104 protein-coding genes, 1 tRNA gene and 1 pseudogene (2 of these 106 running past the window's edge) are annotated in these 115,343 nt (G+C 51.5%); 57 read left to right on the top strand and 49 right to left on the bottom strand.

The genetic code is table 11. The features are described from left to right. Positions 1–133: the 5' end (the start) of an L-threonylcarbamoyladenylate synthase gene (locus MYB54_RS17480; protein ID WP_014914299.1), read on the bottom strand. Its footprint begins 647 nt before the window's first position; the window shows 133 of its 780 coding nt (coding positions 1–133); the start codon lies at positions 131–133; its stop codon lies beyond the left edge, outside the window. A gap of 240 nt (positions 134–373) precedes the next feature. Between MYB54_RS17480 and ada the strand changes: the two genes are divergently transcribed. Together ada and alkB are read left to right on the top strand one after the other, a co-directional pair. Further along, complete coding sequence (gene ada / locus MYB54_RS17475; RefSeq protein WP_248721126.1) at positions 374–1,489, top strand: bifunctional DNA-binding transcriptional regulator/O6-methylguanine-DNA methyltransferase Ada; 1,116 nt, start codon at positions 374–376, stop codon at positions 1,487–1,489. Next, positions 1,486–2,142 (top strand): DNA oxidative demethylase AlkB, encoded by a 657-nt coding sequence (alkB, locus tag MYB54_RS17470; RefSeq protein ID WP_248721125.1) that lies wholly within the window; start codon positions 1,486–1,488, stop codon positions 2,140–2,142. The genes ada and alkB overlap by 4 nt, the downstream gene beginning before the upstream one ends. Before the next feature lie 83 nt (positions 2,143–2,225). Here the strand turns inward: alkB and MYB54_RS17465 are convergent, their stop codons facing one another. From MYB54_RS17465 to MYB54_RS17440, 6 genes are all read right to left on the bottom strand, one after another. Next, a complete protein-coding gene (locus tag MYB54_RS17465; RefSeq protein ID WP_248721124.1) occupies positions 2,226–3,755 on the bottom strand; it encodes an FAD-dependent oxidoreductase in 1,530 nt (509 codons plus the stop codon). A 67-nt stretch (positions 3,756–3,822) separates the two neighbouring features. Then, a complete protein-coding gene (locus tag MYB54_RS17460; RefSeq protein ID WP_014914303.1) occupies positions 3,823–4,170 on the bottom strand; it encodes an FMN-binding protein in 348 nt (115 codons plus the stop codon). Positions 4,171–4,235: 65 nt separating this feature from the next. Then, the gene (locus MYB54_RS17455) at positions 4,236–5,612 is read right to left on the bottom strand and encodes an MFS transporter (RefSeq protein WP_248721123.1); all 1,377 of its coding nucleotides are present in this window, start codon (positions 5,610–5,612) and stop codon (positions 4,236–4,238) included. Further along, complete coding sequence (nrfD, locus tag MYB54_RS17450; protein ID WP_248721122.1) at positions 5,613–6,575, bottom strand: cytochrome c nitrite reductase subunit NrfD; 963 nt, start codon at positions 6,573–6,575, stop codon at positions 5,613–5,615. Next, a complete protein-coding gene (locus tag MYB54_RS17445; protein ID WP_010285933.1) occupies positions 6,568–7,266 on the bottom strand; it encodes a 4Fe-4S dicluster domain-containing protein in 699 nt (232 codons plus the stop codon). Before MYB54_RS17445 ends, nrfD begins: the two co-directional genes overlap by 8 nt. A gap of 498 nt (positions 7,267–7,764) precedes the next feature. Continuing rightward, complete coding sequence (locus tag MYB54_RS17440; protein ID WP_248721121.1) at positions 7,765–8,730, bottom strand: alpha/beta hydrolase; 966 nt, start codon at positions 8,728–8,730, stop codon at positions 7,765–7,767. 277 nt (positions 8,731–9,007) lie between these two features. Here MYB54_RS17440 and MYB54_RS17435 point away from each other — a divergent pair, with 277 nt between their 5' ends. Beyond that, the gene (locus MYB54_RS17435) at positions 9,008–9,910 is read left to right on the top strand and encodes a LysR family transcriptional regulator (protein ID WP_039461946.1); all 903 of its coding nucleotides are present in this window, start codon (positions 9,008–9,010) and stop codon (positions 9,908–9,910) included. Between the two features lie 156 nt (positions 9,911–10,066). Here the strand turns inward: MYB54_RS17435 and MYB54_RS17430 are convergent, their stop codons facing one another. Both MYB54_RS17430 and MYB54_RS17425 read right to left on the bottom strand, forming a co-directional pair. After that, complete coding sequence (locus MYB54_RS17430) at positions 10,067–10,345, bottom strand: bacteriocin immunity protein (RefSeq protein WP_040032786.1); 279 nt, start codon at positions 10,343–10,345, stop codon at positions 10,067–10,069. A 16-nt stretch (positions 10,346–10,361) separates the two neighbouring features. Next, positions 10,362–12,152: a PAAR domain-containing contractile injection system baseplate protein gene (locus MYB54_RS17425; RefSeq protein ID WP_119871361.1), complete on the bottom strand. Its 1,791-nt coding sequence runs from the start codon at positions 12,150–12,152 to the stop codon at positions 10,362–10,364. Between the two features lie 317 nt (positions 12,153–12,469). Here MYB54_RS17425 and manD point away from each other — a divergent pair, with 317 nt between their 5' ends. The 5 genes from manD (at position 12,470) to MYB54_RS17400 (ending at position 18,762) form a co-directional block, all read left to right on the top strand. Continuing rightward, a complete protein-coding gene (gene manD, locus MYB54_RS17420) occupies positions 12,470–13,684 on the top strand; it encodes a D-mannonate dehydratase ManD (protein WP_039283781.1) in 1,215 nt (404 codons plus the stop codon). Positions 13,685–13,713: 29 nt separating this feature from the next. Then, positions 13,714–14,736 carry a Zn-dependent oxidoreductase gene (locus MYB54_RS17415; protein ID WP_014914313.1) on the top strand — a complete coding sequence of 341 codons (1,023 nt, stop codon included), beginning with the start codon at positions 13,714–13,716 and terminating at the stop codon, positions 14,734–14,736. A 201-nt stretch (positions 14,737–14,937) separates the two neighbouring features. Beyond that, positions 14,938–16,308 carry an MFS transporter gene (locus tag MYB54_RS17410; RefSeq protein ID WP_014914314.1) on the top strand — a complete coding sequence of 457 codons (1,371 nt, stop codon included), beginning with the start codon at positions 14,938–14,940 and terminating at the stop codon, positions 16,306–16,308. Positions 16,309–16,411: 103 nt separating this feature from the next. Continuing rightward, positions 16,412–17,878: a mannitol dehydrogenase family protein gene (locus MYB54_RS17405; RefSeq protein ID WP_248721120.1), complete on the top strand. Its 1,467-nt coding sequence runs from the start codon at positions 16,412–16,414 to the stop codon at positions 17,876–17,878. Positions 17,879–18,075: 197 nt separating this feature from the next. Continuing rightward, positions 18,076–18,762: a GntR family transcriptional regulator gene (locus tag MYB54_RS17400; RefSeq protein ID WP_248721119.1), complete on the top strand. Its 687-nt coding sequence runs from the start codon at positions 18,076–18,078 to the stop codon at positions 18,760–18,762. 66 nt (positions 18,763–18,828) lie between these two features. Here the strand turns inward: MYB54_RS17400 and MYB54_RS17395 are convergent, their stop codons facing one another. The 7 genes from MYB54_RS17395 to MYB54_RS17365 all read right to left on the bottom strand — a co-directional run bounded on the left by MYB54_RS17395 (position 18,829) and on the right by MYB54_RS17365 (position 27,287). Next, positions 18,829–20,190 carry an esterase-like activity of phytase family protein gene (locus tag MYB54_RS17395; protein WP_248721118.1) on the bottom strand — a complete coding sequence of 454 codons (1,362 nt, stop codon included), beginning with the start codon at positions 20,188–20,190 and terminating at the stop codon, positions 18,829–18,831. Between the two features lie 33 nt (positions 20,191–20,223). Continuing rightward, complete coding sequence (locus MYB54_RS17390; protein ID WP_248721117.1) at positions 20,224–21,558, bottom strand: phospholipase D-like domain-containing protein; 1,335 nt, start codon at positions 21,556–21,558, stop codon at positions 20,224–20,226. After that, on the bottom strand, positions 21,551–22,234 hold the full coding sequence (locus tag MYB54_RS17385) for a MotA/TolQ/ExbB proton channel family protein (protein ID WP_014914319.1): 684 nt from the start codon (positions 22,232–22,234) through the stop codon (positions 21,551–21,553). Before MYB54_RS17385 ends, MYB54_RS17390 begins: the two co-directional genes overlap by 8 nt. Positions 22,235–22,319: 85 nt before the next feature. Then, positions 22,320–24,560, bottom strand: coding sequence for a TonB-dependent receptor family protein (locus tag MYB54_RS17380; protein ID WP_248721116.1), 2,241 nt, complete (start codon positions 24,558–24,560; stop codon positions 22,320–22,322). Positions 24,561–24,650: 90 nt separating this feature from the next. Then, entirely contained in the window at positions 24,651–25,397 is a 747-nt protein-coding gene (locus MYB54_RS17375) for an energy transducer TonB family protein (protein WP_248721115.1), read from the bottom strand. A 1-nt stretch (position 25,398) separates the two neighbouring features. Then, positions 25,399–25,803 (bottom strand): ExbD/TolR family protein, encoded by a 405-nt coding sequence (locus MYB54_RS17370; RefSeq protein ID WP_010301909.1) that lies wholly within the window; start codon positions 25,801–25,803, stop codon positions 25,399–25,401. A gap of 290 nt (positions 25,804–26,093) precedes the next feature. Continuing rightward, positions 26,094–27,287, bottom strand: a complete 1,194-nt coding sequence (locus tag MYB54_RS17365) for a multidrug efflux MFS transporter (protein WP_014914322.1) — start codon at positions 27,285–27,287, stop codon at positions 26,094–26,096. Positions 27,288–27,709: 422 nt separating this feature from the next. Here MYB54_RS17365 and azuC point away from each other — a divergent pair, with 422 nt between their 5' ends. Beyond that, positions 27,710–27,766 carry a stress response protein AzuC gene (azuC, locus tag MYB54_RS22115; protein WP_125176151.1) on the top strand — a complete coding sequence of 19 codons (57 nt, stop codon included), beginning with the start codon at positions 27,710–27,712 and terminating at the stop codon, positions 27,764–27,766. Between the two features lie 103 nt (positions 27,767–27,869). On the opposite strand, the gene MYB54_RS17360 is transcribed toward azuC, so the two are convergent. From MYB54_RS17360 to MYB54_RS17350, 3 genes are all read right to left on the bottom strand, one after another. Continuing rightward, positions 27,870–29,735 (bottom strand): Svx/AvrXca family virulence/avirulence protein, encoded by a 1,866-nt coding sequence (locus MYB54_RS17360; RefSeq protein ID WP_248721114.1) that lies wholly within the window; start codon positions 29,733–29,735, stop codon positions 27,870–27,872. A gap of 307 nt (positions 29,736–30,042) precedes the next feature. Then, on the bottom strand, positions 30,043–31,359 hold the full coding sequence (locus MYB54_RS17355; protein ID WP_248721113.1) for a purine-cytosine permease family protein: 1,317 nt from the start codon (positions 31,357–31,359) through the stop codon (positions 30,043–30,045). A 14-nt stretch (positions 31,360–31,373) separates the two neighbouring features. Beyond that, positions 31,374–32,063: a helix-turn-helix transcriptional regulator gene (locus MYB54_RS17350; protein ID WP_205594903.1), complete on the bottom strand. Its 690-nt coding sequence runs from the start codon at positions 32,061–32,063 to the stop codon at positions 31,374–31,376. Between the two features lie 634 nt (positions 32,064–32,697). Between MYB54_RS17350 and MYB54_RS17345 the strand changes: the two genes are divergently transcribed. The 3 genes from MYB54_RS17345 to fhuE all read left to right on the top strand — a co-directional run bounded on the left by MYB54_RS17345 (position 32,698) and on the right by fhuE (position 37,116). Beyond that, positions 32,698–33,591: a LysR family transcriptional regulator gene (locus MYB54_RS17345; protein WP_248721112.1), complete on the top strand. Its 894-nt coding sequence runs from the start codon at positions 32,698–32,700 to the stop codon at positions 33,589–33,591. A gap of 146 nt (positions 33,592–33,737) precedes the next feature. Beyond that, the gene (locus tag MYB54_RS17340; RefSeq protein ID WP_248721111.1) at positions 33,738–34,664 is read left to right on the top strand and encodes an AEC family transporter; all 927 of its coding nucleotides are present in this window, start codon (positions 33,738–33,740) and stop codon (positions 34,662–34,664) included. 208 nt (positions 34,665–34,872) lie between these two features. Then, positions 34,873–37,116, top strand: coding sequence for a ferric-rhodotorulic acid/ferric-coprogen receptor FhuE (gene fhuE, locus MYB54_RS17335; RefSeq protein WP_248721110.1), 2,244 nt, complete (start codon positions 34,873–34,875; stop codon positions 37,114–37,116). 87 nt (positions 37,117–37,203) lie between these two features. Here the strand turns inward: fhuE and MYB54_RS17330 are convergent, their stop codons facing one another. Then, a complete protein-coding gene (locus MYB54_RS17330) occupies positions 37,204–38,553 on the bottom strand; it encodes an enolase C-terminal domain-like protein (RefSeq protein WP_248721109.1) in 1,350 nt (449 codons plus the stop codon). Beyond that, positions 38,546–39,892, bottom strand: a complete 1,347-nt coding sequence (locus tag MYB54_RS17325) for an MFS transporter (RefSeq protein WP_039516662.1) — start codon at positions 39,890–39,892, stop codon at positions 38,546–38,548. Before MYB54_RS17325 ends, MYB54_RS17330 begins: the two co-directional genes overlap by 8 nt. 281 nt (positions 39,893–40,173) lie before the next feature. Between MYB54_RS17325 and MYB54_RS17320 the strand changes: the two genes are divergently transcribed. After that, positions 40,174–40,923 carry an AAA family ATPase gene (locus tag MYB54_RS17320; protein WP_014914332.1) on the top strand — a complete coding sequence of 250 codons (750 nt, stop codon included), beginning with the start codon at positions 40,174–40,176 and terminating at the stop codon, positions 40,921–40,923. 12 nt (positions 40,924–40,935) lie between these two features. On the opposite strand, the gene MYB54_RS17315 is transcribed toward MYB54_RS17320, so the two are convergent. From MYB54_RS17315 to MYB54_RS17295, 5 genes are all read right to left on the bottom strand, one after another. Beyond that, complete coding sequence (locus tag MYB54_RS17315; protein WP_248721108.1) at positions 40,936–41,505, bottom strand: fimbrial protein; 570 nt, start codon at positions 41,503–41,505, stop codon at positions 40,936–40,938. 27 nt (positions 41,506–41,532) lie between these two features. After that, positions 41,533–42,567 carry a hypothetical protein gene (locus MYB54_RS17310; RefSeq protein ID WP_014914336.1) on the bottom strand — a complete coding sequence of 345 codons (1,035 nt, stop codon included), beginning with the start codon at positions 42,565–42,567 and terminating at the stop codon, positions 41,533–41,535. 16 nt (positions 42,568–42,583) lie between these two features. Then, positions 42,584–43,333, bottom strand: coding sequence for a fimbrial biogenesis chaperone (locus MYB54_RS17305; protein WP_014914337.1), 750 nt, complete (start codon positions 43,331–43,333; stop codon positions 42,584–42,586). Between the two features lie 37 nt (positions 43,334–43,370). Beyond that, positions 43,371–45,869: a fimbria/pilus outer membrane usher protein gene (locus MYB54_RS17300; RefSeq protein WP_206555196.1), complete on the bottom strand. Its 2,499-nt coding sequence runs from the start codon at positions 45,867–45,869 to the stop codon at positions 43,371–43,373. Between the two features lie 148 nt (positions 45,870–46,017). Then, positions 46,018–46,566 (bottom strand): fimbrial protein, encoded by a 549-nt coding sequence (locus tag MYB54_RS17295; protein ID WP_248721107.1) that lies wholly within the window; start codon positions 46,564–46,566, stop codon positions 46,018–46,020. Between the two features lie 690 nt (positions 46,567–47,256). Between MYB54_RS17295 and MYB54_RS17290 the strand changes: the two genes are divergently transcribed. Beyond that, the gene (locus tag MYB54_RS17290) at positions 47,257–48,024 is read left to right on the top strand and encodes a winged helix-turn-helix domain-containing protein (protein ID WP_248721106.1); all 768 of its coding nucleotides are present in this window, start codon (positions 47,257–47,259) and stop codon (positions 48,022–48,024) included. Beyond that, positions 48,011–48,481 (top strand): FidL, encoded by a 471-nt coding sequence (locus MYB54_RS17285; protein ID WP_248721105.1) that lies wholly within the window; start codon positions 48,011–48,013, stop codon positions 48,479–48,481. The genes MYB54_RS17290 and MYB54_RS17285 overlap by 14 nt, the downstream gene beginning before the upstream one ends. A 49-nt stretch (positions 48,482–48,530) precedes the next feature. Here MYB54_RS17285 and MYB54_RS17280 read toward each other — a convergent pair whose 3' ends face one another. Then, positions 48,531–49,103 (bottom strand): TetR/AcrR family transcriptional regulator, encoded by a 573-nt coding sequence (locus tag MYB54_RS17280; protein ID WP_248721104.1) that lies wholly within the window; start codon positions 49,101–49,103, stop codon positions 48,531–48,533. Between the two features lie 92 nt (positions 49,104–49,195). Between MYB54_RS17280 and MYB54_RS17275 the strand changes: the two genes are divergently transcribed. Beyond that, positions 49,196–50,089: an ABC transporter six-transmembrane domain-containing protein gene (locus MYB54_RS17275; RefSeq protein ID WP_039461850.1), complete on the top strand. Its 894-nt coding sequence runs from the start codon at positions 49,196–49,198 to the stop codon at positions 50,087–50,089. Positions 50,090–50,196: 107 nt separating this feature from the next. Here MYB54_RS17275 and cueP read toward each other — a convergent pair whose 3' ends face one another. From cueP to MYB54_RS17260, 3 genes are all read right to left on the bottom strand, one after another. Continuing rightward, positions 50,197–50,748, bottom strand: a complete 552-nt coding sequence (cueP, locus tag MYB54_RS17270) for a copper-binding periplasmic metallochaperone CueP (protein WP_174435748.1) — start codon at positions 50,746–50,748, stop codon at positions 50,197–50,199. 214 nt (positions 50,749–50,962) lie between these two features. After that, positions 50,963–51,364, bottom strand: coding sequence for a VOC family protein (locus MYB54_RS17265; RefSeq protein ID WP_014914345.1), 402 nt, complete (start codon positions 51,362–51,364; stop codon positions 50,963–50,965). 85 nt (positions 51,365–51,449) lie between these two features. Continuing rightward, the gene (locus MYB54_RS17260) at positions 51,450–52,016 is read right to left on the bottom strand and encodes a TetR/AcrR family transcriptional regulator (protein WP_080163952.1); all 567 of its coding nucleotides are present in this window, start codon (positions 52,014–52,016) and stop codon (positions 51,450–51,452) included. Positions 52,017–52,148: 132 nt separating this feature from the next. Here MYB54_RS17260 and MYB54_RS17255 point away from each other — a divergent pair, with 132 nt between their 5' ends. Continuing rightward, the gene (locus MYB54_RS17255) at positions 52,149–52,682 is read left to right on the top strand and encodes an HPP family protein (protein WP_039283836.1); all 534 of its coding nucleotides are present in this window, start codon (positions 52,149–52,151) and stop codon (positions 52,680–52,682) included. A 295-nt stretch (positions 52,683–52,977) separates the two neighbouring features. Here MYB54_RS17255 and MYB54_RS17250 read toward each other — a convergent pair whose 3' ends face one another. Together MYB54_RS17250 and MYB54_RS17245 are read right to left on the bottom strand one after the other, a co-directional pair. Next, positions 52,978–53,544 carry a hypothetical protein gene (locus MYB54_RS17250; protein ID WP_014914348.1) on the bottom strand — a complete coding sequence of 189 codons (567 nt, stop codon included), beginning with the start codon at positions 53,542–53,544 and terminating at the stop codon, positions 52,978–52,980. 276 nt (positions 53,545–53,820) lie between these two features. Further along, entirely contained in the window at positions 53,821–54,420 is a 600-nt protein-coding gene (locus MYB54_RS17245; RefSeq protein ID WP_205594898.1) for a TetR/AcrR family transcriptional regulator, read from the bottom strand. Positions 54,421–54,537: 117 nt separating this feature from the next. On the opposite strand from MYB54_RS17245, the gene MYB54_RS17240 reads away from it, so the two are divergent. Both MYB54_RS17240 and MYB54_RS17235 read left to right on the top strand, forming a co-directional pair. Then, complete coding sequence (locus MYB54_RS17240) at positions 54,538–55,137, top strand: NAD(P)H-dependent oxidoreductase (RefSeq protein ID WP_014914350.1); 600 nt, start codon at positions 54,538–54,540, stop codon at positions 55,135–55,137. Positions 55,138–55,256: 119 nt separating this feature from the next. After that, positions 55,257–56,396 (top strand): methyltransferase, encoded by a 1,140-nt coding sequence (locus tag MYB54_RS17235; protein WP_248721103.1) that lies wholly within the window; start codon positions 55,257–55,259, stop codon positions 56,394–56,396. Between the two features lie 698 nt (positions 56,397–57,094). Here the strand turns inward: MYB54_RS17235 and MYB54_RS17230 are convergent. Beyond that, entirely contained in the window at positions 57,095–58,114 is a 1,020-nt protein-coding gene (locus tag MYB54_RS17230; RefSeq protein ID WP_180774385.1) for an alpha/beta hydrolase, read from the bottom strand. A 160-nt stretch (positions 58,115–58,274) separates the two neighbouring features. Here MYB54_RS17230 and MYB54_RS17225 point away from each other — a divergent pair, with 160 nt between their 5' ends. Then, the gene (locus MYB54_RS17225) at positions 58,275–58,697 is read left to right on the top strand and encodes a MarR family winged helix-turn-helix transcriptional regulator (protein WP_039283843.1); all 423 of its coding nucleotides are present in this window, start codon (positions 58,275–58,277) and stop codon (positions 58,695–58,697) included. A gap of 127 nt (positions 58,698–58,824) precedes the next feature. Here the strand turns inward: MYB54_RS17225 and MYB54_RS17220 are convergent, their stop codons facing one another. Beyond that, positions 58,825–60,012, bottom strand: coding sequence for an MFS transporter (locus MYB54_RS17220; RefSeq protein ID WP_014914354.1), 1,188 nt, complete (start codon positions 60,010–60,012; stop codon positions 58,825–58,827). A gap of 115 nt (positions 60,013–60,127) precedes the next feature. Here MYB54_RS17220 and MYB54_RS17215 point away from each other — a divergent pair, with 115 nt between their 5' ends. Further along, positions 60,128–61,084 (top strand): AraC family transcriptional regulator, encoded by a 957-nt coding sequence (locus MYB54_RS17215; RefSeq protein WP_248721102.1) that lies wholly within the window; start codon positions 60,128–60,130, stop codon positions 61,082–61,084. 256 nt (positions 61,085–61,340) lie between these two features. Here MYB54_RS17215 and MYB54_RS17210 read toward each other — a convergent pair whose 3' ends face one another. Then, positions 61,341–62,081 carry a hypothetical protein gene (locus tag MYB54_RS17210; RefSeq protein ID WP_248721101.1) on the bottom strand — a complete coding sequence of 247 codons (741 nt, stop codon included), beginning with the start codon at positions 62,079–62,081 and terminating at the stop codon, positions 61,341–61,343. A gap of 612 nt (positions 62,082–62,693) precedes the next feature. On the opposite strand from MYB54_RS17210, the gene MYB54_RS17205 reads away from it, so the two are divergent. From MYB54_RS17205 to MYB54_RS17150, 12 genes are read left to right on the top strand one after another with little or no spacing between them, the layout of a single operon-like run. Further along, a complete protein-coding gene (locus MYB54_RS17205; protein ID WP_205594894.1) occupies positions 62,694–64,043 on the top strand; it encodes an undecaprenyl-phosphate glucose phosphotransferase in 1,350 nt (449 codons plus the stop codon). Further along, positions 64,033–65,319, top strand: a complete 1,287-nt coding sequence (locus MYB54_RS17200; RefSeq protein WP_248721983.1) for an outer membrane beta-barrel protein — start codon at positions 64,033–64,035, stop codon at positions 65,317–65,319. The genes MYB54_RS17205 and MYB54_RS17200 overlap by 11 nt, the downstream gene beginning before the upstream one ends. A gap of 1 nt (position 65,320) precedes the next feature. Further along, positions 65,321–65,878 carry a polysaccharide biosynthesis/export family protein gene (locus MYB54_RS17195; protein ID WP_039461812.1) on the top strand — a complete coding sequence of 186 codons (558 nt, stop codon included), beginning with the start codon at positions 65,321–65,323 and terminating at the stop codon, positions 65,876–65,878. 2 nt (positions 65,879–65,880) lie between these two features. Continuing rightward, positions 65,881–68,013, top strand: a complete 2,133-nt coding sequence (locus MYB54_RS17190) for a GumC family protein (RefSeq protein ID WP_248721100.1) — start codon at positions 65,881–65,883, stop codon at positions 68,011–68,013. Positions 68,014–68,026: 13 nt separating this feature from the next. After that, positions 68,027–69,238: a lipopolysaccharide biosynthesis protein gene (locus MYB54_RS17185; RefSeq protein WP_205594892.1), complete on the top strand. Its 1,212-nt coding sequence runs from the start codon at positions 68,027–68,029 to the stop codon at positions 69,236–69,238. Then, positions 69,235–70,617, top strand: a complete 1,383-nt coding sequence (locus MYB54_RS17180) for a capsular biosynthesis protein (RefSeq protein ID WP_110163530.1) — start codon at positions 69,235–69,237, stop codon at positions 70,615–70,617. The genes MYB54_RS17185 and MYB54_RS17180 overlap by 4 nt, the downstream gene beginning before the upstream one ends. Continuing rightward, positions 70,610–71,599: a glycosyltransferase family 2 protein gene (locus MYB54_RS17175; RefSeq protein WP_205594891.1), complete on the top strand. Its 990-nt coding sequence runs from the start codon at positions 70,610–70,612 to the stop codon at positions 71,597–71,599. The genes MYB54_RS17180 and MYB54_RS17175 overlap by 8 nt, the downstream gene beginning before the upstream one ends. 9 nt (positions 71,600–71,608) lie before the next feature. Then, positions 71,609–72,820 carry a glycosyltransferase family 4 protein gene (locus MYB54_RS17170; protein WP_104213407.1) on the top strand — a complete coding sequence of 404 codons (1,212 nt, stop codon included), beginning with the start codon at positions 71,609–71,611 and terminating at the stop codon, positions 72,818–72,820. Between the two features lies 1 nt (position 72,821). Further along, entirely contained in the window at positions 72,822–73,934 is a 1,113-nt protein-coding gene (locus MYB54_RS17165; protein WP_014914368.1) for a glycosyltransferase family 4 protein, read from the top strand. Between the two features lie 2 nt (positions 73,935–73,936). Continuing rightward, entirely contained in the window at positions 73,937–74,344 is a 408-nt protein-coding gene (locus tag MYB54_RS17160) for a hypothetical protein (protein WP_248721099.1), read from the top strand. Between the two features lie 38 nt (positions 74,345–74,382). After that, positions 74,383–75,777, top strand: a complete 1,395-nt coding sequence (locus MYB54_RS17155; RefSeq protein WP_248721098.1) for a DUF4832 domain-containing protein — start codon at positions 74,383–74,385, stop codon at positions 75,775–75,777. Positions 75,778–75,803: 26 nt separating this feature from the next. Continuing rightward, on the top strand, positions 75,804–76,304 hold the full coding sequence (locus tag MYB54_RS17150) for a serine acetyltransferase (protein WP_014914371.1): 501 nt from the start codon (positions 75,804–75,806) through the stop codon (positions 76,302–76,304). Positions 76,305–76,425: 121 nt separating this feature from the next. Here MYB54_RS17150 and MYB54_RS17145 read toward each other — a convergent pair. After that, positions 76,426–77,243: pseudogene (locus MYB54_RS17145) on the bottom strand (transposase). A 491-nt stretch (positions 77,244–77,734) separates the two neighbouring features. Here MYB54_RS17145 and MYB54_RS17140 point away from each other — a divergent pair. Further along, positions 77,735–78,100, top strand: coding sequence for a cyanovirin containing protein (locus MYB54_RS17140; RefSeq protein ID WP_014914374.1), 366 nt, complete (start codon positions 77,735–77,737; stop codon positions 78,098–78,100). 420 nt (positions 78,101–78,520) lie between these two features. On the opposite strand, the gene ccdA is transcribed toward MYB54_RS17140, so the two are convergent. Next, entirely contained in the window at positions 78,521–78,736 is a 216-nt protein-coding gene (gene ccdA / locus MYB54_RS17135) for a type II toxin-antitoxin system antitoxin CcdA (RefSeq protein ID WP_248721097.1), read from the bottom strand. A gap of 368 nt (positions 78,737–79,104) precedes the next feature. Further along, positions 79,105–79,180, bottom strand: a tRNA-Phe gene (locus MYB54_RS17130). Between the two features lie 677 nt (positions 79,181–79,857). On the opposite strand from MYB54_RS17130, the gene MYB54_RS17125 reads away from it, so the two are divergent. Continuing rightward, complete coding sequence (locus MYB54_RS17125; RefSeq protein WP_119871509.1) at positions 79,858–82,011, top strand: ornithine decarboxylase; 2,154 nt, start codon at positions 79,858–79,860, stop codon at positions 82,009–82,011. Between the two features lie 66 nt (positions 82,012–82,077). Here the strand turns inward: MYB54_RS17125 and ansP are convergent, their stop codons facing one another. Continuing rightward, entirely contained in the window at positions 82,078–83,529 is a 1,452-nt protein-coding gene (gene ansP, locus MYB54_RS17120) for an L-asparagine permease (protein ID WP_014914378.1), read from the bottom strand. A 101-nt stretch (positions 83,530–83,630) separates the two neighbouring features. On the opposite strand from ansP, the gene MYB54_RS21960 reads away from it, so the two are divergent. Further along, positions 83,631–83,762: a hypothetical protein gene (locus tag MYB54_RS21960; protein ID WP_256468920.1), complete on the top strand. Its 132-nt coding sequence runs from the start codon at positions 83,631–83,633 to the stop codon at positions 83,760–83,762. A gap of 65 nt (positions 83,763–83,827) precedes the next feature. On the opposite strand, the gene MYB54_RS17115 is transcribed toward MYB54_RS21960, so the two are convergent. Both MYB54_RS17115 and MYB54_RS17110 read right to left on the bottom strand, forming a co-directional pair. Further along, complete coding sequence (locus MYB54_RS17115) at positions 83,828–84,568, bottom strand: SDR family oxidoreductase (protein WP_014914379.1); 741 nt, start codon at positions 84,566–84,568, stop codon at positions 83,828–83,830. Between the two features lie 79 nt (positions 84,569–84,647). Continuing rightward, complete coding sequence (locus MYB54_RS17110; RefSeq protein WP_010282824.1) at positions 84,648–85,277, bottom strand: TetR/AcrR family transcriptional regulator; 630 nt, start codon at positions 85,275–85,277, stop codon at positions 84,648–84,650. Between the two features lie 287 nt (positions 85,278–85,564). Here MYB54_RS17110 and MYB54_RS17105 point away from each other — a divergent pair, with 287 nt between their 5' ends. The 3 genes from MYB54_RS17105 to MYB54_RS17095 all read left to right on the top strand — a co-directional run bounded on the left by MYB54_RS17105 (position 85,565) and on the right by MYB54_RS17095 (position 88,894). Beyond that, positions 85,565–86,788, top strand: a complete 1,224-nt coding sequence (locus tag MYB54_RS17105; RefSeq protein WP_014914380.1) for a Tm-1-like ATP-binding domain-containing protein — start codon at positions 85,565–85,567, stop codon at positions 86,786–86,788. 13 nt (positions 86,789–86,801) lie between these two features. Further along, complete coding sequence (locus tag MYB54_RS17100) at positions 86,802–87,635, top strand: phosphoenolpyruvate hydrolase family protein (protein WP_014914381.1); 834 nt, start codon at positions 86,802–86,804, stop codon at positions 87,633–87,635. Positions 87,636–87,850: 215 nt separating this feature from the next. Then, positions 87,851–88,894 (top strand): alpha/beta hydrolase family protein, encoded by a 1,044-nt coding sequence (locus MYB54_RS17095; RefSeq protein ID WP_040038137.1) that lies wholly within the window; start codon positions 87,851–87,853, stop codon positions 88,892–88,894. On the opposite strand, the gene MYB54_RS17090 is transcribed toward MYB54_RS17095, so the two are convergent. The 4 genes from MYB54_RS17090 to mutY all read right to left on the bottom strand — a co-directional run bounded on the left by MYB54_RS17090 (position 88,857) and on the right by mutY (position 92,545). After that, positions 88,857–89,948: a helix-turn-helix domain-containing protein gene (locus MYB54_RS17090; RefSeq protein WP_014914383.1), complete on the bottom strand. Its 1,092-nt coding sequence runs from the start codon at positions 89,946–89,948 to the stop codon at positions 88,857–88,859. The genes MYB54_RS17095 and MYB54_RS17090 overlap by 38 nt on opposite strands. 95 nt (positions 89,949–90,043) lie before the next feature. Further along, positions 90,044–91,117 (bottom strand): membrane-bound lytic murein transglycosylase MltC, encoded by a 1,074-nt coding sequence (gene mltC, locus MYB54_RS17085; RefSeq protein WP_010282844.1) that lies wholly within the window; start codon positions 91,115–91,117, stop codon positions 90,044–90,046. 52 nt (positions 91,118–91,169) lie between these two features. Next, positions 91,170–91,442, bottom strand: coding sequence for an oxidative damage protection protein (locus MYB54_RS17080; protein WP_005975842.1), 273 nt, complete (start codon positions 91,440–91,442; stop codon positions 91,170–91,172). Then, the gene (gene mutY, locus MYB54_RS17075; RefSeq protein ID WP_119871515.1) at positions 91,439–92,545 is read right to left on the bottom strand and encodes an A/G-specific adenine glycosylase; all 1,107 of its coding nucleotides are present in this window, start codon (positions 92,543–92,545) and stop codon (positions 91,439–91,441) included. Before mutY ends, MYB54_RS17080 begins: the two co-directional genes overlap by 4 nt. 165 nt (positions 92,546–92,710) lie before the next feature. Here mutY and trmB point away from each other — a divergent pair, with 165 nt between their 5' ends. The 16 genes from trmB (at position 92,711) to phnE (MYB54_RS16995) (ending at position 108,410) form a co-directional block, all read left to right on the top strand. Then, positions 92,711–93,430 (top strand): tRNA (guanosine(46)-N7)-methyltransferase TrmB, encoded by a 720-nt coding sequence (trmB, locus tag MYB54_RS17070; RefSeq protein WP_039525049.1) that lies wholly within the window; start codon positions 92,711–92,713, stop codon positions 93,428–93,430. A gap of 1 nt (position 93,431) precedes the next feature. Then, positions 93,432–93,776: a YggL family protein gene (locus MYB54_RS17065; RefSeq protein ID WP_014914389.1), complete on the top strand. Its 345-nt coding sequence runs from the start codon at positions 93,432–93,434 to the stop codon at positions 93,774–93,776. A gap of 114 nt (positions 93,777–93,890) precedes the next feature. Then, the gene (locus tag MYB54_RS17060) at positions 93,891–94,604 is read left to right on the top strand and encodes a YggN family protein (RefSeq protein ID WP_010282855.1); all 714 of its coding nucleotides are present in this window, start codon (positions 93,891–93,893) and stop codon (positions 94,602–94,604) included. A gap of 329 nt (positions 94,605–94,933) precedes the next feature. Further along, positions 94,934–97,969, top strand: a complete 3,036-nt coding sequence (locus tag MYB54_RS17055; protein WP_248721096.1) for an autotransporter domain-containing protein — start codon at positions 94,934–94,936, stop codon at positions 97,967–97,969. 251 nt (positions 97,970–98,220) lie between these two features. Then, positions 98,221–98,934: a phosphonate metabolism transcriptional regulator PhnF gene (gene phnF, locus MYB54_RS17050; RefSeq protein WP_248721982.1), complete on the top strand. Its 714-nt coding sequence runs from the start codon at positions 98,221–98,223 to the stop codon at positions 98,932–98,934. Further along, the gene (gene phnG / locus MYB54_RS17045; protein ID WP_014914393.1) at positions 98,935–99,381 is read left to right on the top strand and encodes a phosphonate C-P lyase system protein PhnG; all 447 of its coding nucleotides are present in this window, start codon (positions 98,935–98,937) and stop codon (positions 99,379–99,381) included. Further along, complete coding sequence (gene phnH, locus MYB54_RS17040; protein WP_248721095.1) at positions 99,381–99,956, top strand: phosphonate C-P lyase system protein PhnH; 576 nt, start codon at positions 99,381–99,383, stop codon at positions 99,954–99,956. The genes phnG and phnH overlap by 1 nt, the downstream gene beginning before the upstream one ends. Continuing rightward, positions 99,956–101,032, top strand: coding sequence for a carbon-phosphorus lyase complex subunit (locus tag MYB54_RS17035; protein WP_248721094.1), 1,077 nt, complete (start codon positions 99,956–99,958; stop codon positions 101,030–101,032). The genes phnH and MYB54_RS17035 overlap by 1 nt, the downstream gene beginning before the upstream one ends. Beyond that, entirely contained in the window at positions 101,025–101,879 is an 855-nt protein-coding gene (locus tag MYB54_RS17030; RefSeq protein WP_100017450.1) for an alpha-D-ribose 1-methylphosphonate 5-phosphate C-P-lyase PhnJ, read from the top strand. Before MYB54_RS17035 ends, MYB54_RS17030 begins: the two co-directional genes overlap by 8 nt. Then, the gene (gene phnK, locus MYB54_RS17025) at positions 101,866–102,630 is read left to right on the top strand and encodes a phosphonate C-P lyase system protein PhnK (RefSeq protein WP_205544596.1); all 765 of its coding nucleotides are present in this window, start codon (positions 101,866–101,868) and stop codon (positions 102,628–102,630) included. Before MYB54_RS17030 ends, phnK begins: the two co-directional genes overlap by 14 nt. Positions 102,631–102,693: 63 nt before the next feature. Beyond that, positions 102,694–103,407, top strand: coding sequence for a phosphonate C-P lyase system protein PhnL (gene phnL / locus MYB54_RS17020; RefSeq protein ID WP_248721093.1), 714 nt, complete (start codon positions 102,694–102,696; stop codon positions 103,405–103,407). Further along, positions 103,394–104,530, top strand: a complete 1,137-nt coding sequence (gene phnM, locus MYB54_RS17015) for an alpha-D-ribose 1-methylphosphonate 5-triphosphate diphosphatase (protein WP_248721092.1) — start codon at positions 103,394–103,396, stop codon at positions 104,528–104,530. The genes phnL and phnM overlap by 14 nt, the downstream gene beginning before the upstream one ends. 152 nt (positions 104,531–104,682) lie before the next feature. Beyond that, positions 104,683–105,510 carry a phosphonate ABC transporter ATP-binding protein gene (gene phnC, locus MYB54_RS17010; protein WP_039283926.1) on the top strand — a complete coding sequence of 276 codons (828 nt, stop codon included), beginning with the start codon at positions 104,683–104,685 and terminating at the stop codon, positions 105,508–105,510. An 83-nt stretch (positions 105,511–105,593) separates the two neighbouring features. Further along, on the top strand, positions 105,594–106,526 hold the full coding sequence (gene phnD / locus MYB54_RS17005; protein WP_039510928.1) for a phosphonate ABC transporter substrate-binding protein: 933 nt from the start codon (positions 105,594–105,596) through the stop codon (positions 106,524–106,526). A 125-nt stretch (positions 106,527–106,651) separates the two neighbouring features. Next, positions 106,652–107,512 carry a phosphonate ABC transporter, permease protein PhnE gene (gene phnE / locus MYB54_RS17000; RefSeq protein WP_248721091.1) on the top strand — a complete coding sequence of 287 codons (861 nt, stop codon included), beginning with the start codon at positions 106,652–106,654 and terminating at the stop codon, positions 107,510–107,512. 1 nt (position 107,513) lies between these two features. Beyond that, positions 107,514–108,410, top strand: a complete 897-nt coding sequence (gene phnE, locus MYB54_RS16995; RefSeq protein WP_206555228.1) for a phosphonate ABC transporter, permease protein PhnE — start codon at positions 107,514–107,516, stop codon at positions 108,408–108,410. A gap of 410 nt (positions 108,411–108,820) precedes the next feature. On the opposite strand, the gene MYB54_RS16990 is transcribed toward phnE (MYB54_RS16995), so the two are convergent. The 4 genes from MYB54_RS16990 to mutH all read right to left on the bottom strand — a co-directional run bounded on the left by MYB54_RS16990 (position 108,821) and on the right by mutH (position 112,176). Next, positions 108,821–109,882 carry an NADP(H)-dependent aldo-keto reductase gene (locus MYB54_RS16990; protein ID WP_014914404.1) on the bottom strand — a complete coding sequence of 354 codons (1,062 nt, stop codon included), beginning with the start codon at positions 109,880–109,882 and terminating at the stop codon, positions 108,821–108,823. Positions 109,883–110,089: 207 nt separating this feature from the next. Further along, positions 110,090–110,308, bottom strand: a complete 219-nt coding sequence (locus MYB54_RS16985) for a YgdI/YgdR family lipoprotein (RefSeq protein WP_039276145.1) — start codon at positions 110,306–110,308, stop codon at positions 110,090–110,092. Between the two features lie 175 nt (positions 110,309–110,483). Continuing rightward, positions 110,484–111,200: a TerC family protein gene (locus MYB54_RS16980; protein WP_010299690.1), complete on the bottom strand. Its 717-nt coding sequence runs from the start codon at positions 111,198–111,200 to the stop codon at positions 110,484–110,486. Between the two features lie 280 nt (positions 111,201–111,480). Beyond that, positions 111,481–112,176, bottom strand: coding sequence for a DNA mismatch repair endonuclease MutH (gene mutH / locus MYB54_RS16975; protein ID WP_039467118.1), 696 nt, complete (start codon positions 112,174–112,176; stop codon positions 111,481–111,483). Between the two features lie 695 nt (positions 112,177–112,871). Between mutH and rppH the strand changes: the two genes are divergently transcribed. Further along, complete coding sequence (gene rppH, locus MYB54_RS16970) at positions 112,872–113,405, top strand: RNA pyrophosphohydrolase (RefSeq protein ID WP_010282870.1); 534 nt, start codon at positions 112,872–112,874, stop codon at positions 113,403–113,405. Positions 113,406–113,417: 12 nt separating this feature from the next. Beyond that, positions 113,418–115,343, top strand: the 5' portion of a protein-coding gene (gene ptsP / locus MYB54_RS16965) for a phosphoenolpyruvate--protein phosphotransferase (protein ID WP_248721090.1). Its footprint extends 321 nt past the window's final position; the window shows 1,926 of its 2,247 coding nt (coding positions 1–1,926); the start codon lies at positions 113,418–113,420; its stop codon lies beyond the right edge, outside the window.

Here is a 115,343-nt window from a genome sequence, read left to right as displayed (position 1 = left end):
GCCCAGCCTTATCTGAAGCCATGATGATGTAACCCACTTTGGTGGGCGAAACGATGATTCCCCCGCCGCGTGACATAATCTGCACCGCATCGTCATGCAACCCGCCATTCCAGTGAACTTTACTGCCGCTCATATCGCCCCCTGATTGCAGAGAAAAAAACTGAGTCTCACCGTGTACCATTTATTTGCATCACAGGTTTGTTCAAAAAGTAACCGATGGTGTCGGTGGAAATATCAACATCGGGGCGATCCGAATGAAAAAGCAAGAGTGGGACGTGTGCACAAGGTCGCTTCGGTTTAGCGTTAGCGCATGGCATGACTTTCAGTAATAGTAAGATTGGCAGTAATGCCGAGATTGGAGTGAGGTGTACAAATGCGTAACGATACGATGCTGAGTGATACGCCGTTTCAGGATGCCGACTCGCGCTGGCAGGCGGTGGTGACGCGCAATCAAGCGGCTGATGGCTGCTTTATCTATGCGGTGAAAACCACGGGGATTTACTGTACGCCCTCCTGTGCATCACGCCAGCCGCGGCGTGAAAATGTGGTGTTTTTCGCGACGGCCGACGAGGCGCAGGCAGCGGGTTTCCGCCCGTGTAAACGCTGCCGTCAGGGAACACTTTCGCGGCAGGAGCAGCAAGCGCAGCAGATTGCCCGCGCGTGCCGGATGATTGAGCTGTCGGAGCATCAGCTGACGCTGGCAGTGCTGGCTCAGGCCGTGGGGATAAGCGCATTCCATTTTCATCGCGTGTTCAAAGCCATAACTGGTCTGACGCCCAAACAGTATGCCAGCGCCCATCGCCATCGGCAGCTGCGTGAACAGTTGGCTGATAGCGGCACGGTGACCGCTGCGATTGCCGCAGCGGGCTATGATGCCAGCGGGCGCTTTTATGCCGAAGCGGGCGCACATTTGGGGATGACGCCGACGGCGTTTCAGAATCGGGGGAAAGGGATGACGATCCGCTTTGCCGTTGGTCGCTGTTCACTCGGCGAGGTGCTGGTGGCGGAAAGCGAGAAAGGGATCTGCGCGATCCTGCTGGGGGACGATCCTGACTCTCTGCTCAACTCGCTTCAGGAGATGTTTGCTAACGCACAGCTGATCGGCGGCGATGCGGCGTTTGAACAACGCATGGCGCAGGTTGTCGGGTTTGTTGACGATCCTGCAATTGGGCTGACGCTGCCGCTGGATATTCGCGGTACGGCATTCCAGCAGCGAGTCTGGCAGGCGCTACGGGCGATTCCGGCTGGAGAAACGCTGAGCTATCGTGACGTCGCTGAGCGCATTGGATCGCCGGCCGCCGTGCGCGCTGTCGCGGGGGCCTGTGCGGCGAACCGACTGGCGGTCGCGATTCCCTGTCATCGCGTGGTTCGGCATGACGGCGCACTATCTGGCTATCGCTGGGGCGTTGTGCGTAAACGCGCCCTGTTGGAGAAAGAATTAGTGGAGAAAGAATTGGCTACGGATCCACAAGGGGAATCGTCATCGTGAATTTTGATTTATTTGCCGATGAAGCACCGCGTCGCTGGACGGAAACGCTGGCTCCAGGCGCACTCGTCCTGCGTGGTCGCGCCTATGACGATGCTCCGGCGTTGCTTGCGGCACTGAAAGCCGTCACCGCGCGTGCGCCGCTGCGGAATATGGTGACGCCGGGCGGCTTTGTGATGTCGGTGGCGATGAGCAACTGCGGGCCGCTCGGTTGGGTGACGGATGAACGTGGCTATCGCTATACCGCACAGGATCCGCTGAGCGGAGAGGCGTGGCCCGCCATGCCAGAAGTTTTTTCCCGGCTGGCGAAGCAGGCGGCGAGCGAAGCGGGTTTTGCTGATTTTGAACCGGATGCCTGTCTGATCAACTGCTATGACGTCGGCACGCGCATGTCTCTGCATCAGGATAAAAACGAACGGGATTTTCATCAGCCAATCGTGTCCGTCTCGCTGGGGCTCAGCGCGACGTTCCTGTTTGGCGGCATGGCGCGTAGTGATAAAGCGCAGCGTGTTGCGCTGACGCATGGCGATGTGGTGGTCTGGGGCGGTAAGTCGCGGCTCTATTTTCACGGCATTCTGCCGTTGAAAAGCGGCAGCGTGCCGGAAGGGATGCCCGATGAATGCCGTTTTAACCTGACGTTTCGTAAAGCTGGATAGGGGAACCACAGGGATGCTTCCCCGGTGGTCGCCCCGTATCTCTCAATGCTCAAACGATCGGCATCAGGTTTAAGTGCTGGCGCTTATTTCTTGCTGAACTTCATATAATCGAGGGCGCTTTCTGCCGCGATACGGCCGGAGTTGAGCGCAAAGCCAAACGTGCCGCCGCCTAACAGCAGGTCATAGGTGTCACCGTACATGCCGGCAGCATCATTACCCGTGACGTACAGGCCCGGAATAACCTCGCCGGATTTATCGATTGCCTGCATTTTCTCGTCAATCTTCACGCCGCCCAGTGTGCCCAGCGCGGCAGGCTGCATTCTCACTGCATAGAATGGACCGGTTTTGACCGGACGTAGGTAATCCATGTTTTTGTTAAACACGTCGTCCCGCTTTTGCGTCGCAAACTTGTTGTTTTCTTCCAGCGTATGCTTCAGCACGCCCGCATCAACGCCCATCTCTTTCGCCAGCCCGTCGATGGTGGCGGATTTGAAGACGAAGCCGCGATTTTTCTGACTTTCCTTCGTAAATTCGCTATCAAATTTCGTCAACTTGGTATTGGCGATCACCCATTCACCAATCGGCACATCGATACCGTCTTCGACGTAATGCTTACGGGAGGTTTCATCGAAAATGGAGTACATGATGCCGCCTGCTTTTGACAACGCGTTGCCGGAGTGTGGCCAGATGATGACGTTGGATTCATCGGTAAAGCGGCGGCCGTGTTGGTCAACCCACAGATAGGGCTGACGCGCGGCGGCCAGCAGGTGAGAGTTCGGGGCGTAGTCTGGCAGGCCGGGACGATAGGCTTGCAGCAGGCCCAGACCGTCCGGTTTGGCACCCGCTTTCCAGGCCATATTAATTCCGTCGCCGTCTTTACCGACGTTGCCGACCATGATGGTGTCAGGGAAGGCGGCGTATTTTTGCAGCATCTCTTTATTGTTGGCATAGCCGCCGGTCGCGATGATGACGGCCTTGGTGTCTATCTGGACGGTGTTGCCGTCGCTATCTTGTGCGATAACGCCCGTCACCTTGCCATCTTTCACGACCAGATCTTTGCCCGCCGTTTTCACCAGCGTGGTGACATCCATGCCTTTAAACTGCTCGTGGAATGTCTTGATCAGGTGGCGTCCGTGGCCGGGGCCGTCGATCACATGCCAGGTCAGCATGCCACCAGGGCCGCCGGGGCCGATGTATTCAAACTTGATGCCTTTCGATTTCACCCATTCAATCGTGTCCGCCGAGCGGTTGACGAAAGCGCGCACCACGAAGGGGTTAGCCATCCAGTGGCTGTAATCCATGATGGTCTTAAAGGCCATATCGGGCGTGACGACGATCCCCTGACGTTTCTGCAGGCTGCTGTTGGCGGCGAAGATACCTTCGGCAAAGTTACCCGTGCCGCCGACAATCGGTTGTTTTTCCAGTAAGACGATTTTCGCCCCTTTCTCTGCGGCGGCCATCGTTGCCGACGTGCCCGCCGCACCCGCGCCGATAATAACGATATCCGCGCTTTTTGGGATTTCCGGTTTCACCGCGTCTGCCGCCTGCGCGGTAGACCAGCTCATCATCGAGAGACAGAACGTCGCGAGTACACTTTTTCTGAAGCGTTTCATGATGTTTTCCTTAATGTCATTCGTATTCTTACAATGCAGTCGTGCTGCGTGTGGAGAACCAACGGGATTAATTCGCCTTAGCCTGTGAGTACGCGTCTTCCGCCGCTTCTTTCACCGCTCCGCTGGTCATCGTGGCGCCGGACACGCCATCAACCTGAATGCTTTGCTTTTCGGTCATGGTTTTCGCGAGTTCGATGGCGGCTTCCCCGCCGACTTCCGGCGTTTCTTCCGGGGCATCAATCGTCGATTTGAGGACTTTCCCCTGCGCATCGATATCGAGCGTAACGGTGACGTCCCCGCCGATACCCTGTCTCGCGGCGGAATAGGTGCCAGCTTTAAAATTTCCCTCTTGCGCAACCGCGCTTCCCATTGCGAATAACAGGCAGAGTGGAAGGATTCCTGAGCAGATTTTCATATCAATAGTTCCAGTAGTTTTTGAATGAATACGGTGAGTAACCAATTTATCTCCCATAAATAACGCTATCTCCCATGAATAAAGTGATGGCCGTCATCGTTATTGAGGGGCTTGAATATCAGGCAGCAAAGGGGTAAGCCAATGCCGAGTAATAAAAACAACAGGCTGAAGTGATTAAGGTTGAAGAGGATTTCAAACTGAGAAAGAAAACGTAATACCGGAAACGTCAGCGTCATACTGAGCATGACGGAAAGTAATTGGCTAATGGTTAGCAGATTATTACCGCTGTGATACGTACTGTTATTCAGGTTGCTAAAGGCCAGCGTGCTTTCTGCTGAATATAAGGTCGAGATCAGCACGCCTAACAGCATGGCGATGATGCCGATAAGCGGCATCGATTTCTCTTGCACGGCAACGCTCAGCGCGAGGATACACAGCGACGTTACGCTGGTTGTCAGCATCAGCAGTCGACGGTAGCCAATACGCTTTACCAGCGGTTCGAACACCAGTTTTGACAGCAGTGCACCGCTGGAAAAGAGCAGCAGAATCAGGCTGGTTTCCACGGGTTTACAGGCCAGCGTCGTTTGCAGCATTAACGACAATACGACAGGAATTGATGCCAGTAATGTGCGCGTTGCGACGCCGCCAATAACGCCGACAGAAAAGGTTCTGATGCCGAACAGGGCGCGAGGGAATAATGCCGTCTCTGCGATGAGGTGCTGCCGATAGTAAATAAATACCAAGCCCAGCGTGCTGCAAGACAGGAATAGCATGACGAACGTTGGCAATATATTTTTCGTGGCGGTGGTTAACATGAAGGCCACGAGAAATAACATCAAAATGGGAAAGGCAACTTCATAGGCACCCGTGCGGGCTGTCTCTTTTATGGTAGCAACAGGAATATATCGGGTTGCCAGAAAAAAGCAGAGTAAAGCCAGCGGAATATTAACGAGGAAAATAGCCTGCCACGAGAGAAAGCTAACCAGAATATTGCCGAAAACGGGGCCGATCAGGGTGCCGAGTAATCCCAATAAGGTTACCCGATTCAGGAAGCGTAATTTCAGCTCCTGCGGTGTGGTGCGCAATATCACGGTTCTGATGATGGGCAGCATGAGCGCACCGCCGATGCCCTGAATAAAGCGGAAAACGCTTAAGCTGCCGAGTGTGGTTGCCGTCATGCACAGCAGCGAACCGAGCGTGAAAATGGCAATCGCGATCTGGTAGGTTTTCCGTTCCCCTAGCCGTTCCGCCAGCCAGCTATTGGCCGGCGTAAACGCGACGACCGTGACAATGTAGGCGATCACAATCGCTTCCATATGCAACACCGGCTGGTGCAGCGACTGCGCAATCGCAGGGATGGCGACATACACCATGGTGGTATCCAGGGATTGCATGAAAAAGGTGGCCGAAGCAATCCAGAATAAGACCCATGACGTGTTCATTCAGGCCACCGTCATTTGTCCGGCATAAAGCACGAACAGTCGTAGCAGGAACACGCCGAACAGGCTCATGGCGGCTAACGTAATCAGCTGGCCTTTGCCGGAATGGGCGGAAGGCTTGCGCACCTGATTGGCAATGAATGGGATCACAATGCCGATGCCGATAATGCCAATCCAGAATACGCCGCCCCAGAAGCCCGAGAGCGCGGTCTGCGCGGCGACAACCTTTTGCCCGCCGCCAAGCAGCAGCCCGATAAAGAACGCAAACAGCAGGAACAGTTCGGCATACACCACAGGTGTTTCTACGCGGTGGATGAAGTGCAGAGAGCGTGAATGCCCCGAGCTCGAGCTCCCCCACGCACTGGCCAGCAGCATGACAGCAATGCCTGAGGTGGTGCCGGATACCAGAAACAGGACGGGCAGAACGGGATTATTCAACAGCGGGAACGATTTCAGCGCGGATAGCAGAAAGCCGGTATAGCAGCCGAGCAGGATCGCCAGTACCAGCAGCAGGTTTTCAATCACCGCAGCCCTTTTGACGATCATCGCCGTTAACTTACGCGCTCGCGCAGCCAGCGCGGGCCGGTGCCAGACGGTCTCAAGCTGCGTCAGCCATCCGTCATGATAAAGCGTGATGATCCATAACAGCATCACGACGAAGTACACCTGAAACAGCATCACACCCAGCGACATGATTGAGGTCGGGTTGTAAAAGACCATCAAATACCAAAAGGTCAGCGGTCGGGTCAGGTGAAAAATCAGAATCACCAGCCCGAGGATCACGGCGAGTGGTGCTACGATGGCCGTGGCTTTGATGATGCGATTGCTGCCGCGATATTCGCTGGGAACGTAATGCCTGAGGAGCATTGAGAGCGACACCATTCCCGCTGAAATGCCGACCAGAAGAAGATAAACGGCGATGGGCCAATCCCATACCAGCGTGTCGAACGTGAAGGCATTATGCATTGTCGATTGCTCCTCGTTTCCCCGGCATACGGTAGAGCTGGGGTTCTGTGCCCAAATAGACCTTGGAGCGGTAGGTCGCGTTGCTCGCGATCATCTTGGCAATGTTGCTTTCAGGATCGTTGAGATCGCCAAATACCAAGGCTTTGGTGGGGCAGATTTCGACGCAGGCGGGTTGCTTTCCGGCGGCCAGATTGGTTTCCCGACAAAAGTTACATTTGTCTGCCGTCTTCGTGACTGGGTTGATGAAACGCACATGGTAAGGACACGCGGCAATGCAGTAGCGGCAGCCCACGCAGCGCTTATCGTTGACGTCGACGATACCGGTGAGCGCGTCTTTAAAGGAGGCTCCTGTTGGGCAGACCGCAACGCAGGGCGGGTTTTCACAATGCTGACAGGATTTACGGAAAAATTGCTTAATGGCGCGCGTCTTCTCGACGGCAGGAATATCGACGGTTTGCAGTATATCCAGCCGGGTTACGCCATCGGGCACGTTATTGGTCTCTTTACAGGCCTTGATACAGGCTTTGCAGCCAATACAGCGCATTTCGTTATGCAATAAGCCATATTTAACCGCTAATTTACCCTGCGTTTTTTCAGGTTCATTTTGCGCTTGTGCGAGACCGATATGCCCACTAATGGCAATCGTTCCCCCCATATAAGCAATAAAACGACGGCGAGATAATTCTTCCATATTATAAATCTTCACATTGGGGTGATAGCCGCGCGAACGCTAGATATGATTAATCCAGCAATAGCGTTAATATTTCGCAGTGTGGCGCTAATAGGGAATAACGTTCCGTTATTACGATGAAAATGATCAGTAGGCCACGTTGTTATTGTGGTTTTATTGGAGCATGGGGATTAACGGTTAAGTGTGCGGTTGGTCACGTTTGTTTTTTTGTAGATCCGTATATAACAAATGTCGATTTGTTATAAATGCATTGTTATTTTTCTCGTTCGTTTAAGAAATTATGTTTCTATTATATGGATGCAAATTTCTGTTTTTATTTTTGTGATAAAAACGAATAATTGATGTGTGTCAGATTATCTATTTTTTATGTGAGTAATAAATGGGGGTGAAATGGATAATGACTTTTTTCGTAACAAATAAAAAACGTTAGTGCATATTTGGCACTAACGTTTTCTTAACAAAATAATGGGTGGATATACTAAAAACCGTAAACGGGTATTAAGGTTTTAGGTGTTTATCAAGAAAGCCCACGGTAATTTTCATGATTTCAGGCTGTAGCCAATGCGGCCCGCCGTGCTCGGCACCTTTAACGCTGTAGTAGGTGGATTCGATATTTTTCGCCGTCAGAGCCTGGTGCAGTCTTTCGGTCTGGCGTGGAGAAACCGAGGTATCGTTTGTGCCATGCATAATCAGGAACGGAGGTGTGGTGCCGCTGATAAAGTTAATCGGGTTAGCCGCTGCTGCTTTATCGGGATAGCGGGTAATCGCGCCCCCTTCATTAAATACTGCGGTGCCGTTGACCCAGATCGCTTCTGTTGCAGAAGGCGATGCGTGTTTCTGAACGACATCGTCAGGGAAACCTTCACCGACAAGCGTCAGGTCGGATAAACCATAGAAATCAATGACGGCCTGGACATCACTGCTTTGGTCGAGGTTATCGCCTTTATCGTAGGCTTTTGAGCCATTTGTCGTCCCAGCAAAGGCGGCCAGATAGCCCCCAGCAGAGGCACCGAAAACCGCAGCATGCTGGCCGTCGATACCAAATTTTTTCGCATTAGCGCGCAGATAGCGAATAGCGGATTTTACATCATCCAGCGGCGCGGGGAAAAGGACGGTAGGTGCGACACGGTATTCCATACTGGCAACCACATAGCCCGCTTCGGCAATGCTAAGGCGCTGTTGCAGATAATTATCTTTATTGGCGTTAATGAAGCCGCCGCCGGTAATGAATAATACGACCGGAAGCGCGGTTTTCGCTTCAGGCTGAAGGATATCCATTTTTAATGCGACGTTAGGGTAGCCACGCATCGATACCTGAGAATAAACGACGTCAGAGATTAACTTCACCGAGGTGGTTTCCTGCTTTACGGTGATTTCATGTTGATTCTGTGCTGCATGGATTGCGGTAGTACTCATCATTGCCAAGGTTGCTAATCCTATTTTTGCCGTTTTCGAATAATCCATATCTTAAGTCCTTTTGTTAGAGAGATGTAAATTATTTGTCTTGTGATGAACGATGTTTTGTTTGTAAAAATAATATTAAATAATCTTTATTAAAATGAGTTTATCATGCTTGGTGGGATTAATTATTTCCTCCTTGATAATAAGTTGACTATATCTGCTATTAACGCTATTTCTCATGAATTAAATGTGCATCTAATCACATTTGATTATTTACAAATCCCTATAATTGTCATTATGGGTGGTTATAAACGAGACAGTTGATGCGTAATATAAAACAATGTTCAGCATAAAGCGTGTGATTTATTATCAGGAACTCATCCGGGTCGGGAGTTTCACTAAAGCGGCGAAGGCGCTGAATATCTCTCAGGCGTTCTTGTCGCAGGAGATCGCGCGGCTGGAACTTGAAACGGAAAGAAAACTGATTAACCGAACCACCCGGCAGTTTTCTCTGACGCCATTCGGGAAGATCTTTGCTGACAAAATTCAGGGGATGATTAAGGAACATTATGAGCTGGAACAGTTCGTCAGCAGCTATGAGGAAAGCACGGATGGTGCGTTGTTGGTTGGCGTGATTCCGATTTTTAACCGTCTGGCTCACTACAATATGTTTAACCTGTTTCAGAAAGCCTATCCCAATATCGATATCTCTTTCATTGACGGCGTCAGCACCGATTTGCTGGAAAGGGTGCGCAATGGTGAGATCCACCTGTCTTTCTCGACGCCTTTTGATGAGTACTTGAACGATCCGTTGTTTCATCACACCATTTGTCAGATCGATGACATTGTTGCGGTGATGGCAAGGTCGCACCCGCTTGCCGACAGTAAGACGCTCAGCTTGCCGCAGATGGTAAAAGAAAAGCTGATCGTGCCGCAGAAAGGGACGGGGGAACACGCCGCTGTTTCTGAATCTTTCACTCGGCAGGGCATCAACCCCAGCTACTTTCGCGAATGCAGCAACATGGACATCATTATGGATCTGGTGATTAACCTGTCCGGCGTGGTCTTCCTCTGTTCGTCTGTCGCAAAAAGCCTGACCGCTTACGACGTCGCGGTTATTCCGCTGGAAGAGCAACTGAAAAGGACTTTCGCCATTAGCTATCTAAAGCGCAGCACGAACATTCCCATGGTGCGTCTGTTTCTGGATTTCCTGCAAGACTACAACAGCGAGTCCGTCCGGTAGGGCGCTTCCTTGTTTGGAAGGTGCAGATATCCAGATAGTTGGTCCCCTCGGTTGGTCTGGGTTGCTCGTTTTGTAATCATGAAAAAAGAGGCTTATAGTATATCTTACCTATAAAAATCAGCGATATATGTAATCCATGTGTAGTGTCAGGCTATGCTATTTGGAATCTTTAAATAGCGGAAGCCCTTGGGATTTTCTCCAACGCTTTATTTCATTAAGAACACCTTCAGGTGAGTCATCTCTTTCATCAGGCGGGTAAAAAATCAAACCATTCCCTTCAGGATGAAACACAATTTTATCAAAATGCTCAACCAAACTATCTATGTGTGTTTCTAATTCTTTTCCTCTAAGCCCCAGAGGGTTATCAAAAAATTCCTTTAGGTAAGAAATAAACTCCGCTTCAGTATAGTCCTCAAGCTTTTCTTTTAAATTCATATATTCACCATCATTTTTAATGCAAGCCAATATGATTTTTGGGGGTGTTCACTCTCAAATTATCAATATTATATACTTCTCCACTGTGCTGTATATTTTTAACATGATGAATTTCAAACCGTTTTCTTTTTCCTACCTGCTCTTCAGGTATAGCAAAAGGGGAATTGCCTGCCCTAATCATGGTCTGATTGGATCGATTAAACTGAACCATTAATTCAGGACACTCTGCCACGGCTAACCAAAATGCTTCCCTAAAGTCATCAAAGCGTTCAAATTTTTTCCCTATCAGCTTATCTGCGACTTGAGCAGGCACTGGCGCACCTAATCCTGAACTGGCGGATTCCAGCCATTTACCTTCATCACTCAATACCTCACCTTTTCCTGTTACGGTGCCGGGTTTATCCCGCGCTGATTGCAGATAAACATAGAGTGGTTTTATCTCTGATCCATCAGGGAAGACTAAGATCCAGTCATTAAAATCATGCTCATCTATTGCAGGAAACGGTAGCGTGGTAGTTTCTATTTCATTCTCGGGGATAGGGTAGATCAGGATGGTTGGTTGACTGATGGGGTTTACCGGGCTTCCGGTATCCGTTACAGGCTCTGATCCATCAGGTTTTTCTGGTGTCCATGTGATGGTCGGGCCATCTAAGCCGGGAGCAGGTGTGAAGGTGTAGCCCTGAATCTTCGCATCCCACACCATATTGGCAACGCGAACGCCTTCATAGCGTGTTCCTTCCCCCGTGTGCACGCCATATACCTGCATCTTGCCATGAATATCAGGGCGCCAGAAAAACCGGACGCGTGTTGTTGCCGTTTCGCCCGCCCAGCCTTTACGCCGTAGCTCATCTTCCAGCCAGTATTCGTCTCGTCCTGGAACCTTATCACTGCCTTCCCCCGCAGACGGAATATAGAGCGCGGAGGCTAATGCGCCAATATACGGTACACTTCTTGCCGCGCTCAGCACGCCACCAAGAGACCATTCTCCCCAGACTTGTGTCATGACTCCCGTCGCGGCCAGTAAGCCGACATCAGCACTGGCGACGGGCTCTTTCTGTTTCTCTGTGACTACCGGGTCGATAAGCGGTTTGGCAATGGGGGCTGGGGAAAGCGTTTTGTCATCAGCAGCGACCAACAAATCAAACAGGGTCTTATACCAGGGTTCTTGTGGGAGATGTTTGGGAGGAGATGGCTTGGGTGAAGAGGTTGCGGTTTCTGATACTGTTGTTTTCTTCTTCGTGGCCTGTGCATGTTGCACGATTTCATGCGTATTACTTGCAGCATGATAATCATAGCCACAGCAATCGTCTTGTTCGGGCTGGGCAAACAGCACCATGTCCCCGAAATTTTTGACTGGCTCTTTTTCCGTCCTTGTACGAATACAACTTTTATCCTGTAAACAAGATTTGGCGTACACAGGAGGAACGGTCAGCATGGGTGTTAATGCCAACAACGGCGCACGATTTAGTACTGCCTGTCTGGCGCAGTCCTGAACCGGAGATTTATACGGCGTATCACCAATAATAACGTTGCCACTACCGGAAATAATCACACCACCACAATTGATGCTGTCTCCAATACGCGCAGCAGGCTTGCCGTTAATAATGACGGTGGATGAACCTTCGGCTATTTTTCGGGAATGGAGACCATGTGGTGTATTGGGGCAATCGTGAAGCAGAACCGCATCGCCTTTACGGGCAGCAGGTTGACCATTAATGATCACGTTAGGGCTGCCTTCGGTTATCGGTGTTTCAGGGAAGCAATTGTGACCACTTCCTGTGTCGTTAAGACGGGCAGCACCTGGCATCGTCATTTTCCTTTGACAGTAAAACAAGCCTTTTGATGGCTGAATGTTGGGCGTTTTTTATTGGGGATTCAATACCGGAACCGCTACCAGCCTCGCATATAGTGGCCCGAACATTGACCGCACGAACCGCGGCCTACCTTTTATCTCCCTACGTTTTCCTCCCTCGGCGCACCTCGGTTTCTCTTCCCGACCTTCATGGGTTTTAGATAAATGTTGCAAATGTGAATAAATGTGAGGTGATTCAAATTATCTCGATTAATATACTTGTATGGTAGTCAGCATAAACGAATGGCTACATGCACAGAAGGATAAGTAACGTGAAGATTGTCAGCGCTGAAGTGTTTGTCACCTGCCCGGGACGGAACTTTGTCACCCTGAAAATTACGACAGATAGCGGATTAACCGGCCTCGGCGATGCGACGCTCAACGGGCGTGAGCTGCCGGTCGCCTCTTACCTCAAAGACCATGTGTGTCCGCAGCTGATTGGCCGCGATGCGCACCAGATCGAAGATATTTGGCAGTATTTCTACAAAGGCGCGTACTGGCGTCGTGGCCCGGTGACGATGTCTGCCATTTCGGCAGTCGATACCGCGCTGTGGGACATCAAGGCCAAAGCCGCCAACATGCCGCTCTACCAACTGCTGGGCGGCGCATCGCGCACGGGCGTCATGGTGTATTGCCACACCACGGGTCACTCGATTGATGAAGTGCTGGACGATTACGCCAAGCATCGCGATGAGGGCTTCAAGGCGATCCGCGTGCAGTGCGGCGTGCCGGGTATGAAAACCACCTACGGCATGGCGAAAGGCAAAGGGTTGGCGTATGAGCCAGCGACGAAAGGTAACTTGCCGGAAGAGCAACTGTGGTCGACAGAAAAATACCTTGATTTCACGCCTAAGCTGTTTGAAGCGGTGCGTGACAAGTTTGGCTTCAACGAACACATGCTGCACGACATGCACCACCGCCTGACGCCGATTGAAGCGGCGCGCTTTGGTAAAAGCATTGAAGACTATCGTCTGTTCTGGATGGAAGACCCAACGCCTGCGGAAAATCAGGAGTGCTTCCGTTTAATCCGTCAGCACACGGTTACGCCGATTGCGGTGGGTGAAGTCTTTAACAGTATTTGGGATTGTAAACAGCTGATCGAAGAACAGCTGATCGACTACATCCGCACCACGATTACCCACGCAGGCGGGATTACCGGCATGCGTCGCATCGCCGACTTTGCGTCACTTTATCAGGTGCGCACCGGTTCGCACGGGCCGTCGGATCTGTCGCCTATTTGCATGGCGGCGGCGCTGCATTTTGACCTCTGGGTGCCAAACTTCGGCGTACAGGAGTACATGGGGTATTCGGAGCAAATGCTGGAAGTGTTCCCGCATAACTGGACATTCGATAACGGCTACATGCACCCAGGCGAAAAACCGGGGTTAGGCATTGAGTTTGATGAAAAGCTGGCGGCCAAATACCCCTATGACCCCGCTTATCTGCCGGTTGCCCGTCTGGAAGACGGCACGTTGTGGAACTGGTAAGAGTGGAATAGGTAATCAGAGGCCAAAATATGAAAAGCATTGTGATACAGCAGCCGAATTCGCTGGTGATTGAAGAACGTCCTATTCCACAGCCAGCGGCAGGTGAAGTTCGTGTGAAGGTAAAGCTGGCTGGTATCTGTGGCTCGGACAGCCACATCTATCGCGGGCATAACCCTTTTGCCAAATATCCGCGCGTGATCGGGCATGAATTTTTCGGCGTGATTGAGGCTGTGGGTGAGGGCGTGGAGGCATCCCGTCTGGGCGAACGCGTTTCGGTCGACCCGGTAGTGAGTTGCGGTCACTGCTACCCTTGCTCAATCGGCAAGCCGAACGTCTGTACTTCGCTGGTGGTGTTGGGTGTGCATCGTGACGGCGGATTCAGCGAGTACGCTGCCGTACCGGCGAAGAACGCGCACATCATCCCGGATGAGATTCCTGATGAGTTTGCTGTGATGGTCGAGCCCTTCACGATTTCAGCCAACGTGACCGCACAGGTGAAGCCGACGGAGCAGGATGTCGCCCTGATTTATGGTGCGGGACCGATGGGGTTGACCTCGGTTCAGGTACTGAAAGGCGTGTTCAACGTGAAGGAAGTCATCGTCGTCGATCGCATTCCTGAACGTCTGGATATGGCATTACGCAGCGGCGCGGACAGGGTCATTAACAACGCATCGCTGTCATTAAAAGACGAGTTGGAAGCGCTGAATATCAAGCCTACGCTGATTGTTGATGCTGCCTGCCATCCATCTATTTTGCAGGAAGCGATTACGATTGCTTCTCCTGCGGCACGCATCGCCATCATGGGCTTTTCCAGCGAGCCTTGCCAGGTCAGCCAACAGGGAATAACCAGCAAAGAGATTTCCATTTTCTCATCGCGCTTGAATGCCAACAAATTCCCAATCGTGATTGAGTGGCTGAAAGCAAAACGCATCGATCCGGCAAAACTGATTACCCACCGGTTTGATTATCAGGAGGTTGTACAGGCAATTGAAGTTTTTGAAAAAGATCAAAAACGCTGCTGCAAAGTCCTGCTGACATTTAATGATGCATGACACGTTATTGGCAACAGGGGATGTATAAAAGGAAAAACTATATCGGCTACATAATAATATAATGATTCCTTTGAAGTAATTATTTCTCTCTTAATCACTCCAGACCATTAATAACGGGCTGGAGTGGATTGCGACACCATGATGAACGGTAATTTTACTTACTGTGCTCTACCATAATTACAAATCGTCGAGAGTATATATATGAATACGCAAATCGCATCTGGACAAGATAAGCCTGTAAGAAGTACCTCTGATTTAGTCAAGGCGGCGGTGTCCGGCTGGCTGGGCACCGCATTAGAATTCATGGATTTCCAATTGTATTCGCTCGGTGCGGCATTGGTCTTCCATGAAATATTCTTTCCTGAACAATCGGCTGCAATGGCGCTGATTCTGGCAATGGGAACCTACGGCGCAGGCTATGTCGCACGTATCGTCGGTGCCTTTATTTTCGGCCGTATGGGGGACTCCATCGGTAGAAAGAAAGTACTCTTTATCACCATTACCATGATGGGGATCTGTACCACGTTAATTGGCGTACTACCAACCTACGCACAGATTGGTATTTTCGCGCCCATCTTGCTGGTGACCTTGCGTATCGTGCAGGGGTTAGGGGCGGGTGCCGAGATTTCCGGTGCCGGTACCATGCTGGCTGAATACGCGCCGAAAGGGAAACGCGGGATTATTTCCTCATTGGTTGCAATGGGTACCAACTGTGGCACGCTCAGTGCTACGGCTATCTGGGCCGTCATGTTTTTTGCCCTCTCAAGAGAAGAGTTACTGGCGTGGGGTTGGCGTGTACCGTTCCTGGCCAGCGTAGTCGTGATGATCTTCGCGATCTGGCTGCGTATGAACCTGAAAGAAAGCCCGGTTTTCGAAAAAGTGAGTAATGATGTCTCGGGCACTGAAGAGCCGTCACCTGCTCTGGTGGTTGAGCAAAGCGAGCAAAAATCAGTACTGTCCATGTTCAAAAGCAAGGCGTTTTGGCTGGCAACAGGATTACGCTTCGGACAGGCGGGAAATTCAGGATTAATTCAGACCTTCCTCGCGGGATATTTAGTCCAAACGCTGTTGTTCAATAAATCTATTCCGACCGATGCATTGATGATCAGCTCCATTATTGGTTTCATCACCATTCCATTATTAGGATGGCTCTCGGATAAAATTGGTCGCCGCGTACCGTATATTATTCTGAATATCTCGGCGATATTGTTAGCCTACCCAATGCTGTCTCTTATCGTTGATAAAGAGAATAGCGTTAACGTGATTGTCGTCAGCATTATCATTATTCATAACTTCGCGGTACTGGGATTATTTGCGCTGGAAAATATCACCATGGCGGAAATATTCGGTGGACGCAGCCGCTTTACGCAAATGGCGATTGCCAAAGAAACCGGTGGTTTGGTTGCCGTTGGTTTTGGTCCGGTGTTAGCGGGTATTTTCTGCAACATGACCGGTTCCTGGTGGCCGATTGTCGCGATGATGATTGTTTATTCTGTGATCGGTTTATTTGCAGCTATCTGTATGCCGGAAGTGAAAGACCGTGACTTGGATGCATTAGAAGACGCGGCGTAACGTTCAGATTGTCATTGTTCGAGTTGCAGATGAGTTGACCTGTCTGCAACTCGAATCATTTAGGGCACAGACATATTTTTTGAATCACCTATCAGGGATAACGATGAGTATCAGTGAATTTTCTACTCTTAAACCGCAGGTTGTGGTGCCGCGTTACGACCGCAGTCAGCTAAAAACACGTATTGCGCATATTGGCTTTGGCGCATTCCACCGGGCGCATCAGGCGGTCTGTGCCGATAAGCTGGCGGCGGAGCACGGTAGCGACTGGGGCTATTGCGAAATTAACCTGATTGGCGGCGAGCAGCAGATTGAAGCCATTCGCCAGCAGGATTTGCTGTGGTCGGTTTCCGAAATGGCGGACAGCGGCTGGAATAGCCGGGTCATCGGCGTGGCAACCCGCGCGCTGCACGCGGAAGTCGAAGGCATCGAGGCGGTGCTGGAAGCGCTGAGCGCGCCAGATATCGCCATTGTGTCGATTACCGTCACGGAGAAAGGCTATTGCCACCATCCGGCGACGGGGCAGTTAAATAGTGAACATCCGCTGATTTGCCACGATCTGGGGTTACCCGCAGAACCACGCTCCCTGCCCGGTGTGATTCTGGCTGCCATCAAACGCAGACGGGAACGCCAGCTACCGGCATTCAGCGTGATGTCCTGCGACAATATGCCGGAAAACGGGCACGTCACGCGTAACGTGATCGTGCAACTGGCCGAGTTGCAGGATATCGAACTGGCGCGCTGGATTGAACAGCATGTCACCTTTCCGTCCACGATGGTAGACAGAATTGTTCCGGCTATCACCGAAGAAACGCTGGAGACAATTCAGGGACAACTGGGCGTCGTCGATCCCGCGGGGATCGCCTGTGAACCGTTCTTCCAATGGGTGGTTGAAGATAACTTCGTCAACGGCCGTCCCGCGTGGGAAAAAACCGGTGCGGAGCTGGTGCAGGATGTTCTGCCGTTTGAGGAAATGAAGCTGCGTATGCTGAACGGCAGCCACTCGTTTCTGGCGTATCTGGGCTACCTTGCTGGCTATCAGCATATCAGCGAGTGCATGCAGGACAGCGACCTGGTCGCGGCGGCGCATCATCTGATGCTGCGTGAACAGGCGCCGACACTGCGTACGCAGGGTGTCGATCTCGCCGCCTATGCGGATGCGCTGCTGGATCGCTATCGCAACCGTGCGTTAAAACACCGCACCTGGCAAATTGCGATGGACGGTTCGCAAAAACTGCCACAGCGGATGCTGGATTCGATCCGCTGGCATCTGGCACGCGGCAGCCGTTTTGATGCGCTGGCGCTCGGCGTGGCGGGATGGATGCGCTATGTGGGCGGCGTGGATGAGCAAGGAAAACCGATTGAAATTAGCGATCCGCTGAAAGATTTGATCGCTGAAACGGTGCAACGCAGCCCGGAAGGCGAAAGCCGAGTCGCGGCGCTGCTGACGCTGACGGCGATTTTTGGTGAAGACTTACCGAAGAACCCCGTCTTTGTTGATGCGGTGACGCAGCATTACCTGTCGCTATTAGCGAAGGGCGTGAAGGAAACATTGCAGGATACCAACTGGTAGGATGAAAGCGCGACGGCGGTAGCCGTCGCGTAACTGCATGAGATAGCCGCGAATCATAAAACAACACAGGATGAGGCGAATGCCGACGATGCCTTGCCCTGTGTCCCCGATCTCACCACGACAGGCGTTGTAACACTGACACTCACCGCGCTAAGCGTGTATCATAAGCGGTAAATTTCTCGGGTAAGCACAGCGGCATGGACACCTCTTTTCAGATCAACAACAACGAACCAGTCAACCAGCAAATTTATCGCGTACTGCGCAAAGACATTGTGGAATGCAATATTCCGCCGGGTAAACTGCTGTCTGAAAAAGAAATTTCTGTGCGTTTTGACGTTTCCCGCCAGCCGGTCAGAGAGGCTTTTATCAAGCTGGCAGAGGCCGGACTGGTGCAGATCATGCCGCAGCGCGGCACGTTTGTGATGAAGATCTCCGAACAGCGCGTGGCGGATGCCCGCTTTATCCGTCAGGCTCTGGAGTGTGCGATTGTGCGCCGGGCGGCAGAAATGGTGACGGAAGAACATCTGCTTACGCTGGAGCACAACTTACGCCGTCAGGAACTGGCCGCGCAGAATGATCAGGTGCGCGAGTTTCTCAGCCTTGATGACAGCTTCCACCAGCTTCTGACGCAAATTGCCAACTGTCCACTGGCGTGGGAAACCATCGAATCGATTAAAGCGACGATGGACCGCGTACGTTTTCTCAGTCTGAGCCAGGTTTCACCACCGCCCAGTCTGATCCAACAGCACTACCTGATTTTTAGCGCTCTGAAAGCGCGCGATCCTGATGCTGCCGAAAAAGCGATTCGTGAACATTTGCAGGAAATGATCTATTCGATCACGCCGATTGCGCAACAGAATAGCGACTGGTTCGAGCACGCCTGAACGCGTTGACCTGAGTGTGTTGAACAGTGGCTTCCCCGTCTCCGGTGGAAGCCATTTCACAGAAGACTACCTGATCGGCTGTGGCAGGGTAATCACCCACAGTTCGTTATCGGCTTCTGGCTTCTCCAACGGTTTGATGGCTAACGTCGTCTCAACTGCCTTGCCATCTCGCGTCAGTTTGCCATCGGCAGTAACCTGATAGTCGTCCGCCTTATCTTTCGCTTTCACCGGTGATTGCAGCACGGATTGCAGGCCAAAATCGTTGTCGTTAATGACGGCCAGCGTTTGCTTATCGACCAGCGCCAGACCTTCCACTTTCTCCTGCTGCCAGCCGAGCTTACGCAGATCCACCAGCTCCTGCTTGCTCGCCAGCGTAATGCCACGTTTTTCCAACTGGGCGAGATCGTCAAACTCCGGCGATTTACCGTCAGCATCGAACGGTGTCAGGTCACTCGCCTTGCTGAGATCGACCAGATAGATGCGGTTCTGCATTTGCTTGTCTTTATCCGCGCCTTGCTCGACCAGCAGAATACGCTGATTATCCAGCGCGACGATATCGCCGATCTTGGCATCCTTTGCTTTCTTATAGCTGTCGATGTTGATGGGGTAGCCCACCATACGGCTGGTTTTGGTTTCCGGGTTAAACATCACCAGACGCGTAAACTGCGCTTTGTTTTTGCTTTTGCCGTCGATATCCAGCGTGCTTTGCACGGCCATGACGATCGTACCGTCCGGCAGGCGCGTCAGCCCTTCAAAACCTCGATTCGGCTGACGCCACTTAATGATATTCGGTAAGCCGCTGGCAACCGAGTGTTCGTTGCCCGCAGGCGTCGGCCCGAATTTTTGCAGGATCTTCCCGCTGGCATCAACGTGGATCAGGAACGGGCCGTATTCGTCACACAGCCAGAAGCCACCTTTGCCATCCGGCGTAATACCTTCGGTGTCCAGACCGCGCTGGCTGGTGCTGAGCGGTTGCAGCGCATCGTTCAGCGCCACTTCGTTGGTGGTACCGATAACGTCCGCGGGCAGCGGCAAGCCGGTGATATTACCCTCGGCATCGTGCAGCGGACGGGCGTTGATCGCCTCGGCAGCTTTCGCGCTGACCCGAATATCCATCATCAGCGGTGCGTAGTCAGGGCTGGCGAAGATCTTGGCTTCTTTCTCACCGACCAGTGGTGCATCGGCATTCGGGCCGCGATCGGTGACGGTGGTGAACATCAGATCGTCGCCCTGTTTGCCGGTGAAATAGAGGCCGGAGCCAATACCGACAGGCAGACCGTTGGGGAAGTTCTGGGCGAATTTGCCCTGATAGGCAACGCGTTCGCTGGCTGGGAAGGTGACGACGTAGCGCGTCACTTTCTCACCTTCGGCCTGAACGCTGAACGGCAAAAATCCGGCAACCAGCAGTGCTAACAACGTATGTTTCATGCTATTCCCCATCAAATGTCATTCTGGTGGTGGCTACGGTGCGTTGACCGTACCGACTATCGTGGACGAAGGGCTGTTTTCCTTCTCTTTCTCTTTCATGCCACCCGGATCGGGCCGCGGGTAATCATAATCAATGCGCAGAGGATGCGCGTACTCGCTGTTCCACAGTTGTGTATAAAGCATGTCTACCCGCTGTGCCATCGCTGGGTTCTGAATCACCATCTCCAGATTGCGCGAGTTATCCAGATAGCCGCCGCTCCAGTTGCTGGTGCCGATCCAGGCTTTCTTGCCGTCGATGGTCATGATCTTACTGTGAATCACGCGAGCAAAAGGAATGAAGCCGCCGCTGGCTTGGGGTATAGACACCGTTTTTATCTGGATGTTGGGTAGCACTGCCAGACTTTTCAGGTAAGCGATATTCGGCATTTTGGTGCTCCATTCGGACACCATCAGCTCGACTTGTACGCCGCGTGCGGCGGCGGTGCGAATCGCGTTATCGATCACCGCGTAGTACGGGCGCGTTTTATCCGGGCCGTAGGAGAGTGGGACGTAATCCATCACCTGAATGCGGACCAGTTGCTGGGCTTCGTCCAACAGGCGGGGGAGTTCTTCTTCGGAATCTACCACGCCAGCGGGATTAAACGCTTTGGGGCTGGCAACCAGATAGTTGCCGGAGCGGTCAGCGGGTTGCGTTGCGGCGGGCAGCGGCGGAACGGTTTCGCCTTGGGTCAGTCGCGCCTGTGCCTGCCAGTCTTGTTCAAAAATAGCGCTAATCTGAGTCACAACGTGGGGATCGTCGATCAATAATCCCGTTTCGTGAATGTGCTCCAGCGCTCGCCAGTCAAGGTTCTGGCTACCCATGTAAGCCTGTTTGCCATCAACCAGCAGGTATTTGGCATGCACAATACCGCCGCTCAGGCGTTCAAAGGGAATCACGCGCAGTTCCAGATTCGGAATCGTTTTGAGCTGTTCCAGCGTGTCCTGCGTGGAAATTTTTAGCCCTTTTTCTTCAAGCAGCAGGCGGATTCGTACGCCGCGTTCTCCGGCGGCACGCAGATGCTGTAAGACGGTATCAAAGCGCGTTCCCGCCTGATTCGCGACATAGAATTGGCCTAACTCAATGGTGTGCTGGGCATGATCAAACAGCGATATCCACACCGCATCGCTGGGGCGTAGATCGGGGGCGGTCAGCGTGGTTTCCACCGGGGCGTCATACACTAATTCATAGCCGGGAATGCGGTAGCCGCTCGCGCTGGCGTTGGCATGGGCTGACGCACTCACAATAAACAATACGCCTCCTGTCAGCAGTGTGTTGATGTAATGCTTCCAGCATCGCCCTGAACTCGTGAAACCACCACGATTAAGCATAGCGTTTCTCCGCCATTGCTTTGTCTGTCATTGCACTGTCTGTCAGGGAATGGTGCGTTACAGCTGGGCCCGCTTTCTGTTGGCGAGTATGCGGCATTCCGGCGCGAATCAGCAGGACTTTCAGCATTTCGTTGATGTGTTCCATTCGGCTTTGCAGGAAATTGTTCCCCAGCAGGCAAACCAGCGCGATGGCGATCCCCAGTCCGGTCGCGTACAACGCGGTTCCCATTCCGGCAGAAACCTGGCTTGGGTCGGAGATGCCAGCGGCAGATAGCGCTTTGAAGGTTTCGATAATCCCCATGATGGTACCGAGCAGCCCCAGTAACGGTGCTGCGGTGACGACGGTTTCCAGAATCCATAGTCCACGCGACAGCTGCGGCTTACTTTGCAGATATTGTGCGTCGATCAGGTCGTTAAGCGCATCGCGGTTTTCTGCCTGATGTGACTGCGCCAGCACGGGCGTGACGACGGCGATGGGCAGACTGGGGCGCTGTGTCAGCGCGTCCGGCAGATCGTGGACGTGGCGAATATCCGCCGTTAGCGCGCGTTCCAGCCGTTTGGCCTGCCGACGCGTATAGGAAAAGTAGAGACTGCGTTCGATGATGATCATCAGGGCGATCACCAGTGAGGCGTACATGACGTAGAAAATAATCTCGTGCAGCATATCGGCGTTCATGACCTGATCCTTCTATTGCCTTGTTGGGCGTTGTTTGTGATGAGCGCCAGCGCGGGAAACCGCGCTGGCGTATGACATTATTGGATTAGAACGTGGCTTCCAGTGAGGCGCTGAAGGTGCGTTCTTCCCCGACGTTGTAAAACGGTGTGCCTGCCGATACGCCGTTATACGATCTTGAGTTGAAGCTCACTGAACGCGCGGAGTCGAGGTACTCTTTGTCGAACAGGTTGTTGACGCCAAAGCGTAAGGTGGCGCTTTTCACGATCTTCTTATCCACTGGCAGATAGACACCGGCGCTGAGATCGAAAACGGTACGTCCACCGATCTTCTCGTCATTGGTCATGTCGCCGTAGAACGATCCGACATAGCGGCTATTTACACCGGCATAGTAGAGGCCATCGTCATAGCCCAGTCCGAGGTTGAGCATATTTTTCGGCGCGTTGGCGACCTGCTTGCCCGTGGTGGGGAGCTGGCTACCGCTGGTGGCGAGATTGTTTTTCTGCTCGGTGTCGGTATAGGTGTAAGCCGCAAAGTAGTTGAAGCTATGTGGCAGTTTGCCGCTCCATTCCAACTCCAGACCTTTGTTTTCCACTTTCCCGGCGTTGATCATTTCGTAGTCGCCATCGGCGTTACGGCTGGAGATTTGACGATCGGTAAAGCGGATAAAGAACAGCGAGGCGCTCAGCAGCATGTCCTCATCCTGGAAGCGCCAGCCGAGTTCCTGATTCCAGCTCAGCTCAGGTTTGGTATTGATGGAATCGCCAACGTTGTACAAGACGTAGTTGGGCGGGGTACGCATGTTGCGCGTGATGTTATAGAACACCTGATTTTCGGTATTGATGCGGTAGGCCGCGTTAAAGCTGGGCAGGAATTCGTGGTACTTCTTGTTCTTTTTCTCTGCGACGTTATACAAGCTGCCAAGGTTAGTACCGTCACGTTCTACGTGCTGATAGGCCAAACCGCCGGTGAACGTCCATTCTGGTGAGAAGAACCAGGTGTCCTGCACCCAGATTTTATGGGCAGGTGTGACGGTAAACTGGTTACGGCCTTGAACCACTTTCCCGTTCGCGTCGGTGATCTGATCCGCGTCGCCGGGTTTGCCGGAGATGTTAGCCGGCGTGCCGTCGCTCTTAATCGGAATGAACGGTTGCGTTTGACGCTGGCGGGCACGCTCGAACCAGTAGCCGATATCCAGACTATGCTCGTCGCTAAGATCCCATTTCAGCTTGGTGGTGATACCCGGCCGCCAGGTTTCCGTCCACGATGGGCGGTAGTAGGTGTTGGAGGTCAGATTGCTGAGATCGTAGTTACCCGCGCGATCTGACGTCGCGGATAACACGCTGGCGCTCCCGCTGCTGAAGCTGCCGCCGTTCGTTGAGAAATAGTAGGGCTGTAACGTCAGCGCCAGATTATCGCGCAACTGCAATTTCTGCGTGAACGTGACATTCAGCGTTTCAAAGTTATTGCGGTTGAGTTTGTAGTATTGGGAAATTTGTCCACGGCTGTTGTAAACCGGCGTCGTGGCGTAATCCATCTTACGCCCGTTTTGCTCGAACTGCCGTTTGCTCAGCGTTGAGTAGTTGATGGTATCTTGCTGATTGTATTTCATAATCAGGCTGCTGCTGTGGCCATTTTCATGTTCATACAGGCCGTTCCACTCGACTTTATCGGCACGGGAATAGCCTGCGCCGCGCCATTTGTCGGAGTCGGTATACGAGTAGGAGAGCCAACTGCTGAAGCCGTTGTGTTGACCGGTTTCCAGACGTGCGAAGGTCTTGCTGAGGTTGTTGCTGCCGAACGTCTGTTTAACGAAGCCGCCAAATTCTTTCGCTGGACGGTGGGAAACCAGCCCGATGTTGCCGCCGCTGGCCCCGATGTGCGGGCCGTCCATTTCTGATGAACCCTGGGTAACGAAGATCTGCTCCAGGTTTTCCGGGTCGCCCATGCCGTTCGGGTACACGGCGTAGTCGCCGGAGTCATTGACGGGAATGCCGTCGGATGACAGGCCGACCTGATCCGCACTCATGCCGCGCATGGTATAGCTGACGCCGCTTAAGCCGCTGGCGTCGTTGCTGCTGACGTTCAGGCCTGCGGTGTATTTCAGTTTATCAATGGCGTTGCCTGTTGCGGGCATCTTATCCAGCGCGTCTTTTGTCACGGTCGAGCGTGATTTAGCGCTGTCTTCCTGCACCATTAATCCTGCGCCGAGTGGTTGTCCCTGTACGTTGATCGTGCCGACATCTGTCGCGTCTTCCGCCAGCGCGGAGCCTGCCAGTAATGCGCCGACGACGGACAAACATATCCCAGAAAGTTTGAACGGTTTCATTTGACAATCCCAGTATTATCAGTGGTTTATTAATCAACATGTTGTTGACGTTATTTTTGCTGATTCACTCTCTTGCTCAGGCGCGGAACACTACTGCGCCTGATAATCGAACGTGGCTAAAAAGCGTTTTGTGTTTTGTCCTGCAAAGGCGTCGGCGGGGAAGGCCCGAACCTGTTTTATGCTCTGTAGGCTGGCTTGCGCCGCTCGATTTAGCAGCATGCTGCGTGCTTTGCTGCTGATGCCGGAATCGATGACGCGTCCTGTGCGATCGACCTCCAGCCAGACTTCAACGCGACCTTCGGGACGTTCGAGTGACGCCTGACGTCCGGTTGGATAGCGCTTGGTTTGTTCAAGCTGCGCACGCAGCGCCTGCGCATAGCTATTTTCCAGCGCGGCGACATTTACCGACGGCGCGGAAGGGGCAGACGGTGCCGGGCGCTTGGCCGGAGCTTCCGGGCGTGGTGTCGTCGGCTTGGCTGGCGTGGGTGTTGGCTTAGGTTTGGTTTCCGCCTTGGGCTTAACCTCTGGTTTAGGCTTCGGCTTCACCTCCGGTTTCGGAGGCGTAACCGGCGGGGCTTCTATGATCGGATCGGGTTCATTAACCGGCGTCGGCTCAGACTCGGGTTCAGGTTGTGGCACCGGTTCTGGCTCAGGTTCAGGAATCGGTTCGGGCTGGGGAATCGGTTCCGGTTCAGCCAGCGTGAGCGCCATGGCCGTTTCGTCGTACTGCTGCTGAACTTTCAGCGGCGGCTGTTGGCTGGCGAAGAACAGGCAGGTGGCAAAGACCGGCAACGGCAACCAACTGATGGCGTGGCGGGAGCGATAGAGCTGATACATGTCACAATTTCCGGGTAGCGATAGAAATGGACGAGAACCCACCCTGACGCAGGGTATCCATCACGGCGACCAGACGTTCAACCTCGACGCTTTTATCGCTGTTGATAATGATGGTGGTTTGCTGATCTTGCTGCTGCTGTTGCAGCGTCGTAACGAGATCGCTCAGGGCCATCGGCTGTCCGTCCAGCTCAAGATGATCCTGTGCGCCAAGTGTGATGATCGCTTTTTTCTGCGGCTTAAGTTGCTGTGCGCTGCCTGCGGCGGGGAGCTGCGTTTTCAGGCCTAGCGCAGGAATAACGTTCATGCTGATCAGCACAAAAAAGACCAGCAGGAACATCATCACATCGATCATGGGAACCAAATCGATGTGGGCTTTTTGCTTCTTGGGTTCGTTCCAGTTTCTCATTACTCACTTCCCTACAGGCGCGAATGTCTGAATGTCTGAACAGGGCAATTCGCGTGGCGCCGAAACAAAGCAGCCAATATAGGTAGGGTTTGTTTAATTTTTTTTACATTTATGTGATTAATTTTTCATATGGATACGTTTAAGTGGTAATTTTTTGTCAAAAAATAAGTTTTTTTGATGTTTTTACATCATTTATAACAAGGGAGGAATTCCCTGAGAAAGGGAGGGGTACATAGGGCGGGGGGCTAAGCGAGATAAATGAATGGCCAGCAGAGTCGCTGGCCGGATCGTTATCCCTTTCCGTGCGGTTTCCTGAAAGCGAAAAAGAGTTGTAGCGTATTGCACAGCACCAGAACGGCGGTGATGACGAACACCCAGCGGAAGCCCATCAGAGCGGACACGCCGGACCCCACTAGCGGCCCCAGGACGTTGCCCAGATACATGAATGACTGGTTATAGCCGAAGATGCGGCCTGTTACCTGCTGGCTGCTGTATTTGACTAACAGCGCCTGCACGGTTGGCATCAGTGCGCCATCGGCAAAGCCCAGCAGAAAGCGCAGGATGCCGAGCTGTGTAGGGCTTTGTACCATCGCCATGACCAGAAACAGCAGTACGCTGATCGCCAGTGCGGCGATCAGGACGCGATGTGCGCCGATCCGGTCGCCTAAACGGCCAAGTCGTGGGGCGGATAGCAGGGCGGACACGCCGGGAATCGCGGCAATCACGCCGCTGATAAAGGCAATATTGTCGGTGCCGGGAGCCAGATCGCGGATGAACAAGGTCAGGATGGGGCTGATGGAGCCATTCGCCATCTGGATCATCATTGTCGTAATGAACAGGCAGATGATGAGCGCCGGATACGGCAGCGACGCGAAGACGGCTTTTCCGCTGAGTCGATTCTCTTTGGTGACTTTAACCACGCTCTCTTTAATCGCGAAAAGCGTAATCAGGAAGCTGGTAAACAGCATGCCACCGGTGATGAAAAAGACGATGCGCAGCCCGATGTAGTCGGCCATAAAGCCGCCGAATAGGGGGCCGAGAATGACGCCAGCGATCTGTCCGGTCGATAGCATGCCCAGCGCCCAGCCGCTTTTTTCACGCGGAACCTGTGAGGCGATCAGCGCCATCGCGTTGGGAATGTACCCAGAGGTCAGCCCCATGAGCGTGCGCAGGATGAACAGGTGCCATACGTTGGTTGCTAACCCTTGTAACGACATCACGATCGCCATGCCGAGTGCGGCGCGCAGCAGCATGAGCTTTCGCCCTTTACGGTCGGCGAGGCTTCCCCACAGTGGCGCAACGGCGGCTGAGACGAGGAAAGACGAACTGAAGATCAAACCGGACCACAGGCTTAGCGACTCGTGCGAGTGAACGCCAAGCTGCTCAATGTACAGCGGCAAGAAGGGTAATATCTGGCTCATGGCCAGCCCGGTGAAAAAACATCCCAGCCAGGCAGAGAAGAGGTTAAGTTTCCAGGTTTCCATGGGGGTCGGAACGGGCCTTCATCAGCGAATAACCAATGGCGAAACGGTGGTGACTGTGCGCGAAAAAGTGTGCTAACCGACAGTGAATGGCGCTCAATTGATAACGGACAGTGACTAAAATTTCGTCTTTCATCATGAGCATAGCATAGCCAGCGGCGTATTGGTCACTGATGGTAATGATTCGCAACAAAAGAAAATCAGCGTGGGTATAGGGTGGATTGGGGGAGGGGGCAGGTGAATTTTATTGTGTGACTTACGTCACAAAAAATGTGCTTTTGCTCAACAAGGGTGTACAATTCATCACCATAAAGCGGGGCACTGCCATTAAGACAAGTCATCGCTAAAAAGTCATTCCATCGCGTCATTAAAATAACGAATTAAGTCAAACCAAGGTGAAAAAAGTGCGTAACTTCTTTAAAAAAATGCTGGCGGCTTACCTGAATACTTATAAAGACGTGCCGCCTGGCGCACTGTTCTAAGAGTCTGTGCTATGCAAACAGGCCGCCATCATGGCGGCCTGTGTATTTATGGGGATCCGAGAATCAACGTAACGTGGTTCTCGGATCCTTTTTTGTGGTGATATTACTTCGTGCTGTAGACCGGAACGGCCGTTACTTCTGGCACGGCTTCGGTCAGGTAAGCACCCGCTGCGCTGCTTCTGACTTCATTTTCATCAATAAAGCCATAGAACACGCCCTGCGACGCGGAAGTGCCGCGAATTTCCGCATCTCCACGCATCTGCGCATTGCCTGACAGCACAATGCCGCGCTCAAACGCTCCCGGCCCCATGAAGACCGTATGCAGCCGCGCGTTATCGCGTACCACGGTATTGCCCTGTAGCACCGTCAGGCCGCTGACAACGGCGCGTCCTTCCACTGTCCCGCTCAGAATCGTTGCACGATCTTCAATTCTGGCGTTATCCCTCACCGTCCCGCCGATGACGCGAGCGTAAGGCCCGACGTACGCGGTAGGGGCGACATTGGCTGCGTTGGATACCCAGCCGCCGCCGTTGGCGTGACGGGAACCGTTAGCGGTTGGGTTCGGTGCGCCAGGCTGGCTGCCTTCCGGCCAGACGCCGGTGAAATCAGCCATCCACGGATAGCGGTAAAGGGAGTAATAAGCCTGATCCCACTTGATCTTCTGCATTTGCGACGGCGTGCCCATGACCACCATGTAAATGCCGCGATCGTCCTGACGAATCGTGAAGTTTTTCACCGTGGCAGATGCGCCGCGCTGCAATTCACTGTAGCGAGAAACGCCGTCCGAGCCGACAGCGACAATCCCCCAACGCCAGTCGGAATTAGGCTGCGGCATGGTTGCCGGATCGTTTTTCAGCCCAGGGAAGCGGGTAATGGCCGATTTACTCTGCACCATGCCACGGAATTTGACGGTGATTTTCGTCGCGCCACTTTCCGGGATCAGCCGGACGATGTTGTAGCCCAACTGCTGCGGAGCCTGATCGAACGGTACGGAGAAGCGACGGAGGCTGGCGCTGGCACCAACAACCGGCTCAAGCGTCGTGGTTCTCAGCAAACGGTCGGCGTTATTCTGGTTGGGTTGTACCGCACTATAGCCGCCGTAGGTTGAACGATAGAAACGGCCACGATCGAAACCGTCTGGATCGACGTAATCCCAGTTGACGTTGTGCATCGCCCAGTCGCCGAAGACGTCGTTGAATTCAGACTGGCTCCAGCCCATGTTGCTACGCAAAACGGACAGCGGATCGGCAGTCGATTGACCACTTTCGCCCCATTTCGGCGCTTTTGCCCACATATCGTTGATGGCACCATAGCCAAAGCGATTCTTCAGGTATTCCATAAACTGCCAGTTGCAGTAGCGGTTACGCGTTGAACCCAGATAAATATGTGAGTAGTTGACCTGCATTTCCGAACAGTGTGCCGACGTACCGCGGAATTCATCCATCTGGTGCGTCATCCAGTTCGCGTGGGATTCCCAAATCCAGCCAACGTAGTTATCGCCTGAACTCTGGAAGCCGCCGGTTTGCCCTTGCAGCGCATGGGTAAATTCGTGCGCCAGCCCCCAGTTATCCTTGAGTGACGCTGGGCCGATCCACATCCCCATGCTGCCACCGCCCGCAATACCTCCGCTGAGCCCAAAGGTCGGGTCGATGTGAATATTGGCTTTATATTTCACGGTCTGTTTGCAATAAGGCTCGGGGAACTCAATTTGTTTAATAAACTTATCCCAAATTTGTTCCAGCTTCTGCCCCGCGGCAACTGCATCATTACGGTTAACGTCGTTATTATTCCAGCGGAAGGCAAAGTGCTCAGTCTGGTATTTCACGGAAGGCATATCGGTGATGGAATTATCCACCTGCCAGTTGCCCGCGACACAAGCCTCAGCGGCGTTTGCCGTATTGACCATCAATGCGCCACTTAAAACGAGTAGACAGTTTAGTGGCGTGAGAAGTGTTTTTATTTTTGGCATAAATCCTTTTCCTAGCATGACTATTGCTAATCAGCCTTATTATTTCACGAGAGAGAATTCCTCGTTGATATATAAGACCCCATCCCAAGGCCATCATGGCCTATATCCGTTATACTTCAAGTTACCTGTACGTTGGCTCCTCGTTCACCCCAGTCACTTACTGAGGTAAGCTCCAGGGGATTTACTGCGTCGCCGCCTGCATGTAACTCGAATTATTTAGGATCTATTTTGCTTAAGTAAAAAACATATCGGCCTCTGTAAGAAGAGGCCGACTGGATTATAGATTAATTTTATCTTGTTACCTATTTCATTTTAAATTTTGCTTATGCCCGAGTTTCCTAAAATAAACGTGGTTATTGGTGTAATACTTTATTAACCAATAAAGCAGGCTGGCTGCCAGTAGCGAATTAAATGCCGGTACCCCCCACTCAAAGGCTAATCCGACGATAGCACCGGCAATGCTGGCAATAATAGCGGGCCAGCCAATCAGCGGTGTTTGTGCGCTGTCGGGTAATAGGCCTTCGGCACGACTGGTTTCGAGCAATACTTTGTGGGTGCGCAAAATATAATAATCAACCAGCATCACCCCGATAATCGGTGGGAACAGTACGCCTAATAGCGTCAGGAAATCGATAAAGCGGTCAAGAATACCGGCAACGGAAAGCAGTGTGCCGATGAGTCCAATTACCAGCGTGATCGAGACATAGCGTAGTTTCTTCCCCGTGACGCCCTCTATTGCATTGGCGATTCCCAAAGAGGAGGAATAAAGGTTGATATCGTTCACACGCAGTGTCGAAAATATCACGGCAATTAGCCCGATGCCGCCAGCTGCCTGAGACATAATCGTCACAACGTCTGCGGTATTGAGCGCGCGGGCAATAATGATGGCGAGGCCATTCACGATAAATTCCCCGACGATAATCGACATCATCGTCATCCAGAAAACGTGTTTCCCTTTTTGGGAATAGCGCGTCATATCGGGAGTAATCAAACTCGCGACGATACAGCCGCCCACAACCATTGTTGCGCCAGCGCTAATAGAAATGGCTTCACCATTAGGTGCAGAAGCGATCAGTTCAGCAATATTGTGGCCGGAGAGCGTCATGATCGAAATATAACCGACGACGATAACAAACATCGGCACAGCAATTTTGGCCGTGAAGCGCAACGCCCTGAAACCAAAGGCAACCAGTAGCGTCAGCGCAATGCCGGACAGCGCAGCAGACCAGCCAAAGCCGAGCTTATCCGCCATCGCAAAGTTAAGCGCTTTGGCGAATACGGCATTCTGGACGCCAAACCAGCCGATGAGGCTAATGGCGATCACCAGCCCAATCAGGACGGAGCCAATACGGCCAAAGCCGCACCAGCGTGCGAGCAGGCTGCCCGACATCCCTTCTTTCATTCCCGCGTAACCCAGCCCTACGGTCACTACGCCAAAAATGGCGCTGCCAATAAAGATGGCGAGAAATGCCTGGCCTAACGTCATGGAATGGCCGAGTACCGCGCCTAACATAAACTGGTCTAGCGCGGTTAACATGCCGATGTGCACTAATGCCACATTGAAAAAAGGCAGCCGGACACTCAGCGGAACGCGGCTGACCGGGTAGTCATCTATTTTTTCCATAGGGATATATGTGCTTATATAAACTGAATGCCTTTCGTGATGAGTGAACGGGGAATATAACCGTCTACACCAAGGTTCCGACAAAATGCTTCAAACTGAGGTAGAGAGTGCGTGTCGGTTTTTTGGTACATGTTATAGACTCTGTTCTCTATTGTTTTCGGCGAGACATTCATTTTTCGGGCAATTTCCTTATTTGAAAAACGCTGCAATAGCAGAAATATAATGTCGAGCTCTGCCGGTGTAAAAACATCGGTAGCGATTTCCGTGTGTAATACGGTGGGTTTTTGCTGATTGATATAGATCAAGGGAGAACGCGAATCTAACTGTCTGGCACTCCACATGGTTCCAATACAGAGCTTGTTTCTATCAAAAATAGGAATCTTCTCGCTAACACAAGGTGTGAGTGTTTTTTTGCCATACCAGTAATGTGTTTCGATCACTGTCACCCGTTTCTCACTATTCTCTGTCAGTCTGTCGTGTTCTTTTAAATCATCGGAGAGTTCTGCCCAACTGGCAGGGAATTCATCATCAAAGCGCCCCTCGATATCAAATCTTTCCGGTGTGCTTGTATAAAAATAGGCTGCTTTGTTCATGTAAATATGCCGTGATGATAAATCCTTAATACCCCATGGCTCGCTTAAGGACTCGATCATCGTAATCAAATTATGAATGTAGTCAGTCATGTGTTCCGCTGATGGTGACATTCCGCCCTCCTTGAGGGTGTGTTAATTAAATAAATATTAATATTTAGCTTTGGTTAATAGTCTATAGATCATTATTATCTTGCTAACTTATTAAGTTTCGAGCGATTGACTATCATGATTATTTTTGTCAGGCAAGGGTGCTTTTTACCTTTTATGGCTTTCTATTCTTGTGCTATAATTTTACGCCACGACGTTTTACGCTAATTATATGTCGATAGCGTCACAAAATTAAGCCAATATTCGCCGCACCAGGGAAATAATACCGAATCCTGTAAGGGATGGTATTTGGTCTTACATCAAAAAATAAAAAATACATTATTTACACGTTACTCACTGACTCTTCAGCATTTTTATATCGTTAATTCCTCTGTGTCCACATCAAGATTCAGAGTCTCGCCCGGTTTATGCCAGCGAAATGCATTACTGTTTCGCTGGCATCCTTCTCCCGTTCATCCCTTCTGTCTACGTATGTTGCAACCTATGCAAAAAGGCGACATTGTTACTGCCTATCATGGCATGGCTCCAGTCTCTCATGACGTTGTTCTGACGGACTGCTCGATAGCGCGCCATTTTGCCATTCACGTTTTGCTATTCATTTTTTCTATTCACATATAGAGGCCGGGGAGCGGGTTGCATGTCGTTAAAAGCCTTACGCACGTTAGTCGCGATTGCCCAGTATGGATCGTTTGCCCGCGCGGCTGAAGCCGTGTGTCTGACGCAATCGGCCGTCAGCCTGCATGTCCGCAGTCTGGAAGAAGACTTCAAGGTGTCGCTTTTCGATCGCTCACGCCGTATTCCGGTACTCACGGAAGCCGGACATCGCGCGGTGGAGCAGGCGCGGGACATTCTTGCGCAGTATGACGGTATTGCTGCCGAGTTAGGCGAGGGCGGGGAGTTGGCCGGACGCCTGCGAATTGGCGCGATCCAGACTGCGTTGGCTGGCGTTTTGCCCGCCGCGCTGGCCGCATTGCGGCGTGCTCATCCACGCCTGCGTGTTCTGGTGAATTCGGGGATGTCAGCAGAGCTGGCAATTCGCATTGATGCCGGTGAACTGGATGCTGCCGTGACTACCGAGCCGGTAAAACCTTACCCAACCGGCTTGGTGAGTACGCCGCTCTATCAGGAAGGATTCTGGATTATTGCGCCACCGACGCTGGCGTCTCTGGATGCCAGACAGCTTCTGCAAGATCATCCTTTCATCCGTTTCGATCGTCGTGCCTGGGCTGGGCGAACCATCGATCGCGAGCTGCGTCGCCAGCGGTTGCGGGTACAAACTGATATGGAGCTGGACAGTCAGGACGCGATTATGCAGATGGTCACCAGCGGGCTTGGCGTGGCGGTGATTCCGCTGTCCGAACGGGAGGTGAGTCGTTTGGATAATCTGGTATGTATCCCCTTTGGCGAGCCTCAGCAGCAGCGGCGCGTTGTGCTACTGGAGCGCGAAGATCGTCCGGCAGCGCGCCTCGCTGCGGCGCTGGCGGAAGCGATCCGAACGCAGACTAGTGACGATGCCATCCATGAGAAATAATTGAGCTAATGTCGAGTTAATCTCGTTTTTTTCTCATCAGAAGTCCCGCTATGGTAGTGCCTGTTTCTTCAATTCAGGTATTGAGCCATGGCGTCCAACCCGCAATCCTTCGCGCTTTCACCTTCTGCGCCGTGGCGTGTCAGATTATGATCGTCTCGCTCCTGCTGGCGCTGTTGCCTATCGCGTTACTGATCGTGCTGGGATCGTGGTTACGCCAGCGATCTTTTTTGGCTGCGGCATTTTGGCCACAGGCTGAAAGGCTGGGTTATTACATTCTACTTCCCGCACTATTTCTGCATGGGCTGGCGACGGCGCGTCTGGATGGCGTGCCGGTCGCGGCAATGATCCTGACGCTGGTGTGCTCAACGTTGGCTGTCTCTGTCGGGTTGCTCGCAGTACGCCGATTATTGCCCGTTGATGATGCGGCGTTTACCTCGGTATTTCAGGGCGGCGTCCGTTTTAATAACTACGTTGGTGTGTCTGCCGCCGCTGGGCTGTTTGGCGCACACGGCGTAGCGCTCGCGGCCGTCGCGAACGCGGCGATTGTGCCGACGGTCAATATTCTCTGTGTCTTGGTCTTTGCCCGCTACGGCAATGCCGGGACGCCGTCATTCAAGAATATCGTGCGGCTGCTGGCACTGAATCCGCTAGTGGTGGCCTGCGCGATCGGCATTACTTTGCAGATGACCGGATTAGGTTTGTCGCCGGGGATTGAGCCGGTAATGAAATCATTGGGACAGGCGTCGCTACCGCTGGGGCTGCTGTGCGTGGGTGCAGCGCTGGATTTCTCTGCCGCGCGTAGCTGGCTGCGGCCTGTTGTGATGGCATCATGCGCGAAATTTGTTGCGATGCCGCTGGTGACGATTGCTGCCTGCTACCTCTTTGGTCTGTCTGGCTCGGCCGCGATTGCTGCACTGCTGTTTCAGGCGCTGCCGACGGCATCGTCGTCTTACATCATGGCTCGTCAGTTGGGTGGTGATGCACCGTTGATGGCGGGCATGATTGCGGTTCAAACACTGGTAGCAGGCGTCGCGCTGCCGCTTGCCGTCCTTGGGCTGAGCGGACTGTTATAAATTCCTCGTATGTTCTTTTTGTAACAATGCCTTGTTAACGGCATGGTGATTTGTTCTTTTCTATCTATTTGTATTTTAAGTAAATTAATCCTTACGTTGAAATGACAATAATAATGCGTATAGTTATCATTTACTTTTCTGTGCAAATGTTGACAAGACACGCCTCAGCATCTCGCCAAAATCACCATCAGTTAACCGAGGATATACCATGTCTTTTAGAGTTACTCGCGCCGGAAAAACGCGCGTTTGTGATTCTTCGCTGGCCGGAGTAAAACCATTCGGAGTCTCTCTTCTTGCCCTGTTGATTTCAGCCTCTTTCCTGCCTGCTCAGGTCGCTGCCGAAGAAAACCCAGCTTCAGGCGATACGCTCGTTGTCAGCGCGAACGCCAATGCTAACGCCGAGGCTAGCGACCCGCAGGATTACAGCGTGAAAGTCACTAACGCCGGAACGAAGATGACGCTGACGCCGCGTGATATCCCGCAGTCGGTGAGCGTCATCAGCCAGCAGCGTATCGAAGATCAGGGCCTGCAAACGATTGGCGAGGTCATGGCGAACACGACCGGTGTGTCCTCTAAAATTATCGACTCCGAGCGTATGACGTATTTTGCGCGTGGCTTCCAGATTAATAACTATCTGTTCGATGGAATTCCTACGGTCGTAGACGAAATTTGGGATTTCGGTGATTCCGCTTCTGATACTGCAATCTATGATCGTATCGAAGTGGTGCGCGGAGCGACGGGATTGATGACGGGAACGGGCAATCCTGCCGCGGCAGTAAACATGGTGCGCAAGCATGCCGATAGTCGTGAATTTAAAGGCTCGGTATCCGGCAGCTACGGCTCGTGGGATAAACAGCGGATGGTGGCCGATCTGTCTGCGCCGCTGACGGAGTCCGGCAATGTGCGTGGGCGCGTGATTACGGGCTATCAGGATAACGACACCTGGCTCGATCGTTACCACAGCCGCAAAAAATTCCTCTATGGCGTGATCGATGCTGATGTTACCGATTCGACGACGATCTCCCTCGGTTATGATTATCAGGAAAGCAATACCGATAGCCCAACGTGGGGCGGATTGCCGACGTGGTTCACTGACGGCAGTCGTACGCATTTCGGCCGTAGTTTTAACACCGCACCAAACTGGAGCTACTCGGATAAAACCTCGAAGAAGGTTTTTGCCGATCTGACTCAGAGTTTTGATAACGGCTGGCAGGTGCGTATGAACGGGACGCATGGTGAAACCAACTTCGATTCCAAGCTGATGTATGCCAATGGGTTCCCAGATAAAGATACCGGGATACTGGTTGATCCGTTCGGCGGTAATGTCGGTGCTTATGGCGGATGGAATAAGGGAACCCGTAAGGTTGATGCGATTGATACTTACGCGTCTGGCCCGTTCGAATTACTGGGACGCCAGCATGAGTTGATGGTAGGCGGTAGCTATACTCGGCAGCGTAATCAATTCGCTAATGCCCAATCGACGATAAGCCCTGCGGATATGGGCAATTTCTACAACTGGAATGGCAATATTGCCGATCCTACATGGGGGTCTTGGGTGGGTAGCACTTTTGTGCCGGGGCTCTGGAATAATGATTATGAGCACTCAACCACACGACAAAAATCCCTCTATACCTCGGCACGATTCTCGTTAACGGATCCATTGCACCTGATTGCTGGCGCACGTTATACCGACTGGAGCATCGTTGGAACGACAGGAAATACCAGTAAGAATCGTGTGACGCCTTATGTTGGCTTGGTGTATGACATCAACGATACCTGGTCAACGTATGCCAGCTATACCGATATCTTCCAGCCACAAACGAAAAAAGGTGTAGATAATCAATATCTGTCTCCTACAACTGGGAAAAATTATGAAGCGGGTGTGAAGGGGGATTGGTATAACAGTCGCCTGACGGCTTCAGTTGCGGTCTTCCGAATTGAGCAGGATCGCGTAGCTCAAACTGCGCTTGAGAAGAATGTGGTGACACAAGAAACGGCTTACGAGTCTGTTGATGGTGTCGTCAGCAAAGGGATCGAATTTGAAGTGAACGGCGCGGTGACGGATAACCTGCAAATGACGTTTGGCGGTACGCGCTATGTTGTTGACGATCAGGACGGTAAGTCGGTTAACCCAGATCAGCCGCGCACGTCGTTCAAGCTGTTTACCCGCTACCAGTTGCCAACGTTGCCGGAGTTGACCGTTGGCGGCGGCGTGAACTGGCAAAATGGTATCTGGCAGGAGGGCTCTGGCCCGCAAAACACCACCCTGCGCGCCGAGCAGGGCAGCTACGCGCTGGTTAATCTGTTTGGCCGCTATCAGGTGACCAAACAGCTGGCGGTACAGGCGAACATCAATAATTTATTCGATAAAGAGTATAGCGACTACCTTGCACCTTATGCCGTGTATGGCACGCCGCGTAGCGTCTCGATGACCGTTAACTATGCTTTTTGACGATCAACGCTTTCTGATGATCGATAATGCTGTCTAAATCTTAAGTAAAACATCATCCCCCGCCGACAGCATCGGCGGGGGATGTTATCAACGAACCAGCGAGGGCCGTTTAGCGTTAAACGACCAGTTGGGGATTAAAAACTGCATTCCGAGCGCGTCGTTACGGTTTTTATCCGGTAGTGACTGATAAAGCCGATGCGCCTCCTCTACCCGTTTCCTGTTCAGCGTAATCCCTAATCCTGGCCCTTCCGGCAAGTGCAAATGGCCTTTTTCAATTCGCGGGGATTCATGCGTGAGCTGCTGTCCATCCTGCCATATCCAGTGGGTATCAAACGGCGTGATGCGTTCGCCCGGTGCGGCTGCACCCAGATGCGCGACCATGGCGAGCGAGATATCGAAATGGTTGTTGGAATGGCAGCCTGTAATCAGTCCCCATTCCTGGCACAGCTGCGCCACGGTGTTGGCATGGCGCATGGTCCAGAAGTGCGGGTCGGCCAGCGGAATATCGATAGTGTTCAACTGGAGCGCGTGGTTAAGCTGACGCCAGTCGTTAGCAATCATATTGGTTGCCACGGGAATGTTAGTGGCGCGTCGGAATTCGGCGAGGGTTTCCCGGCCGGAATAGCCGTTCTCTGCGCCGCACGGGTCTTCCAGATACGGTATTTGCCCCTGTAGCTCCCGCCCCAAACGTATCGATTCATCCAGAGACCAGCTGGCGTTGGGATCTACGGTAACCCGCGAGCCGGGGAAGTGACGCAGCAGCGCTTTTACCGTCTCGACCTCTTTTTCGCCGTGATGCACGCCGCCCTTGAGTTTGAAATCGTTAAAGCCGTAAAGATCGCTGGCGGCTTCCGCCAGACGGATCACGCCATCGCTGTCCATGGCTGCCTGATGGCGCAGATAAAACCAGTCATGTTTTCCGGTTTCGCCGGGCAGGTAATTCATGTCGGTTTTCGTGCGGTCGGCGATGTAAAAAAGGTATCCGAGAATCGGAATCGACTCGCGATGCTTTCCGCTGGCCAGCAGTTCCGCGACCTGAAGGTTTAAGAACTGCCCGGTCAGATCCAGTAGGGCGGCTTCCGTCGCTGCTACCGCGTTATAAAATTTCTCCGGGTTCATCTGTGGAATGTGAATTGCGGTGTTATCGCTCTGCCCGCTACTCAGGTTGCGCTTATCGCTTTTAAACAGCGTGCTCAACGTCGTGTTCAACTTGAGTAATGAGGTTCCCTCCACCTGCGGAATAAAATCGTTGAGCACCGCGAGCGTGCTGGAATGGCAGGGGCATTCTCCTACGCCGGTATGGCCAGCGCTGTCTGTCAGCGTCACCAGAATTCGGGTGAAGTAGCAGTTGTGCGCACCGCCAATATTCAAAAGCATGCTGTCATATCCGGCGACCGGAATGACCTCCATTTTTTTAATGATAGGGCTGTCAGACATTTCGATGCTCCATAGGTTTGAATGAACTAGGCGGCGTGGTATGTGTGTTACGCAGCAATAAGAACAGGCCGGTCACGACGGAAACCGCAGTCAGGGAATAGAGCCCGCCCGTTGTGCTGCCGGTTTTTAATTCCAGATAGCCAAAGACGGTAGGCGCGACGAAGCCCCCGAGGTTGCCGATGGAGTTGATCAGGGCGATCCCCGGTGCGACGATGGAGGCAGGCAGGTTGCCCTGCGGCATCGGCCAGAAGAAGGTGGCGCTGACCTTTGATCCAATGCAGGCAACGATCATGGCGAAGAAGCCGAACCACGGCGATCCGATCGTCGCCATAAACGTGCCGCAGGCGGCAATCAGCATGGCGACGCCCAGCGCTTTAGGTAAGTGCTGGCGATGTTTGTCGCTAAATTTACCAACCAGATTGATGGCGATGATGGCGCACAGCCAGGGTATAGCGGTGAGCAGCCCGATACCGAAACTGCTGAATCCCTGAATGCGTTGGATAATCTGCGGGAGCCAGAACACTAGCGTGTAGCCCGTCATTGTCATGGTAAAGAAGATGGCACAGTAGAACAGTGTCCTGCGGTCCGTTAGTAAGCGCAGTTTTCCGGTGTTTTCCTGCTGTGCATCGCGCTCTATTTCTTCCTGCTGTAGCTGTTGCCCGAGCGCCTGCTTCTCTTCTGCGCTGAGCCAGCGGGCTTTATCAGGGCTGGATACCAGCACAAAGGCTGCCAGAATCCCGACCAGAATCGATCCCGCGCCTTCTAAAAACATCACCCATTTCCAGCCTGCGATGCCGAGGAAATCATGCATCATCAGGATGGCTCCCGTAATCGGGCCGGAGAAGAGAAACGCCCCCGCGCTGGCGCTGAGGATCAGCGCCGTTGCCCGGCCACGCCAGGCGTTGGGCACCCAGAGCCGGAAGTAATACAGCACGCCGGGGAAGAAACCCGCTTCGGCTACGCCGAGCAAAAAACGCAGGACATAAAACTGCATCGGGCTAGTGACAAAGCCTGTCGCGACCACGACGGCTCCCCAGGTAATCATGATGCGTGTCAGCCACACCCGCGCCCCGAATTTCTTCATCATCAGGTTGCTGGGGACTTCAAACAGCGCATAGCCGATAAAGAAAAGCCCTGCGCCAAGGCCAAATGCCGCCGCGCTGATACCGGCATCGGTCTGGAGTTCTGCTTTTATAAATCCGATATTTGACCTATCTATCTGATTAATAATCAACATAATGGCCAGCATCGGGATAATACGCTTGAAGAATTTGGCAATGGCTGAGGCGAGATACGCCTCTCTGGTGTGGTTAGATGATTCGGTTATTGTCGTTGTCATTTTTACACCCCGCGTAGGTAGGTTACGAAAGTGTTATAGAAAATGAGTGAAAGGAATAACCATGTGCAGATGCCCAGCATGCGTTGGGCTACTCCACAGTGGCGGCGAAAATGAAGGCGGCCAGCGCGATTAGGAAAAAGTGAGGAAATATCACGTCTGCGACGGCGGTCACAGCCTGACGGGGGAGGCGTATCAGACATTGACGCTTTTTATTCGTTTGCTAAGGTAATGGAAAAAACACGCTATTCACTCACCATCATTACCCGTCAGGAAGACAGAGAATGATCTCAACGCAATACATCAGCAGAGTCGCACTGGTTCACGAAAAGGTGGATTCATTCGAGGCCTATCCGTTTTCTATTCCGTCTATTCGCTCGCTGGATAAACTGGAACTGCACCCGAAAGTCACTTTTTTTATCGGCGAAAATGGTGCGGGAAAATCCACGCTGTTGGAAGCCATTGCCGTTTCGATGGGGTTCAACCCGGAAGGCGGCACCCGCAATTTCAACTTCGGTACGCGTACCTCGCACTCCAGACTGTCGAATTTCCTGCGGGTGGCGAAAGGCATCAAGAAGCCTAAAAACGGTTTCTTCCTACGCGCGGAGAGCTTCTTCAATGTCGCGACGGAGATTGAACGGCTGGATAGCGAACCTGGTTTTGATCCGCCGGTGATTGACTCTTATGGTGGCCATTCGCTGCATGAGCAATCCCACGGCGAATCCTTTATGGCACTGCTGCTCAATCGTTTTGGTAAAGAGGGGATTTATCTGCTCGACGAACCGGAAGCGGCGCTGTCGCCCAGCAGGCAATTAAGTGCGATCGCCCGCATGCACGATCTCATCCGTGAAGGATCGCAGTTTGTTATCGCGACGCACTCTCCGATTCTGATGGCGTATCCCGATGCCACTATCTTTCAGTTCGGTGAAGACGGCATACAGCAGGTCGCGTATGAAGACACGGAGCACTACCAAATCACGCGTGCTTTCCTGAATAACCCTGAGCGCATGCTGCGTGAGCTGATGGCGGAATAGGGGGTAGCCCCGCTATAAATAGCTTAAGGTAAAATTCGCCGTTGCCATGAAATCGCCGGACTGAATCAGATCGTCGCGTATCTTTTCGATGCGGGCCGAAAAGGGAATAGTGTTGTCTCCGCTTTGCAGCACAATGCGGTCCGTGCTGCTGTTGATGCCGACCAGTTTGTTCGCATGATAAATGCCAACTGCGATGCCTTTGGCACCGGAAGGCGTATCCAGCGCCAGCCGCTTGGGCAAGAGCGGTTCTTCTTTGCCTGAAAAACGGATAGTGACGTTTTGGTAGGTATCCAGATTGCAGTCCGTGAGGTTAATCGTGAAGTCATGCCAGTCGCCGTAGCGATTGGCTTTTAACGTGCGGTCAGAGACTTCACTCATGTCCACCACAATCGCCTTGCTCTCCGTACTCACATTACAGGCGGCGTTGACGACTAAAACGTGGAAGGTCACTTCGTGATCGTCCAGCATGGTCCTCTGCTGCGCAAAGGATGTACCTGAAGACAGCACCATGACGCCAAACGTGAAGGCGAGCAGCGGGTTGCGCGACGTGGCTTTCGCTACCGTATTGTTGTGCTTTATCATCGTTACGATCTCGCGTAGGAAGACGGATTAATGATAATTAAACCGTAGGATAATATTTTTCTCGGTATCGCCTACCACTGCGGGGCCGGCGGCATAGAGCCGAGCCGTATAACGCCGTTCAACCTGGCCGCTTGATGCCGTCAAGCCGTCAACCAGACCGATGAACTGGTTAAACACCACGTTATTGCCGCTGCGTGTATCTTCGATCTTCAACGTAGCGCCATTTCCCATGTTCATGCCGTCTATCCCGACGAGTGAATTTCCCCGCGACGAAGCATCAAAGTTGATGTCCAGGTCGAAACCCTTGCCGCAGTCTTCTCCGCCGTCGGTCGATACGTTGATGTGGAATTCCGTTTGTGCCAGCACGTTAGCCTCCGTACCTGACCACGCTCGGACCGTACCAAAATCGACATAGCTGTCGGGCGAGACGTTGATTTTCGCGGCACACTGCATAATGTCGATGCCGTGTAGTCCTGACAGGCTGAGGCCATAGTTGCTGTTGGGTTTGTTGTTGATGCCTCCTTCACCGTCGATCTGGAAGACGCGTAGCGAATCGACGCCCGCCGTGGTATCGGTGATATTTCCCGTTTTTTCGAGGTAGAGCTGCACCGTAACGTTTAGCATGGTCGGGTTGGACGGCGGTGACGAGCCGCTTGGACCGGGTAAGATCCACTGCCCCGTGGAGACGCGAGATGCGGTGGTGCCGCCGTTGGTAATCACCCCGAGATCCTGCCCGTTATAGATGATGCCAATCCCGACCCCTTGGCTGATGACTTTGCCTTCAGGGTTGGGATAGAAATAGGACATCTCACCCTGCGGGCGCACGGATTGATACGCCCAGCAGGCCAGGCTGCGGGTATAGGGTTTTGATGTCCACAGACGGCTGCCAATTGGCAAGGTTGCAGGGATTTTTAGCGTACCAATATCCTCATAGTCGTTTACCGGGCCTGTCACGGTGCCCAGCCGGCATTCCAGCGCGCTGGCGTTAAACGCCGTTAAGCCGAAAAAGAGCGACGCGCAGAGGGCGACATGGCGATGTTGACGAGCAGCTAACCAAGACATAGCGGTTCCCTGTGGCTTATTTACGGATGGCGGGCTGGCACTGGTTTTGTGCGCAGGTAAAAGGCAACTCCAGATGGCCGCCGTAATCGTTGACGTAGTACAGATAGAAGCGATCGACCGCGCCGTCATTCACCTCAACCGACAGCGTTGAGCGTGGCGCGACCATAAAGGCGTTTCCCTTCAGCAGGCTGGTGGGGTTGGCGCGCGTCGCTTTGGGCTGTTTCAGGATGCCGCTGACCGTGATGTAGTACGGCGTGGGGTTTTCTACCTGAAAGGTGTTTCCCGTTTTGCGGACGATCAGTTTTTCCTGCCATATTTCGTCTTTGGCTGGCTTTACGCCACGGGGGCGGAAGAACACCTTAATTTCAGACTGAATGGCTATCTGTAATACGTTGGGCTTGTCCGTCTTGGGGGGAATTTCCCGGACGTTAAGGTAAAACAACGATTCGCGGTCGGTTGGCAATTGGCTGATTTGTTCTGTTTTGACCAGACGGATCAGGCTATATCCTTTCGCTTCTATGCGCTGTAGCGGCGGCAATACCATCAGCGGTGTCGTCACTTTATTGTGCCGATCATCCGTCAGCCAGGACTGCGCCAGAAACGGGTTCTCCACGTTTTGGTTCATCAACATGACCGTCGCCGATTGCTCCTCATCGTTAAAAATAACGCGGGTGCGATCGAGGCTCAGGGCGCTATAGGCTGTGGGCATCAAAAACAGGCAGCCGATGAGGAATCCTGCTGCTCGCTGATAAAATGTGTGTTTCATAACGTACTCTCCAGATTTTTCTCTTTCTTCGCGCCGCTTATTTACAAGGAAGCAGCAGGGCATCAAGGTGATTTAAGGTGGCGGGTAGGGTGATGGCGCACTGTGTTCTGCCCTCCCAGATGACGGACAGCGTTTCGTCAGGCGATACGCCCGTGATATAGGCCTGCCCGCCGTTGGTGATCATGGCGATATCGCGGCCTTTCTTATTTTTGATCTGGGCGGCGAACGGGGGATTTTTGCCATCGGCCAGCGCGACGTGCGCCATGATTTTTGCCCCGCTCACCACGTCGAATTTACGGTAGCCAATGGCACCTTCGGTCAGCGTGCCCTGAACGACCGTCGTCACCGCTTCAATGTGTTGCGGTAATTTTTGAAGATCAATGCGGGTCGATACGTCGTAGTAGCTGCTGGTGCCAGCAATCACGGCCAGCCCATAGCGGTTGGTCTCGACCTGACTACCGGTGAACGGCACGCCCGCTTGTTCGGTATCGACCATGATGCGGGTGCCGCCCTGATTACCTTTCGGGTGTGCTGCGACGCCGTGGCGGGTGGCGGTAATACCGCCGCGCAGTGAACCGTTCAGGTAGGTATAGCGATCTTGCTGCCAGGCGACGCCCACGGTGGCGTCCGTCATCGGTGCCAGATGGGTATAGTTGCCGCTCAGGTAAGTATTCTCTTTGCTGTCGTGCCGGGTGCTCAGATTCCAGGTGCGGCGCGGATCGGCGTTATTGGAATAGGTCAGCGCCTGATTGCTGCTGTCGTTATAGCGCCCCATGCTGTAGCTCAGGCGATCCTTCTCGCCGAGCGGGATAGAAAAGCTCAGATACAGGCTGTCATCGGTACGGCGGTTGAATTCGGTGCGATAGGCCGAGAGATTCGCGGCAATGCCTTTAACTGCGCCGATATCGAAGTACTTATTTAGCGAAATCCCATAGCGATCCTGCTCTGCTTCATTCCAATAGGTTTGGCGCGTATAGGTCACGTAGGTCGACAGCCCGCTCAGCAGGGGAGATGATTCCCGCGTCGCGAAGTTTTTGGAGAGCGTAATGGTGTAGCGCTCTTTTTCATTGCGATAGCGGCTATCGAGATTCAGCGCATAGAGATACTGCGCCATGCTCATGTAGGTCTTTTCTGAAAAGCGGTAGCCCGCAAAACTGATCTGGCTATCGAACGAGTTGAAATATTTAGACCAGTTAAGTGAGAAAGCGTGCCCCATCTGCGACGAGGACGTTGCTGGCAGCGTCGCGCGTGACTGTGTGATATCCGCCGACAGCGCGCCCAGCAGGTAAAGGTTTTTCCCTATGCCTGCCGACCAGGACTGATAGCCATCGGACAATATGCTGCCGCCGTACACCGACCATGCGTTGGATAATCCCCATGAGGCTTCGGCAGCAGAAAAGGCCGGGCCTTGCAGACGGTGGTTGGTATTCGAAGGTTTACCCGCGGCGAGTTTGTACTGTACGTGTCCCGGCCGTGTCAGGTAAGGCAGGTTGGCTGATTCGGTCTGGAACGTGGTCACCGTGCCGTCTTCTTCCGTTACGCGGACATCCAGCGTACCGCTGACGCCGTTCTTCATATCCTGAATGGCAAAGGGGCCGGCAGGTACGGTGGTTTCATAGATCAGCCTGCCATTTTGCGTCACGGTTACCGTCGCGTTGGACTTGGCGACGCCGCGAATTTCGGGCGCGTAGCCGCGCAGCGAAGGGGGAAGCATGTTCTCGTTATTGGCTAATGACACGCCGGTAAAGCGATAGCTATCGAACAGGTTGCTGCTGAAATATATTTCCCCCAGCTTGAGATCGGCTGAAAGCGTTGGCAGCGGACGATAGGCGTAAAACTGATCCCACGAGAAGCTATCGCGATTCGCGTTGCGCGATTTTTGCAGAAAATAGCGATAATCGGCACGATAGCGCCAGGCTCCCTGATTAAATCCGGTGGTGCCGTAGCTGCTGAGGTAGTGTGATGTGCCTCTGCCGTTGGTCTCACGGCGTACGTTCCCAACGAGGTTATAGTCCAGCAGCGCACCGCCGATGCCGTGATCCCACTGTTCGGGTGGAATCCAGTTGCGATCGCTGTACGCTAGCCAGGCTTGTGGGATCGTAATATTTAGCGTTCCCATGCCTATCTGGTTAGAGACGGTGACGCCAGCAATAGGCGTCAGATCGACACATGCGCCGTTATTCCATAATTCTGCTTTGTCACGCGCCTCTTTTTTCAGCGCCAGTTTATTGACGAGTTCGGGCGAGAGACAGGCTGTTGGCCGAGCGCGATGATTGCCTTCCGGCAGGTAGTTAATCATCTGCTGCTGTATTTCACGCGCGTTGACTTTTATTGATAAAAGATAGGTACCGGGTGTGACATATTCGGGATCGGAAAAGTGGCTAAGATCAATGTCATTACGATCGTCGACATCCAGTACGTTAACGTTAAATTCCGTTGCACTGAGCGATGCTGTATTCAAAGAAAAAATAAAAAAACCGTAACGAAATAGCGCGGGTTTTATTTTTTCTTTGAACGTAATATTTTTCATTGCCATAGGAATAGGTGCTTGAAAAGATGTCGCGTTGTGGTTATCCATTCATGTATTTCGACATGTGGAATGAATAGGATAATAGGGGAGGAAGCCTCCCCGTTTTTATGGATACCCTGTTGTTAGCGCAATAGATTGTTAGCGCAATAGAATTTTATTGATAGGACACAACAAAATTAGCCGTGCTGGCGAAGGAACCTGTCGTGATGACTGGCGATTCCCCTTCCTGTGGCGTTGGCAGTTTGGCAACATAAGACGTGAAGGAGAAAGTATTATCTCCATTTGCCAGCGGTGTAGCAGGAACGGCTGGTGTGGTTCCGTCGAATTTAATTTTTTCGCCGACGCGTTCTACGGCAATACCCGCACCGGTTGCACTGCCGTTTAATGCCAGCAGTTCATTATTGGTTCCAGATGCTACGCCGCCGGAGAAAACAATTTTGGCACTGGTTGCGGTATCCAGGCTGCAATCTTTTAATGTGATATCAAACGGTTTGATTTCTGACGTGCCGCCGTTTTCCAACACCGTTTTGCTGATTTCGCCAAACTCGATCGTTTGGTGCAAATCATCCTGAGATACTGAGCAGGGCGTATCAATAATTTTTCCTTTGAACGTCACCGATCCATTATGTGAGTCTGCGGCATGTGCGCCGACAGAAAATATCACGGAGATGAGGGATGCCAGGGTGATCTTTGATAATTTCATATTATGCTCTCTCGGTTGGTTACTTTATTTAAAAAATGAGCACGACTCGCATGAATGTTCACGCATTCATGCACAACGAGTAATGCCTTCTCTTTTGTAATGTCTTTTCTGACTGATTGGTGATTTGTCGTGTTTCATGCGGTGAATATATTTCCGCTTGCCTAACCAACGACTCTGAAACTGGGTGTATCGTAGTGTTGAATGGTTTTTCGGTCAAATATATTGAATTAATTATATTTATTTAGATTAAATGTTTTAAATTTACATTTATTTAGTTTTTTGTTCTGTTTTTTTGTTTCCATGTTCCGACGCGAAATTATAAGCTATAAATATAATTATCGAGATAGTTTATTTAATTCAATGTGTTATTTGTTATTCCGTGTCTTTGATGTGTGTTAGTGCGGAATATCTGTTGGTTTGTAAAAATAATGAAATGTCTTTTTATTTATATATATCTTAAATGAAGGGTAAATAATCTTTGACAATAAATAGGTAAGTTTTTATCCTTGCCTGAGATAGAGCCTGTGAATTGAGGTATATAATTGTTTTTGCTTTTATAGATAACGTATTTTTCGTTGTGGTATGGTGATTTTAAGACTATTCCATAAGTTTTATCATCATAAATGATGTATCTATCAGGCTGATTATAACAAACGAATAGCGCTTCTTAATCTTGATGGAAAAGCACGTATGGTTTATTTGATTAATGACTTAATCATTTTTAATGAAGGAGAAGGAACGCTTACATGGATAGAACGTGAAAATGAAGCAATCTCTCTGAGCTTTCCTATTTCTCGATTGCTCTGTTTGCTCATTGAGAATCAGGGGGTAACGCTAAGCCGCGATTTTTTGTTAAAGGAGGCACTAGAAAAGCACGCGCTTTGCCCTTCTCTTAATAATCTAAACAACTATTTATCTCTGTTAAGGAAGGTATTACGCGAATTCGACCTTGCGGATTCGATTGTGACTATTCCTAAGCTAGGTATTGTTTTTAACGTGGAAAGCATTGTTTCCTATCCAACGGCAGATGGAGGAGAAGAAGAAACGTTAAATAAAGGGGGGGGGAAGAACGTTGAAGAGGAGAGTGATGAAGAAAAAAAGCCGTTTTCTATAAAGCACCTCGCCATACCTGAGCCAGTAAAAAAACAACAATATATCCGGTTCCTTCTCATCTGGACAATGGTCGCTGGGATTTTCCTGCTTGCGTTGGGAAACGTAAACCGTTTCCCGTATCGACACCTTGTCGATGTGAAGATGAGCGGGAAGTGCGATCTTTTCTATTTATATGACAGCGTGGGTTATCCTCTCCCAACCGACTATGAAAACCTGTGTTCAGATAACACATTATTCTTCCTGTCGAAAAAAATTGTTATATCTGGAATGCCGGATAAGAAAAGCGAAATCGTTATTTCCTGCAAGAAGGACGGGAATGGATGTGTGACTTATGTTAATAATTAAAGTTAGAAAGAAAATTTTTTGCACCACATTGGTGCTTTTTATTTCATTTTCTCTGGGAACCCTTTTTTATTTAAAAAGCAATTTATACAGAAAACCACTGGTGTGTCAGGGGGAGGTAAAGCTCTATGCGGGAGATCAGCAGATCAGAAAGGAATATGATGTCTATTTTTATCTCAATAAACAAAATAGAGCGCTGGTTTTGGTCAACGGCTTTTACATTGGCGAGGATGGTGTACCCCTAACGATTCGGCGTACGTTCAGCTTTGATTCAGTGTGGGAGGGGAACCGTCTGGTGGTGAACAATATCGCGATGAGTAAGAATACCAACGATAATGCCCCCGATGAGGCGATCCCCATTCTGGCTGAAAATGATGTCATCCAGTTCGAAATGCTGACGAAGCATACCTATCTGATTAGTAACGTCCAATCAAAAATGGCCTGTAACATTCGCGATTAATGGGGGATTGGAACGGTGTGTACACATTAATCGCTATGCAGGATGCATTTCACAACACGCGTTGTATAAAATCATCAATATCTTCAATTGCTTGCTGAAATTCAGTGAGAGTAGGGTTAATAATCAGATAGTCAGAGTAACCGTTTAACAGCGCGCCTAGCTGGCGGGAAACGCGCTGGGTATCCGTATTTTTAAAAGCTCCGGACGCGACGCCTGATGCGATGATCTCTTCCAACAGGGCAGACCATTTCGCTGTCATGACATGGGCGAGTTCGGCGTACGCGGTATTGTGAACGGCCAACTGCCATAGCGATCCATACAGATTCCAGATGACGTCCGTGGTGTCCGGCAGGTAATTCTTCACCAGCGCATGCAGTTTCTCTTTCGGCGGTAACGTGGCGATTTCTGCCGCGACCTCTTCCAAATCCGCCAGCATAAACGCCGTTAGCGCCTCAATCGACAGCGTCTGCCAGTCAGGAAAGTAGTGATAAAGGTGGCTACGCGAAATACCAACGTGTTCCGCCAGCTCGCGCGTTGTCACTTTCTCTATGCCTTTCTCAATAAATAGCTCGATTGCGCCATCAAGGATTTTGTCTTTTAGCGCTTTCGTCGTCTCTTTCATTACCGTCCCCGCGTTGACTTTGAGCAAGTGCTCAAATACAATTTTTGTTCTTGAGCAACCGCTCAAGTATAACTCTGTTAGATGCTATTCTCATGCAAACCCATAATATCAGCGAACCGGTCAAGGTTTCGCATAGTGCCGCTGTCACCCTTAAAAAACTTGGCAAGCTGCATGGCAAAAAACTGATTCTCACCCTGCTGCTGGTGGTGGCGGAGAATGTGACTTATCTGCTTTATCCCCTGATGGCGGGTTTTGCCATTAACGCGATTCTGAATGCACAGCCTTGGCACGCGGTGCTGTATGCGCTGATGGTTTTCATTATGTGGGCGATTGGTGCGGCACGGCGCAGCGTGGATACCCGCACGTTCGCCCGTATTTATGCTGCACTGGCCGTACCCGTGATTTTGGCGCAGAGAAAAGAAAACCATAACCACTCAACCATTGCGGCGCGGGTGGCGCTCTCACGCGAGTTCGTGGATTTTTTTGAAATCCACCTTCCAGTGCTGATCACGTCGCTGGCGTCGATCATCGGTGCGGCCGTGATGCTGCTGGTGATTGAGTCCTGGGCGGGCGTGGCCTGCATCGTCATTCTGCTGTTTTTTGCGTTGTTCCTGCCAAGCTACACCCGCAAGAATGAAGCCTTGTTTGGCAAATTAAATAACCGCCTGGAAAAAGAGGTTGGCTTTGTCAGCAGCGCGACGGCGGCTTCATTGACCAAGCATTACCATGTGCTGGCTGGGCTGCGCATTCGCCTGTCAGATCGTGAGGCGCTGGGCTATCTGGCTATCGGGGCCGCCGCTGCGGTCCTGTTTTCACTGACGATTGTGTATATGACGCTTAACGGCGGAACCAATGCGGGGCATATCTATTCGGTGATGACCTACATGTGGATGTTTGCCATGAGTCTGGACGACGCACCCAGCCTGTTAGAAAAATACTCGCAGCTAAAGGATATCGGTAAGCGCGTGGATACGGGCGTGGTGTGAGTGAATCGTGGGGGCGATGAAGTCAGTAATACGCCAGTTTTCCGTTGAAATAAGCAACCCAGCGATGCCGCTGGGTTGCTGAATCCGTGTTCGCGACCGGCTTTCTGCTACGCCTCTTTCAATGGCAGCGTCGTCATGCAGGTCTGACTGTCGTCATAGGTTGCAAACGGTGAGCTTGCCACGCGTCCCTGATAGGTAACATTAATCGTTCCTTCAATATTGCGTGGTAACCATACGCCGACAAAGCCGTTCTGGTGGCTACTCAGTGTTTTTTGCACGATAACATTGCCCGCTTTATCGGTGATTTTTACGTCAAATGCGGTATTAGCGAGCTCACCCTGACACCCGGACAAACTGTGATTGAAGCAAGGGTGGGTTTGCTGAATATAGGGGGCGAATGAAAGATAGAATTTATTTCCCAGCGGATAGCTATACTGCTGCTGCCCATCGGATAATTTCAGTGCTTTGCTGGTAATCGACGCGCTGTAGGGCAATGGTCTTGCCTGCGGCGATTGATCGATAACATCGACGATCTGCTCGACCGTTTTCCCCGCCAGTCCTTGTTTAGCCAGAAACGCGTTAGCGTCAGCTGTTGCTGCAAAACCGGAACCGCTTAATGTCAGACCGAGTAGCGCCGCCATCATCTTTAGCTTCATCATCATTTCCCCTCAATAGAGTCATCATCTGGAATCACAGGCTATGACGTTACACCTTCCCCCTACGGGAAGGTCAAAAGATGGGGAGTATAGAAAGGTAAATTAATGTATTTACTGATTTTTTATTGATTTTGGTCAATTTTAAATCAGGGTGAGCGGCGGCGATGTCAGCGCTATTATTGATGTGGCGCATGAGTCAGGTGTTCTTAGGTCTCACTTACTGACCTGACCAGTAAAACTCGATGCGGATCCCGCTTGGCTCATAGCACATCATATGCATGGCCGGGCCACCACTAGCCAGAGCGGGCGCAAATTCAATGTTGATGTTATGCGCTGATAATTTCTCAGCGATCTCAAACAGCGCCGCTTTGCTATCAACCTTAATGGCAAGATGATGCAAGCCGACATGACTTTTTCGATCAAACTGAACAGGCTCGCTGGTTTGTACCTGCCAAAGTGTGAGCATTATCGTTCCATCGCTGACAAAAATGGCGGGATAATCCTCTTTTCGTTTTACCTCTTTCCATCCCAGAAGCGTGGTAAAAAAGTGCGCGCTTTCTTCCAATGCTGATACCGTCAAACCAATATGGTGAACGCCTTGTGTAAGTGGTGAGTTCATGGTTACTTCCTCAATGAGAGATAAAGTTAATAGTGGCTGCTTGTTCGTCGGTTTGTTTTACCGGTGTGTGATAGACACCGAGTGATTACTGAGAAGGATGAGGGAAGGCTAACTGTCTCGCGTGCCGGCGATAAACATCCTCGCCGCGGGTTAGGCCAGTAAATTCCGCTCTCACGATCATCCCTTCGATAAACGTCATGATAGCTTCGATTTTGTCTTCTTTTTCTGGTTCTTCGGCAGTGAATATCGATAGCAAGAATGACTTGATCCAGGTTTTATGGCGCAGGGCCAGAGCTGTAATGGCTTCGTCTTGCCCTTTAAATTCAGCCAGCGCATGCATGAACATACACCCCTTAAAGTTGACGGTTCGGAACCAGGAAAAATGCCAGTCCATCACGGCATCCAGACGACTTTCCGCGTCGTTAGCGCCAGATATCACGCTGGCTAACCCTTCCTCAAAGCGTGTATGTCGGCGAGCCAGCACGGCTTCAATCAACTTATTCTTTGAGCCGAAATGGCGATACATGGATGTTTTAGAGACACCCGCCTTATCTCTAATTAAATCAACGCCAACGGCGGTATAGCCAAATTCATTAAACAGCGCTTCCGCGATATCTAAAATGTGCTCTCTCTTGCCCATGATCTCTTTCATCGTTTTTCTTCATCAATGATGGGTTGTTTTTACGTGGACAGATCTGTACTCTTCGCTTGATTGTGTACAGATCTGTACACTTAATCTAGCACAGCAATTTCATAACACCATGTTTTTTTATCGGGGATGGCCATGAAGAGACTCAGAGGGGGCGGTGCTTTGCCACCAAAGCCAACATTTATCCAGCTAATGAAAGGGTTAGTGGGTGGGAGCATAGGGATTCTGATCCTAAGCTATTTGGGGCAGTCCAGCGGTGTACCTTGGTTGATGGCCCCCTTCGGGGCAACCTGCGTCATTTTATTTGCTGCGTCAGCATCGCCATTCGCGCAGCCAAGGAACGTGATTGGAGGACATTTCATTACGTCAGCCGTGGGTCTGATTGCTTTGTATGGGTTCGGCGACACTCTCGTTGTGCTGTCACTGTCTGTTGGCGTAGCGATAATGCTGATGCAGTATTTTCGCGCGGTTCACCCACCAGCAGGTGCCAACCCGCTGGTGATCATTCTGGCAGGGAAAAGCGCCGTGGGATTTGAGTTCTTAGTCACACCCGTTCTATTGGGGAGCATTGTGCTGGTGGCGATCGCCGCCGTGATCAATAACTATGCCGAGGAAAGTCACTGGCCTGCGTATTGGCACGGTATTGGACAGCGTAAGCGCCAGCCCTGAGATGGTCTGACTCAGGGATGAGGATACGTTTTTGAGAATGAATGGATAGCGGTTGTTATAAAAAAATAATAAACGGTCTTGATGTTTTTTTATCGTTTTTGGGGCATATAAAAACTACCTCTCCGGATATTTTAAGAGCGAAAATATGAAAAAAATAAAATGGCAATCATCCATTGTATCTTCAAAATTTGCTCTAATCGTTGGGTTTTATTTTTTAGTGTATTAATTAAAATATTATCGCCAGTACGATACTGGCGATAATCTCTATTTTTATTAAAGTATTTGGTTTTTTTTGCTAGCTATAATTATTTACATTAGTGATTGCCGTATCTAAGGGAATTACCTTGTATTTCCAGTATGTTATTTTTTGGGCTTTAGGCTTGCCGGTTGGGCCAAAATATTCTTTCCATGCGGTATCGCTTGTCAATAGATCTGAAAACATCTTGCTTAGATCGCTTTTTGTCCATATTTTTTTGTAACCCTTAGCGCCCGAAGGTGCTGGTGCGGTATGTTTTACATATTTTTCAACGGAATATTCATTTTCATATGCCATAAAGACGGTATAGACGGGCTCTTGTGATATTCTGTCTTGATACCAGGGAATGACGACGAAGTGGTGCACGGTCGGCCCAACAAGGAAATGCCACACTGAGGTCTTTGAATCGGTACTGGGGAAGTCTAGGGCAATATTAATTTTTTTCTGCATGTCTTTGTTATTTTCAATCACATTGCCACTGCCTGAGTCATCCTGCGTCTTGCCATAAACAGCACAACTCATTGTTGTGGAAACTCCGGTACAATGATCGACTTCCATAAGCTTAGTATTAGCAACTATCGCATTTATTAATGCATCATTAGGCATACGAACATTCCTTATATCTTGAGGTATATAATAGTTGGTGTATAAAATCATATTCGTGCTACGAAACTGAAAATAACAATGACCGCTTAAAAAACATAGAACTGGTACTCTGGTTTGTAAATTATTAAAAGGGACTAGGGGAAATAGCGGAGGGAATGGTGTGATTTATCGGCACAGCTCAATAAGCTTTGCTGAATCATTCTGAGTACAGGTTAGTAAAATGGTCAGGATGGCGTGCTGACCCTTCACGCCTATCCCTAATAGGGGACGGGAGTTTTACTGTCCCGCGCTACACCGTTGCACCATAGAAATAATCACGTGGAACAGTTCATCTTTAGCCTGTTGTTCCGTAATAATCCCTTTAACGGCGGCATAAGATAATCCTTCGGCGGAACCGAGCATGGCCCGCAGCGCGGCATCATGAAGAGGTTTACCTGCGCAGAATGGAGCAAAGAGATCGCGGCATTTTTCCGTGAAGGTAGCATCGTACTCCTGCCTGATTTGTTCAAGCTCGGGGGTTCCGGTGAGCGCCGCCATAACATTAGGCATTTCACGGCCCTGAAGCAGTACGCAATCAATGTACGCGGTGGCAATCACCGCAGCCAGCTTATCGAGCACGGGATCAGTTTTACGGATCATGTCATCCATAATTGCCGTCTGGCGAGCATCATATTCCTTATAAAGTGTAGCTAACAGCCCCGATCGATTAGTAAAGTGATCGTAAACCACCGGCTTCGTTACACCTGCCTGTTCCGCCAGATGCCCAAGTGTCAGCGCTTCAGTACCTTCCTCTCGAATAATCTGCCAGGCGGCTTTGATCAGCTGTATATGGCGATCTTCTCTTGATAAACGCTGTCGTGCCTGTGGTTTAGACATTGGCAATATTATCCTGTTGACATTCTTATGTACCAAAAGTAACTTACCAATAGTAGGTTACTGTTAGTATATTAGATTATCGCTGACATCGTTCTATAGCAATAGGGAGTACCCGGAATGCATGCATTACTTGTCGTTTCTCATCCTGTTCATACCTCACTAACGCACAGTGTCGCTACCGCGATTGCGCAAGGGATCGCTGGGGCAAACCCAGAAAATACGTTTGAAATCGCAGATCTTGCACAGGAAGGCTTTAACCCGGTGTTTTCTGTGTCAGATATGGCGGCTTTTCAGCGTACCGGAGTAACACCGGCTGACGTCGTTGCTGAGCAATTGCGTATTGATCACGCAGATGCGCTGGTGCTGGTGTTCCCGATTTACTGGTGGTCCATGCCGGGGCTGTTGAAAGGGTGGATCGACCGCGTGTTTTCAAACGGCTGGGCCTATGAAGAAACTGCCGATGGGAATGTGATAAAGAAACTGGGACATTTACCGGTGCATCTTGTGGCGCTGGGTGCCGCTAATCAGAGAACATTTGAAAAGCGTGGCTATGCGGATGCTTTTCATGCACAGATCGATCACGGGATTTTTGACTACTGCGGCGCTTCAGTATTGACGTCTGAAATGCTACTGATGCCGGAGTTGGGAACGCCAGAGGCGTGTATCGATGCCGCGCGCCATATTGGTGGCCGCATTTTCCAGTCATCGTTATTTTAAATCATCGATAACCAATCCTATTTTTAAAGCCAAAATATCTTTTAAGCATGCCGCTTTAATTTCTTATTTATTCTGGCCGGATGGTAGATGGCTGATTACCGTTCGGCCAAACGGATGATATGTTTTTAGCCTCATTTCCGCATACTTTGCGTACCGTCATCAATGACGAGCTAGATCGTAAACTCATCCTCGCTATGAAATCAGAGAATAAAGGGAAATATATGAATTCCGCTGAGCATATTAAAAGTATTTCAGAAATCATGATGATGCCTTTGGCCGCAAAAGCATTATGCGTTGCAGCGGAAATAGGGATAGCAGATAAAATAGGGGAGCAGGGGACAACCATCGCTGAATTGTCAAAGAAATGTCAGGCTAGTGAAAAGAACATTTTTGACATCATCAAGGTGCTTGAGGTCTTTGGCTTTTTTGAAGTGAAAAATGAAAGTATTATTAAAAATAATGCACGTTCTGCGTTGCTGATGTCGGATAACATCAGTTCAATGAAGCATTTCTGTATGCTGTTCGGCAATGAATACTATCAGGGATTTGATGGGCTATTGCATACGAGTCGTACGGGGGAGTCGGGTTTTAAGCAGGTCTTTGGGCTGACATTATATGAGCATCTGGCGCACTCCGCATCACGAGCAGACATTTACGATCTTGCTATGCGGGATTTATCTCGCCCGGTGGGATATGTGCTGGCTAAAGAATATGCGTCTCTTTTTAAAACGGCTGGCAGCGTTGTTGATATTGGCGGCGGTAGCGGCGTTATTCTGACTGAGCTTATAAAGCAGTATCATCATTTAACGGGGTGTCTTTTCGACATGACCGGTGTCTGTACCAGAAGCGAAAAGCGTGTCGCACAGCACTATCCTGAATTGAAAGAAAGAATGGTTTTCACTCCCGGCAGTTTCTTTGAGGCTATTCCTTCTGGTTATAATATTTATCTGCTTAAAAATATATTGCATAACTGGAACGACGAATTCTGCCTGAAAATATTAAAAGCCATCGCGCAATCAATTGGGCACTCAACGCTACTAATTATCGAACCTTTGCTAGAGCATGAGGAAACCTCACCAAGGTTATTGATGAATGCGCTTTTTCAATCCGTCATCTGCCAGGATGGCACGCGATACAGAACGTTGAAAGATATGGAAAATATTCTGACGTTAAGTGGATTAATCATCGTTGGTACAAAGAAAATAACCACTGGTCATACGGTCGTTGAGATTAAATTAAACGCGGCGCCGCAGAGGTGAATATTGCAAGTGCTCTATTTCTCTGTGTTTTTCTCATGGCTTTCTAATGACTACTGTTATTAAAGCCATGTTATTAAAATCATGTTATTAAAAACAGTATTGACACCGTTTTTAAAATCCGTAGATTGGAATTACAGCAGTAAAGTTTCAGTCTGCTGTGATGTTAAAGACATCGAATATGTTCTTTAATAAGTATTTTGCGATACAGGTCACGAAATATTTTTGTATGGGGAGTCGATGTTGAGAAAAATGCATACTCTCACATCGATGATGCTTTAAGGCCACGTAGTCAGTACCGACAATCGCAAAAATGGGGCGAAAGCGCGATGATGTAAGGCCATGATTTTGTTTTGATTGGTTGCGATTAGTTATCGGTTTAGTGAGTGAAAGATATCGCAACGGGAGTAAGGCCACGCATCAAAGAGTCTATATCGCGATGGGGGATGTACTTGTTAACCTGCCATATCTTTGAATGGTGATAAGGTTGGCAGACTGTTTAAATCAGTAAATATAGGGAGGTTTAGCTCATTTTAGTACCCAATATTCTCTGTTATAAACGTGTACATTTGAAGCAGTACCAATAGTAGTAAAATGTTATTAAGTCAATGAATGTTAAATCTTAAATCTGCAGTACCTTAAAAGCCCTGGCTAATATAGTCAGGGCTTTTATCATTTGGAACCGTTGCTATATCAAGCCGTTATTTCAGATGTTTTTGCAACTCTGCACCTGCCTGCTCCAGCGCGGTGATGACGGTCGGCTCTTCGCTCAGCGGATTCAGCAGGCCGTAATCATGGATCATGCCGTTGTAGCGAGTCACGGTCACGGGTACGCCTGCGGCATCCAGCTTACGCCCGAACGCTTCGCCTTCATCGCGCAGTACGTCCAGTTCTGCCGTCTGAATCAATGTTTGCGGGAAGCCCTTCAACTGTTCAGTACTGGCACGCAGTGGGGAGGCAAGAATGTTGTTACGGTCTGCCGCACGGGTCGTGTAGTTATCCCAGAACCACTTCATCATATTTTTCGTCAGGAAATAGCCCTTTTCGTACTGGTTGTAGGACGCGTTATCGAAGTTCGCATCCGTTACTGGCCACAGCATGACGTTATAACGAATTTTCGGCCCGCCGAACTGTTTAGCCTGTAGGGCAACAGACGCGACCATATTGCCACCGACGCTGTTACCGACCAGCGCCAGACGACTACCGTCCACACCAATTTCCTGACCGTGCTCGGCCACCCACTGCGTCGCCTCATAAGCCTGATTGATGGCTACAGGGAAGCGTGCTTCAGGAGACGGGGTGTAATCCACGTACACCGCTGCTGCACCAGACGCCCTGACCAGATCGCGGATTAAACGCTCGTGAGTGGGGAAATCACCTAACACCCAGCCGCCGCCATGGAAAAACATGAACACCGGCAACGTACCGGATGCATTTTCCGGCTTCACGATTTTCAGCTTAATAGCCTGACCGTTCACCTGGATGGTTTTTTCAGACACCTGTGCGGCTGGCAGTTTCACGCCCTGTTGTGCGCCGATCAGAACCTGACGCGCTTCCTGCGGAGTCATCTGCTCTATCGGTTTGCCCTTACCGGAATTCAGGACATCAAGAAACGCCTGTACCCCCGCGGTCGGTGCTGGGGCATTGATCGGCTGCGCAGAAGCGACGGATGTCATAGATGCGAACACGGCAGAAGTCAGGATGGTGGAGACAGTTTTCATGATGTTGGCCCTTTTTAAAATCGTGAGGTTGGTAGGTTCAATCGGGGTACCTTTTATAATCACGCGATTGAATCGCGCAAACAATACTTGCGCACAAGTTACTTTTGGTCAAACGTTATTTATAATTTTTTTTAAGCTTGTGAGTAACGGAGTATTTAAAATGAAAGAAAACAGTACCCTGGGTGAATTGCTGTGCTTCTCTCTGTATTCGGTCGCTAATGCACTGATCCGTCAGTATCGGCCGCTGCTGAAAGAATTCGATCTGACCTACCCGCAGTTTGTCGTCCTTCTGTCCCTGTACGATCAGGACAATATCCTGCTCAAAGAACTGAGTGAGAAAACGCTGTTTGATTCAGGCACGCTGACGCCGCTTGTCCAGAAGCTGGAAGCCAAGGAATTTTTAAACCGGGTTGCGGTTGCGGGTGATGAGCGGATGAAAAAAGTGGTGCTGACTGACAAGGCGCTTGCGTTGAAAGAACGGATCGTCGACCTGCCAAATCAGATGCGTTGCTCTATGCGTATGAACGATGAAGATCTGAATATGCTGCGACAGCTTTCCAAAAATCTGCTGGAAGATTTATAGCTGGGTAGGGGAAAGGTCGATTTCCTATCGAGGATTCTCGAATCGTCTGGTCGATTAGGTGGCGCTAATAGTTCAAAAGAAGGGGCAGTGACAAATGCCACACCCGCGCTGGGTGTGGCATAGCGTGTTATTGTGCGCGAACTCGCACGCCTGCAAAAACAATCACCATTGCGGATACCAGCAATAATCCGCTGCCAGCAAACACACCGCTGGCTCCGTTGAGGTCAAATATCACCCCGCCACCCGCTGCGCCAGCCCCGATCGCAAACTGGATCGATGCCACCAGTAAACCGCCCGCGCTTTCGGCTTCGTCCGGTACGGTGGTTGCAAGCCAGGTTGACCAGCCTACGGGAACCAGGCCAAACGCAAATCCCCACATTGCCACCAGCAGACCATCCAGTATCGCCAGATGTCCAAAGGCCGCCATGGTCAGTGCCAGAACGCCCATCACAAAGGGCACAAGTGCCAGCGTCAGGCGTAAGTTTCGCGCCAGTAGATAACCGGCAATCGAAGTACCGACAAAATTGGCGAGGCCAAAGCCGAGTAAAATCAGGGAAATATTTTCGACGCTTGCCTGCCCGACGGTTTCCAGAAACGGGCGCAGGTAGGTAAAGAACGCGAAATGTCCGCTGAAGATCAGCACAGTTGCCAGCAGCCCGCCGATCATGCCCGGACGGCGCAGCACGCGAAGCAGTGTTCCCAGGCTACCGCTGCTTTCCGGCTTCATCGATGGCAACACCCACAGCTGCCAAAACAGCGCCACAACACTCGGCAGAATGCAGAGAATAAAGACGTTTCGCCAGCCAATCAAACTCCCCAGATAGCTGCCAAGCGGCGCGGCAACGACGGTGGCAATCGAGACGCTGGAGAAGATCACTGCCAGCGCTTTAGGCACTTTATCCTTGGGCACAAGACGCATCGCCGTGGCGGTGGACATAGCCCAGAACCCGCCAATGGCAATCCCCAGCAGTAAGCGCCCGAATAGCAGCACATGCAGATTGGGAGCAAACGCCACCAGCAGGCTGGAGATGATTTGCAGCACCGAGAAAAACATCAACACCCAACGGCGGTCGATGCTTTTGGTTGCCGATGTGATGAGCAATCCGGTCACCAGTGCGACCAGCGCCGTCGCAGTCACCGCCTGGCCTGCCATTCCCTCCGTGACGCCTAGACTTGCTGCCATCGGCGTTAATAAACTGGCTGGTAGAAACTCAGCCGTAATCAGGCCAAATACCCCCAGTCCCAGTGAATAAACGGCTCGCCAGGCGGGTTTGGTGGGCGCGATGGCCTCACTTGCCGCTATACATGAATTCATCTGTTACTCTCTCGTTAGAAAAATGTGACAACCGTCACGAAGCATAGAGCGTTCCACATGGACGATCTATGACATATACTCTTCACTTATTGATTATTCGTCCGGAGTTGTTGTCATGACCGTTCAGTCACCCGATTTGATCAGCGAACTTCTGCGTGGGATGCGTCTTTCCGGGGTGACCTATCGCCGAATTGAAACCCACTCTCCTTTTGGTGTGGCGTTCCACTACGTGCCTGGCAAGGCGCAGTTTCATTTTGTCAGCCAGGGTGCGGCGCTGCTGCGTATGGAGAGTGGCGCGACGTTTGTGCTAAAAAGCGGGGACGCGCTGTTTATCCCCAACGGGAATTCGCACGCGCTGCTCTCTGACGAAAAAGCTGACGTTACGCCGGTATCTGCATTTCCCAGCGAACCGATTTGCAATTCGGTGTGTGCGATTGACTGCGAACCCTGCCCAGACACCGAAAACACGGTGATCTTCAGTGGGTGCATGGATTTTGAGCTGGGTGGAATGCAGCCGCTGATCAAAGCGATGCCGGAAGTCATGATGGTGAGCCGCCTGATGTCGACCTGGCCGGAAATCCATCCGATTCTTGCGGCCATGGAACGTGAGTCGATGACACGCCAGGTAGGATTTGCCGGCATTCTGGCGCGACTGGCCGATGTGGTTGCGGCGCTCATCGTGCGTGGATGGGTTGAAGCAGGCTGTGGTAAAGCAACGGGCTGGGTGCAGGTATTGCGTGACCCGAGGCTGAGCCGGGCGATTTATGCGATGCATCAGAATCCGGGCGTCAACTGGAGTGTCGCGGAACTGGCAAAAGAAGCGGGCACCTCCCGTTCCGTTTTTGCCGAACGCTTTCTCTCCGCAACCGGGACTACGCCCGTAAAATATCTCAGCGAGCTGCGTATGCGCTTAGCTGTTCAGTACATCCGTCATGAACATCAGCCGATTGAAACGGTGGCGCTACGTCTGGGTTACGGATCGCTGGCGGCGTTCAGCCGCGCATTTAAACGCATCGTGGGCCATGCACCGGGAACGCTGCGGGAAACCAGCCAGGCTTCTGAGGAGGTTTGACACACGGACTGCCACACAGGAAGCCACGTTTTTTACTGATATCCCCAGTGGCTGGATAACGTTACTGAGTTAATTACATCTCACCATTGTCATTATCGTAATGTAACGATATGTCATTTTTTATCGGGGTTCAAAACCTGAATATTTTTTGCGATATCATCAATCTTATGGCTATATAGCTGTAATGCCGTTGGTTTGATCAACAACGGCATATTTTTCCCCATAACCAAACTTCAACAGCGAACCATCCAGACTATTACTGCAATATATTCAGGCTTTCTTGCAGCGAGAGAATATCGTCTGGCGATCCTTTACCTTCTACGGTATTGGTAAAGTAGTTGTAATCGAGATCAATCCATTTCTGCAATTTCGCTTCATAGTTCTCCGGATATTGTGCCTGCTCGATAGCCGGTAGTGTCTTATAGTGGTCCAGCACCTCGCTAAAGAAACCGGTCAGTTTCCCGCTGCTGTTGTATTCCGCCATCGCTTTGGCGACCACCTCTTTGCGCCATGCATATTCCTGATCGTATGACTCTTCCCATGCCGCTCTTCTTTCGTTGGTGGTATAGAGTCCACTGTCGTCATAGGTAATTAAAGCAAGCTGATCGCGTGAAAGGCCGGCAAACGGATTCTTTCCGGAACCATTAACAAATTTTGTGGCATCTGCTGCCCTGCCCAAACGTTCAGTATCGGAAGAATCGGGCACTTCAGCGTTATTAATCGCCCGGTTAGCGTCATAATCTGGCCCAGTGATTTTTTTGAGCAGCGTGGTGGCTTTTTCGCCGAGTTCTTTTCTGCTGAGGCTCGCATACTCGGCATCAGCACGGTTTGCGCTGTCGCTTAATTGCTGCGCCAGAGAGGAAAACACCACCTCTTGTTTGGTCTGGCTGTCGGCGTTTACGGTCACGCTATCCGCAGTGGCAGACTGGGTTGCCGCGCGCTGGGTATCTGCGGCCTGTGTGCTGGTGCTATAGGGGGTTCCAACCTGGTTGATCATACCTGAATTTCCTTCTGGCACTATTTTTTAAAGCGTTGGATGAATACGGTGGATCCGTATCGAGCATCGCTTCTCATCAAAACAATAAAGATATCGGTCAGTGAAGGGCAATCTTTATACGTTTGGGTGCTAACGGGTCACTCCCGTTCGTCGAACTGGATGACTCGCAATCTGACCCACACATTCCCCGATACGAAGGGATAAATCAAAACGCATAGGAAAAGATCTTTACGTCAACTTATTGAATCAAGAAACAGAGGAGCAGACTTGTCTGAACGGCGAAATTTCATACATTATCCACTACACTGGAATAATTATCGAATAAAAATATTTAAATTTAAATAATGATAAAATAAATATTTATAGAAATTAATAACATGGAAAATTATATCTTATACATTAATTATTATGATTGTGGGTACTAGCAGTTTGTGTTTTTTGCCAAAATTTTCTTTAAGATTGCTCTGATTGTTATTCTAAAATTTTTTTATGTGATGTATTATCCGTCACGGAGAAATGCCAATAATAAAAAACTTAATGGATTAAGATAAAAAAGTGTCTACTAACCGGATAAATATTTCCTATGGAAATGATTTTTTTGTTATTAAATTGATGGACTTTTTATCAATCAATTTAACATTAATAGTCAGCGCCAGTCTATTTATGATGGGCGCTTTCGATGATGTCATTATGATTAGTCTGCTATTCTCAACCTCTTTTTTACTTATTGGGGAATATACTGGTCTATATCATCATGGCCTTAAAAATATGCAGGCCGGTGGGCAGCGAAGACTGTGGGGTTCCGCATTATTTTCGGTCATCTTTGTGGAGTTAGTCAGGAGTTATGCCGGTACGCTGTACTCGCTGGGTCTATTGCATCAATTCGATAATATCTATTTTTCCGCAACGCTGTATTGGTATATTCTTTCGCTATTTAGCCTCTATATCACGCGTTTAATTACGTTTAAATTTACGACTAAAAAACGGATCCGAATTGCTATTGTGGGATTAACGCCCGGCGGGTTAGCGGCGGAAAAAGCATTGCTTAAAGAGTATGCCAACATGCAGTTAGAATTGGCTTTTTACGATGATCGTAGCCCATCCCGTTGTGGCTATCTGTTTAAGAGCCAATTTAAAGGTAAAGTGAGTAAGCTGGTTGAAGATGCTAAAGCGGGAAAAGTGGATGAAATTTATATTGCGCTGCCGATGGTTGCGCTACAACGCATTCGTTATTTTCTGTCGATGATGTCCGATACGACGGTAGATACCTACATCATTCCCGATCTTTATTCCTACAGCTCATACGTATCGCAGTTTCGCTCCATCAATAACATTCAGACCATCAGTATTTTCAGATCGCCGTTTGATGGTATTGGCTCGGTGATTAAGCGCGTTGAGGATTTAGTGATTGGTGGTGTTATTACGCTGATGATTTCGCCATTGCTGCTGGTGATTGCTATTGGTATCAAACTGACGTCACGGGGGCCGGTGTTATTCAAGCAGGATCGTTACGGCCTGAGCGGCAATAAAATCAAAGTGTGGAAATTCCGCTCGATGCACGTGATGGAAAACGCCGGCGTCGTGACGCAGGCGACTAAAAACGATCCGCGTGTTACGCGTTTTGGCGCATTTTTACGCCGGACTTCGCTGGATGAACTGCCGCAATTTTTCAATGTATTGCAAGGGACGATGTCGATTATTGGCCCGCGTCCTCATGCCGTCGTGCATAACGAGCAGTATCGCCAGCTAGTCGAGAATTACATGATTCGCCATAAAGTGAAGCCTGGAATTTCAGGCTTGGCGCAGGTTAATGGTTATCGCGGCGAAGTAGATACCCTCGATAAAATGGAAAAACGGGTTCACTACGATATTGCCTATATTCAGAGTTGGTCCCTTTGGTTGGATATCAAAATTATCTTTAGAACCATTTTCAAAGGCTTTATCGGTGAAAATGCGTACTGAATGGATCATCGCCGCTGGAATGATAATCCCCCTCCCATCCTGGGCTGACCTGATGCCGAAATCGCATATCGGCATCGCCGGTATTGATTTTCAAAGCCAGGTGGGGCTGGACTATGGGCATGAGAATAACGTGACCTATCAGGCTGACGATCGGGACGCGGTGAGTTCTCATTTTCAGAGCGTCAGGCCAATGATTAAGGCCATTGGCGCGCGCTATCAGGATCAATATCTGTTGATGTATTCCGGTGATTATCGTCGTTACGACAGCGATCCGGCGGATAATTACACCGACCATTTCTTTCGCTTTAATGGCGCATGGCGCTACGGGTTGAGGCATGGATTAACGCTCAGTCTTGAGGAGGCGCTTGGGCACGAAATGCGTGGGCGCGGTATTACCGAAGGTTTTCGACCACAACAGTTCAGCGATTTCGGTATTCATTCGCCGTTGGGTACCGCACTTTTCAACAGTGAATTGCGTTATAGCTATGGCGCGCTGAAAGGGCGCGGTAAAGCCGACGTCGCGCTGCTGTTTAGAAAACTGCGGTTAGGCGGCTCTGAGGATATTAAAAATGCCGATATTGATTTTTATAACTATGTTCTTGGGCAGGAATGGCACGAGAACGGTTTGATCGCCGAATTATCTGACCAATACTCGTCGGCAACGCGCTTTCGCTACCGTTTTATTGGTAATCAGCGGCGTTATGAAATCGATTCGCAAAAAGATAGTGATGAATATTATCTGGAATACGGCATTAAATCGCAGCTTACGGGAAAAACCGGTATTGATGCCAATGTGTCCTGGCTCTACAAGACATTCGATAATAACCCGAACGCCAGGGATTTTAGCGGGATAAACTGGGATATTCAGACGGAGTGGAAACCACTTAAACAATCCATTTTTACCGTACATACATCGCAGCATATCAAAGACCCGTCAGAAATCGGCGGCTATATCCTGGTTTCTAAATACGGCATCTCTTATCAGCACTTTTGGCTTGTCGATCGTTTCTCCACCACGTTTGACTATTCATACCTGACGGACGTTTACAAGAATTACCCGCGAGATCGTAAAGACAGAAACAGGGTGTTCACTTTCGCCATGAGTTATAACTTCAGGCCCTCTATTAACGTTGAATTAAAGTATCAACTGAACACGCTACGTTCCAATCAAGATAGCGATTCTTTCTTTATTGGCCCTAACGACGATCGCCAGGTCGTCAGAATGTTGGGCCGTGATAACTCTCTGATTATGTTTACGGCTAAGGTACAGATCTAACGTGAAAATAATAAAACTGTGCATTTTCCTGTGCCTCAGCGTCTGGCTAGCGGGATGCTCCCCGCCGAGCCAGCGGCAAATGGACAAACCTGAAAGTGAAACCATCGGTTATCCGTTAGATGAAGGCGATGCTGTCAATATTCTGGTGTACGGCGAGCCGGAGATGACGATGAAGTTCATGCTGGATAAAAGCGGCGCGATTACCTTCCCCTACATTGGTCGACTGGTGTTGAAAGGGAAAACGCCAGAGCAGGTAGGCGAGGAGTTGGCTAATCGCCTACGCGGCGACTATCTGCAAAATCCGATGGTGACGGTCAGCATCGCCGAGTTCCGGAAATTCTATATCACTGGTGAAGTCGAGAAACCGAACGGGTATGCCTACGAGCCGGGCTTAACCGTTGAAAAAGCGCTGGCGCTGGCCGGCGGATTTACCGATCGCGCAGACCGCAAGGATGTAGGTATTCGTCTATCGAATAGCAATCAACTGATTGAAAATGTTGATGTAAGACGTGTCGTTCATCCTGGCGATACCGTGATTGTCGGTATGAGCTTTTTCTGACCATGAGTCTATCTATCGTGGAAAATGGCAGAAAATTGGAAAGCATCATCGATTTCTCCAGATTTGCCCAAGAAATCAAACAGAACGGCTGGAAGATCATACTGGCCGGCCTGGTTGTGGCGGTAGTGGCTTACCCGCTGATTAGCATGATCACGCCCAAATATGTGTCGACCGCAACGGTACTGCTTAAAGCACAGCAGGATAACGTTTCGCCTTTACCGCAGGTCGATGGTTATGATTCCACCCGTAGCGGCTATTACGAAACCCAGTATGCCTTGATGCAGTCACGTATTGTGCTGGAACAAGCCGTGCGGGACATCAAGCTGGACCAAAACCCAGCGTTTAACGGCGGTACAGACAAAAACGCGGATAACCGTGGCGATGCGCAACAGCGGGTCGATCACGCACTGGATTCGATAGTGGCAAACCTCACTATCACTGGCGTTCGCACCACGCACCTTGCCACTATCTCATACGAATCGGCGTCTCCTGAACTGGCGGCCGACATCGCTAACGGCGCGGCGCAGGCATTTATTGACTATACGGCTAGGCAAAAGCACCTCAAGACACTGAAAGCCAAAACATTGAACCAAAAACAGATGGAAGAGGTGTGGCAGCAAGTCGTCGAGCAACAGGCCGTCATCGACCAATTTCTGAAGAAAGAAGGGCTGCTGACTTTCCGCGGCGTGGATGGCTTCGAAACTGAACAACTGGGGATCGTCACCACCAAGTTAGCGGATGCCACCCAACGTCGCATCAGGGCTGAAACGAACTACAACAGCGTGCGTTTGAATGTGGGTACGTCGCTGGAAAACATCATTTCTCTGCCTGATATTTCTAATCATGCCCAAATTCAGGATTTGCGCATTGCGCTGATTCAGGCTCGGCGTTCTTTATACGAGTTACGGAAACGCTACGGGCTGAAGCATACCAAAATTTTAGAAGCCGAAGCCCAGGTTCAGGCGATTGAAGAGCAGACCCACACCGTGTTACTCGAACTGGAAGCGGGGCTGAATAAGCAGTATCAGGCGGCGTTGAGGGATGAAAAATATTATCAGCAACTGCTGGAGCAACAGAAAGCGGATTTCCAAACGCTGGCGTCTAAACGTGATGAATACAACAACCTGACCACTGCGCTGGATAAAACAAAAGAGCTGTATAAGGCGCTCTATCAGCGCACCAAAGAGCAGACGCTGGCAGGTAACTATTTAGAGCCGGACGCGATACTTTACGACCCTGCCGTACCGGCGGACCACCCGTCGAAACCTAATAAAGCGATGCTGCTGGTTATGGTGGTCATGCTAACCCTGATTTTCTCGGTGGTTTACTTCATCGTGAGAGCTGCGCTGGATAATTCAATCAACAGTATCAGCCAGATGAAAAAGCGCCTGAATGTGTCGCCGGTGGGGGAAATTCGCATCTTCGCCAGTGGTGTGAAGCGCTCACAGGTTGTGCGTTTGATAACCAAAGCGCCGCTGTACGTTGATATTGTCCACAGCATGCGAACCCACATTTTGTTATCGCATCCATCCTGCCAGGCCATTGCCATCAACTCGGCAGAGCATGGCGAAGGGCGATCGTTGCTGGCGCATTTGCTGGCGACATCTTTCAGCGCTGACCAAAAAACGCTGCTTATCGACCTGGATTTTTTTAACGACGACGGGCTGACGCAAGACCTGGCGCCCCCTTCCGCTATCGGTGTGGCAGAACTGCTGCAAGGGCAATCACCGTTGGATGCCGCACTGGTGACAATCAGTGAAAATTTGAGCTTCCTGCCGCGTGGCAATGCCTTGATGTCTTCTTTACTGATGCTGTCGTCCGAACATGTCGTGACGTTGATGGCAGAGCTGAGAACTCGCTATCAGCGAATAATCGTTGATGTGGCCGCAGTGAATCAAACGCAGGATAGTCAACTCATTAGCCGGGTAATAGACGGGGTGGTTTTTGTGCTGAAAGCCGGCGAGTGGCGTACGGGTGATGTGCTTAATGCCATTGAGAAAGTTAATCAGCACCGCGCGGTGCTGATTGGCGCGGTAATGAATCGGGTTGCGGATAAAAACCTCGAAACCAAAGAGGGGATACGTTCCCTGAACCATCGTATGAATGCGCTAATCGACAGTACTGGTCACCTGTGAGTTTATTAAAAAGATGAGTTTACTAAAAAGCGTTTCTACCATTGCGGGTTCATCGGTGGTTTCACAGCTAATTGGCGCGCTGTCTATCTGGCTGATTTCGCATAAATACAACATGGCCGAGGTGGGGATCTACGCGCTGAGTTACAGCATCGTGTTGGTGGGGGCGCAGGTCTGTACCTTTGCATCGCAACTGCTGATTCCGAAACAGCAAGACAGTGAACTGGCGCAGAGTGTGGTGTTCAGCACACTGCAAAGCCTGCTTACCGCGGTGCCCTATGCGATGTTGACCGCATGGCTGTTTCAGCGAAATGTGTTCTTTCTCTATCTGCTCACGCTGTCCTATGCGCTGGTGCTGATCTCGGAGAATTTGTCGCTGCGCGAGGGTAACTACCGTTTTCTGGCCTTTCAGCGACTCGCTGTCTCGGTGGTGGTCGTGCTTTCGCTGGTGTTCACTTCACATACCACCGCGTTTTATTGGTCCTGGGCCTGCGCCATGATGGTGCTGATTAGCGGCTGTATTCTGTTCTCGTTCAATATTCGCACCGTTACGTTTGGACATTTTAGTCCGCAACGTAATAGAGCTTTCTTTCATCAACATGCTCATCATCTCACCCGCGTTGGCAGCGCCGAAGTGTTGGCGATGGTTAATAGCAATTTACCGATTATGCTGATTAACTTTTGGTTTTCCGCGTTGACGGCGGGGTATTTCTCGGTGGTGAGCCGTTTTTGTTTGTCTCCGGTGGTGATCATCGGTAATGCGGTGCGTCATTCTATTTTTTCAACCTGGTCTGCCGATTTCAGAAACAAACGTTTTAACTATGATGAGTTCAAAAAAATTCGTCTGGTATTATTGATGTCGGGGGTGGTCTGCACGCTAGGCGTGTTTATTTTCTATCCGTTGGTGATGCATCTATTTTTTAGCGAGGAGTGGATTAACTCCATTCCAACCTCTCGCTATATGTTGCCTTATTTATTTCCGGCACTGGCGGTGTGTCCGCTGACGGTGATTGAACTAATATTTGGATCTCATCGCTATTTTTTGCGTATTCAATTAGAACAATTGAGTGTGGTATTAATCGCATTTGTGATTTTACCTTATTTTTATAATCACTATGCCACATCAATAATTCTTTTTTCTGTTCTGACGTTTGTACGCTACGCGTTTATTTATCTCAAAGTAAATAAACGTGCTAATAGGTTGAAAAATATGATGACAGAACCATGATCTTGAATACCGGGCTTTACCTACAGGTTTATGTTGTTATCACGCTGGTATTCTGCGGACTGACGCAGTATTTCACCGGTTTGCTGGCGGTGCTGTGGTTACCCTTTATTTTGGCGCTGAACATGGTGGGGTTGCTGATTATGCAGACTCGCTACGATAGATTGCAGTTGGATACGCAGGAATTGATGGTTCTCACGCTTTACCTCTCTTTTCTGGCGATGGCGGGATTATCTACCCTGTTACAGGGCGGAATAACCGTCACTATCGTTGGGTTTAAAAACGAGGTTGCATTGTCGCTGATGATGTTTTGCCTGCTGCTGGGATTTTGCCGCGAATCACAGATTTATCGCGTGACCCGCAGTTTGTATTGGGTGTTCTACGCGCAGTTCCCGGTGGTGATTTATCAGGTGTTGTTTGTTTTGCCGCGGCGGGTAGCATTGCGGGGAGAAGACGAAAAATGGGACTCGGTAGTCGGCACTTTCGGCGGCGACCCGATGGGCGGGGGAAATACTGCGGCGATGGGGTTGTTCTGCCTGTTGATTATGCTGCTGAAAGTCTCGGAATTTAAACATGGTCTGACGTCATTTAAATCCACGGCGCTGCATATCGTTTTGGGATTTAGCTTGTGTATCCTGGGGGAAGTGAAATTTGTGATCCTGATTTCACCGTTATTACTGGCCTGGGTTTGGTTAATGCCGAGCTACATCAAAGGCATGAATAGCGTAAACCTGAAAGCGATTTTGCTGATTTTCACCGGCATGGCGTTGCTGATTACCGTGGCGATTACCATTTTGGCCTCGGGTTACTCCTCGGCGTTTGGTGGCGATCCGACGAAAAGCGCGATGAGCGTATTTCTGGATTCATTGAATTATATTTTTGATACCAGCTACATTATGGAATCCGGGGAACTTGGGCGTCTTACTACGCTATTTTTCTGGCTGAAAAATCACGATATGTGGGGGATCTCCGGCACGTTGTTTGGCTATGGATTAAATGCGACAAATAGCGGCAGCGCTGTCTCTCCCGGCTTTTTGAATATCATCTATAACCTGATCATTGATTCAACTTCATTAAGTGTACTGCTATGGGAAGTCGGCGTGGTTGGAACGCTATTTTTCATCGGGTTAATTATTTATATCTTAATCATTACGCAGCCAAAGCCGGGACTAGATCGTAATAAATTAGACCAGCAGGATCTGCAACTGCTGAGTTTTTCTCCGGCCTTTAACGTTTTTGCGGTTGGGTGCCTGTTGAGTCTGCCTTATAGCCAGATCCTGATGATTATTCCCATGCTGCAATTTCTATTTTATTTATCCCTGGGCTCAAGTCTGGTGATTCGCCATTCTGTCCGCCGTTATATCGGAAAACTGTATGAGTGATAAACCTTTTATTTCAGTGAGTATTAAGACATTCAATGAGGCGGAATGCATCGAAAAAACCATCGACAGCATTCGTCGCCATATTGTGGATTACCCCCATAAAATCATTGTTGCCGATAGCTTATCAACCGACAACACGCAGCAGCTTGCCAGCGCCAAAGGCGTTACCGTGGTGTCGCTGACTGAACCGTCCGAACGCTGCTGCGGTGTGGGGCATCAGCTTGGTTACCTGTACAGTCAAGGGGATTATTTACTGCTAATGGACGGCGATATGGAGCTGGAAGATGGCTTTATTGAGCAGGGCATCGCATTTTTAACCGCACACCCTGATTACGCCGGCGTGGCTGGAACGGTAGAGATGGATGGCGCGGCGAACTATGAGTTTACATCACGTAAACAGCGCCTTCATAAAATATATCCGTTGGGCGACTGCGGCCATTTAGGCGGTGGGGGGTTATACCGCCGCTCGGCAATTGAAAAAATAGGTTATCTCACCAACCGCAGCTTGCATGGTTATGAAGAGGCTGAATTAGGCATTCGCCTGCGCTATGCCCACTATAAATTACATCGACTTAATGTGCCTTATTTCCGTCACACGTCGTACACCATGCCAACATATAAAATGCTGCAATATCGTTGGCGGAACGGTTTTCTCTGGGCTCCGGGCGAGCTTTTACGCAGCGCATGGGGGATGCCTTATTTCCGTGAGGCATTGCATATCGTTAAAAACGAGGCAGTTTTTGCGGTTTATTTGCTGGTGCTGTTGATGAGTTTATTGACGTTTAACGCCGCTGTTATTGGCATCGCGTTGCTGCCGTTACTCGCTTTTGTGGCATTAAAAACGATTAAGAACCATTCACTGCTGAACGGGGGACAGAGTGTGATGAACCTGGCTGTGTTTTCTGCGGGATTGATAAAAGGGTTAACCAGACCTGTGCGCGACCCTATGACACCACCAAGCAGCAAGGTTATTCATGAATAGGCAGGTATGATGAAAGTTTTATTGGTCAATAAATTTTTCTATATCAAGGGCGGCGCTGAAACGGTTTATTTTCAAGAGATTGATATGTTGAAAAAGGCTGGCGTTGACGTTATCGCTTTCTCTATGCAGCATGAAAATAACTTCCCGTCAGACTATGCACCCTATTTTGTCGGTAATGTGGATTATCATCAAAACAGCAGCGCGATTGGGGCAATTAAAACCGCGGTTAACTTTATTCATAATGCTGAGGCATGTAAGAAATTGCTGGTGTTATTGCGTAAAGAAAAACCGGATATTGTTCATTTTCACAATATCTACCACCAGCTCACGCCGTCGTTGATTAAAATTGCCCGTCAATTTGGGTGTAAAACCGTGTTAACGGCTCATGACTACAAGATTATCTGCCCTTCGTACACCATGCTGCGCGATGGCAAAGTCTGTGACGCGTGTTTAACCGGTTCGGTATTTAACGCTTTTAAATATCGGTGCCAGCAAGGTTCTGCATCGAAAAGTCTGCTGCTTTCGTTAGAAGGTGCCTGGCAGAATATTGCCAAAAATTATCAGGCGCTGGATGTGATCGTTTCACCCAGCGAATTTCTGCGTAACCAATTAATGCGCAAGCTGCCGAATGTTCGTATTGACGTGATTGTTAACGGTATTAATGACAGCCTGCCGGTGGAGGATGTTAAAGACGACGGTTATTTGCTGTTTATTGGTCGCCTGAGTCGGGAGAAAGGCGTTGCTACGCTTGCCAGGGCGCATCAGCAAATGCGGAATAAAATTCCGTTAAAAATTGCGGGCAGCGGGCCGCTGTATAACGATTTGGTCGCGCAATTTCCGCATGCGGAATTTCTGGGTTACAAACAGCAGGGCGAAGAACTTAACCGGCTGATTAAATACGCACGCGCGGTGGTGGTTCCTTCCGAATACTATGAAAACTGTTCAATGTCGGTACTGGAGTCGATGGCATTCGCTAAACCGGTCGTAGGCGGGCGTATTGGCGGTATACCTGAACAAATTCGCGATAAGATAGACGGCATTTTATTCGAACCCGGCAATGTGCAGGCATTAGCCGATGTGCTGGATGACTTGGCGTTGAATCCGCAAAAAGCCAGAGAAATGGGATTAAATGCGCGCCAACGTCTTCGCGAAAAATATTCATTACGTAAACACACAGAATCGCTATTGGCGCTTTATCGGGAAATAGTAATCGAAAAATAATATGACTACGAAAATTACCGTTCTGGGAACACGTGGTATTCCAAACGTGTTGGGTGGTGTGGAAACACATTGCCAAAATTTATATCCGACGATTAAACAGCAATTCGACGTGGATATTTGCGTTCTCGCACGTTCACCTTATGTGAATTATAAAAAATCACAATATCAAGGCGTGATGACTCGCGCTTTACTGTCGCCGAAAAAACGTTCATTAGAGGCTATCGTTCATTCGGTGCTGGCGGCATTTATCACCTGCTTTGATCAGTCCACGGTGGTGCATGTTCACGCTATTGGTCCAGGTCTGGTGGTGCCGCTTTTGCGTTTGCTGGGTAAAAAAGTGGTTTTTACTCATCATGGCCCAGACTATGACCGCCATAAATGGGGATTCCTGGCAAAGAAAGTTTTATTGCTGGGTGAAAAGGTTGCCGTGAAATATGCCAATGAAGTGATTGTGATCTCCGAAGTGATTAATAATATGATCAAGCAGAAATATGGCCGCAATGATGCCCATCTTATCTATAACGGTGTGAATCTACCCCAGCGACTTACTGCGGACGTTATCCATCAAACATTGGTGCGTTTTTCTCTTCAGCCACAACACTATTTGGTTGCGGTTGGCCGCTTCGTGGAGGAAAAAGGCCTGCATGATCTTATCGCGGCCTATCGGCAATCGGGCGTCACGATGCCACTGGTTTTGGTTGGCGATGCCGATCATCCCACTGCGTATAGCATGCGATTAAAACAGTTAGCCCATGAAACCCCGAATGTGATCCTGACCGGATTTTTAACCGGCCAGGAACTACAAACTGTTTTCTCACAGGCTAAACTCTTTGTGATGTCGTCATATCATGAAGGGTTACCCATTGCGTTGCTGGAGGCCATGTCATTCTCATTGCCTGTCGTGGTCAGCAATATTCCAGCCAATCTGGAGGTGAAATTAGCGCCAGAAACGTATTTCAATGTAGGAGATGTGGCTGATTTATCCGAAAAAATCACGTTGCGCTCTAAATCGTTATCTGTTGATTACTCTGAATATTTACAAAGGTATAATTGGCAACACATCGCGGAAAAAACGATGACCGTTTACACCGCAGTAAATAAATCAATAGGTTAATAGTGAATGAATCGAATAAACGCCCGTTAGTCATTGAGCGCTTCTATGAAGCCCTTGATGGAAAAACCGATACAGAGCTGACCTCGGAACAGCGGCTGGCCGTTGAGCAGGCGGTGATGTCGATTACGGCATCTTCAATGCATTGGGTCGACGTGCGTAAGAGTTTCCCTTTTTTGAACAAGCGCTATTACTTCGTTTTTTTGTTCGGTCTGGATCACCGCAAGCGTCCACGCAAAGAGTCAACGCTGTTTCGCATACTGCTGACTGTGTTGATTCTGTTTACTGGCTTGTCCTGCATGCTTGCGGCGCTATTGATGCTTTACATGATTAAGTCTGCCTTGGGTATTGATATTTTCCCACATTTCCACTTAGGAATTTGGGATTGGTGGCTCAGCCTGAAGGATCACTGACCTCCGGTTTCTGCTGATGTGGAAATAAGGAGTCATAAGTGCATTGTAAAATTATCGCTGTAGGAGGTTTGCTATTTTCTGTATTGGGTGTGGCCGATGGCGTGATGACGACCGTCACTCCCAGAGGGCTAAGTGGCCCGCTAACGAACCCAGGTACTGGCGTCGCCAGCTTTAACAAGGGTAATGGTACAACGTTATCGCTGGCTGATTATCCCAACACCGGCATTGAATACGATCGCTTGTACTGGAATGAACTCGAACCGGTAGAAGGCCAATATAATTTTCAAGCCGTGGACGCTATTTTCGAACTGGCTAGCCAGCATCAACCGCCGATGAACGTGGGGTTGCGCTTTATGGCGCTTGATGAGCCTGCCAGTGGTTCAAAGATTCCTGACTGGCTGATCCAAAAAGGCATCAAGGGTGAATGGACGCCGGACAAAAAAACCTTTGTGCCGGATCTGGGCGACCCGGTGTTTATCGAATACAGCCAGCGTTTGCTTAATGCTTTTGGGCAGCGCTATGACGGTAATTCGAATTTGGCTTATATCGATATTGGGTTGGTGGGGTCATGGGGCGAGTGGCACAACACCAATTTCCCGACCATTACGCCGCTGCTTGAACGCTACACATCAGCTCAGTTGGATAAGTACGTGGAAATGTATTTTGCCGCGTTTCCCAACAGCCCAAAAATTATGCTCATTAACGGCGGCGACACGTTGGCCAACGCAGTGAAGCAAGGTGCTGGATGGCGCGCGGACTGCTGGGGAGACTGGCATAATTTTTCGACTACATGGAGCCACATGCAAGATGATTACCCGCAGCGGCTGCAAAACGCGGAGGGGCTTTATCCCAATTTTAGTTCTGCGTGGCAACGTGCGCCGGTGAGTCTGGAAATCTGTGGTCATATGTCGGAGTGGCAGAGCGTGCAGCACTATACTCGTGCGCAAGTGCAGGTGGCCTTTGACTGGGCGTTGGCACAGCACGCCAGCACGATTAATCTGAAATCGCGCAGCGTGCCGACGGAATATCGGGACATTGTGGATAACGCGTTGACCAAACTCGGCTATCGTTTCCGCCTGGCCTCGTTAACTCATGAGTCTGAACTGGCACAAGGGCAGAGCCTGACGTTAAACCAGCAGTGGTTTAACGACGGCGTAGCGCCCATTTATCTGAAATATGATGTGGCCTATCGGGTGGTGAATGATGCCAACACCGTAGTGAGTATGGGAAAAACGGCTGATGACATCCGCACCTGGTTGCTAGGGCAGCATACCTTCGTCTATCAATTGACGATGCCGGAATCGCTGCCAGCCGGGCAGTATAATATTGAAATGGCGATGCTGGATGCAAAGGGAGTATCGCGAATTAATCTCGCCAACGAGGGCAAGCAGGCCGACGGTTGGTATCGAATTTCCACGGTAACGGTGCGCTGAGCACGGAATTAAGAATAGATATTCATATGCTGAAAAATATCGGCCATGTATGGTGTGAAATAAAAGCGGCAGGCAGTATTAAAGCTAAACTAGTCATACTGCTGTTTCGCCTTTCAACCATTTACCAGTCATCAAACGCGCTGCTGAAAATTATCAGCGTTCCTTTTGTTGTCCTGAATAAAGTGATTAATGAGTGGCTGTTCTGTGTGGAAATTCCGCACAGAACTCAAATCGGTTTTGGGCTGAAAATATATCATCCGCACTGTATTGTGGTGAATTCCGATGTAATCATCGGGGCGAACTGTACATTACGGCAGGGGGTCACCATTGGTAGCGTGATAAACCGTGAAGGTCATGTCACCAAAAGCCCGGTGCTGGGTAATCAGGTGGAGCTTGGTGCCAATGCCATTCTGCTAGGCGACATTACAGTAGGTGATAACGTAAAAGTCGGCGCGGGAACCGTGGTAACAAAAAGCCTTGCTGCCGGAAAGGTGGTCGTAGGGTATGGAACCAGGGAATTGAATTGAGTGTGTATGCTCATTTCTATGCGAATGTCATGTGACAGCGGGTCGCCATTCTTGCTGGCTTAAGGAAGAAAGGCACAACATTGGCGGCGATACCAAGGGCATCAGTGTAAGCGCACCCGTTTTAGTTCCACGCACTTTTTGAGATTTCCGGGGTTTCAGCCATCAGCCGGTATTCTTCCGGCGTCAGGTGATTCAGGGATTCATGAGGGCGCTCGCTGTTATATTCAGCCAGCCAGCGCTCTGTCGCCAGCGCTTCCCGGTTAAAATCATCCACCACGTTGAAGGTCCGGAAGCGTTTGCCGCACACCAGCGCATCGTGCATAAAATCGATGGACCAGCTCTGGCGTCGCCAGCGGAGCCGGGTTACGCACCGGCAAGCGCTGTTTTCCCTTACGGCGAAAATTCAGTTTCAGCAGGCAGTAAATCCGGTGCACGCGCTTATGGTTCCAGATATTGCCCTGCCTGCGCAGCACCTGAAAAAGCTTTTTAAATCCGTATCGTGGATAGCGTTCAGCCGCCACGGTCAGCGCCATAATGACTGGCTCATCACGTCGCGTATCCGGCTGATAACGAAATACCGTCCTGCTCAGCGACAATGTCCTGCATGCCTGACGTAAACTCATGGCAAACTGCGCGGTCAGATAGCTGACCAGCTCACGCTTTATCGCTGGTTTTAAAGCTTTTTTTCAATAACGTCTTTCAGGGCGCGGCACTCGAGACTCAGGTCCGCAAACATCTGTTTCAGCCGGCGGTTTTCATCCTCAAGGTCCTTCATCTTTTTGATATCAGAGGCTTCCATGCCGCCGAACTTCACTTTCCAGTTGTAGTACGAGGCCTCAGAGATCTCGGCCTCGCGGCAGACGTCTTTAACAGTGCGCCGGCTTCGACGGGCTTCAGAACGGCGATGATCTGGTGTTCGGTGAATCGTGCTTTGCGCATGGCAATCTCCTCCAGAGACATATTCAGTATGCCGGAAGATCTCTAAATGTGAATGGTCCGGTTAAGCGGGATACTTACACATCAATTTAAAATAATTAGGCGTATAATAAAAAATATATATTTTTGACAAAGTTTTTCATGACGCCTACTCTTTATGTAAAATAAATCTCTCCCAGTTGTGCCTAATAGATAACTTAACCTAATCATTAAGTTAGGTTATTTTTCAATTAAATTTTTATTATAACAACTTAGCGTTGAAAATAATTAACTGTAATTAATTAGCTCGCTTGGTTTTTGAAATAGAATACTATTCCGTTGATTGTGTTTGTTTTTTAGAAAAATGAAAGCAATACAGAGAAATGATTAGCATCATATTATGGTTTTAAGTCGGTAGTTATTTTATTACACCGGAAATCTATTCTTTGAATATATATTAAATTATTTATTCTAAAGAATGTATGCTTTAACTCATTCAAATATAGGAACTTTTTATGTCTAAATTCATTCCTAATGGAAGCTATCAAAAAACGGCCTCACAGATCAATTCTAACCTTTATGGTAAAGCCCAGCGTAGAGATCAAACCTGGGTTGCTGCAGGATTCAATATTACTGACCTATCAGGTGGCCTTGTAAACTGGGATGGTGCCCTGCAACCGGAAAACGCTCCCCTTCCAACCGCAGGCTTTGTACCCGGCGGTTCCTACAAACAAACCACGCAAAATATTGCCGTTACGTTAACGGCATATTGTCAGAAAAAAGACGGTAGTTGGCAATGGTCTTCATTGGACATAACCAATTACAAACAGGGTGATGGCGATATTGCAAATATCGATGGCATACTGAAGATTCAAAAATAAATCATTGCGAACGGTAGTGCGAAGCCTGCATATAGATTTGTGTAATTGCCTGATTTTGATACATTCAATTCAACATCAAATGAAGGCTAATTTACGCACTAAAAGCGGTTGCAGGCTCTAACTGACGCACTGACCAAAAAATCTCAGAACCCTGATGATTCATCCCGTTCGCCACTTGCTCAAAAAGGTCAACTTCGAGGTAGCCCTGAACGTTAAAATGACCCATCACCTGGGCTAACCTCCTTCCCATTGATTAACACAATGCGATGTTAGTAATGTCTTCACTAGCTATATGAGGACGTCCCCACGAAGGAGGATTTTTCTGACGAAAAATTCATCAGCATCGCGCTTTGGTGTCTCGACAATATCACGTTGCATACCGACAAACATTTTGTAATGGCTGGATCGTTTACACGATCACTAGTTCCTATTTTCATCCGCAAAGGAACCATTCTGTGCGATAAATTGGGCGACGTTTTCCATCCCTTCGTGATTTTCCTTCTTCCACTCTTCAGTTTTGATACGGCGGACTTCTTTGCCTATGACGTTATTCACCAGACCAGAAATAGGTATCCCGGTAGCATTGGGAATCTGATTATCGTTTTTGTCCACGGCAATGCTAATCCGGCGTTTCATGGCCGTGTTCCTCTTTAACCAAGAGCTTTATATTTTGCGGGGATCTTAGCAATAATGCTGGCAGGGTCTAGAGAAAGTAAACGGCAAAGTATGAGCCCGAATCATAGGGGCGGAGGGATAGCACGCTCGTAGAGAACCGAACCCCGTTCAGAACCCAATCCCCAAAAGCAAAAAACCAGCCGTTAGGCTGGTTTCTTTAAATTAATGGTGCCCGGACTCGGACAAACGCCGGAGGCGTTGAACAGCGCGCTTGTCGCGCTGGCCCTGAAAGGGTGAGCCGCTTGCGGCGAATAATCGAACGCAGTTCGATGAAGAGTCCACGCGCCAGAAACGAAAAACCCCCGCCAAAGGCGAGGGTTAAGAATTAGTGGTGCCCGGACTCGGAATCGAACCAAGGACACGAGGATTTTCAATCCTCTGCTCTACCGACTGAGCTATCCGGGCAACGGGGCGCATTAAACCGTATTGGCCACGTGGCGTCAATGGGTTTCTGTCACAAAGCGGAGCGCCTGCGCTATTTTCAGGCAATTGTATTATTTGCTAGCCAGTTTCTGGCGATCCTTTCAGCACGCTTAGCGTGGTAACGTTTCTTCCTGATTCGCGTGGCATGTTTCGTTGCACTTTTTACCGTGTTGAGTGCGGGCTGGATTGTTGAATTTGATGAAGAATAATGCCAATATTGCGCGGTTTTTAACGTCCCGTTCACCTGAACGCCCCTTTAAGCGTAGTTAGCGTATAGCTAAAAGAGGATCGCCGATATGTCAGATTCATTGCTCATGGTGCAAAACGCTCGCGCCAGTTCGTTGATGACGTCGCTGTGCGTTTCTTCTTATCACCGCTGCGCGGTTTACTTTTCTCCCCGTCGATTATCCTCCTTCACCATGCGGTGAGGCGTTCGTTCGCTCGCTGTTAGGCATGAGTAAAAATAGAGTACGGCTCTGCTTTTACTGATGTCTATCGGATGGTGCTGGCTCCAGTTTTTCCATTCTTAGCCTACAGTTTACCTGTAGGGATCATACGCTTGTCGTTATTGATTGGCATTGTGATTGGTCGGGATTGTTATCCCTGAACGGTGTCTTCCAGGCACGTACACTTACCTTTAACCGTTTGGGTTTGGTTACATGAAACAGTTAAAAATTGCGGCGAATGCAGCGGTTGCCACCCGTTTAATCACAACGCGCGAGATTGTCGCGTTGAGTCAGACCGACTTCACGGATGTGGCGGCGGTCGTGGTTTCTATTGAGGAAGCCCGTAGCGGCATTCTGTCGATATTGCAGCACACCGGTTTTAGCATTCCGGCGTTTGTCGAAGAGCCTGATGAAGATAAAGAGCTGGATGTTCTGCCTGCGGGCAGCGAATGGCTGGTTCTTGATGACGACGGCGAGCACGCCAACGTGCTGGAGCGAGCGGCGAAAGCCTATCAGGATACGCTGTTGCCACCGTTTTTCGATACGTTGACCAAATACGTCAACATGAAAAACACGACGTTTGCCTGCCCAGGGCATCAGGGCGGTCAGTTCTTCCGCAAGCACCCGGCGGGGCGTCAGTTTTTTGAGTTTTACGGTGAGAACGTGTTTCGTTCGGACATCTGTAACGCGGACGTCAAACTGGGCGATTTGCTGATCCACGAAGGGGCGGCGAAGAAGGCGCAGAAGCACGCTGCGCGCGTGTTTAATGCCGATAAAACCTATTTCGTGTTGAACGGTACCTCCTCGGCGAACAAAGTGGTGACGAACGCGCTGCTGGCGCGCGGCGATCTGGTGTTGTTTGACCGCAACAACCATAAATCCAACCATCACGGCGCGCTGATTCAGGCGGGTGCGACGCCAGTTTATCTGGAAACCGTGCGTAACCCGTTCGGCTTTATCGGCGGCGTGGATGCGCATTGTTTTGATGAAGCCTATCTGCGCAAGCTGATCGCGGAAGTTGCGCCGGAACGCGCCAACGAGCCGCGCCCGTTCCGTCTGGCCGTCATCCAGCTTGGCACCTATGACGGCACGATTTATAACGCGCGTCAGGTCGTCGATAGTATCGGGCACCTGTGCGACTACATTCTGTTTGACTCCGCCTGGGTCGGCTATGAGCAGTTTATCCCGATGATGGAGCAGTGCTCGCCGCTGTTGCTGGATCTGAATGAGAACGATCCGGGGATTTTCGTGACGCAGTCGGTACATAAGCAGCAGGCCGGCTTCTCCCAGACCTCGCAGATCCACAAGAAAGATACTCACATCAAAGGCCAGCGCCGTTTCTGCAACCATAAGCAGCTGAATAACGCCTTTATGCTACACGCCTCGACCAGTCCGTTTTACCCGCTGTTCGCCGCGCTAGACGTCAATGCCAAAATGCATGAAGGGGCAAGCGGGCGTCGTATGTGGATGGACTGCGTGAAGCTGGGTATTGAGGCGCGTAAGCAGCTGCTGACGCGTTGTTCGCTCATCAAACCGTTCGTGCCTGTGACAGTAGGTGGCGCGCTTTGGCAGGATCACGATACGGAAACCATCGCGCAGGACGTGCGCTTCTTCAACTTTGAGCCGGGCGAGAAATGGCATGCGTTCGAAGGGTATGCGGAGGATCAGTATTTTATCGATCCTTGCAAGTTACTGCTGACGACGCCGGGTATTGATGCGATCAGCGGCGATTATACCGAATTTGGTATTCCGGCGACGATCCTGGCCAACTACCTGCGCGAGCACGGCATCATCCCTGAAAAATGCGACATGAACTCGATCCTGTTCCTGCTGACGCCAGCGGAAGACGCTGCAAAAATGCAGGAGCTGGTGAATGCGCTGGTGCATTTCGAAACGCTGATCGCCCGTGATGCACCGCTGAGCGAAGTGCTGCCTAGCCTGTATCAAAAATACAAAGAGCGTTATCGCGGTTACCGGCTGCGTCGGCTGTGTCAGGAAATGCATGATTTTTACGCTCAGCACAACGTGAAAGATCTGCAAAAAGCGATGTTCCGCAAAACCGAGTTTCCGTCCGTGGTGATGTTGCCACAGGATGCCAACAGGGAATTTGTGCGCGGGAGTATCGAGCTGATTCCTATCGATGAAGCAGAAGGACGTATCGCAGCGGAAGGCGCATTGCCGTATCCGCCGGGCGTACTGTGTGTCGTGCCGGGGGAAACCTGGGGCGGGGCGGTACAGCGCTATTTTCTGGCGCTGGAAGCGGGCATTAATCTGCTGCCGGGCTTCTCGCCGGAATTGCAGGGTGTTTACAGCGTCGCGGAAGAAGATGGCAGCAAGCGTCTGTACGGTTACGTAGTAGAACAGTAATTACGGATAGCGGTAAGCTAAGACACTCAGGCTCGGAAACGAGCCTGAGTTTTTTCTATCTTAACCTTAACGCAGGCTGGATTCCTGCGGGTCGGCGAGCTTCACGGCTTCACGCTGCTTTTTCAGCCCGCGCCAGCCGATAATCAGCATGATCGCCAGTACCGGAATTGTCGCAACCGTCCAGGTGCCGTTCGGGTAATCAAACGCCATCAGTCCCAATACGCTCACCAGAAAAGCCAGCGTCAGCCATGATGTCACAGGCGCACCGGGCATTTTGAACGCCACCGGCTTGGCTTTCCCCTGACGAATCGCTTTGCGCAGCTGCATCTGACACAGAATGATGAATGCCCAGGAACAGATAATGCCGAGCGAGGCGATATTCAGGACGATCTCGAATACCTGCGACGGCACCACGTAGTTCAGCACCACGCCGATAATGTGGATGCCGACCGTGACTAAAATACCGGTATAGGGTACGGACTGGTTGCTCATTTTCGACAGGAAAGCGGGAGCCGATCCACCCAACGACAGCGAGCGCAGAATGCGGCCCGTTGAGTACAGGCCGGAATTCAGGCTGGACAGCGCGGCGGACAGCACCACGATATTCATGATCGTGCCGATATAGGGCACGCCCAGCTTGCTGAAGAAGGTCACAAACGGGCTTTGTCCTGCCTGATAGGCGTTCCACGGCAGCAGGCAGACCAACAGCGCGACGGAGCCAACGTAGAACAGGCCGATACGCCAGATGACGCTATTGACCGCTTTCGGCAACACCTGCTCTGGGTTCTTACATTCGCCTGCCGTGGTGCCGATGATCTCGATACCGGCAAAGGCAAATATCACCCCTTGAACCAGCACCAGCGCGGGCAGAATGCCGTGTGGGAATAGGCCGCCGTTATCGGTAATCAGGTGCAGGCCGGGCGTGTTGCCATCCAGCGGGCTGCCCGTGCCGAGATAAACCGTGCCGACCACCAGAAAAATGGCGATGGCTGCGACCTTAATCAGCGCAAACCAGAATTCCATTTCGGCAAACCACTTCACACCAATCAGGTTCATCAGCGTGACGATGGACAGTGCACTCAGCGCGAACAGCCACTGTGGGACATCGGCAAACGTGCCCCAGTAGTGCATGTAGAGCGCGACAGCGGTGATGTCGACAATCCCGGTCATCGCCCAGTTGAGGAAGTACATCCAGCCTGCCACATAGGAGGCCTTTTCACCCAGAAACTCACGTGAGTATGATACGAAGCTGCCGCTGGTGGGGCGATGCACGATCAGTTCACCCAGCGCGCGCAGGATGAAAAAAGAGAAAATGCCGCAAACCAGATAGACCAGAGCCAGCGCTGGCCCTGCCATTTGCAGACGCGCACCTGCGCCAAGGAACAGCCCGGTGCCGATGGAGCCGCCAATGGCGATCATCTGCACATGGCGATTGCCGAGACTTTGGTGATAACCCTTTTCGTGGAGACGCTGCTCGGCGGCATGACGCTCGCCATGAGGGGAGGAATGTTGTGTCATTGATGTCCGTGCTTTCCTGTCTATCACGCATCTCTTGGCGATGCGTTCGCTATTATTATTTCGAATTCAATTGGTTATGTTTTCGCCTGTGACATTTTTTTATGTCGGACATTCCTGTCCGCCGCATGGCAGAAAACAACGGCAGCGATGCTACCTTTTCCTGTGTGCTGTGGCAAAAAATGGATAGTGGGAAAGTGTGTCAGAGCGTGATGGTGTGGGGCGCGGGGTATTAGACGGGAAATATACCGCCCCGGTTAGGCGATCAAATCCGGGACGGGAAAAGCAAAAAAGCGACAGTTTACGCGCCTACATCTGCGCGCGTCGGCCCCTGAAAATGGATAGCGTTGATATGGCAACTGCGCGGTTGGATGAGCACGAAACGCATGGTTTCCCATATCGAGCGGGCGTTCAGCAGATGTTCGCCCATTTTTTCCCCACTAGCCGGATAGTCATCCAAGCCAGTGACCTCAAAGTCTGGCGGATAAAATCCTGTCACGCGGATATTTTCCTGCGCGACATGATGCGCCAGATTCTGGCTAAAACCGCTCATGCCGTGTTTGGCGGCGAAGAAGGCGGGGTGGGCGATAGAGTCGTGGAACTGCGGGATGCCGCAGACGGAAACCATCGCCAGAATGTCGGCACCTTGCGAACGGCGTAAGCTTGGCAATAGCGCTTTGGTGAGCAGGATAGAGCCAGTCAGGCCGGAGTTGATGGTGCTGACGATATCCATATCGGTGTCTTCCTCCCCCAATGCGCCTTCCAGCCATTGGGCGGCGCTGAGTACCAGAATGTCGACGGGCGCGCTGTCTTCCAGCAGCTGTGCGGAAAAATCTCTGACCGAATCAGGATTGGCAATATCGCACTGATACGCACGCGCTGTGCCGCCTTCCTGATGAATGATGTCGACGCTGGCCTGTGCATCGGCCAATTTGCGGGCGCAAAGATCGACCTTCACCCCTTCGCGAGCCAGCCAGACGGATACCGCTTGTCCAAAATCGCGGCCACCACCGGTGACAATCGCGCGTTTACCTTTCAGCATCATGTGTTCCCTTGGCAACGTGTGTTCTTCCGTTGCTGCGTATCCGGTGACAGGGCGGGACGCAGCATAAATGTGTTCGTTAGGTTTTCTGTGAAGCTGCCTGCGCGGCGTCTTCTTCCGCCTGCCGTAAAATGGCTTTGGCGACCCACTGCGTGACATCCTGAATGCCGTCTTCTTCCAGGTGCCAGATATCTTTCAGCACCAGGAAAACCTCCGAACCATAAATAAGCGATAAGGCATAAATCACCCGCTGTTGTGCTTCCGGCGTAATTTTTCCTTCCAGCGGTTCTGTGGCTATTTTGAGCAAGCGTTTACGATTGCCACGCGTCAGTGTATCCGTATGCAGGCGGTTAGAACGGCGATCGGCCCATTGTTGAAGTGAAAGATGTAACGCCGCACGCAGCGCACCTTCATGTTCCAACATCCTTGGATAGGCAAAGCGCAGCAGTTCGGCAACGCGTTCGCTGGCATCCGGCTGTGTCGGGTGCCATGCCAGAATCGGGCCGAGGCTTTCACCGACAACGGCGGAGACTAACGCACTTTGCGTCGGAAAATAGCGGTAGGCCGTCGCGCGTGAAAGCTGAGCCGCAGCGGCAACATCCGTAATGGAAGGGAATATGCCTTGATCGAACATATTCATGGCAGTATCAATTAGTAAACGACGGGTTTTCGCCCGCGTTGATGTCAGTTTTTCATCCCGTTCAATCACATAGACCTCATTGAATTTTCGGGCCGGACGCTATCGGGCAGCACGGCGTGTCGCCTGAACTATAGCAAATTGAGTGATTCTTGTGCCACGTCAAGCTTTCTTACTGTTAATGTAATGCCATACATAACATTTTGAGACTTTTGTCTCATTTGGGTATTTAATGGTTTGTCTTTCTGATACTCAAGTCTCAATATGGCGACAAATTAATCTTATCTGTTTTTGTTTTCTTTTAATTGTCATTTATATCAATCTGTTAATTGTTTCGCTAACGGTGGGAGGGATACCAAGTGGGAAGTGAAGTTGGCAGCGTTTATATTGCAAGTACCGCTGATACTAAAGGAAAAGAACAGATTTACGTCCGCGATCTGATTGCCGCTACGGGCTTAAAAACCGTCACGGTCGATCTGTCAACGACACCGCCGTCAGCAGAGACACGGGGGTCAGAGGTGACAGATATCAGCGCCGCAACGGTGGCTTCTTACCATCCGCAGGGCGCATCGGCGGTGTTTTGCCATGACAGAGGGCAGGCGATTAGCGCCATGGCCGTTGCGTTTGAGCACTTCATGCTGTCCCGCGATGATATTGCCGGGGTACTGGGGCTCGGCGGCTCCGGCGGAACCGCGCTGATTACGCCTGCGATGCAGGCGTTACCGATTGGTATGCCGAAGCTGATGGTCTCGACGATGGCCTCCGGCGATATCTCCGGTTACATCGGTGCCAGCGATATCAGCATGATGTATTCCGTTACCGATGTGGCGGGCCTGAACCGCATTTCTCGTCAGGTTCTTGGTAACGCCGCGCACCAGATCGCCGGCGCCGTGAAGTTTCATATTCAGGAGCATCATGACGATAAGCCCGCGATTGGCCTGACCATGTTTGGTGTCACGACGCCGTGCATTCAGGAAGCCAGTGCATTGCTGGAAGCGGAGTTTGACTGTCTGGTCTTTCACGCGACGGGCAGTGGTGGGAAAGCGATGGAAAAGCTGGTGGACAGCCATTTGCTTACAGGCGTGCTCGATCTCACCACAACTGAGGTGTGCGATTTACTGTTTGATGGCGTGCTGGCCTGCGGGCCGGAACGGTTTGATGCGATAGCCAAGACGCAGGTGCCTTATGTGGCGTCCTGCGGCGCGCTGGACATGGTGAATTTTGGTTCTCCCGCCAGCGTGCCGGAGAAATACGCGCATCGCCTGTTCTACAACCACAACGCGCAGGTCACCCTGATGCGGACCACGATAGACGAAAATATCGCGATGGCGCGCTGGATAGGGGAGAAGCTGAACCGCTGTGAAGGCGAGGTGCGCTTCCTGATTCCGGAAGGCGGCTTCTCCGCGCTGGATGCACCGGATCAAGCATTCTGGCACCCGGAAGCACGTGACGCGTTTATCAGCACGCTGGAGAGCGTCGTGCAGCAAACGGCAAGACGACAGATTATTCGTCTGCCTTTCCATATTAACGATCCTTTATTTGCCCATGCCGCTGTCGATGCGTTTCGGGAATTAGTGAAATAAGAAGGGAAAAAGTATGAAGTCAGGCATGAATCGTCAGGAATTGCTGGCAAAATTCCGCGAAATGATCGCGCGCCGCGAACCGATTATCGGCGGTGGTGCAGGAACAGGCCTTTCCGCGAAATGTGAAGAAGCGGGCGGTATCGATCTGATCGTGATCTACAACTCCGGGCGCTATCGCATGGCAGGACGAGGTTCGCTGGCTGGCCTGTTGGCTTACGGCAACGCGAACGAGATTGTCGTGGATATGGCGAAAGAGGTGCTGCCGGTTGTGAAGCACACGCCAGTGTTGGCGGGCGTAAACGGGACCGATCCTTTCTGTCAGTTTGATAAGTTTCTGGATGACCTGAAAGCGCTGGGTTTTTCTGGCGTGCAGAACTTCCCAACCGTTGGGCTGATTGACGGTAATTTCCGCGCCAATCTGGAAGAAACTGGCATGGGATATGCGCTGGAAGTGGACATGATTCGTCTGGCGCATGAAAAAGACATGCTGACCACGCCTTACGTGTTCAGTGCGGCAGATGCCGTCGCGATGACGAAAGCGGGGGCGGATATTATTGTGCCACACATGGGGTTAACCACCGGCGGCAACATTGGCGCGGAAACCGCGCTTAATCTGGCGGATTGCGTTCCATTGATTAATCACTGGGCGGATGAAGCGAAATCCATCCGTAAGGATGTGATTGTACTGTGCCACGGCGGGCCGATTTCAACACCGCAGGACGCACAGTTCATTATGGATCACTGCCCGCAGTGCGATGGCTTTTACGGTGCCAGCTCTATGGAGCGCCTGCCGACAGAAACTGCATTAACGGCTACTACACAGCAATTCAAAAAAATTAAGCGTTAACAGACTTTTTTGGTTCTATACCCAACGGACTTCCTAAAGCAGGAAAGAAGGCGGGTAAATTTTGCGCCAATATCAGGGAATGCGGCCAGCACATGCTGGCCGTAGTTTTTTGTGTATTAAACAGAGGTACTAAATAGCGTTTTAGGTCGCATTGGTCAGAAAGTCATTGTTATAAATGCTATTTTTCACAGTGCAGAAACTTCGGAGAAATAGGTATGACATGGCGTATCACGATAGGACTACTTACGAACTTACTACTCAGCTTTGCCGTTATGGCAAACACGGGCATTGGGTTTCAACCAATAACGTTAGCGGATGAGGCCACTAACAGGCCGTTGGACGTCGCCGTCTTTTATCCGGTTTCGTCATCATCGCAGACGACGACCATGGGTGAAAATATTGCTTTTCCCGGCATCGCCGTGAGTAAAAATGCCGTGCCTGAGTCCGGTGAACACCCTTTGATTGTGGTTTCACACGGCTATGGCGGGAGTTGGTTTAATCAACTGTGGCTGGCGCAGGCGTTGGTTAAACAAGGCTATATTGTCGCCGTGCCCAATCATCCTGGAACCACGACGAAAGACATGCGCCCTGAGAACGCTCAGGCACTGTGGCAACGGCCTCATGATATCAGCCGCGTCATTACGGCATTACTCACTACGCCAGAGAAGACGGGGCAGGTTGATGCGAAGCGCATTGCCGCTGTGGGTCACTCGCTGGGGGGATGGACGGTGCTGGCGCTGGCTGGTGGGCGTTTCAGTACGGAGCAATTTGAGAAAGATTGTCTGGCGCACGTCGGGCTGGCGTCCTGCAAAGCCTATGAAAAGATGCAGGTTGCAAAAAGCGCCGCATCGCGTGCGCAGCTTGATAAGTCACTTGCAGATCCACGCATCAGCGCGGTGGTCTCGCTGGATATGGGGTTGGCGCGAGGGTTTACCGCAGAGAGTCTGGCGGCAATAAACATTCCCGTCCTGATTATGGCAGCGGGGTATCCCAATGACGAGCTGCCTGCCAAGCTGGAATCCCACGATCTGGCGCAGAAGCTGTCGCCAGCGCATTCAGCGTATAAAGAAATTGCCGACGCAACGCATTTTAGTTTTATGCAGCTTTGTAAACCGGGGGCTGTTGAAATCATCAATGCCGAGAGCCCAGGCGACGGCATGATTTGTCTCGACGGCGGTGAGCGTTCCCGTGAGCAGATCCATCAGGAAGTTGGGAAGGATGTCAGCGATTTTCTTCAGGCGGCGTGGCGGAAGCCGTAGTCTGTTCCTGAAGTGGGTACTGACTACGCCAGACGCTCGGACTTACCCCCGTTAGCCGCAAAAATTCGCGGTTGAAGTTTGATTTAGTCTGAAACCCGCTGGCCAGCATGATATCTGTGATTCGATCATCCGTTTGGCTGAGGAGGCGCTTAGCCTCCTCGATGCGATATTCGTTCATCACCTGCGAGAAATTACGACCGTGAACGCGGTTGATGGTTTCGGACAGGCGTCGGAGCGGTATGCCCATGCGTCTGCTCAGGCGCTGAAGCGTCATGCCCGGATCGGTGTACAGCGCGTGAGTGCGGATGAAATCATCTAACGCTTTCGCGAGTTGATGTTCGTCTTCTGTGGCGGGTACGGCTTCAGGCTTCTGGTCAGGCGGAACGACAAGCCCTGCCTGCGGGGATGTGCGGTATGTGACGATCAGCAGGGTCAATATCGCCAGCATGATGATGTGGAATGCGGTGATGATGGTCGCCGCGCTATTTCCGCTGTAGAACGCGATATCCAGAGCAATGACGGTGTCGATAGCGCCGGAGATAAGCAGATACAGCCCGGCGATAAACGGCGCGCTTTTCCATCTGGGTGATGACGTTTGCAGACGGCGAGCGCTGTCAATCAGCGCGGCCCCATAACCGAAGTAAATACTCACCAGCATCAGATCGATGAGCGGAACGGTTATTCTGTTCTGGATGGCGCCTGCGCCAAGGATGAGTAAAGGCGGTAACAGATGCCAGAGAGAGCGTCGGCGTCTGCGGGTTATGTCCTCAGATGCCTTGTCACCGTAGGTGAAAAGGCACAGCCATAGCAGCGGCGGAATTAATGCGGCAATCGCGGGTTGAATAAACGCGGGTAAGGCAACATGACTGCCCCAGCGTAACGCCACCAGCGTCAGGGCAAGACAGCTTACGCCGATGAGTACCGCTTCTGCCGTTGCACTGCGTTTTTTGGTGTTCTTGTTATGAGAAGGGTTGTGAATAGCCAGAAACTGGATGCGAAAAAACAAAATAACCAGCAGAAGTGCGGTAATAAACGGTAAAGGAATCGCGGTCATTGTGTTTATCAACAACGTTATTGTAGATATCTGGTCTGATGAAACCGCGCTGCCGGAGTAAACCCGGTAGCGCGGCGTTCTGTGGTGCGCGTGAATTAGCGGCGGTAATTTTTCTGTGCCGTGTTCACTTTGTACAGATAGCGACGTGATTCACCAGACGGGTGCTTCGTCGTCAGCGTTTGGTAGACATCGCTCGGTGACATGTTGTTGATAATGCCCACGGCGCGATCGCGATCGCTGGAGAAGACGCGCAACACGCTGCCTGCGCCACCGTTATACGCGGTGATGACGGCATAGCGTTTCGACGTCGGGTTCTCAATGCCGGCCAGATAGCTGTTCTTCAGAATCGACAGATAGGCGGTACCCGCGTCGATGTTTTGTTCTGGATCGAACAGATAGCTGCGGCTTGGCTGTCCCCATTTCCCTTTCATCTTGAAGACGTCGCGTCCTGCGCTGTGCTGTACCACCTGCATCAGGCCCAGCGCATCGGAACGGCTGACGGCGTAAGGGTTGAAGCTCGATTCTGTCTGCATAATCGCCAGAATCAACGACTCTTCAATGCCGTAACGCTCGGAGGCTTTCCGCACCAGCGGCAGGTATTTGTGCGCACGCTTATCCAGATGGTTAGGGACAAGCTGCATCGTGACCGACCAGATAACGTGCATGCCGGAGGTGCGTTTTTGCAGACGGTTCTGGAGCAGGTAATCTGCAAAGCTGGCGGCACGGCCTTCCCAGCGGATCGGCTGTCCGGTGTTATCCAGTACCTGTCCGTACAGCAGCGGTTCGCGGCTGATTTGAATATCGTTAGCGTCGGAATACAGATCGGTGTTACTGGCGTCATCGCCCATCAGCAGGGTCGTGATAATCGCCTGGCGCAGGCTGGCAACGGAATTGGTTGCCGAAATGGTTTCGATCGTGATTGAACCGGCATCAAAGTTGATGTGGCTACGCGTCTTATATTGGTCGGTGTATTTGACGTAGTCTTTCGGGCCGGCGATCAGTACTTCATTCATCCCCCAGATATTTTCGATGTTGTTGGCGAACTGGCCCATCAAAATATCGAAGGCGTTGGTATCCTTGAGAAACTCTTCGTCGTTGGCATTCCCTTTGTTTCCTGAACAGGAAACCAGCAGTGGTGCAATCACCAGCAGAGCTAACATTTTCTTCATATAACAAGCCGTGTCGGAATGGGGACGTAAGCGGGCCCGAAAGCCCGCAATCTCAGTGGCTCGGAGGCGTATAGCCTTCGATGTGTACGTCCTTCCCTTCAAACAGGAATTTGATCATTTCCTGTTCCAGCAGCTTACGGTCGTCAACGTTCATCATGCTGAGTTTTTTCTCGTTGATTAGCATGGTTTGTTTGGTTTGCCACTGCGCCCAGGCTTCTTTGGAAATTTCGTTATAGATGCGCTTGCCCAGATCGCCGGGATAGAGCTGGAAATCCTGCCCTTCGGCGTCGCGTTGTAAAAAAGTACAAAAAATCGTTCTGCTCATGCTTCTTCCTCATCAATTTCGCAGGCTTTCAAATGTGTTGACTGCGGGTGAGCCAACTCCCTCAGCAAGCGTTCTACCGGGGCGGCCAGTCCGACAGACGGCGGCTGCGCTAAGTTATACCAGAGACCTGCATCGTCATCCATGCAGGACCGGTTTTGTGAGCGGTCGGTCTGCGATACGTCCAGCCAAAGCGGGACGATATCCAGATGAAAATGGCTAAATGTATGGCGAAACGCGACAAGCTGTTGCAATCCATCAGGATTCAGACCGCGTTGTTGCAGCCAGAGTTCCAATTCCCGACGTTCGCTGAACTGTGGGAAGCAAAATAGCCCGCCCCACAGGCCGACGGCAGGGCGCTGTTGCAGCCAGACCTGAGAACCCTGTTGCATCAGCAGGAACCAGCCGGTTTTCTCCGGCAGCGTCTGCTTCGGTTTCTTGCCGGGGTATTGCGCCCAGCTATTGTTGGCGTAGGCAATGCAGCCGGTGTTCAGCGGGCACAGCTCGCACTTGGGACGGCTGCGGGTACAGACCATCGCACCGAGATCCATCATCGCCTGATTAAACTGGCTGACGCCCTCGGCTGGCGTGACGTCTTCACTCCGTGCCCACAGTTTCTTTTCGACCTCTTTCTTGCTCGGCCAGCCGTCAACGGCGTAGCAGCGTGCCAGCACGCGCTTCACGTTACCGTCGAGAATGGGGTAATGCTGGCCGAGAGCGAGCGACAACACCGCGCCGGCAGTGGAACGTCCGACGCCTGGTAATGCAGCGACTTCATCAAAGGTGGTGGGGAACTCGCCGCCGTGACGTGACACGATGGTCTGTGCCGCTTTGTGCAAGTTACGTGCGCGGGCGTAGTAGCCCAGCCCGGTCCACAGGTGGAGCACTTCGTCCAGCGGCGCTGCCGCCAGTGCGTTTACGTTCGGAAAGCGTTCCATAAAGCGTTGGAAATAGGGAATAACCGTGGTGACCTGCGTTTGTTGCAACATCACTTCGGATAGCCATACTTTATAGGGAGTTTTCTCAAGCTGCCACGGCAGGGTTTTGCGGCCATAGCGTTGATACCAGTCCAGCACCTGATGGGCGAACTGTTGCGCTTGCATCATAAAATGGGGTCACTATCCGACAGATAAAAAGTTTGACAGCGATTCCAGCACAGAGTGAATGTGCTGTAAACCGGAACTTTCCGAGGCAGTGGGCTTGCTAAACCACGGTATCCTTGCATAATGCGCGTTTCCTTAATGAAATCGGACAGCAAGTAAGCACTCTTTATGATTAACAACGTCATTTCACCGGAATTTGATGAAAATGGGCGCCCGATGCGTCGTATCCGCAGTTTTGTCCGCCGTCAGGGGCGTTTGACGAACGGGCAACAGCTGGCGCTGGATAACTACTGGCCGGTGATGGGCGTGGAATATCAGACCGAGCTGGTCGATTTTAACGCGCTATTTGGTCGTGACGCGCCGGTAGTGCTGGAAATTGGGTTTGGGATGGGCGCCTCGCTGGTGACGATGGCGGCACAGCATCCTGAGCAGAATTTCCTCGGTATCGAAGTTCACCTGCCGGGCGTGGGAGCCTGTCTCGCTGCCGCACAGGAGGCGGGAATCAGCAATCTGCGCGTGATGTGTCACGATGCGGTCGAAGTGCTGATGAATATGATCCCGGATGGCTCGCTGTCTATGGTTCAACTCTTCTTCCCAGACCCGTGGCATAAAGCCCGCCATAATAAACGCCGTATCGTCCAGGTACCTTTTGTCCAACTGGTACGGAGTAAGCTGAAAGCCGGCGGCGTGTTCCATATGGCAACAGACTGGGAACCTTATGCGCAACATATGCTCGAAGTGATGACCTCTGTCACCGAGTACCGTAATCTTTCCAATAATAATGAGTACGTTGAGCGGCCGGAGTCCCGTCCGCTGACGAAATTTGAAGCACGTGGCCAGCGTTTGGGGCATGGCGTGTGGGATCTGATGTTTGAGAGGATAAAATAAAATGGCACAAGCTCGTAGCCGTCGTTTACGTAAAAAGCTTCATATCGATGAGTTTCAGGAATTAGGTTTTTCTGTCAGCTTCCGCTTTCCAGAAGGCACTAGCGTAGAAGATATCGATCAACTGATGGATAAGTTCGTTGACGACGTCATTGAACCACAAGGACTGGCATTTGAAGGCAGCGGTTATTTGCTCTGGGAAGGTCTGATCTGTCTGCAAAAAATTGGTCACTGCACCGAAGAGCATCGCCAACTGGTTAGCCGCTGGTTGGAAGAGCAGAAACTGACGGACGTGAAAGTCAGCAACCTGTTCGATATCTGGTGGGATCTGCCAGAACACCTGCTGTAATCCTTGGTCTTATCAAGGCATGCCTGAGCTGATTCTGGCTCAGGCGTTATCCGCCTCCTCAACGGGCGGATTACCGCTCTCCCGCTACTGCCGTTGTTTTCTTCAGGAGAAAATATGTCGCGTAAAATAACCTTGGGTTTATTGATGTTGCTGTCCTGGCAAGCGCAGGCGGCCTACCAGTGCAACGTGAATCCGCAGGACGACATCATTATCAGTCCGCAACACGTACAGGTCGTGGGTGCCAGCGGCAATTTACAACTCTCTCCGCAGGGCGATATCGTCCGTAACGGTACGCCGCTGACTCTGAATGCCGAACAGCGCCAGAAGGCCAAAGCCTATCAGGCAGATTTACGCCAGCAGCTGCCGTGGATCGATCAGGGCGCGCAGCAGCATCTTGAAAAAGCGCGAGTCGCGCTGGATAACGTCATCGTGCAGGAGCTTGGCAGCGACAGCAATGTGCGCAATCGTCTGACTACGCTGGATAAACAGCTCAAGCAGCAGATGAACCGAATTATCGAACACCGCACCGATGGCCTGACGTTTCACCATCAGGCGATTAAGCAAGTTGAGCAAGATGGCAAGCAACTTGTGCAGCAAAGCATGGGCGGCGTCTTGCAGGACAGCCTGAACGAAATGGGCGTGAAACAGATGTCCAGCGGCGGCAACCCGCTACAGGCGATGATGGGCAACCTCGGTGGTTTGCAGAAAGCGATTCAGGCCGAGTGGAACAATCAGGAGCTGGAGTTCCAGCGCTTCGGCAATGACGTATGTAGCCGCGTCACATCGCTGGAAAACCAGCGCAAGAGTCTGTTGCAGACGCTGAAGTAAACTGGCGTCGCTTAAGGAAACGGGCTGAGGCCCGTTTTTTGATCGTCCTTTTCCTCACCCCTTCCCCGTATTTTCCTTTTCGGTCTGACCGCTTTACCTGTAACCGAATGCCTCATGAAATTCATTGATTGTTACCTTCATGCGTTATGACTATTTGTACTAGTAACATAGAGTGACAATCACATTTATGTTCGAACAGGGTGTCGTTAATGCTCTCGATGTGGAAAATCCCTCCTTTCAAAAATAATCCTTTTAACAACCATTTCTTTAAAAGTACTTCATGTAAAAACAATGAAATATATATCACGTCGACGTCGCGGTATGCCGGTATGAACGGTGGTCGTGATGGTGCTCGTTACCGCGTGCTTGCGATGGGGTTACTGCTGTTTTGTCCTGTAACATTATGGGGCGCGGATAATTTTCGCACGGCGGAGTATGAGCGTAACGGTGCCGCACTGGATTCGATCAACGCGGCAGAAGCCTACAGTCTAGGTTTCTCGGGGAAAGGCGTTGGCGTTGCGGTCATTGATGCTACCGGCGAACTGAGCGGTGATGAATTTGCCGGACGGGTGGATTCGGGCGCGGGGTGGATCTCATCGCCATGGAATGGGACATCTCATGGCTACGCGGTTGCGGGCGTCATTGGTGCGGCGAAAAACGATAGCGGCATTCACGGCGTCGCCTATCAGGCGACGCTACTGCCGTTAGGAACCACTTTTTCATCGAATACATTGGTTAACGCCCAGCTTAACGTGCTCGACCGTCCAGATATCAAGATCGTTAATAATAGCTGGGGATACAGCATATTTAACGACACGGTGCAGACGTTCAGCGCCGATCGTCAGATTGAATTGTTGGACGGTATCATCAATAACAATCTGATGATTGGTACGGAGATGGCAAAACAGGGCCAGTTAACGGTGTTTGCTGCCGGGAACGAAGGCCATCTGACGCCGTCGATTAATGCTGGGTTGCCAACGCTATTAGATGCCTACGGCATTGACAATACGATTGCCAATAACTGGCTAAGTGTTGTGGCTTACGACCCTTCTCAACGTCCTTCCAGCGCGGCGTTTATTGCATCATTCAGCAATCTGGGATTTGGAGCGTCGTCTTATACGCTGCTTGCGCCGGGCGTGAATATTGTTTCTACCAGAGATGCGAACACCACTGAAAAATTCAGCGGCACGTCATTTTCGACGCCCTATGTTTCGGGCGTTGCCGCGCTGGCGTCTGAGGCGTTTCCGTATCTGAACGGTAAGCAGCTCGCTGATATTCTTTTGTCTACGGCGACGCCGCTCACGAGGAGTAACACCCCGCGTGCGGTGTTGCTCATCCACAAGAATTACGATGACCATCAAAACTATCTCAGTAGTGACCTCAATGTTTACGCGACGGGCAATGCCGTTACGTTTAGCGATGAGGAAATGACCGTCTTTCTGGCGCGGGTCAGAGAGGATGCGTTCTTCGATAATCTTACGGATGAACAGGTGCGCAGCGCGATTCGTGCTCGCGCCAGCGCGCAAAATATCAATGTGCTTACGACGGAGGATTACCAGTCGCTGTTTGGTCAGGGGATGGTTAATGCGTACAAAGCGGTGCAGGGGCCGGGCGCATTGAATGCCCAGAGGCTAAGCAATAGCGATCTCAGTAGTGGAACGTTTAACGGTAACTACGCGATCTACGGGGTTGATACACAAGGATATTCCAGCACCTGGAGCAATGACATTGCACAGGTGAAAAATACGACCAGCAGCAGTCCTCTGTATCAGTTGGATGTTGGCTTGCGTAAGCAGGGCGCAGGGGCGCTTTATCTGACGGGCAATAACACCTATCTCGGGCCGACCATTGTCGAAGGCGGCAGCGTCGTGGTGGGCAGAGTGGCGCAGGGGAGCGGCAGTCTGGCGGGGGATGTCTGGGTGCAATCTACGGCGACGCTGGGCGGGCACGGCAACATCGCAGGCACCGTCACGCTTGAGAATGGCTCCACGCTTTCACCCGGCGCATCCGTTGGCACATTAACGGTCGGCAATGTGGTGTTTCAGCCCGGCAGTCTTTATCACTATGAGATTGATGAGCAGGGCAACGCCGATGGCCTGAATGTTACACGGGATGCGACCCTGGCGGGCACCGTGGTGCTGGATGCGCCTTCGCAGTCATTGGGCGATCGGTTTACCCTCTTGAATGTCGGTGGCACCCTGAGCGGCAGCTTTGATGGTTTAACGTCCAACTCAACCCAGCCTTTCCTGCAAGATACGCTGAGCTATGGCAACAAGCAGGCTTATCTGGATGTGGTACGCAATAATCGCGCCTTTAATGACGTTGCTACCAGCCTTAATCAACGCGCCGTTGCGCAGGCGATCGAGAGCCAGAATAGTGGGCCGGTTTTCTCTGCTATCGCGAACAGCCGCAGTGAAGCGACCGCACGGGCTGCCTTTGATAACCTCGATGGCGAGATTTACGCCGCCTCGCGTGCCGCATTGCTCCAGCGTAGCCGGTACGTGCGAGACGAGATCAACAGCGCGCTGCACGATGAAAATGCACAATCGCTTTGGCTGAGTACGTGGGCGAACAAGGGGCAGTTCGATGAGACCACTGAATCCTCACGCGTTAACCACAGCGGCTATGGCTTTTTAATCGGTAACGGTAGCCCTGTCGGCGAAAGCAGCACGCTGGGTGTCGTTGTCGGCGCAGAGAAAAGCAAGATCAAAACCGATGCGCGTGCCGCCAGTAACGATATGACGGCCTATCACGTTGGCAGCTATTGGGGAACGGGCTATAGCGGCATCGCATGGCGATCCGGTCTGGTCTACAGCTATCTGGATATGGGCAGCGAGCGAGACATTCAGGTGCCCGGACTCACGAGCCGCGCGCAGGCAGATTATCATGCGCACCTTTTTCAGGGATTTGCAGAAGGGAGCCATCGGTTTGCGTTCAATGACAGCTTAAGCGTCGAGCCTTATGGCAACCTCTCGTATGCCTGGCTCGATCTCGCGGGCGGTCAGGAACACGGTAGCGCTGCTGCGCTGCGCTGGGAACGTCAGGGCAGCGGGGCCGGATACTCAACGCTGGGCTTACGCGGTGAGGCGTGCTGGTCTTCACTCTCACCTGTTCGGCTTTATGCCGATGCGGGCTATCAGCGACGCCTGACGCCGGATCGTAATCAAATGCGGCTGAGTTTTGTGCAAGGCGGCGATGCTTATACCGTCCACTCTGCCACTGACGATCGCGATGCGCTGTTAGTGCGGGCGGGCGTCACGTTGGCGATTAGGCAGAATGCGACGCTGTTGCTGGGCTACCAGGGCCTGATGAGCGATAAAATGAGCGAAAACAGCGCCAACATGCAGTTTGGACTCACATTCTGATACTGAAAATCATCCCCCACGCGCGGGTAAGCCGTGTGTGGGGCGTTTGGTACAGGACTGTCGTCCAGTGAGGTAATGCGCTGCCGATAGCCATACATCGTTAGCAGCCTATCGAAAAAAGTTCATTTTTGTGCCATGTCTGATTAACGATATCGACATGTTCCCCCGCCAATATTGTTCAATATTTATGCATTCCAGCATTCGCCTTCCGAATCGTATTAATGCCCCGTGTTTCTGGGAGATTTTTTATGATGCAGTTGTCCAGACATCCGACCACGCTCTATCAGGCGATTGCCGCCCGGTTAGAAGAAGCGCTACGTGAACGCTACAAATGTGGCGACTACCTTCCCTCTGAAAAGCAGCTGGCAACGCACTACGCCGTTAATCGCCACACGTTACGCCGCGCCGTGGATGACTTGGTGAAAAAAGGGCTGGTTCAACGCCGTCACGGTGTGGGGATCTTGGTGCTGATGCGGCCTTATGACTACCCGCTGCATGCGCAGGCCCACTTTAGTCAAAACCTGCTGGATCAAGGCAGCAACCCCTCCAGCGAACGACTCTTTGCGATGCTGAGTCCGGCCAGTCAGGAGATTGCCACCACGCTGGGCTGTGGCGAAGGCGATAACATCATCCACTTGCGTACGCTGCGCCGGGTGAACGGCATTCCCGTCTGCGTCATTAACCATTTCCTGCCCAATCTTTCCTGGTGGCCGCACTTACAGCAGTTCAATAGCGGCTCGCTGCACGACTTTATTACCGAGCGACTGAATCAGACGCTGGTTCGCATGCAAACGCGCATCAGTACGCGTCTGGCTCAGGCTAAAGAGAGTCGGCTGCTGGAAATCGACGCGCAGGCACCGCTGCTGTGTTTGCGCACGCTGAATAAAACCGCAAGCGGTGAGATCGCCGAGTACTCCGTCAGCCTGACGCGCGGCGATATGATCGAACTGACGCTGGAGCACTAGATGGATACGCTAACACACCGTCAACGCTGGCTCTCGGTGCTGGCATTCAGCCCGGTTGTCGAGCTGGAAAAGCGCTGGCACGCGCTCAATTTACACCCGCAGTACGCCCTGCTGCGCGCCGCTGAAATTGGCCTGACTCGCCTACAGGCGAGAATGGGGGGAACGGGCAAGCGCTTTGTGCTGGGGGATATGACCATCACTCGTGCTGTGGTGCGTTTGGCAGACGGTACGTGTGGATACAGCTATGTGGCCGGTCGCGATAAAGCCCATGCCGAGCGCTGTGCCGTTATTGATGCGCTGTTGCAACAGCCGGAAAACCACGATCGGTTGCAAGAGCATCTCATCACCCCTCTGGCGGCGCAGCGTGCCGCGCTGTGTGAACAGCGCGCGCGTGAAATTGCCAGTAGCAAGGTCGATTTCTTCACGTTGGTTCGCGGGGATAACTGATGTCTATACAGGCGAGCTTTGCGCAGCCGGTGGCTGACGCGCAGTGTGCTTTTCGGCGCATCCTCAAAGCCGTAAGCGAGCCGGGCGTAACGGTGACCTTACCGTTACAGCAAGGCTGGGGGCGGCTCTCTCCCGCTTCGACGGCGGTGATGCTGACGCTGGTCGATCGCGACACGCCGCTCTGGCTGGATGACGCGTTGGATGATGAATCCCTCCGCAGCAATCTGCGTTTTCATACCGGTGCGATATTGACCCGCGATGAATCGGCGGCCTTCGCCTTGCTTCATGTTTCGTCAGCCATCGCGCTGTCGCGGTTTTCTGCGGGTGACGTCATGTCACCGGAAAAGAGTACCACGGTCATCATCGAAGTCAGTGGCCTGACCGGAGGTACGCCGCTGCGCCTGAGTGGGCCGGGGCTGGAAACCTCACGCGTCGTTGAGCCGCAATTGCCGCCGGACATGCTGCGCTATCTCTGTCACCGTCCCGATCCCTTTCCGCAAGGTATCGATCTGATGTTCACCTGTGCCGATGCCCTGATGGCATTACCGCGCACCACCCATGTGGAGGTCTGCTGATGTATGTCGCTGTGAAAGGGGGAGAGAAAGCGATCGAAAATGCCCATCGCTTACAGGAGGATCTGCGCCGTGGGGATCGTGATATCCCGGAAATTGACTGCCAGCAGGTTGAACAACAGCTTGGGCTGGCGGTCGATCGCGTGATGACCGAAGGCGGTATCTACGATCGTGAACTGGCGGCGCTGGCAATCAAACAGGCCAGTGGCGATATAGTGGAAGCTATTTTTCTGCTGCGTGCGTATCGCACAACGCTGCCGCGTCTGGCGGACAGCCTGCCGCTAATGACGGCAAACATGCGGATTGAGCGACGCATTTCCGCGGTCTACAAAGATGTGCCGGGCGGTCAGGTTCTCGGCCCTACCTACGATTACACTCACCGTTTACTGGATTTCACGCTGCTTGCCAACGGTGACACACCCGCGCCGTCCGTGGCAGAGATACCGCTGGAAGCAACGTGCCCGCTGATATTTGATCTGATGACCCGCGAAGGCTTTGCCGTCAGGGAAGAGGATGACGGCAGCGAACCGTGCGATATCACCCGCGATCCGCCGAGCTATCCCGCTTCGCGTTCGGCACGTCTGCAACAGCTGGTACGGGGCGATGAAGGATTCCTGCTGGCCTTAAGCTACTCAACACAGCGCGGCTATGGCCGCACTCATCCCTTTGCCGGAGAGATCCGCACCGGCTTTGTCACGGTAGAGATTGTGCCGGAGGAGTTGGGTTTTCCGCTGGAAATCGGCGAAATCCTGCTGACCGAATGTGAAATGGTTAACGGGTTTACCGACAGGGATGAGGAAGCTCCGCACTTTACCCGAGGCTACGGGTTGGTGTTTGGTCGGGCGGAGCGTAAAGCCATGTCGATGGCTCTGGTGGATCGTGCGCTGCAAACCGCAGAGCATCACGAACGAGTGACCAGCCCGGCGCAGGATGAGGAGTTTGTGCTGTCGCACGCGGATAACGTCGAGGCGGCGGGATTTGTCTCCCACCTCAAATTACCCCATTACGTCGATTTTCAGGCCGAGCTGGAATTATTGAAACGTCTGCGTCAGGAGTATCAGGAGGGCAAAGATGCATGAGTTAAGCGGCTATAACCCCGGCTATCTTGATGAGCAAACTAAACGTACCATCCGGCGCGCTATTTTGAAGGCGGTGGCGATTCCCGGCTATCAGGTGCCGTTTGGTGGACGGGAAATGCCGATGCCCTACGGCTGGGGAACCGGCGGTATTCAGCTCACCGCGAGCCTGATTGGTGAAAATGATGTGCTGAAAGTGATCGATCAGGGCGCGGACGACACGACCAATGCCGTCTCTATCCGGCGTTTCTTCCAGCGCGTGAGCGGGGCGGTGACCACCGAGCGCACCGTCGAGGCCACGCTGATTCAGACGCGCCACCGCATTCCTGAAATGCCGCTGAAAGAAGATCAGATCCTGATCTATCAGGTGCCTATTCCCGATCCGCTACGCTTTATTGAGCCGCGTGAGGTCGAAACGCGCAAAATGCATGCGCTGGAAGAGTACGGCATCATGCAGGTGAAGCTGTATGAAGATATCGCTCGCTATGGTCATATTGCGACAACCTATGCGTATCCGGTGAAGGTGAACGATCGCTATGTGATGGATCCTTCGCCCATTCCCAAGTTTGATAACCCTAAAATGCACCGGATGCCTGCGCTGCAACTGTTTGGCGCGGGTAGAGAAAAACGCATTTACGCCTTGCCTCCTTACTGTGACGTGAAAAGTCTGGATTTTGACGATCACCCGTTCTGCGTACAACGCTGGGATCAGCCCTGTGCGCTGTGCGGGTCGCATGACAGCTACCTTGATGAAATCGTGATAGATGATGAAGGATCGCGTCTGTTTGTCTGCTCCGATACCGACTATTGCCGTCAGCAGCAGGAGAAACAAAACCATGAATCGCAGTGAACAGCCGCTGCTGGCGGTCAATAACCTGACGCACCTTTATGCGCCGGAAAAGGGCTTTGAAGACGTCTCGTTCGAGCTTTTTCCCGGAGAAGTGCTGGGGATTGTCGGCGAATCGGGGTCGGGAAAAACCACGCTATTACAGGCTATCTCGGCACGTTTAACACCACAGCAGGGAACGATTAACTATCGGGGACGCGATTTATATCGCCTGAGCGAAAGTGAACGGCGACGTCTGCTGCGCACCGAATGGGGCGTGGTGCATCAGTATCCGCTTGATGGCCTGCGCCCGCAGGTTTCGGCCGGTGGCAATATTGGTGAACGGCTGATGGCCGCCGGGCAGCGCCACTACGGTGAGATTCGCCAGCAGGCCAGCCGGTGGTTACAGGACGTTGAGATCCCGGTCGCGCGTATTGACGATCTGCCCACTACCTTTTCTGGCGGTATGCAGCAGCGTCTGCAAATTGCCCGTAGTCTGGTGACGCGCCCTAAGTTGGTCTTCATGGACGAACCGACTGGCGGCCTTGATGTTTCCGTACAGGCTCGCTTGCTGGATCTCTTACGGACGCTGGTGCGTGAACTGAATCTGGCGGTGGTGATCGTGACACATGATTTGGGCGTCGCAAGGATGCTGGCTCACCACCTGATCGTGATGAAACAAGGGCGGGTTGTCGAAAGCGGCCTGATTGACCGCGTACTGGACGACCCCAGACACCCTTATACGCAACTGCTGGTTTCGTCAGTCCTGAGCTGATGGAAGCCTCACGAATCCCGCGCCAGCGCGGGTGAATCAGGTTGTAATCAATCGGAACACGCCATGAACACACAGCTTCGCGTTGAGCATCTTTATAAAGTCTTCGTGTTACACAATCAGCACGGTGCCGCTTTGCCCGTGTTGCATGACGCCAATTTTGAGGTCAAGGCAGGGGAATGCGTGGTGCTGGATGGTCATTCCGGCAGTGGCAAATCGACGCTGCTCCGCTCGCTGTATGCCAACTACAAGCCTAACAGCGGCCATATCTGGGTCAAGCATCACCAGCACTGGGTCGATTTGGTGAACGCCCCGTCACGGCAAATTCTTGCCATTCGCCGCGACACCATTGGTTGGGTCAGCCAGTTTTTACGGGTGATTCCCCGCGTCTCCACGCTGGATGTCGTCATTCAGCCCCTGCTGGAGCGCGGTCTGGCGCGTGCTGAGTGTGAGGATCGCGCCAGACAGTTGCTCGTCCGGCTCAATGTACCAGAACGACTCTGGTCGCTACCGCCATCGACCTTCTCCGGGGGAGAACAGCAGCGGGTGAATATTGCCCGAGGGTTTATCGCCGATTATCCGATTCTCCTGCTGGATGAACCGACCGCGTCGCTGGACAGCGGCAATAGCAATGTGGTGGTTCAACTGATTGAAGAAGCCCGTGAGGGCGGGGCGGCGATTGTCGGTATTTTCCATGACGGTGCGGTGCGTAACCGGCTCGCCACGCATTTACACGCTATGCAACCTTATCCTGGGGTGCAGCAACATGATTATCAATAATGTCCGTTTGGTATTGGAAAATGAGGTGGTTTACGGATCGCTGGACGTGCAAAACGGCGTTATTGTTCACGTCAGCAGCGCATGTAGCCAGCAGCCTGGGGCTTTTGATGGCGAAGGGGGATTCCTGTTGCCGGGGCTGGTGGAGCTGCATACCGATAATCTCGATAAATTTTTTACCCCGCGGCCAAAAGTGGATTGGCCAGCCTACTCGGCTATGAGCAGCCACGATGCGCTGATGGTGGCGAATGGTATCACCACCGTGCTGGATGCGATTGCCGTGGGGGACGTGCGGGATGGTGGTCATCGTTTCGATAATCTCAACAAAATGGTTGAGGCGATCCGTCAGGGACAGGAAAAAGGGCTAAACCGCGCCGAGCACTGGCTGCATCTGAGCTGCGAACTGCCGTATGACGCTACGGTGCCGCTGTTTGAAAAACTGATGAATACCCCCGACCTATTGCTGGTGTCATTGATGGATCACTCGCCCGGCCAGCGTCAGTACACATCGTTGCAGAAATACCGCGAATATTTTCAGGGAAAATATCATCTCAGTAACCTACAGATGGACGCGTTTGAAGAAGAACAGAGGGGATTGGCCGCTTGCTGGTCTCAGCCCAATCGGCTGGCGATCGCGGCACTCTGCCGTAAAAAAGGGATCGCACTAGCCAGCCATGACGATGCCACGGTAGAACACGTTAACGAATCCCTTCAGGTGGGCTGTGCGATTGCTGAATTTCCCACTACTGAGGCGGCGGCGAGATACTCACACGACCGAGGGTTGCTGGTGTTGATGGGCGCACCCAACGTGGTACGCGGCGGTTCGCATTCGGGCAACGTATCCGCCAGTCAGCTGGCGCAGCAGGGCTTATTGGATATTCTCTCTTCCGATTACTACCCCGCCAGCCTGCTTGATGCCGCGTTTCGTCTGGCACAGGATGAGAGCAATCCTTATGACCTGCCGCGCGCTATCACCTTGCTGACGCGCAATCCTGCCCGCGCGATTGGGCTACACGATCGCGGTGTGATTGCTGAAGGAGGGCGTGCCGATCTGGTTCTGGCTCATACGCTTCACGGCCATGTTCATATTCGTCATGTGTGGGCAAAAGGGCAGAAGGTGTACTAATCGATTGATTTGCTTATTAGCGGATGTTGGCGCGGCTAAGGATAGCCTCACAAATCGTTTCAATTGGTCATTATTTAATCATTTTCTATTCATTAAACCATCACGCCATCTGTTCTTAATGAGGGGGCTACCTCACCACAGTGGATATCAAGATGGCACAGGCACAATTGAAATCTGGCCTCGAATTCAAAACGCAGTTGCAGCCCGTTCGGCCACAAAAGGTTCTGTCCGTTCGTGGCGTGGGGAAAGTGTGGTCTCCACAACACCGGGTGCTAGATGACGTTAACTTCGATCTGCACACGGGAGAATTCGTTGCCGTCATTGGCCGTTCCGGGGCAGGAAAATCGACGCTGCTTCATCTGTTAAACGGCACGATTTCAGCCTCTGGCGGTGAAATCATCAATTACAGCGGTGAGCAGCCACAGGATATTATCAAGCTACGCTCGCGCCAGATACGCCAATGGCGCGCCCATTGCGGCATGATTTTTCAGGATTTCTGCCTGGTGCCGCGGCTGGATGTTCTCACTAATGTCTTGCTGGGGCGCCTTAGCCAAACCTCCACGCTCAAGTCACTCTTTCGTGTGTTTTCTGACGAGGACCGCGCGCGCGCCATCGAGTTGTTGCAATGGTTAAATATGCTGCCGCAGGCGTTACAACGCGCGGAAAACCTCTCAGGCGGCCAGATGCAGCGTGTCGCTATCTGTCGGGCTCTCATGCAGCAGCCCAGAATTTTGCTGGCCGATGAACCTGTCGCGTCGCTCGATCCCAAAAATACTCGCCGCATCATGGACGTCTTACGGGAAGTGAGTCAGCAGGGGATTAGCGTGATGGTTAATCTGCACTCGGTGGATCTGGTGAAGCAGTACTGCACGCGGGTTATCGGGATCGCCCAAGGGCGCATTGTTTTTGACGGGCATCCAACGCAATTGGATGAGCCGCTGCTTCATACGCTGTATGGCGATGAACTGAACGCACATTAATGCGATATGCATTGAACACGATGTGTATTTAAGACTGTGTGCGTTTAACACGATGGCCTTTGACACGAGAACAGGTGATAACAATGAGAAAGATCTTTGGTTTGGCGATGATGTTAACCAGCTCACTGACCGTCTTCAGCGCGACGGCGGCGGGGACGCCCAAAGAGCTGAATTTGGGTATTTTGGGCGGGCAAAATGCGACACAGCAGATCGGTGATAACCAGTGCGTCAAACAGTTCCTTGATAAAGAGTTGGGGGTTGAGACCCGATTGCGTAACGCTTCGGATTACTCCGGCGTCATTCAGGGATTGCTGGGGGGAAAAGTCGATCTGGTTTTGAGTATGTCGCCGTCGGCTTTCGCCTCTGTCTATCTGAAAGATCCTAATGCGGTGGATATCGTCGGCATCGCCGTTGACGATAAAGATCTGTCACGCGGCTACCACTCCGTGGTGGTGGTCAAAGCCGACAGCCCGTACAAAAAGCTGGAAGACCTGAAAGGGAAATCCTTTGGTTTTGCCGATCCCGATTCCACCTCGGGCTTTCTGGTTCCCAACCAGATTTTCAAACAGAAATTTGGCGGGAATAACGACAACAAATACAACAATTTCTTTTCCAGCGTGACGTTTTCTGGCGGCCATGAGCAGGACATTCTGGGCGTACTGAATGGTCAATTTGACGGTGCCGTCGCCTGGACATCGATGGTGGGCGATTACAACACGGGCTATACAGCAGGCGCTTTTACCCGCCTGATCCGAATGGATCATCCGAACCTGATGCAGCAGATCCGGATTATCTGGCAATCCCCGCTGATTCCGAACGGCCCGATTCTGGTCAGCAACAAGCTGCCTGCGGATTTCAAACAGAAGGTCATTACTGCGGTGATGAAGCTGGATAAAGATCAGCATGAATGCTTTACCAAGGCGATGGGCGGGACTCAGCATATCGGTCCGGCAAGCTTGAATGATTACCAGCACATCATCGACATGAAACGCGAACTGACGCAGGGCAATCGCTGATCGAGCACAGGCGCTTCGCCGTTCCCTAAACGCCCGTTCGGACGTGACATCGAACGGGCGGCAACATTTCGATCCGCTCATCAAAGCCAGGGCATGACATATCGCCCGATAAACAGGACACTGTTTTGAAGAATGACTTTGAACAATATTATCAACAGATTAAAGGGCGACAGAAGCGCGAGGCGCTACTGTGGTCTTTGCTGCTAGCTTGCCTGTTTCTGGGGGCGGGCAAGGTCGCTGAATTCAGCCCCGCAACCATCTGGTCTTCTCTGCCGAGTTTTTTCAGCTATTTGCACGATACGCTGCCTGTATTGCACTGGCAGCAGCTTCTGGCGAACGCTCATACCGAAGGCTCTCTGGCTTATTGGGGATATCGGCTGCCGATACAGCTGCCGCTGATCTGGGAAACGCTGCAAATGGCGCTGGCTTCCACGATCGTTGCGGTGGCGGTTGCCACGATGCTGGCATTCTGTGCCGCCGCGAATACGCAAAGCTCGATGTTACTGCGTATGACTATTCGCGCGCTGGTGGCGTTTTTACGCACCATGCCGGAGCTGGGTTGGGCGGTTATGTTTGTCATGGCTTTTGGGATTGGAGCCATGCCCGGCTTTATTGCGCTGGCACTGCACACCGTCGGCAGCTTAACCAAACTGTTTTATGAGTCTCTGGAAAGCGCTTCGGATCGGCCAGTACGCGGTCTGGCAAGCTGTGGTGCCAGTAAGCTCCAGATTATGCGTTTCGCCTTTTGGCCACAGGTAAAGCCGATTTTTCTCTCCTACAGCTTTATGCGTATGGAGATTAATTTCCGTTCCTCCACCATTCTTGGTCTGGTTGGCGCGGGCGGCATCGGCCAGGAACTGATGACCAACATTAAGCTCGATCGCTACGATCAGGTCAGTATGACCTTATTGCTGATTCTCGTTGTGGTCTCGCTGCTGGATGGTTTATCCGGCTATTTACGCCGCCGCGTGGTAGAAGGACAGTGACATGAGAACCGTGACGTCGCCTGATGTCGAGCAATTGAAACAGCAGCACCCCGACCTGTTTCGTATACAGTCGCGCTATCTACGCCGAGTCGCACTGCTGGCGCTGGCGGTCACGCTGTATTACCTGTTCTTTTTCCAGACTTTTGGCATCAGCTGGCAGCAGTGGGTCAATGGCTCGGCGCAGCTGGGACGCTATTTTTTACGCATGTTTGTCTGGCATGATTTTCTCAATTGGCCCTTTGGTTACTACCTGTCGCAAATTGCCATCACGCTGTCGATCGTGTTTGCGGGGACGGTAACCGCGACCTGTATCGCACTGCTACTCTCCTTCTTTGCGGCGCGCAACATCATGCAGCGTCGCGGGTTACGGCCGATTGCGCTGCTGGTTCGATGTCTGTTGGACATGATGCGTGGTATTGATATGGCAATTTGGGGGCTGATATTCGTGCGAGCCGTCGGGCTGGGGCCGCTGGCGGGATTGTTGGCCATCGTGATGCAGGATATTGGCCTGCTCGGCAAGCTCTACGCGGAAGGGCACGAAGCCGTCGAACGTTCACCCGGACGAGGCCTGAGCGCGCTAGGAGCCACTGCGCTGCAAAAACACCGCTTTGGCATTTTCACACAATCGTTCCCCATTATTCTGGCGCTCAGCCTCTACCAGATTGAATCGAATACCCGCTCTGCCGCCGTATTAGGCTTTGTCGGCGCGGGCGGCATCGGTCTGGTTTATGCGGAGAACATGCGCTTATGGAACTGGGACGTGGTGATGTTTATCACCCTGATTCTAGTCGCGATAGTGATGGTCATGGATGGGATATCGTCTTGGTTGCGCAAGCGTTATATCACCGGTAAGGATATTCCGCTTTTTCAGCCCAAAAATAGTTCAATCCTTGATTAAATGCTTGTTTTTCTAAGGTTAATCCGCCTCGTATACACAATTAATGCAGGATGCAAACGGGGTTGACCGTTATCCGGCGTAAGAAATTATGCAGCGGTGGTCATGACCGCCGAGTGAGCGGCATGGATGCCGCGAAAGCCAGTGCCGCGTCGGGAACGCGTCACTGGCGGCTCGTCTAGCGGTCATGACCACCGATGGCATCGCGCAGCGACATAATTTAGCCGGAAAGCCTGGGTTCTCAGGGCGGCGGCGACTGAGCGCCCTGAGTCGGGCGCGTGCTACGAGGTAGCACAAAAATGGCGGTATTGCGGCGCACGAAACCGTCTCCGCATCTGCATAAAAATGTGACTAAGAGGCTGTAGGTAAAAGGGAAAGGGGGGAACTGGGGCTTATCAGCCCCAGTTGAGCAGTTATGGCGCAGGGAACGTGAACCGGCGGTGGATCGCTTCCAGCTCGTCGAGGATCTCGCCGTCCAGCGTCAGGTTCTGGCTGTCGAGGTTGGTTTGCAGCTGTTCCAGTGTCGTCGCACCCAGCAGTGTACTGGCGACGAACGGTTGCTGACGCACAAACGCCAATGCCATTTGCGCCGGATCCAAACCGTGTTTTTGCGCCAGCGCGACGTACTCGGCAACCGCTGCCTGAGCCTGTGGGCCAGTATAACGGGTGAAGCGGCTAAACAACGTGTTGCGTGCGTTAGCGGGTTTCGCGCCGTTCAGGTATTTCCCCGTCAGCGTACCGAATGCCAGTGATGAATAGGCGAGAAGTTCGACGCCTTCATGCTGGCTGATTTCCGCTAAGCCGACTTCGAAACTGCGATTCAGCAGGCTGTAGGGGTTCTGAATCGACACGATACGTGGCAGATCATGTTTTTCCGCCAGATGCAGATAGCGCATCACGCCCCACGGGGTTTCGTTGGAGACGCCGACGTAGCGGATCTTACCGGCACGCACCTGTTCATTTAGTGCTTCCAGCGTTTCCAGCAGCGTGACGACCGATTTGTCTTCAGTATATTGCGGTTTGTCATCCGTATACTGATAGTTCAGCTTGCCAAAGCAGTTGGTCTGGCGCTGTGGCCAATGCAACTGATAGAGATCGATATAGTCGGTATTCAGGCGTTGCAGGCTGGCATCCAGCGCGGCACGGATGTTTTTTCTGTCCAGCGCCTGCTGTGGCCTGATGCTGTGATCGTTTCCGCGCACGGGGCCGGAGACTTTACTGGCCACAATCAATTTTTCACGTCCGCCACGGGATTTCAGCCAGGAACCGATATAACTCTCGGTTAGCCCCTGTGTTTCCGGGCGCGGAGGAACGGCGTACATTTCTGCTGTGTCAATCAGGTTAACACCTGCGGCAATGGCGTGATCTAACTGAGCATGAGCGTCTGCTTCGCTGTTTTGTTCGCCAAAGGTCATCGTACCAAGACCCAGCACGCTCACTTCTAAAGAACTATGGGGAATACGGTGATATTGCATTGCCAGCTTCCTTATGTCTGAAAATAGCAGGCGTATTTCTCCTCATTTCCGCATGATTTGCTGCGATTCCAATGAGTTTGGGAAAACACACCTGAATTCGACTATAAACGAAGCCGTGGCGAGTGGGGAAGTCTCTTCTGTTGCCCTTCAGCAGGATTTTGCCGAAGAGCGTCGTTCGATGGGGTGAATATCGGGCTAACGTTGCCGTTAGCGCTGCACGATCTGGGAGATTTGATCGCTGTTGATTTGTTTCTGATTACCTTGCTCATCGGTATAGCTGAGCAACCCGGTATCTTTATCCAGCACGGGTTTTCCCTGCGTCAGGAGCATTTGTCCCTCTTTTGTCGCCATCACGTAGTCACTGGAACAGCCTGCCAGAGTGAATAATAACGCCAGTGTGATTGCCATTTTCATCCGTACTTTCATCATATTAACCCGTTCATAAATGCCAAAATCTAAGGTGAGTCTAGCAAATGGTTGCGGGGGATAACGTAGGAATAATGGAAAAAATGTGTTTGGAGGGAATTAATATTGTGTAATCAGGCGACTGGTCGCCGCCTGATTATGACGTCTAGCGCTTTGAACGCTCGCTATGCGGCGATCAGTGTGCTGCTTTTTCTTTTTTACTGCGCAGCAGGTTCAACGCCTCAACGGACATCGAGAAGAACATGGCGAAGTAGATATAGCCTTTCGGTACGTGAACGTCGAAACTTTCCAGAATCAGGGTGAACCCGACCAGGATCAGGAACGACAAGGCCAGCATTTTGACGGACGGATGGCGTTCGACAAACTCGCCGATAGGACGCGCAGAGAACATCATCACGAGAACGGCAATAATGACCGCTGCCATCATAATAAACAGATGGTCAGACAGGCCGACAGCAGTGATCACCGAATCCAGGCTGAAGATAATATCCAGCATCATGATCTGCACAATCGCGCCAAAGAAAGAGTACACCTTGGAAGTATGGTCTTCTGAACCGCCTTCGACGGTTTCGTGAATTTCCATACTCGACTTCCAGATCAGGAAGAGCCCCCCGAAGAACAAGATCAGGTCACGTGTGGAGATTTCATTGCCAGCGACGGTAAACAGCGGGTCGGTCAGACGCATGACCCAGGCAATAGAAGCGAGCAGTCCCAAACGCATTAACATCGCGCCCATCAGCCCGATGCGGCGAGCTTTGTTTTGCTGGGCTTTAGGCAGTTTGGCGACAACCAGAGACAGGAAAATAATGTTATCGATCCCAAGAACGATTTCCAGAATAGTCAGCGTTCCCAATGCTAACCATGCGTTCGGATCAACAATCCAATCAAACATTATATCAATACACCTTAAACGAAACGTAAACGATATTATACTCTGCCAGCTCGGGGCGTAGGCAAGCGAAAGTGTGATGTCGTAGAGATATAACGTTCATACTTTGCATTGCAGCCGTGTGCTGGCGTCCCTTTTGCTCTGGGTTGGCGTCAGGCTTTTCCCAGATCGATTCCCTTGTCGCACGATTGCTGCGTAATAGAGTGCGGCGTATAAGGCTAGTGTACGATGAAGCGGGGCGCTGATGAAGCATCGTGCTAATAGAACATCGCTCTAAGGAAATTCAACGGCTGAGCTGCATAAAGTGGCGGGCCAGTAGCGGCGCGGTAAAGGTTTTCTTCAGATAGAACCCGCGTGGCAAGGTTAGAATCGGTTGACCAAATTCGCCAATCGCCTCGGTTAATGCCCGGCTATTTGCCGCTTTGGGGCGTAGCTGTAGCACTTCGCCATGTCGGGCGGTGATGCTTTCTACCCGGCCAAGCACGATCAGATCCATCAACTCTTCCCAATCGCAGCGCAGTTGTTCCTCTTCTTCTTCATTGGGGCTCCAGATCAGCGGTGTGCCAATACGGCGTTCCCCCAGCGGAATGTGCCGCGAGCCTTCCACCGGAATCCACAGTACCCGCGCGAGCTTGTGTCGTACGTGGCTGCTTTCCCACGTCACGCCGCTGTTGCCTGTTAATGGTGCGACGCAGACGAACGTGGTTTCCAGCGGTTTGCCCTGTTCATCAATAGGAATGGTTTTGAGTTCAACGCCGATGTCGGGGAAATCCTGCTCGGGTTTGCTGCCTGCGCTTGCACCCAGAAAACGCTCCAGCAAGATACCAATCCAGCCTTTATCACGTTTCAGGTTAGCGGGAAGGGGCAGGCGGGCGATGTCCGCTAATTCCGCGAGATTATAACCCGCGAGGGATTGCGCGCGTTCCAGCAACGTGTGCTCACTTGCCGGCGCAGTCGTGTGAACCGTGGGTGAATTCATAGCGTATAGCTCGATATTTTTTCGCTCAAAAAAAACACAATAGACAGAGAGTACCAGTGCACAGCCTGCAAGACTGTGGAGAAAAACAATAATAGCATGATTCGTAGTGCTTTTTTTTAGTGTGATGGCGATCACTTAACACCGTTTTGCAAACTGTGCACGTATAGCCACCGACAATAAACAGGATCTTACACTAGGTTATCCACAGATTTCTTGGATAACCCACATAAACATGAATTACTGGTTCGATTTACAGCCTTGACTCCCGACCTTTTTGCTGTTTTTGCCTATTTATTGCCTGACTTTGAGGCATTCCCTGTGGATAAAATCGTCATAGTGCGATCTTTCGCCAATCTTGCGTTGTATGCCATTTGAACAAAAAAGAAGGGGTTGATTTTTTACGTGAGATGGTTTGTAATTTAATGAATATAAAGAATTATTTTTTAATTCGCATTAATATTTTTTCTTCATGAGAAATGAGTTTTACTCACTTCTTCATGGGTTCTGCACAAAGATGTCCACAGAAAAAGTGAATAAATTGCCGATTCCGGCCTTCACATGTTTATAACTTTGATCTTATCTGTGGGTTATCTTACTTTTATTCGTATCACATGCTTTCTAAGCAGTGGTTTACCGCCTGACGGGAGTGTGAAACAATCAGGTCATCTTTGCATTGATGTTTATCGAGGTAGTCGGTGATCGATGATGATGGCTACCGCCCAAACGTTGGTATTGTAATTTGTAATCGGCAGGGGCAGGTGATGTGGGCCCGGCGCTATGGTCAGCACTCCTGGCAGTTTCCACAGGGGGGGATTAACCCCGGTGAAAGTGCTGAGCAGGCGATGTACCGCGAACTGTTTGAAGAAGTCGGGTTAAGAAAAAAGGATGTGCGCGTATTGGCATCTACCCGTAACTGGTTACGCTATAAATTACCAAAGCGTTTGGTGCGTTGGGATACAAAACCGGTCTGTATCGGCCAAAAGCAGAAATGGTTTTTGCTACAGTTGATGTGTAATGAGTCGGATATCAATATGCAGAGCAGCGGCACGCCGGAATTTGATGGCTGGCGCTGGGTGAGTTACTGGTATCCGGTACGTCAGGTCGTCTCTTTTAAGCGAGATGTGTATCGTCGCGTGATGAAGGAATTTATCAATCCGGTGATACTGCTTCAGGAGAGTGTTGCGGCTCGGGTGGTTACCCCATCTGGTCCTCGGCGAAAAAGAGGGTAATTCAGGCACATTATGCTCACGCGCTTGCGAGAAATTGTCGAAAACGTTGCGGCAACGGCCCGCCTTAGTGATGCGCTGGACATTCTGGTCAATGAGACCTGTCAGGCTATGGACACGGAAGTCTGTTCCATTTATCTGGCCGATCACGATCGTCAATGTTATTACCTGATGGCAACGCGCGGGTTGAAAAAGCCGCGCGGGCGCACGGTTACGCTGGCGTTTGGGCAAGGTATTGTCGGGCTGGTCGGGCAACGTGCTGAGCCCATCAATCTGGCCGATGCGCGTGCACACCCTAGTTTCAAATATATCCCCGCCGTGAAAGAGCAACATTTCCGCTCTTTTCTTGGCGTTCCCATTATCTACCGTCGCCACCTGCTGGGCGTACTGGTGGTGCAGCAGCGTGAACATCGTCAGTTTGATAAAAACGAAGAATCGTTCATGGTGACGCTGGCCACGCAGATGGCCGCTATTCTTTCCCTTTCACAGATAAAAACGCTCTTCGGTCAATACCGTCAGACGCGCGTTAGGGCGCTGGTGGCTGCACCCGGCGTGGCGATCGCCCCCGGCTGGCAGGATTGTACTCAGCCTTCTCTGGAACAGGTTTTCCCCGCATCGAGTCTGGACAGCGAGCGTGAGCGCTCCCGTTTAACGCAGGCGCTGGAAGAGGCAACGGCGGAATTCCGTCGCTTCAGCAAGCGGTTTAGCGCCAGCGCGCAGAAAGAGAGCGCGGCGATTTTCGATTTGTACTCGCACTTGTTGAACGATGCGCGGCTCAAGCGAGAACTCTTTCAGGAAGTGGATGCGGGCAATGCCGCCGAGTGGGCCGTGAAGCTGGTGATCGAGCGCTTTGCCGCGCAGTTCACCAACTTGCAGGATACTTATTTACGCGAACGGGCGGGCGATCTGCGTGCGTTGGGGCAACGACTGTTGTTCCACCTCGACGATAACGCGCAAATCATGGGGCAATGGCCTGAGCGCTTTATCCTCGTAGCGGATGAATTAACCGCCACGCTGCTGGCGGAACTGCCGCCGGAGCGTCTGGCGGGCGTTGTTGTCTATGACGGTGCCGCGAATTCGCATGCGGCGATTCTCGTCCGTGCCATGGGCATTCCGACGCTGGTGGGCGCAGACATCCAGCCCGAACTGCTGCATCAGCGACAGCTGATTATCGACGGTTATCGCGGCGAGCTGCTGGTCGATCCTGAACCCGTGCTGGTACAGGAATACCAGCGTCTGTTGACGGAAGAAAATGAGCTGACTCGCCTGGCCGAAGGCGAGATGGAACAGCCTGCTGTACTGAAAAGCGGCGAACGCATTCAGGTCATGTTGAATGCGGGGCTCAGCGCTGAACACGAAAAACGCTTTATCAATCAGGTTGATGGGGTGGGTCTGTATCGCACGGAAATCCCGTTTATGTTGCAAAGCGGATTTCCGTCTGAAGATGAGCAGATGGCGCAATATCAAAGCATGTTGGCGCTTTACCCTACGCGCCCCGTGATGCTGCGCACGCTGGATATCGGCGCGGATAAGCCGTTGCCTTATCTGCCTATTAGCGAAGAGAACCCGTGCCTTGGCTGGCGCGGCATTCGTATTACGCTCGATCAGCCTGAAATCTTTCTGATTCAGGTGCGCGCGATGCTGCGTGCCAACGCACATATTGGCAATCTCAACATCCTGCTGCCGATGATCAGCAGTCTGGATGAAATCAGCGAAGCGCGTCGCCTGATCGATCAGGCTGCGGGCGAAGTAGAAGAATTGCTGGGCTTCCCGCAGCCCAAGCCGCGAATTGGGATCATGATTGAAGTCCCGTCGATGCTGTTCCTGCTCCCTCATCTGGCTTCCCGCATCGATTTTGTTTCGGTTGGTACCAACGATCTGACGCAGTATCTGCTGGCGGTAGATCGTAACAACGCTCATGTGGCATCGCTTTATGACAGT

The organism is Pectobacterium nicotianae, from assembly GCF_023272715.1.
Taxonomy (GTDB): Bacteria; Pseudomonadota; Gammaproteobacteria; order Enterobacterales; family Enterobacteriaceae; genus Pectobacterium; species Pectobacterium brasiliense.
The sequence above is the reverse complement of the archived record's forward strand: the minus strand, read 5'-3'. Positions and strand labels throughout refer to the sequence as shown.

Excerpts from the sequence above, each read along its gene's own strand:
- MYB54_RS17305 (WP_014914337.1), bottom strand. The coding sequence starts at position 43,333 with ATGAAACACACATTTTATCAGCGAGCAGCAGGATTCCTCATCGGCTGC.
- MYB54_RS21960 (WP_256468920.1), top strand. The coding sequence starts at position 83,631 with ATGTCGGACATTCCTGTCCGCCGCATGGCAGAAAACAACGGCAGCGAT.
- phnM (WP_248721092.1), top strand. The coding sequence starts at position 103,394 with ATGATTATCAATAATGTCCGTTTGGTATTGGAAAATGAGGTGGTTTAC.
- MYB54_RS17360 (WP_248721114.1), bottom strand. The coding sequence starts at position 29,735 with ATGCCAAAAATAAAAACACTTCTCACGCCACTAAACTGTCTACTCGTT.
- MYB54_RS17430 (WP_040032786.1), bottom strand. The coding sequence starts at position 10,345 with ATGAATTTAAAAGAAAAGCTTGAGGACTATACTGAAGCGGAGTTTATT.
- trmB (WP_039525049.1), top strand. The coding sequence starts at position 92,711 with ATGATTAACAACGTCATTTCACCGGAATTTGATGAAAATGGGCGCCCG.
- MYB54_RS17345 (WP_248721112.1), top strand. The coding sequence starts at position 32,698 with ATGTCGTTAAAAGCCTTACGCACGTTAGTCGCGATTGCCCAGTATGGA.
- phnL (WP_248721093.1), top strand. The coding sequence starts at position 102,694 with ATGAACACACAGCTTCGCGTTGAGCATCTTTATAAAGTCTTCGTGTTA.
- MYB54_RS16990 (WP_014914404.1), bottom strand. The coding sequence starts at position 109,882 with ATGCAATATCACCGTATTCCCCATAGTTCTTTAGAAGTGAGCGTGCTG.
- MYB54_RS17350 (WP_205594903.1), bottom strand. The coding sequence starts at position 32,063 with ATGTCACCATCAGCGGAACACATGACTGACTACATTCATAATTTGATT.
- MYB54_RS17065 (WP_014914389.1), top strand. The coding sequence starts at position 93,432 with ATGGCACAAGCTCGTAGCCGTCGTTTACGTAAAAAGCTTCATATCGAT.
- MYB54_RS17200 (WP_248721983.1), top strand. The coding sequence starts at position 64,033 with ATGCGTACTGAATGGATCATCGCCGCTGGAATGATAATCCCCCTCCCA.
- MYB54_RS17460 (WP_014914303.1), bottom strand. The coding sequence starts at position 4,170 with ATGAAAATCTGCTCAGGAATCCTTCCACTCTGCCTGTTATTCGCAATG.
- MYB54_RS17055 (WP_248721096.1), top strand. The coding sequence starts at position 94,934 with ATGAACGGTGGTCGTGATGGTGCTCGTTACCGCGTGCTTGCGATGGGG.
- MYB54_RS17175 (WP_205594891.1), top strand. The coding sequence starts at position 70,610 with ATGAGTGATAAACCTTTTATTTCAGTGAGTATTAAGACATTCAATGAG.
- MYB54_RS17275 (WP_039461850.1), top strand. The coding sequence starts at position 49,196 with ATGCAAACCCATAATATCAGCGAACCGGTCAAGGTTTCGCATAGTGCC.
- MYB54_RS17150 (WP_014914371.1), top strand. The coding sequence starts at position 75,804 with ATGCTGAAAAATATCGGCCATGTATGGTGTGAAATAAAAGCGGCAGGC.
- MYB54_RS17235 (WP_248721103.1), top strand. The coding sequence starts at position 55,257 with ATGTTTTTAGCCTCATTTCCGCATACTTTGCGTACCGTCATCAATGAC.
- mltC (WP_010282844.1), bottom strand. The coding sequence starts at position 91,117 with ATGAAGAAAATGTTAGCTCTGCTGGTGATTGCACCACTGCTGGTTTCC.
- mutY (WP_119871515.1), bottom strand. The coding sequence starts at position 92,545 with ATGATGCAAGCGCAACAGTTCGCCCATCAGGTGCTGGACTGGTATCAA.
- MYB54_RS17405 (WP_248721120.1), top strand. The coding sequence starts at position 16,412 with ATGAGTATCAGTGAATTTTCTACTCTTAAACCGCAGGTTGTGGTGCCG.
- phnE (WP_206555228.1), top strand. The coding sequence starts at position 107,514 with ATGAGAACCGTGACGTCGCCTGATGTCGAGCAATTGAAACAGCAGCAC.
- MYB54_RS17185 (WP_205594892.1), top strand. The coding sequence starts at position 68,027 with ATGAGTTTACTAAAAAGCGTTTCTACCATTGCGGGTTCATCGGTGGTT.
- MYB54_RS17385 (WP_014914319.1), bottom strand. The coding sequence starts at position 22,234 with ATGAACGCCGATATGCTGCACGAGATTATTTTCTACGTCATGTACGCC.
- MYB54_RS17455 (WP_248721123.1), bottom strand. The coding sequence starts at position 5,612 with ATGAACACGTCATGGGTCTTATTCTGGATTGCTTCGGCCACCTTTTTC.
- MYB54_RS17295 (WP_248721107.1), bottom strand. The coding sequence starts at position 46,566 with ATGAAATTATCAAAGATCACCCTGGCATCCCTCATCTCCGTGATATTT.
- MYB54_RS17365 (WP_014914322.1), bottom strand. The coding sequence starts at position 27,287 with ATGGAAACCTGGAAACTTAACCTCTTCTCTGCCTGGCTGGGATGTTTT.
- MYB54_RS17230 (WP_180774385.1), bottom strand. The coding sequence starts at position 58,114 with ATGAAAACTGTCTCCACCATCCTGACTTCTGCCGTGTTCGCATCTATG.
- MYB54_RS17060 (WP_010282855.1), top strand. The coding sequence starts at position 93,891 with ATGTCGCGTAAAATAACCTTGGGTTTATTGATGTTGCTGTCCTGGCAA.
- MYB54_RS17125 (WP_119871509.1), top strand. The coding sequence starts at position 79,858 with ATGAAACAGTTAAAAATTGCGGCGAATGCAGCGGTTGCCACCCGTTTA.
- MYB54_RS17380 (WP_248721116.1), bottom strand. The coding sequence starts at position 24,560 with ATGAAACCGTTCAAACTTTCTGGGATATGTTTGTCCGTCGTCGGCGCA.
- phnH (WP_248721095.1), top strand. The coding sequence starts at position 99,381 with ATGTCTATACAGGCGAGCTTTGCGCAGCCGGTGGCTGACGCGCAGTGT.
- MYB54_RS17375 (WP_248721115.1), bottom strand. The coding sequence starts at position 25,397 with ATGTATCAGCTCTATCGCTCCCGCCACGCCATCAGTTGGTTGCCGTTG.
- mutH (WP_039467118.1), bottom strand. The coding sequence starts at position 112,176 with ATGAATTCACCCACGGTTCACACGACTGCGCCGGCAAGTGAGCACACG.
- ansP (WP_014914378.1), bottom strand. The coding sequence starts at position 83,529 with ATGACACAACATTCCTCCCCTCATGGCGAGCGTCATGCCGCCGAGCAG.
- phnD (WP_039510928.1), top strand. The coding sequence starts at position 105,594 with ATGAGAAAGATCTTTGGTTTGGCGATGATGTTAACCAGCTCACTGACC.
- MYB54_RS17265 (WP_014914345.1), bottom strand. The coding sequence starts at position 51,364 with ATGAACTCACCACTTACACAAGGCGTTCACCATATTGGTTTGACGGTA.
- MYB54_RS17210 (WP_248721101.1), bottom strand. The coding sequence starts at position 62,081 with ATGATCAACCAGGTTGGAACCCCCTATAGCACCAGCACACAGGCCGCA.
- phnK (WP_205544596.1), top strand. The coding sequence starts at position 101,866 with ATGAATCGCAGTGAACAGCCGCTGCTGGCGGTCAATAACCTGACGCAC.
- MYB54_RS17290 (WP_248721106.1), top strand. The coding sequence starts at position 47,257 with ATGGTTTATTTGATTAATGACTTAATCATTTTTAATGAAGGAGAAGGA.
- MYB54_RS16985 (WP_039276145.1), bottom strand. The coding sequence starts at position 110,308 with ATGAAAGTACGGATGAAAATGGCAATCACACTGGCGTTATTATTCACT.
- MYB54_RS17285 (WP_248721105.1), top strand. The coding sequence starts at position 48,011 with ATGTTAATAATTAAAGTTAGAAAGAAAATTTTTTGCACCACATTGGTG.
- MYB54_RS17115 (WP_014914379.1), bottom strand. The coding sequence starts at position 84,568 with ATGCTGAAAGGTAAACGCGCGATTGTCACCGGTGGTGGCCGCGATTTT.
- MYB54_RS17190 (WP_248721100.1), top strand. The coding sequence starts at position 65,881 with ATGAGTCTATCTATCGTGGAAAATGGCAGAAAATTGGAAAGCATCATC.
- MYB54_RS17400 (WP_248721119.1), top strand. The coding sequence starts at position 18,076 with ATGGACACCTCTTTTCAGATCAACAACAACGAACCAGTCAACCAGCAA.
- MYB54_RS17315 (WP_248721108.1), bottom strand. The coding sequence starts at position 41,505 with ATGATAAAGCACAACAATACGGTAGCGAAAGCCACGTCGCGCAACCCG.
- ccdA (WP_248721097.1), bottom strand. The coding sequence starts at position 78,736 with ATGAAACGCCGGATTAGCATTGCCGTGGACAAAAACGATAATCAGATT.
- phnG (WP_014914393.1), top strand. The coding sequence starts at position 98,935 with ATGGATACGCTAACACACCGTCAACGCTGGCTCTCGGTGCTGGCATTC.
- ada (WP_248721126.1), top strand. The coding sequence starts at position 374 with ATGCGTAACGATACGATGCTGAGTGATACGCCGTTTCAGGATGCCGAC.
- cueP (WP_174435748.1), bottom strand. The coding sequence starts at position 50,748 with ATGATGAAGCTAAAGATGATGGCGGCGCTACTCGGTCTGACATTAAGC.
- MYB54_RS17300 (WP_206555196.1), bottom strand. The coding sequence starts at position 45,869 with ATGGCAATGAAAAATATTACGTTCAAAGAAAAAATAAAACCCGCGCTA.
- MYB54_RS17280 (WP_248721104.1), bottom strand. The coding sequence starts at position 49,103 with ATGAAAGAGACGACGAAAGCGCTAAAAGACAAAATCCTTGATGGCGCA.
- MYB54_RS17320 (WP_014914332.1), top strand. The coding sequence starts at position 40,174 with ATGATCTCAACGCAATACATCAGCAGAGTCGCACTGGTTCACGAAAAG.
- MYB54_RS17260 (WP_080163952.1), bottom strand. The coding sequence starts at position 52,016 with ATGAAAGAGATCATGGGCAAGAGAGAGCACATTTTAGATATCGCGGAA.
- fhuE (WP_248721110.1), top strand. The coding sequence starts at position 34,873 with ATGTCTTTTAGAGTTACTCGCGCCGGAAAAACGCGCGTTTGTGATTCT.
- MYB54_RS17330 (WP_248721109.1), bottom strand. The coding sequence starts at position 38,553 with ATGTCTGACAGCCCTATCATTAAAAAAATGGAGGTCATTCCGGTCGCC.
- MYB54_RS17095 (WP_040038137.1), top strand. The coding sequence starts at position 87,851 with ATGACATGGCGTATCACGATAGGACTACTTACGAACTTACTACTCAGC.
- MYB54_RS17415 (WP_014914313.1), top strand. The coding sequence starts at position 13,714 with ATGAAAAGCATTGTGATACAGCAGCCGAATTCGCTGGTGATTGAAGAA.
- MYB54_RS17080 (WP_005975842.1), bottom strand. The coding sequence starts at position 91,442 with ATGAGCAGAACGATTTTTTGTACTTTTTTACAACGCGACGCCGAAGGG.
- MYB54_RS17180 (WP_110163530.1), top strand. The coding sequence starts at position 69,235 with ATGATCTTGAATACCGGGCTTTACCTACAGGTTTATGTTGTTATCACG.
- MYB54_RS17410 (WP_014914314.1), top strand. The coding sequence starts at position 14,938 with ATGAATACGCAAATCGCATCTGGACAAGATAAGCCTGTAAGAAGTACC.
- MYB54_RS17035 (WP_248721094.1), top strand. The coding sequence starts at position 99,956 with ATGTATGTCGCTGTGAAAGGGGGAGAGAAAGCGATCGAAAATGCCCAT.
- MYB54_RS17090 (WP_014914383.1), bottom strand. The coding sequence starts at position 89,948 with ATGACCGCGATTCCTTTACCGTTTATTACCGCACTTCTGCTGGTTATT.
- MYB54_RS17390 (WP_248721117.1), bottom strand. The coding sequence starts at position 21,558 with ATGCTTAATCGTGGTGGTTTCACGAGTTCAGGGCGATGCTGGAAGCAT.
- MYB54_RS17140 (WP_014914374.1), top strand. The coding sequence starts at position 77,735 with ATGTCTAAATTCATTCCTAATGGAAGCTATCAAAAAACGGCCTCACAG.
- MYB54_RS17220 (WP_014914354.1), bottom strand. The coding sequence starts at position 60,012 with ATGAATTCATGTATAGCGGCAAGTGAGGCCATCGCGCCCACCAAACCC.
- MYB54_RS17355 (WP_248721113.1), bottom strand. The coding sequence starts at position 31,359 with ATGGAAAAAATAGATGACTACCCGGTCAGCCGCGTTCCGCTGAGTGTC.
- phnC (WP_039283926.1), top strand. The coding sequence starts at position 104,683 with ATGGCACAGGCACAATTGAAATCTGGCCTCGAATTCAAAACGCAGTTG.
- MYB54_RS17100 (WP_014914381.1), top strand. The coding sequence starts at position 86,802 with ATGAAGTCAGGCATGAATCGTCAGGAATTGCTGGCAAAATTCCGCGAA.
- MYB54_RS17255 (WP_039283836.1), top strand. The coding sequence starts at position 52,149 with ATGAAGAGACTCAGAGGGGGCGGTGCTTTGCCACCAAAGCCAACATTT.
- MYB54_RS17030 (WP_100017450.1), top strand. The coding sequence starts at position 101,025 with ATGCATGAGTTAAGCGGCTATAACCCCGGCTATCTTGATGAGCAAACT.
- phnF (WP_248721982.1), top strand. The coding sequence starts at position 98,221 with ATGCAGTTGTCCAGACATCCGACCACGCTCTATCAGGCGATTGCCGCC.
- MYB54_RS17165 (WP_014914368.1), top strand. The coding sequence starts at position 72,822 with ATGACTACGAAAATTACCGTTCTGGGAACACGTGGTATTCCAAACGTG.
- MYB54_RS17310 (WP_014914336.1), bottom strand. The coding sequence starts at position 42,567 with ATGTCTTGGTTAGCTGCTCGTCAACATCGCCATGTCGCCCTCTGCGCG.
- MYB54_RS17250 (WP_014914348.1), bottom strand. The coding sequence starts at position 53,544 with ATGCCTAATGATGCATTAATAAATGCGATAGTTGCTAATACTAAGCTT.
- MYB54_RS17370 (WP_010301909.1), bottom strand. The coding sequence starts at position 25,803 with ATGAGAAACTGGAACGAACCCAAGAAGCAAAAAGCCCACATCGATTTG.
- MYB54_RS17325 (WP_039516662.1), bottom strand. The coding sequence starts at position 39,892 with ATGACAACGACAATAACCGAATCATCTAACCACACCAGAGAGGCGTAT.
- MYB54_RS17215 (WP_248721102.1), top strand. The coding sequence starts at position 60,128 with ATGACCGTTCAGTCACCCGATTTGATCAGCGAACTTCTGCGTGGGATG.
- MYB54_RS17170 (WP_104213407.1), top strand. The coding sequence starts at position 71,609 with ATGAAAGTTTTATTGGTCAATAAATTTTTCTATATCAAGGGCGGCGCT.
- MYB54_RS17340 (WP_248721111.1), top strand. The coding sequence starts at position 33,738 with ATGATCGTCTCGCTCCTGCTGGCGCTGTTGCCTATCGCGTTACTGATC.
- MYB54_RS17245 (WP_205594898.1), bottom strand. The coding sequence starts at position 54,420 with ATGTCTAAACCACAGGCACGACAGCGTTTATCAAGAGAAGATCGCCAT.
- MYB54_RS17465 (WP_248721124.1), bottom strand. The coding sequence starts at position 3,755 with ATGAAACGCTTCAGAAAAAGTGTACTCGCGACGTTCTGTCTCTCGATG.
- MYB54_RS17240 (WP_014914350.1), top strand. The coding sequence starts at position 54,538 with ATGCATGCATTACTTGTCGTTTCTCATCCTGTTCATACCTCACTAACG.
- nrfD (WP_248721122.1), bottom strand. The coding sequence starts at position 6,575 with ATGCATAATGCCTTCACGTTCGACACGCTGGTATGGGATTGGCCCATC.
- MYB54_RS17225 (WP_039283843.1), top strand. The coding sequence starts at position 58,275 with ATGAAAGAAAACAGTACCCTGGGTGAATTGCTGTGCTTCTCTCTGTAT.
- MYB54_RS17395 (WP_248721118.1), bottom strand. The coding sequence starts at position 20,190 with ATGAAACATACGTTGTTAGCACTGCTGGTTGCCGGATTTTTGCCGTTC.
- MYB54_RS17440 (WP_248721121.1), bottom strand. The coding sequence starts at position 8,730 with ATGGATTATTCGAAAACGGCAAAAATAGGATTAGCAACCTTGGCAATG.
- MYB54_RS17435 (WP_039461946.1), top strand. The coding sequence starts at position 9,008 with ATGTTCAGCATAAAGCGTGTGATTTATTATCAGGAACTCATCCGGGTC.
- MYB54_RS17425 (WP_119871361.1), bottom strand. The coding sequence starts at position 12,152 with ATGCCAGGTGCTGCCCGTCTTAACGACACAGGAAGTGGTCACAATTGC.
- MYB54_RS16980 (WP_010299690.1), bottom strand. The coding sequence starts at position 111,200 with ATGTTTGATTGGATTGTTGATCCGAACGCATGGTTAGCATTGGGAACG.
- MYB54_RS17445 (WP_010285933.1), bottom strand. The coding sequence starts at position 7,266 with ATGGAAGAATTATCTCGCCGTCGTTTTATTGCTTATATGGGGGGAACG.
- MYB54_RS17205 (WP_205594894.1), top strand. The coding sequence starts at position 62,694 with ATGGACTTTTTATCAATCAATTTAACATTAATAGTCAGCGCCAGTCTA.